This is a genomic window from Burkholderia pyrrocinia (genome assembly GCF_018417535.1).
Classification (GTDB): domain Bacteria; phylum Pseudomonadota; class Gammaproteobacteria; order Burkholderiales; family Burkholderiaceae; genus Burkholderia; species Burkholderia pyrrocinia_E.
This window is the reverse complement of record NZ_CP070978.1, coordinates 2,854,699-2,967,459: the sequence shown is the minus strand read 5'-3', so window position 1 is coordinate 2,967,459 and position 112,761 is coordinate 2,854,699. Positions and strand designations below refer to the sequence as shown.

Sequence of the window (112,761 nt, the reverse complement as noted above, 5' to 3'; positions counted from 1 at the left end):
AAGACACGGCAAAGCTCGACCGCCGCGCGCAGCGCAAGCTCGACCAGGAACAGGGGCTCGTGCCGTTCGCGTGCAAGCTCAACGCCGAACTCGTCGAGCAGATCAAGGCGCGCGCGGCCACGCATCCCGAAGGGATGACGGGCCTGCTGTCCGAACTGCTCGTGAACGGGCTCGCGCAACGCGACGCGTAACCGCCACGCATCTCGAAAATTGTCGTTGACAACGCCGCACCACGAAGACAAACTCGTTCGCATGCCTACGTTCAAGCTCATCGCCATCGCGAATCATTGCCCGGTGAACATTCGAAAGAATGGATCACGGGAGGCGCTTGTGCGTTAGCAATCGAGCAGTACCGCATGTCACACAAGGCCTCGCCGGAAACGGATGAGGCCTTTTTGTTCTGGTGCGCGTCATCCGTCCGGCTCACTGAATGGAGCAGACGATGGACCAGGCAAGCCAACTGTTTGACCGTCCCGATCGGCGCCGCGCCGGCACGATCGCGTTACCGACTGTCGTGATCCGTTTCGCGGTCGCGCCGCGCACGACGATGACCTGGCGCGCGCCGCAAGACGCGGAGATCCGCGCGCACGGCGCGGCGCTGTGGATCACGCGCCCGCCGAGCGTCGACGACTACTGGGTGCAGCCCGGCGACGTGCTGCGCATCGCACGCGGCGAGCGCATCTGGCTCGGCACCGATGCCGACCGAGCGGCCGAAGCGACGATCACGACCGCCTACGTGCGGCGCGGCGAGCGCTTCAAGCGCACGCTCGCGCAAGTGCAACGTTTGCTCGTCGGGGTATGGAGAAGGAGTGGATGATCGGCGCGCCGTCACGCGCGCGAAACGCGGAACGGCCACGACCGGAAACGGACGCACCCGCGGCGCAACGCGCCGCAGGTGCGCATCGAATGACGCGGCTCGCCAATGCGTGCCGCGAGCGATCGCGCGCCGTGCGCAGCCACCGGATGCAGCAGATGCATCAGGTGCTGGCGGCGAGACGCGGGCCCGTGCCTCGGGGAGTTGAATCGAGCTCGGGACGTTGCGCAGCCTGCGAGGTCACCCACGGATCGATGCCCTGCTTCTGCACCTCCTCGAGGAATGACACACGTGTGCGCCAGTAATCCGCCTGTAATTTCGCATCGATGACGCGCTGTTCGGCTGTGAACAGTTCCATGCGCGCCGTCACGAGCATCGACGCAGCGGTTTTTTCCGGCGTGGGGGCGTGTCGCATAGCCCAACGGCTGATCCAGTTCAACATGCTGACCTCCGTGATTACGGACGAACCCGCATCGGGCAATCGCAATCGGCCGTGCCTGCCCGAACGCGCAACGGCCTTGACCGCACTTCACCGCCTGACCTGCACGGACTGCGACTCCCCCGCGTCGGCAATTACTGGCCGGCGTGTGCATGCGCGGTGTATCTATCCTAGAAAGACTTGCCGGTTTATGCGATGGGGTCTTGCAATCTTTTACACAGAAACCACAGTCGCCTCCGCATCGCGAAATGACAGTTGCGGACGGGATGGCTTCGGCGCAGGATAGCCCGATATCTGCAACCGCCTGGACTGACGAATGGCCGCTGCACGCCGCTGCGCTCTCGCACCGGCCACGCACGCGGGTTCGCCCGCATGCGATGCCTGCACCGCGTTCGTGCAGCATGCGGGCGCTCCGTTTCAGTCGGATGTCATCGCGTACCGGCCGCGCGCAATGTGGCCCGCATGCCGTTGCGCACGCATCGGCCGGCCCCGCCGGTTCGTCACGCTCCCGTTTTTTTACCCTTTCCGCCTGCCCGTTCCGCCCGAACCGGTAAAATGCGCGCCTTCGTCGCGCGACCGGGCTGCCAGACCGTTCGCGCGCAGGCAGTCGATCGTGCCCTCCAACTATATCGTCCGAGCTATCCGCGCTATTACAATCCGCCGATAGCCGGGCAATAGTGGCTGGTTACAGTACGCCGGCCGCGCGCTGCCTTTACAACAATTCGGCACAACAAGCAACACGACAACCCGACCGGAGAAACGCCTTCATGGAATCCATCAAGCGGTATTTCGGCTTCGCTGAAGCCGGCACCGACTTCCGCACCGAAATACTCGCGGGCGTCACCACGTTCCTGACGATGGCCTACATCATCTTCGTCAACCCCGCGATCCTCGGCGACGCCGGCATGCCGAAGGAATCCGTGTTCGTCGCGACCTGCCTCGTCGCGGCGCTGGCATCGATCATCATGGGGCTCTACGCGAACTACCCGATCGCGTGCGCGCCCGGCATGGGCCTGAACGCGTATTTCGCGTACACGGTCGTCAAGGGGATGGGCTTCACGTGGCAGGCCGCGCTCGGCGCGGTGTTCATCTCCGGCTGCCTGTTCCTGCTCGTCACGCTGTTCCGCGTGCGCGAGGCGATCGTCAACGGCATTCCGAAATCGCTGCGGATCTCGATCACCGCCGGCATCGGCCTGTTCCTCGGCATCATCTCGCTGAAGACGTCGGGCGTGATCGTCGGCAGCCCGGCCACGCTCGTCACGCTCGGCGACCTGCACAAGCACGACACGATCCTCGCGATCGTCGGCTTCTTCACGATCGTCACGCTCGACCACCTGCGCGTGCGCGGCGCGATCCTGATCGGCATCATCGGCGTCACGATCCTGTCGTTCTTCTTCGGCGACAACCAGTTCCACGGCGTGTTCTCCGCGCCGCCGTCGATCGACGCGACGCTGTTCAAGCTCGACATCCGCGCCGCGCTGTCGACCGGCATCATCAACGTGATCCTCGTGTTCTTCCTCGTCGAGCTGTTCGACGCGACGGGTACGCTGATGGGCGTCGCGAACCGCGCGGGCCTGCTCGTCGAAGGCAAGATGAACCGCCTGAACAAGGCACTGCTCGCCGACAGCACGGCGATCGTCGCGGGTTCGGTGCTCGGCACGTCGTCGACCACCGCGTATATCGAAAGCGCATCGGGCGTACAGGCCGGCGGCCGCACGGGCATGACGGCGATCACCGTCGCGGTGCTGTTCCTCGCGTGCCTGTTCATCGCGCCGCTCGCCGGCGTCGTACCGGGCTATGCGACCGCGCCCGCGCTGCTGTACGTGTCGTGCCTGATGCTGCGCGAGATGGTCGACGTGCCTTGGGACGATGCGACGGAAGCCGTACCGGCCGCGCTGACCGCGCTGCTGATGCCGTTCACGTACTCGATCGCGAACGGCGTCGCGTTCGGCTTCATCGCGTACGGTGGCCTCAAGCTGCTGACGGGCCAGGCCCGCACGGTCAAGCCGGTCGTGTGGATCATCGCGGCCGTGTTCCTGTTCCGCTTCTTCTATCTCGGCAGCGAATGACGGACGCGCTTCGGCGCGATGCGCGATGAGCAACGCCACCTTCGGGTGGCGTTTTTGTTCGGGCATGCGCCCGGCGCGGACGACGCCGCATCACGCATCACGCATCCGCCTCCCCGAGCACCCAGCGCGCAAAGGTCTGCAGCGGCCCGTCGCCCGGATCCAGCGCTTCGGGCAGCACGAGACAGAAACGCTTGACCACGCCCCGACCGTCCGGCCAGGGCGCCGCGAGCAACCCTTGCGCAATCTCGGTGTCGACATACAGCCGCGGCACCAGCGCGACGCCGAGCCCGGCCACGGCCGCCGCGATCAGCATCGAGTAAAGATCGTAGCGCGCGCCGGCGGCCGGATTGCTCACCGGCAACCCCGTCTCCTGCACGTACGCCGACCACGCATCGGGCGTCTGGCGCTTGTGAAGGCGCGGCAGTCGGCCCAGCAACGCGTCCGGATGCCCGCCCGCGAGCAGCGACGGGTGGCACACCGGCACCAGCACCTCCTCGCATAACCGGTACGTATGCATGCCGGCCCAGGCCGGATGCTCGAAGTGAATCGCCGCATCGAATCCGCTGCCGGCCAGCACGAACGGCTCCGAGCGATCCGCGAAATGCACCGTGATGTTCGGATGCTGCGTCTGGAACCGCTTGAGCCGCGGGATCAGCCAGCGCGTCGCAAACGTCGGCGTCACGGCGATATCGACGCTGCCGCCGTCGCCGGGCTGCCCCATCATGTACTGGCTGTCGCGCTCGAGCCGGTCCAGCACTTCGCGAACCTGCGCCGCGTAGCGCGCGCCGTTCGGCGCAACCCGAACGCGGTTGCCGACACGCTCGAACAGCGCCACGCCGAGAAACGTCTCCAGCCGGCCGATCTGTCGGCTGATCGCCCCCTCCGTCAACGCCAGTTCGTCGGCAGCGCGCGCGAAGCTGCCGTGCCGCGCCGCAGCCTCGAATGCCATCAATGCCGAATTGCTCGGAATCCTGCGTCGCGTCACGATTGCTCCCGGTCCGACGGTCGTCGGGCTCAGCTTGATCAAATATCAACGAATGGTGACGAATTGTCGTTTTTCGTCGCTCTGTCGCCTGATTATCATGACAAAAACTCAACCAGTCGAGCGGCGATCGATCCCGAAGGCCGCTTGCTCCCCATGGAGGCGTGATGATCTATGTCGTTGAATGCAGCTTCGCCGACCTTGCCACCGAAGCCGAGTGGAACGATTTCTACAGCCGGATCAAACTGCCGGCGCTGATCTCCGTGTCCGGCTTCCGCACGTCGCAACGCTTTCGCGCCCTCGGCGGCGACGGCCCCGTCTACCTCGCGCTTCACACGATCGACAGCCCCGACGTGCTGACGTCGGCCGAGTATCGCGACAAGGGCGGCGGCAATTTCGCGCGCTGGCAGCCGCATATCGTCGAGTGGCGACGCAACGTGTACGACAGCGCAGCACCCGCGCCGACCGTGTCCGGCGATCAGTGGCTGGCCGTTTGCGACCACGCTGCCCCATTCTCGCGATCGGGCATTTCCGCCACCGCGATTCACGCGATCGCGCTGGACCGCCAGCCGGCCTGTCGCTGGCTGGCCGTCCTGGCGCACGATCAGACGCGGCTCGCGTCCGGGCCGTCCGACGCCGCGATCCGGCTCTACGCCCCGATGGGTGACCAACTCGTCAGCGCGCCGGCGCCGGCGTCCGCACGCTGACGGGAGCGCGACCATGCCCAGCGTCACGATTTTCATCCCCGCGGCAAGCATGCCGTCGGACGCCGCACTCGACGCGCTCTCGTCGGCCTGCGCGACCCTCTGCACCGACGTGTTGCGGGCCGCACCCGGCACGATCCATGTCGTTCATATCCCGGTCAGGCACGGCTGCGGACATCCCGTCAGCGCCGAGATCCGCTACCGCCTCGAATCATTTCGCACCACTGAGTTAATGGATCGATTCATGACCGCACTGGATCGCGAGATTCTCCGCCACACCGGATTCGTCGCACGCATCCGCTGCTTCGGCTACGACACGGCCCACCTACACGCCCGACATTGACCCATGAACGAACCGCTTCCCTGCTTCCCGTCCCGCCCGATCGGCGATTTCACTGTCACCGCGATCAGCGACGGCACGCTGACGGCCGGCCTCGACCTGCTGTCGAACATCGCGCTCGACGACGCGGCCGGCATCATGCGCCGGGCGGGCATCCACGCACCGTCCAACGTGAACATCAACTGCTACGTGATACGCGGGAACGGCCGTACCGTGCTGGTCGATGCCGGCGCCGGCGGCATCCGGAACTGGGGTGGGCGCCTGATTCCGTCGCTGTCGCAGGCCGGCATCGATGCGCGCGACATCGACACGATCCTGCTGACGCACGCACATCCCGACCACATCGGCGGCCTGCTCGACACGGGCGAGCAGCCGGCCTTTCCGGATGCGGAGGTGGTTATTCACGAACGGGAACGCGCGTTCTGGCTGGACGATGAACAGTACGATCGGGCAAATGAGCGAGCACGCGTCAATTTCCGGATCGCGCGGCACACTTTCGACGTCTATCGGGCCAGGCTGCGTACCGTCGAAGCAGGCGGCGTGCTGCCCGGCATCGTCGCCGTGCCGCTGCCGGGGCATACGCCCGGCCACACGGGCTATCGCGTCGAATCGCGTGGCGAGCGCCTGCTGATCTGGGGCGATCTCGTGCATTTCGCGCCGATTCAGGTGGCTCGCCCGGACGTCTCGATCGCGTTCGATCACGATCCGTCGCAGGCAATTGCGACGCGCGCGGCGACACTCGCCGAGGCCGCTGCGCACAACCTGCTGATTGCGGGAATGCACCTCGCCGAAACGGGCTTCGCACGCATCGCGCGAACGAGCGTCGAAACAGCCGGCGCGTATGCGATCACCGGGGCGGACTGAGTGAAACGGAACAACGGGCACGCCATCGCGCCGCACGGCGATCGGATCGACCGCGCATCATGCGGCGTCAGTCAGCGTGCAGCCGGATGAGCATGCGCCGATACGACACGGGCGCCGGTATTCGGCGCCCGCTCCGTCGCTGGCCGGTCGTCCGGTTCAACGCCAGTTCGCCTCATAGAAGCGAACGTAACCGCTGCGCAGCGTCACGCATTGCGCGCGCGTCTCCGACAGCAGGCGCCGTGCGGCCGCCTCGATGCGGTCACGGTGCTGGTCGAATGCGCCGACCATGTCCTCGAAGCGCGGCGAAGCCGCGCCGAAGTGGTCTTCCAGCGCCTCGGCGGTGATCTGACATTGGACACGCTCGCCATTGACCAGCGCCGTGAACCCAAGCATCAGGTCGCGCCCCGAATATTCAGGCTTCTCGTTCGTGAAATGGATCTGCATGGGTGAGCCGCCTCGACCGGTAGAAAACGAATGACCGCGTACGCCGTCCGCCACCGGCCGGACGAAATGTACGCGGGCTCGCCAGCGGAGGCACGGCCCGCGGGGTTATGGCGCGGACAATGCATGCTGGTTGCTTTCCACTTTAGACGGTTTCGCGCAGGAGACAAATTTTCCGGTGTGCGTCGTTCCGACGCGCATTTCATCAGATCAGCGCGGCATCCGGCACCGTTTCGGAAACAGGCATCAGTGCGGATCGGTGGGCCAGACGTTGAGCGCGACCGCGGCTGTCGTGACGCCCACCGCAATCGCGGCCGCCCCGTATCGCACCGCATCGGTCAGATCGAACAGCAAACCGTGGATCGCCACGGCAATGCCGCCCAGCATGATGAAGGTGGCGATGGCTGCCAGCACGACTCTCAGTTCCGTCCGAACCATGATGCGTCTCCCGAACGGATGCATGTCACGTCGCATGCATGTTGCGATGCGGAACACGGCGCGTGCGTGCTCCATTTCCATCATTGCATGCGGCCATTTAAAAGCAAGGGGATTTTGTTCGCGGTCGCATATCGCACGTCGCGCTTGTATGATGATGCGTACCCGGATGGTCGGCCTTCGTGCCCGATGGTGCGCCGCAAGCGGAACGTCGAAACCGTGGGTGGTTTCGGTGGATTCGGGACGGCCGGACTGGCTGATCGAGGAGCGTGGGGCCCGAGTAAGCGTTGGAGCGCTAACCGGGGCCGACCGCGAAGCATGGGATCGCAGCAAGCGCTAAAGCACTAACTGGGCCGACCGCGAAGCATGGAGTCCCAGTAAGCGCTAAAGCGCTAACTGGGACCGACAGGAGACAAGTCATGCCGCAACCCTTCGTGCTGCCCGCCACCGCGGGTCGCACCGACCTGCTCGCGCAGGCGCATGCGCGTTCGACCGCGGTCGGCCTGCGCGCACACGAGCGCCCCGATTTCTCGCCGCTGTCGCGCGTCGCGCTGCGCGAACTGCTCGACACGAATCACGCACTGTTCTCGCACGCGCGCCCGGTGATGGAGAACCTCCACGCGCAAATCGCCGATACGCAAAGCCTCGTGCTGCTGACCGACGCCGACGGCGTGATCCTGCACAGCATCGGCGACGCGGACTTCATCGAGAAAGCCAACCGCGTCGCGCTGTGTACGGGCGTGTCGTGGGCCGAAGGCGCGCGCGGCACCAACGCGATCGGCACCGCACTCGCGTCGGGCCAGGCCGTCGCCGTGCACGGCGCCGAGCATTTCCTCCACGCCAACCACATCCTCACCTGCTCGTGCGCGCCGATCTTCGATCCGTTCGGCCGCACGCTCGGCACGCTCGACGTCAGCGGCGACCCGCGCGGCTCCAGCCCGCATACGCTCGCACTCGTGCGAATGTCCGCGCAACTGATCGAGAACCACCTGTTCGCGAACCAGTGTGCGGAAGCACTGCGGCTGCGCTTTCACGCGCACGAGGAATGCGTCGACTCGCTGTTCGCCGGGCTCGTCGCGTTCGGCCCCGACGGCGGGCTGATCGCCGCGAACCGCAGCGCGCAATTCCAGCTCGGCGCGCTGTTCGACGCACTGCAGCATCAAGGCAGCGACGCGCTGTTCGGCATGCGCTTCGGCGCGCTCGCGCAGCAGGCGGCGCGCGCGCCCGGCGCGATGTTCCGCCTCACGCTGTCGACCGGCGTACGCGTACTCGCGCGCTGCGAATTCGCGGAAGCGCAGCGCACAGCCGTCGCCGTCACGCCGCCCGCACCGGCCGCGCGCGTACGCGCGCCGGACCCCGACGCGATCACGTTCGCGACGCTCGACACCGGCGACGCGCGCATGGCCGCCGTACTCGAACGCGTCGCGAAGATCCGCGGGCGCGACCTGCCGCTGCTGATCCTCGGCCAGACCGGCACCGGCAAGGAATGGCTCGCCCGCGCACTGCACCAGGCGTCGCCGCGCGCGGACGGCCCGTTCGTCGCGGTCAACTGCGCGGCGCTGCCCGATTCGCTGATCGAGGCCGAACTGTTCGGCTATGAGGACGGCGCGTTCACCGGCGCGCGCAAGCGCGGCAGCCCCGGCAAGATCGCGCAGGCCGACGGCGGCACGCTGTTTCTCGACGAGATCGGCGACATGCCGCTCGCGCAGCAGGTCAGGCTGATGCGCGTTTTGCAGGAGCGCGCGGTGATGCCGCTCGGCGGTGCGCGCGCGGTGCCGGTCGACGTGCGCGTGGTCTGCGCGACCCATCGCGACCTGCGCGCGATGATCGCGGAAGGCACGTTCCGCGAAGACCTGTTCTACCGGATCAACGGGCTCGCGGTCACGCTGCCGGCGCTCGCCGCGCGTACCGACCTGCCCGCGCTCGTCGACCGGATCCTCGCGCGGCTCGCCCGCAGCGAGCCGATGCCGCGCCGCGTCGCGGCCGACGTGCTCGGCGCGTTCACGCGCCACCGCTGGCCCGGCAACCTGCGGCAGATGACCAACGTGCTGCGCACGGCCGGCATGCTCGCCGAAGACGAAGCCGAGATCACGCTCGCGCATTTGCCCGACGATTTCTGGCTCGACTGCGACGATACGCCGGCGGCACCGGCTGCAACGGCCACGACAGCACCGGCCGACTCGCGCGAAGGAACGACGCTGCAAAGCCACCAGGCCGCGGTGATCGATGCGGTGCTCGCGCGGCACGGCGGCAACGTGTCGGCGGCCGCGCGCGAGCTCGGCCTCGCGCGCAATACCGTGTACCGGTACCTGCGCCGGCACTGATACCCGCGGCCGGCGGGCGCCGGCCGCAAGCGGCTTCGGGTATGCTTGGCGCGTTGCCGCCGAACCGCCGCCCGCTTCAGCCATGACCGATCCCGAACACCCCCACCTCGTGCGCATCGAGCCGCTCGGCACGACCTTCGATGCGCCCGATTCGCTCACGCTGCTCGAGGCTGCCGCGTTCGCGCACGTGTCGCTGCCGCGCTCGTGCCGCAACGGCACGTGCCGAAGCTGCCTTTGCCGGATCGTCAGCGGCAGCGTACGCTACTTGATCGAATGGCCTGGGCTGAGCCGCGAGGAAAAGGCCGACGGCTATACGCTGCCGTGCGTGGCCGTCGCGACGTCGGACCTCGTGCTCGACGTGCCCGACGCGGTCATGCTCGACTAGACGCGGCGTGCGGTCGCGTGCCGTCCTGCAACGATTGATCCTGCATGGAGAACGTGATGACCCAGCAAACCGATCGCATCGAAAAACAGACCCTGCTCGCGGCAGCGCCCGACCGCGTCTGGGAAGCCGTCAGCAATTCCGGGGAATTCGGCCACTGGTTCGGCGTCACGTTCGACGGCCCGTTCGCGGCCGACCAGCCGCTGTTCGGCCGCATCACGCCGACGCGCGTCGACGACGACGTCGCCAGGGCACAGGAGCCCTATGCGGGCACTGTGTTCGAAATCGTCGTCGATCGCGTCCAGCCGAAGCAACTGTTTTCGTTTCGCTGGCATCCGTTCGCAATCGATCCGAATTTCGATTACACGTCCGAGCCGATGACGCTCGTCACGTTCACGCTCGCCGCACAGGCCGGCGGCACGCTGCTGACGGTCACCGAAACGGGTTTCGACCAGTTGATCGCAGCGCGTCGCGCGAAGGCGCGCGAGATGAACGAACAGGGCTGGGCCGCGCAGATGATGCTGATCACGAAATATCTGGCGAAGCACGCATAGCGTGCCGCGATGCCGCACGCCCCTGCCGACAGGCGAATCGGCGTGCGTGGCATAATCCGCTCCATCGTCGTCCATACGCCGCCGCGCATCGCATGCTGAGTCGTCGTCTCCGGAAGATCGGCAGTCTGTTCGGGATGCTCGCCATCCTGATGACGGCGCTCGCGCCGACGATCTCGCAGGCACTGACGACGCAAGGCCGCGTCGATGCGCTGCTGGCCGGCTACTGCACGGCCGCGCCGGCCACCGGCGATCGCTCCGCCGATTCGTCGTCGAAGAGCCTGCAGGCCCACCTCCAGGCATGCGGCTACTGCAGCCTGCTTGCCCATACGCCCGCACTGCCCGCGCCCGAACTGACGTTCGCGGCCAACGTGCGCGTGATCCAGCACCATGAAGCGACCCGCTTCGAAAGCCTGCGCCGCGCGCTGCCGCTCACGGCCGCGCAGCCGCGCGCCCCTCCGTTCGCGTCCTGAACCGTCGTCATCGCGCGTGATGCCGTAGCGCATCGCGCGGCCCGCGCGCGCCGCCGGCGTGCGTGACATGTCACGTTTTCGAAGGACGATCATGTCTCACCGTATTGCGCGCGGCGTCGTGCCGTGCGTGCGGTCGGCCGCTTCCGGTTCGACCTGCCGCGCCCACCTTCGCTCGCCTGCGAACGTCCGGCCGCACACGTTCGTACCGACAGCAGCCGGCACCGGTGCCGTGGCGATGCCGCTCGCGCATCCGTCCGTCGAATCCGTGTGTCTCCATCCGAATCGCCACTCGCAAATCCAGCCATGAAAACCACCCGTTTCGCCCGCGGCGCATTCGCCGCACTCGGCTTCGTCGTCATCCAGGCTGCCCAGGCCCATGCGCTCCCGAAGACGCAGGAACCGGCCGCCGACGCCACGCTTTCGAGCGCGCCACACGCAGTCACGATCGATTTCAGCGAAGCGCTCGAGCCGGCCTTCAGCTCGATCGCCGTGACCGACAGCCACGGACAATCGGTCGCCGACGGTAAATCGACCGTCGACGCCGGCAACCGGAAGCGGATGCACGTCGCGCTTGCCAGCCTGACGGCCGGCACGTACGCGGTCGCGTGGATCGCGGTAGCCAGCGACGGCCATCGCACGAAAGGCCGCTACACGTTCACGCTGAAGTGACGCACACGATGTGCATCGGCATTCCGCACCGATCGCATTGCCCTCGATGCCCCATGCAGCACACCCCATAAGGAAAACAAACGATGAAACGCTCGATTCCGACCAGCCTGCTCCTCGCGCTGCTGGCGCTGCAAGCCCCCGCCACATTCGCCGCACCGGCCGTGCAGGCCGACAACTGCTGGATCCGCGCGATGCCGGCGACGGTACCGTCGTCCGGTTACTTCACGGTGAAGAACAACGGCGATGCGCCCGCCAGGCTGACAGGCATCGACACCCCCGCGTACGGGATGGCGATGGTGCATGAAACACAGACGAACGGCAGCACCGCGAAGATGGTTCATGTCGACGCGGTCGAGGTGCCCGCGCACGGCACCGTGACGTTCAAGCCGAAGAGCTATCACGTGATGCTGGAGCAACCGCGCCAGCCCGTCGCGCCCGGCGCGAAGGTGCCGTTCCGGCTGCATTTCGCGGACGGTTCGACGGTGTCCGCGACCTGCGACGCGAAGGCGCCGTCGTACACCGGCCAGTAACGTTGCATGCGCAACTACAGATGGAGACGAACATGAAAAACCGCCTGCCGCTGGCCGACCTGATCGTCCGCTACCGGACGCCGCTGAATGTCGCCGTGCTGATCGCCTGCGGGTTATGGGCCGCATGGATCGCGTGGATGACGCGGCCTGCCGCGATCGATACGCCGCCGTCGATCCCCGCGTACTGCATGCGCGACGCGCGCTGACGCACCGCGACGGTTCCGGCGGATGTGTGCGCCATTTTGGCGTGGCATCATCGCTTCACCCCGACCGCCGGAACCGCCTCTCGGAGCGACGCATGTCCATTCAGACCTGGATGCTGTTTGCCGCAGCCTATCTCGCAACCACGCTGTCGCCGGGCCCCAACGTGCTGCTCGTCATCCGCAACACGGTGCGCTACGGCACGCACGGCACCGCCGCGACGATCGCGGGCAACCTCGTTGCGCAGGGTGTGGTCGTGCTGCTCGTCGCGCTCGGCGTCGGCGCGGTGCTTGCCGCGATGCCGCCGCTGTTCGTCGCGATGAAGGTCGTCGGCGCCGCGTACCTGATGGTTCTGGGTGTCCGGCAACTGCGCGGCGACCGCAAGGCCGCCGGGTCGACCGGCGCAGCAGAGCTCGCCGTGCCCGACCGCAGGAAGCTGTTCCGCGAAGCGCTGTTCGTGTCGGGCAGCAATCCGAAGACGATGATCTTCCTGTCGGCGTTCATGCCGCAGTTCATCGTGCACGATCGTCCGCTCGCACTGCAGTTCGTCGTGATGTACGCGACGATCGCGTGCACCGTCGTGGTCGTTCACAGCGTCTATTCGGCCGGCGTGCGCCGGTTCCATCGCGGCTTCGGCATGAGCCGCGCGGTGCGCACGCTCAAGCGCGCCAGCGGGCTGCTGTTCGTCGGGCTCGGGATCAAGCTGCTGACGGCGCGGCAGGTTTAATAAGCGTACGCACGCCGGGCAATGGACGGCCCGGCAAGCAGCCCATCCCCCTCAGACCTTCCACCCGGCCAGCGCGTCGACAATCTCGTCGAACGACGGCCGGCTGTCGATGTCCTCGCTCACGCAAGCCGCCGCGAGCGCTTCCAGCTCACGCTCCCCAGCCCATGGGCGCGACGCGCGGTGTGCAAGCAATTCGCCAAGCAGGTGACCGAACGCGCGGACTTCCAGCCGTTCGAGCCGGGCGCCATGCCGTGCGTCGCTCGCATCGTAGAACGATGCCGCGCCGAAGTCGCCCAGCAGTGCGCCGCCGTCGCCGTCGTGCAGGATGTTGTGCGCATACAGGTCGCCATGCATGATGCCGCGCGCGTGCAGATGGCGTGTGGCCGACGCGATGCCGTGCGCGATACGCACGGCCTCCGCCGGCTCGAATCGCGCGTCGGACGCATACACGTCGCGCGTGCAGGTTGCGAAGCTCGGCGGCCCGGCAAGGTTCGCGAGCGCCGGATCGACCAGTTCCATCACGAGGCCGTGCGCGCCGTCCGGATGACCGCGCACCTTGCCGATCACCGGGATCACGTTCGGGTGGCGGCCGGCGTGCAGGCACGCGGCCATTTCACTGTCGGGCAGCCCGTCGCTCGTCACCGCGCCCTTGAACAGCTTGACCGCGACCGCCCGCGACGGATGATCGTCCGCACGCCATTGCGCGCGGTAAATGACGCCCGACGCGCCTTCGCCCAGTTTCTGTTCGCATGACAGCGATGCCCAGTCGATGTCCGCGACCTCGGGCCCGGCCGACGCCGCGGCTTCCGGTGCGGCGCTGAACGGATTGCCGGAGTACGCGAGCCACGCGAGGCGCGGCAGGCGCAGCAACCAGTCGGGCAATTCGTCCAGCCGGTTCGCCGACAGGCGCACCAGTTCGAGCGCACGGCACGCGGCCATTTCGGCAGGCAGCGTGCGCAGCCGGTTGCCCGCGAGCATCAGCTTCTGCAACCGCGAACAGTCGCCGATCTCGGCGGGCAGCACGTCGATTTCGTTGTCGGTCAGGATCAGCCAGCGCAGCGCGCGCGGCAGCGATCCGCGCGGCACCGTGCGGATCCGGTTCGCCTTGAAGCCGATCATGTCGAGTTGCGGGCATGCGCCGAGCACGTCGGGGAATGCGGTGAAGCGGTTGCCGGACGCGAACAGGATGCGCAGGCGATGCAGCCGCGGCAGGTCGTCCGGCAGCGCGGACAGCGCATTGCCGGTCAGGTCGAGCACTTCGAGCGTGTCGGCGAGATCGAAGATCTCGCGCGGAAATTCGGTCAGCCCGCACGCGAGCTTCAGTTGCCGGGCGCCCGACAGTTGTCCGGCCTGCAGTTGTTCGAGGGTGGTGGTCACGGTGGAAAGCGGGTAGCCATAGCGATGGTCGTCGGACCGGTCGCCAGAATTCTACCGGGATCGCTCTCACGCACACCGCAATCGTGTCATACCCCCTTCACAAACGCGCAATGTGACGCTAGAATTGCGCCCCTTGCAGTGCCGACGTGGTGAAATTGGTAGACACGCTATCTTGAGGGGGTAGTGGCGAAAGCTGTGCGAGTTCGAGTCTCGCCGTCGGCACCAGATGCGGTTTCACCGCGTTTCGAGCATGTCCAAAAACCCGCGACAGCGCATGGCTTCGCGGGTTTTTTGTTTGTATCGCGCTCGACGACACGATACCAATGCAATCCCGGCGCGCACCGGGAAATTCATGCTTGGGACGGATCTGCCCCAAGCACCTCAGCACACGCCGCTAGGCCAGCAAAAGAAAATTGCGAACGACCGCCGACGGCTCGTCGCATCGCGACGCAATGGCCAGCCTTGCACGAAGCGCATTACCTGCGAACGGCCGATAGACGACTCCGGCAACCTGCACCTGCGTAATCGCCTTCGGCACGACGGACACGCCCAGCCCGGCAGCGACCAGCGTCACCGCGGACGTGATTTGCGGCGCGGGTTGCGCCATCCGCGGCTCGAATCCGGCGGCATGGCATGCGGCGACGATGTCGTCGAACAGCGCGCTGCCGGCTTCCCGCGGCACCTGCACGAACGACTCGTCGGCCAGCTCCGCCAGATCGATGCGCCGACGCTGCGCCAGCCGATGCGCAACGGGCAACGCGACAAACATCGGCTCCTCGTCCCAGTCGAACACCCGCAACGTCGCGGCGACCCGGCGTTCCGGCCGCACGATCGCGACGTCGAGATGTCCCGCATCCAGCGCCTCCAGCAGGACGCGCGACGTCGCCTCCTGCAACGTCAGCTCGGCCTCCGGAAACGCCTCCCGAAAGCGGCGAATCAAATCCGACACTTTCGAATTGAACGCCGCCGTCCCGGTGAAGCCCACCCGCAGATGTCCGGTTTCCCCGCGTGCGGCCCGCCTTGCCGCCCGTGCCGCACGCTCGGCATCGTCGAGCACGCGGCGCGCCTCGTGCGCAAAGACCTCGCCCGCCAGCGTCAGTTCGGCGCCGCGCGCGGTCCGCTTGAACAGTTCCACGCCGAGTTCGCTCTCGAGCGCCTTGATCTGCTGGCTCAACGGCGGCTGCCCGATGCCGAGCGTTTCGGCGGCCTTGGTGAAATTCGACGTGGCCGCCACGGCCAGAAAGTATCGGAGATGTCGGAGTTCCATTCGCCAGGTGACCTCACGGTGAGTCGGGCTGGCTCGTCAGCCAGTGGTAAAACATATCGCTTCGGTTTCTTTCATATATTGGACATATGCATGACGGTGCGCAAGAATTCATGCATTCCGTCGCACATCGAGTGCATCCATGTCCTCTCCTTCGATTTCCCGATCCATGCCTGGAACGCAAACAGCCGCGCCCGACGCGCTGCCTGCCGGCGTTTCCCCACGCTCGGCCGCGTACAAGCGCATCGCGCTGGCGCTCTTCCTTGCGGGCTTTTCCACCTTCTCGCTGCTGTACTGCGTCCAGCCGCTGCTTCCCGCGTTCGCACGGGAGTTCGGGCTGGGCGCGGCATCGAGTTCGCTCTCGCTGTCGCTGTCGACCGGGATGCTGGCGGTTTCCATTTTGTGCGCGGGCGCACTGTCCGAACGCGTCGGGCGACGCGGGCTTATGTTCGCGTCGATGACGCTGGCCGCCCTGTTCAATGTGCTCGCCGCGCTTTCGCCGAGCTGGAACCTGCTGCTGGTCTGGCGTGCGCTCGAAGGTTTCGCGCTGGGCGGCGTCCCGGCGGTCGCGATGGCTTATCTCGCCGAAGAAATCGCGTCCGAGGGGCTGGGTTTCTCGATGGGGCTTTATGTCGGCGGGACCGCGTTCGGCGGCATGATCGGACGAATCGGCATGAGCGCGCTGGAAGAGCACTTCTCGTGGCGAACGGCGATGCTGACGATCGGCGTCGTCGATCTCGTCGCGGCGGTCGCCTTCGTGATGCTGCTGCCGCCATCGCGGCGCTTCGTGAAGCGCACCGATCTGACGCTGCGCCACCATTTTCGGCTGTGGAACGCGCAACTGCATCACGCCCGGCTCCCGTTCGTTTTCGCGATCGGCTTCCTGGTGATGGGCGCGTTCGTGACGATATACAACTATGCGGGGTTCCGGCTCACGGCGGCCCCTTTCAACCTGAGCTCGACCGAGTGCGGCCTGATCTTCGGCGCCTACCTGTTCGGGATGGTGTCGTCATCGAGCGCCGGCGCGCTCGCCGATCGCCTCGGGCGGGCCCCGGTGCTTGTCAGCGGCATGCTCGTATTCGCGGCGGGCCTTGCGCTGACGCTGTCGCACTCGCTCGTCGCGATCGTCGTCGGCATCGTGCTCGTCACGATCGGCTTCTTCGTCGCCCATGCGGTCGCAAGCGGCTGGGTCGGCTACCTCGCGGGATCCGCGAAGGGGCACGCCGCTTCGCTGTACCTGCTTGCCTACTATCTCGGGTCGAGCGTGCTCGGTTCGGTCGGCGGGTCGTTCTGGCAACACGGCGCATGGGCGAGCGTCGCCGCGTATGTCGCGGTGCTGCTCGTGCTCGGGCTGCTGGCTGCACGTCGATTGACCCGCGTGTAACGGGCGCGGCGGGCGTCCCGCGCTTTTCGGTCACTTGCCGCCAGCTTCAAGCACGTTCAGCGTGAGTGCGAGCGATGGAATCTCCATAGCAGTCCCAAACATTGTTCTGTTGTGTCATCTCGTCGTGCGTTGCACGTTGCCGAGATGCGTTTGTCAGTTGACGGCCCGTGCGCGTTGCTCGCCGCTCGCGTCAACCTCCGTTCGCATGGAAGCCGGCGATGGCTTCCCACATCAGCACCGGGTTCGAATACATCGGGAAATGCCCGCAATCCGAAATTTCAGACAACACGACGCCCTGTTCCTCGACGGCGCTCAGGTACGAGAGCGACGCATTCTGCTCGCCGTACATGAACATCCGCGGGCACGGCAGCCCGAGAAATTTGCGCATCAGGTCGCCGTTGTCGGACAGTTCGACCATCGAGCGGAAGATGCCGCCGACGGCTTCCGCGCGCACCTTGTGACGCAGGCTGGCGGCGTACAGCGCGCTCGCATACGCAGGTGCGCGACGGGTTCGCTCGATGAAATCGTCGAAGAAGCGCTCGGCGCTGTCGCGCGGATGGTCGACGATCTGGCGGCTCAGGAAACAATCTTCAGGTGCGATGTTCCCTTCGATGTCGACAAAGCTGAGCACCCGCTCCGGATGCCGGTGTGCGAGCATCAGCGCCGTCAGCCCGCCCATCGAATGTCCGACGAGGTGGAATCGCTCGAAGCCCATGCGGTCGATCACGTTCAACGCGGTGTCGACGAGGAACGGAATCGAGATCCTCGACAGATCCGTACACTGCGTTTCCCCGCAGCCCGGCGCGTCATAGGCGACGAAAGGCCGACCGTCGAATGCGCGATGGCGGACGATGTCCGCGTAGTCGTCCTTCGTCGAGCCGAAGCCGTGAAGGAACACGATCGGCGCCTTGTCGCCGCCGCGATAAATGGCCGAAACATCCAGTGCGGTGTCGTCAACCGAGAACGAAAACCGCGACCGGGAAAATTCATCACTCATCGTCTTGATTCCCGAGTAAAGACGGGGTCGCGTCGACGTCGACGCGATGCGGTCGGTCGACGTCGAACAGCCAGCCCCGGACAACGACGCTCAGCCCGCCAGCGCCCGGCAGAAGTCCTTGGTGGCCACGCACGCGTGCAGCAACGACTGGTCGTCCAGTGCGTATGCGATACGGATATACGGGCCCAACCCGAACGCGCTGCCGTGTACGGTCGCGACGCCGGCTTCATCGAGCAACGCATTCGCCACGTCCTCGTCGCTCGCCAGGGACGTGCCGGCGCGTGTCGTCTTGCCGATCAGCGCAGCGCACGACGCGAACGCATAGAACGCACCCTGCGGGACCTCGCACCGCAACCCCGGCGCCTGGTTGAGTTGCTCGACGACAAGATCGCGCCGGCGCTGAAATGCGACGCGCGAGTGCACGATGAAATCCTGCGGCCCGGTCAGCGCGGCCAGCGCGGCGTGCTGCGAAATCGTCGACGCGCCGGATGTTTGCTGCCCCTGAAGCTTCTCCATCGCATCGATCAGCCAGCGCGGCCCGGTACCGAAACCGATGCGCCAGCCCGTCATCGCGTAGGCCTTGGACACGCCGTTCATTGTCAGCACACGTTCGCGCAGGCGCGGCTCGACCTGCGCGATCGTGAAGAATTCGATGCCGTCGAAAATCAGGTGCTCGTAGATATCGTCGGACAGCACCAGCACATGCGGATGCACGAGCAGAACATCGGCGAGTGCCTGCAGTTCCGTGCGGCTGTACACGGCTCCCGTCGGATTGGACGGCGAGTTCAGGATCAGCCACCGCGTGCGCGGCGTGATTGCCGCTTGCAGCGCGGCCGGCGTGAGCTTGAAGCCGCTTTCCGCGCCGCAGGCGACGGTGACGGATCTGCCGCCGCAAAGCTGCACGATCTCCGGATAGCTCACCCAGTACGGCGCCGGCACGACGACTTCGTCGCCTTCGTTCAAGGTCGCGGCCAGCGCATTGAAGATCACCTGCTTGCCGCCGCTGCAAACGAGCGTGTCGCGCCAATCCACGTCGAGCCCGTTCTCGCGCTGAAACTTGACGGCGATCGCTTCGCGCAACGCGCGCAGGCCTGCCACCTGTGCATAGCGTGTGTGGCCCGCACGGATCGCCGCGATGCCGGCCTCGCGCACGTGCTCGGGCGTGTCGAAGTCCGGCTCGCCGGCACTCAGCGAAATCACCGCGGCACCGCTGGCGCGCCGTGCGGCCACGCGGTCCATCACCCTGTAGGTGTCCGACGGGCGGGCCGCAGCCAGGAAGCGGTTCAGCGTATCGATCGGCGCGTTCATTGCGCAGCCCTCCAGTGGGTCAGCCCCATCAGTTCCAGCGTGCTGCGACCTGCACGCAAGGATTCCATCATCCGTGCCTCCTTGTCGGCACGCGCCTGCCCGTCGGCCAGCGTCCGTTCGACGTGGGCCGCCGGGATCACGACGACCCCGTCGTCGTCCCCCACGACCAGATCGCCGACCGCCACCGGCGTGCCGGCAAAGCTGATCGGCTGCCCGACCGAAGGCGCGCTCGCCTTGATCGTGCCGCGCATCGAGACGCCACGCGTAAACACCGGGAAGCGCCGCGCAACCAGCGCCGCGATGTCGCGCACGCCGCCGTCGATCACGAGCCCCACGACGCCGGCCGCTTCGGCCGCCACCGTCAGCACTTCGCCCCAGTAGCCCGACACGAAGCCGCCGGTCGATACGACGAGCACGCTGCCGCGCGGCACCTGCTCCATCGCGATGTGGATCGACAAGTTGTCGCCCGGCGAACATTCGAGCGAATACGCCGCGCCGGCGACCGACGCGCCCGGCCATACCGTGCGAATCGCGGGATCGACCGAACTGGTGGCAAGGCCGGACGCTTCGTAAAGCGTGGAAGTCCCGAGCGTACGGGCCCGGTCGAGCAGTTCCGCGCGGTAGGGGTTGATCGTGGACATCAGGCTTTCCTTTGGAGCGTGTGATAGCCGAGCGCGGCGCGCGCTTCGCCGAGCGTCTTGCCGAGTGCGAGCTGTTCGCGAATGCGCGATTCTGTTTCTTCGATCCGGCGAGCGACTTCGGCCACTTCGCGTGCACGGCCGCGCGGCACGATGACGACGCCGTTGGCATCCGCGACGACGATGTCGCGCGCCGCCACGCGCACGGTGCCGATCCCGACCGTGGCATTCACCGCTTCGACCTGCACGCGATCCTTGCCGGTACGCATGAAGCGCCCTGCCGTGAACAGCGGGTAGTGGTCGCCCAGTGCCTTGTTCACGTCGCGGCAGACGCCGTCGATCACGGTGCCGGCGATACCGCGCAGCCCAGCGTACTGGGTCATGATGTCGCCCCACACGGTGCAGTCGGTACGGCCGTCGTTATCGATCACGATCACATCGCCCGGCGCGACGTCGTCGATAAAGTCGCCGACCGTGCCGGGCGGCACGCTGGCCGGCACGTACTTGACCGTGAATGCGGGGCCGACGACGACTGTCGCGTAGTCGGTCAACGGCATGACGCCCAGCGCCTGCCCGTGCAGGCCCAGCTTGTCCATGGCATCCGAGACACCGGGCGTATCGAGGCCGTCGAACAGCGAGACCAGTTCCCGGTCGTCCGCGTCCGCCCTGCGTGGATTCGTCATATCAAATGCTCCGAGAGAAGGATGCGCGGTCAGCGCACCGCAATGGCTTCGAATTGCGTGTCGTGCATCACGTCGGCGACCGGGCGGCCGGCGCGTACGGCCGCGACCATGCCGTCCTGCCGCTTCGCGATACGCTCGCCGAGATCGAGTACGTCCGCGATGCACATCGCCGGCACAAAGACCGTGCCGCAGCGGTCGGCGATCACGTAATCGTCCTGGTGCACGGTCACGCCGGCCATCTGCACCGGCGTGCCGGAGTCAATCTGGACCACGCGGTTGCGCGCGCTGATCATCGTGACGCCACGGCCGTAAACCGGATAGCCGATCGATTCGCTGCCTTCGATGTCGCGGCTCGATCCGTCGATCACCGAGCCGCGAATCCCCTTGGCGGTCGCCGCGTTGGCCAGGATGTCGCCCCAGCACGAAATGCCGTCCGCGCCGCCGGCGATCACCAGCACGCGGTCGTCCGTGGCGACGGCGTCGATGACCGGCGAAATGAGGTGCACGGTCGGTTTGGCATCCGTCTTCGGACCGAGTTGAATGGTGCTGGCCCGCCCGACGACTTTCGGGCATTCCCACAGCGGGCGCAAACCGTAGGTCGCGCCGGGCATGCCCAGAAAGTCGAGCGCATCCGACACGGTGTTCGTGTCGAGCGCGGCAAGGCGGTCGAGAAAGGAGGGCTGGTTCATCACGCTGATCCCGGTTGACAAGTGCGACAATCGTCGCCGCGGCAGCGTGGTATGTAAATTTCGTATTTCGTATCTGCCTGATACGATTTCAGGAATACGGAAAACGCACCGTCGCCGGCCGGCGGCGGCGATCATGCGTCGTCACGGAGGCCGCTCCGGAGGCGGCATCGGCATCATTTCACCCTGGACGCCCCCGTCATGAGCAATACGATCGACTACCGGCTGATTCGACAGCTCTGGATGTTTCTCGCCGTCGCGGAAGAGCAGCATTTCGGACGGGCGGCGAAACGGCTGAACATGTCGCAACCGCCGTTGACCGAGCAGATCAAGGTGCTGGAGCAATCGCTGAAGATTCAGTTGTTCTATCGTTCGCGGCAGGGAACGCAGCTCAGCCCCGCAGGCGCGGCTATCCTGCCGGCCGTCAGGCAATTCGCCGGTCAGGTCGAGCGGCTGCAACGCGTCGTTCAAGAGGTCGCTGCCGGCCAGTCGGGCGTGCTGCACGTGGGTGCGATTACGTCGGCGATGCTCGATACGGTGCCGCCGTTGCTGGATGCGCTCAAGCGCGCGCATCCGGATCTGACCGTGTTCGTCAACGAGATCGACAGTGTCGACGCGATTCCCGCGCTGGAGGCCGGCGAGCTCGATCTCGCGTTTGCGCGCGTCGACGGCGAGGTGGCAAACGGCATCGCAACGCTGCCGCTCGCCGAGGATCGCCTGGCCGTGGCGCTACCGAAGGAACATCCTCTTGCCGCGATGCCGAGGGTACGGCTTCGATCGCTGATGGGCGAACAACTGATCATGTCGGCGCGGCAAGTCAGCCCGGTCTACTTCGACATGCTGATGTCGGTCTGTCGCACGCATGGCCTGACGCCGCGCGTCGTGCATGAAGTACGATCGGTGACTTCGCAAATTGCGTACGTCGGTTGCGGTCAGGGCGTGGCGCTCGTGCCCTCTTCCATGCGCAAGCTGGCGCCGGAGAATGTGGTGGTTCGTCCGCTGAAGGAAAAAGTCATGGTGGTGACGGCAGCAGCCGTATGGAACACCCAACGCCATCATCCGATGGTCGACGAAGTGCTCGACATGCTGAAAAAGCCCGTGCGCGCGTGAATCAGGTTTCGACCGGCGACGACACCCATCGACTTGCAGAACGATCGCTTCCGGTTTGCGCGTTCGCGTCGGCACCCGTCACAGCACCGGCAACACCGCGCGGATATGCTCCGCAAACACCGCCGTCAGATGCGACGGCCGTTTCCGGTCGAACTTCAGCGTAATGCCCACGGCCGGTAACGGCGGCAATCGCGGATCGCCGTTGACGATCGCCAGGTCGGCCGGCACCGCCGTCTGCGTCATTACCGCGAACGCCTGCCCCGAGCGCACGAGCGCGATCAGCCCTGCGAGACTGCTGCTCGCATACGCGACGCGGTAAGCGCGGCCGGCGCGATTCAGCGCGTCGCAGGCCGCGATATGGTCGAGCGTATCGCGATCGGAAAGCGCGAGCGGCAACGGCTCGAAATGCGCGGGCTCGAGCCCCGGATAGCCGATCCAGACCAGTTGTTCGCGGCGAATGATGTCGTCGTTCGCCCCGTCGTCCGGCAATGAAATCATCGCGAGATCGACCGCGCGCTTCTCCAGTTGTTCGAGCAGCCGCGGCGTCGGCCCGCAGACGATTTCAACGATCGCCTGCGGATGCTGGCTCGAAAACTGCCGCAGCAGCGACGGCAGGAACACCTCCGCGTAATCGTCCGGGCACCCGAACCGGATGGTCCCCGACAATCCCGTGCCGCACAGGTCGGCCATCGCTTCGTCGTGCAGCCGCAGGATGCGCTGCGCATGCACGAGCAGCCGCTCGCCCGGGTGGGTCAGCACCACGCCGCGGCCGGTACGCTGGAACAGCGGCTGGTCGACGATCTCTTCGAGCCGCTTCATCTGCTGGCTGAGCGCGGACTGGGTCCGGCCGACGCGCGCGGCCGCGCGGCTGAGCGCGCGCACCTCGGCGATCACGACGAACGAACGCAGCAGGTCGATGTCGAGCGAGAGTCCCAAGGTATTAGCTCCTTTTCTACCTTGCATAAGAACTATTCGTTTCCATCAAACCAGACGCGCGCCTAGACTGCAAGCGATCCCTGCCCCTTTGCCCGGAGAAGCCCGATGTCCCTGAACGACGACGCAACCTTCTGGCGCAACGCCAGGCAGCACCTGGTCCGCTACGGCGGCACGTTCGAGCCGATGATCATCGAGCGTGCGAAAGGCAGCTTCGTCTACGACGCGGACGGCCGCGCGATCCTCGATTTCACGTCGGGACAGATGAGCGCGGTGCTCGGCCACAGCCATCCGGAGATCGTCTCGGTCATCGGCGAATACGCGGGCAAGCTCGACCACCTGTTCAGCGGGATGCTGTCGCGGCCGGTCGTCGACCTCGCGACGCGCCTCGCCGACATCACGCCCGACGGGCTCGACCGCGCGCTGTTGCTCAGCACCGGCGCGGAATCGAACGAAGCGGCGCTCCGGATGGCGAAGCTCGTCACCGGCAAGTACGAGATCGTCGGCTTCGCGCAGTCGTGGCACGGGATGACGGGCGCGGCCGCATCGGCCACGTACAGCGCCGGCCGCAAGGGCGTCGGCCCGGCCGCCGTCGGCTCGTTCGCGATTCCGGCGCCGTTCACGTACCGGCCGCGCTTCGAGCGCGACGGCGCCTACGACCATCTTGCCGAACTCGACTACGCGTTCGACCTGATCGACCGCCAGTCGAGCGGCAACCTCGCAGCATTCATCGCGGAGCCGATCCTCAGTTCGGGCGGGATCATCGAACTGCCGGAAGGCTATATGGCGGCGCTCAAGCGCAAGTGCGAGGAACGCGGGATGCTGCTGATCCTCGACGAGGCGCAGACCGGCGTCGGGCGCACCGGCACGATGTTCGCGTGCCAGCGCGACGGCGTGACGCCCGACATCCTGACGCTGTCGAAAACGCTGGGCGCCGGGCTGCCGCTCGCGGCCATCGTGACGTCCGCGGCGATCGAAGAACGTGCGCACGCGCTCGGTTACCTGTTCTACACGACGCACGTGTCGGATCCGCTGCCCGCGGCCGTCGGCCTGCGCGTGCTGGATGTGGTGCAGCGCGACGGGCTCGTCGCACGGGCCAACGTGATGGGCAACCGGCTCAGGCGCGGCCTGCTCGACCTGATGGAACGGTTCGACTGCATCGGCGACGTGCGCGGACGCGGGCTGCTGCTCGGCGTCGAGATCGTCAAGGATCGCCGGACGAAAGAACCGGCGGACGGGCTCGGCGCGAAGATCACGCGCGAGTGCATGAACCTCGGGCTCAGCATGAACATCGTGCAGTTGCCCGGCATGGGCGGCGTGTTCCGGATCGCGCCGCCGCTGACCGTCAGCGAGGAAGAGATCGACCTTGGCTTGTCGCTGCTCGGACAGGCGATCGCACGTGCGCTGTAGCGGCGTGCGGTAACGCCCTTCTCCGCATCGCGCGATCCGTCGCGCCGGTTCGTGCTGGCCGCGATTGCGCAAGACCCGTCGGTTTATCCGTCGGACGACGTGCTGAAGAAAATGACGCTGACGAAACCGAAGCCCGTCGCGATCATGCGACCGGAAAACCGGTTGTGGTCGCAACTGAAGACGATGCGCCGAGCGTGGCGTGCCGGGGAGGGGGTGGACTGATTTCGCGTGGCGACAGGTTGCGGATTCGAGCATGGCGCCTGAACCGCCGATTCGGTTTTGTCGCGGCGAGGCAGGTGTTTTACGCGCGGGCGTTGCCGCTCGAACCCACCGCGCTTGCCTGGACGTTCGTCAGCCTTGTGTCGTCTGCGGACGCCGATTCAGCGGTGAACGAGCACGTTGACGAGCTTGCCGAACGGATCGCGAACATAGAACCGCCGAACACCCCAAGGCTCGTCGGCCGGACCGTATTCGACCGGAATGCCCGCCGCATGCACGCGCGCGAGCGCTTCGTCGAGATCGTCGACTTCGATCGACAGATCGGGCGTCGGCGTGCCCGACCCGCCTTGCGACGCGAAGCTGATCTGCGCATCCATCTGCTCGGCATTACCGTAGGTCGCGATCCAGCCGTGGTCCATCAGCAGGTCGAGACCGAAGATCTGCTGGTAGAAACGTTTCGCGTCGTCGATCGATTGCGTGTCGATATTGGTGACGATTCGTTTGACCTTCATCGGTTTCCTCTTCTGTGCGATTGCGATTCGACACGCAATGGCTATCGAGCTCCCAGCAACTCGGGCTTGTTCGCCATCAGCCATGCCTCCACGTCGATCATCAGCGACGTCGCGCTAACAAAACATTCGTTCACAGCAGAGGTCTGCACCACATCCCCCGAGTAATCGGACAAATTGCGCTGCTTGCGCAACGCATCGAGAACGATCATGCGATCGACCGCCAGACCGATCGTCTGCGGAAGCGTCTGGATTGCCGTCTGGTGATGCCCCGGCCGGCTCGTCAATGTACGAAAGCCGTTCGCGTGCAATGCCAGCATCGCAAGCTGCATGATCGCCTTATAAGCCGCATCAAAACGGTTTTCGTTGCTCAATCCCGCGAGTTGCGCATCCGCCAGATTTCGCTCTGCGGCCGCCAGCAACCGCATCACCTGTTCTCGGTCCGGCCGAACCGTATCGAGACTAACGCCGAGCAAGCTCTGCAAGGTCATGGTCGCTGCCAATCAAGAAGATCTTGGGTTTTCCAAGGACGTCCTGCAAAAAAGCGTCCTGCCCGGCAACTCCATCGCGAAACTCGTCGGGCGACAGTACCTTGGGATTGATGTCTCGCCTCAAGGTTGCCTGTGCGTCGTAAAGCAATCGGACTACCGTTGCAAAGCCGACCGTGCCGATAACCATGACGTCGACGTCGCTGTCCATCGTCTCCTGGCCGCGCGCAACGGAGCCGAAAACAAACGCCACGCCAATTTGCCCGACACAAGGCAGCAATGCTTCGGCAAGCACGTCGCCCATCCCTGAGGTCTTTCGCATGATCGACGCCAGTTCGTCGTAGATCGGACAACTGCGATTGGCGCGATAAACCACCTGATTGCCCTGCCGATCACGGCTCAAGATGCCGGCTTCGGCCAGTTTGCTCAGTTCCTTGTGCAGCGTGCCGGGCGTCGTACCCGTCAAACGCGCAATTTCGCGGACGTGCAACGCCTGATCAGGCCGCAACAAAAGCAGGCCCAGTACACGGCGCCGGTAGTCACTAAATAGGGTCGAGGCGATGGATCGTAGCATGATTGGCTACGATTGTAGCCGAATTGGCTACAAGGCATAGTCGTACCATGCCGATTTCGTGTCGGTCTCGACGGAACAGTCGAATGTAGCCGATTTGACTACGATCGAAGCCGAATTGGCTACAAAACACCTGCAGACCACCGTGCCGGCATGTCGCCAACAAGATGCAAACACATAGGCACCGCCGCCGGCCCATTGCAGGCCGGCGGCTTCCCTCATCAACCGCCGAGGTACGCCTTGCTTGATCCGGTCGTTCGCGAGCAAATTCGCGCCCGTATCCGCGAGCACCACGCGCCCGGTTTCGAGCACGTAGCCGCGATCGGCCACACCGAGTGTCGTGCACGACGATCTCGCGGCGTGGCAGAAACTCAATGCCGTCGCGGCCGGCGCACCCGAAGCGCTCGGCGAGCCTTACGAGGATGCGGCCGGGCATCGCTACGGCCGCATGTTCGGCCAGCCGATGCTGGTGTTCGCGGCCGATTTGAACGGCCTGCAAGCCGCGCACCGGCAGGCGCTGTCGCGCGAACTCACGATCGTGCCGTACGTGCGCACGATGTTTTCGACCGGGCACGATGCGGCCAACCGCGAAGTGTTTCGCGCCGAGGATGCGGCAAATCTCGATCTGGTCGGGTTGGCGCTGCACGGGCCGAAGAAGGCCGTGGACAAGGCGGTGAAGGGGCTGGCGTTGCATGCGTAAACGCCGGCTCAAAGCCGACATGTCAGGTCAGCGATGCACCAGCACATTCACGGGCTCCCCGAACGGATCACGCGCGTAAAAACGCCGCACGCCCCACGGCTCGTCGGCCGGGCCGTATTCGACGGGAATGCCCGCCGAACGAACACGCGCGAGCGCTTCATCGAGATCGTCGACCTCGATCGACAGGTCGGGCGTCGGCGTCCCGGCCCCACCCTGCGACGCGAAGCTGATCTGCACGCTCATCGGCTCGGCATTGCCGTACGTCGCGATCCAGCCGTGCTCCATCAACAGGTCGAGGCCGAGAATCTGCTGGTAGAAGCGCTTGGCGTCGCCGATCGACCGCGTGTCGATATTGGCGACGATCCGTTTGACTTTCATCGGGTTCCTCCGCGAGCCGGGCCGTATCGCGAAGCTACACCGGAACCGCGCACGCAACCAGCGGCTCAGCGGCCGGCCGCCTCCATTTCCGCGCGCCGGGCCCGGGCGGTTCGCTCGCCTTGCTTGCTGGCCAGCCACACGCCGATCGCGACGACAACGATACCGAGGTAAGTCGACACGTGGATGCTGTCGCCGAACATCCACGCGGCCCAGGTCAGCGTCACGGGCGGTTCGAGATAGACGAGGGTCGCCACGCGCGTCGCGGGCATGCGCTTGAGCAGCGCCCACAACGTCAGGTAGGCCATGAAGGTCGAGAATACCGTCAGCCACACGACGGATACCCACACATTCGGCTGGGTCGGCACGTGCAGGTCGCCCGTGACGATCCCGCACACCGCGAACAGGACCAGGCTGACGCCCCCCTGCACGAACAGCGGCAGAAACAGCCCGTCCTCGTTGCTGCGCGCGGCCGTCAGCGCGCGCCGCCGCTGGTAGATCGTCGCGACCGACAGCCCCAGCGCGGAAACCAGCGGCAGGATGTACATGACGATACCGACCGACTCGGTCGGCAGCGCGTATTGCCCGCCGATCACGATGCCGACGCCGACGAATCCGACGACGAGCCCGGCCCACTGTCGCGCCCCGCTGCGCTCGCTGCCTTCGAGCGTCGTCATCGCCGCCGTGATGAGCGGCTGCAACGCGGCGATGACCGCCGCGATGCCCGGCGGCAGGCCGTGCTGAATGGCCACGTAGACGCAGCTCAGGTACAGGAACTGCGACAGGAAGCCGATCACCGCGTGATAGCGGATTTTTTCCAGCGTCAGGCGCCCGAGCTGCCGGTTGAGGACGATCGCCAGGCACAGCGTCACGAGCAGGAAACGCCAGAACAACAGGTTGAACGCGCCTGCCGTCTCCGCGCCGAGCTTGGCGCCGATGAAGCCGGAACTCCACGACAACACGAAAACAAGCTGGATCAGGAATAACTGCATGGGCGAAGGCGCTCAGAGTGTTGCCGTGGACAAGCGGGTGTCTTTCAGGTCCTCGGCCCGGATGGGTGCGAGCCCGAGGCGTTGGTACTGGACGTCGGCGTCGTCCCTGAGGCTGCGTTGCAGCGCCAGCCAGTTGACGACGGTACGCGGAATGCCGTCGTCCGACGCGAGATGCCAGAAGCCGTTATCGTCCTCGCGCGTATACGGGCAATGGAACGACAGCACCAGCGACATGCGACGCCCCGCCTCGACCGGTTCGACGCCATGGAACAGCTTGCTGCCGTAGATGAGCAGCGCGTCGCCCGCCTGGTCCAGGCTCGCCGTCTTCACATGCTTGCGTGCCCGATCATGCCGGTCGAACGTCTCGGCGGTCGATTCGTAGAACAGAAAGTTGCCGCCGGCATAATCGGATCGATCCGACAGCACGATATTCAGCACGAAACTGGTGCCGTCCGTGTGCCACATGCCCAGCTGTTCCTTGCCGTCGTGCCGCTCCGACGGATAGTAATAGTTGAACTGCGACCGCGCATTGACCATCGGATACGGAATCAGCGGCGCGCCGGCGAGACGGGATATCCTCAACAGGAACGCGCGGTCGTGCATCATGTCGTCGATGAACCGCGAGCGCTGCGTCACCGCGCGCACCCGCTTCGAGATGATCCAGTTGCTGCTCGACGCGCTGCCTTCCAGCGCCCGGCCGATCTCGCGCAACGCGTCGATCGCTTCGTCGGCGAACAGGCCGCGCAGGCTGCACACCGCGTTGAGCGCGCTCGTGCGCGTGCCGCGCATCGGCTCGTCGCGGTAGCCAAGATCGTCGAGGTTGCGGCGATATCGCACCTCGTAGCCATCGCGCAGGCAATCGCTTGTCCAGCGCATCGGCTCCGTCGACGCGTCCAGCGTGCCGTCGACATTCGCGCCGCCGGACAGCGAAGTCTGCAACGCAAGCCTCACCCGGTCGATCCCGCGCGCAAACACCGGCAATGCATTCCCCTTGTTCATCGCGTGCCTCGCTTTCGCCGTTGCGGCATTCAGCCCTTGAACTGGGCGATCTGGTACACGACGCTGCCGTCCCCGCTGCGCAGCTCGTCGATCACGCGGCAATTGCCGTGACTGGCACGCACGTGGCGGAATTGCTCCGGCGTGTATTTCAGGCAGACGTTGGTGATCAGATGCCCGTCGGCGCCGGCTTTCGACACCGGCTGCAACGTAACTGCAACATGAAACTGGTCGCCGAGCAGGTTGAGCCGGACGATGGAAACATGATGCTCGCCGAGCGGCTCGAAGCCCTGCTGCCGGCTGACGATTTCGGAAAACCGCACCATGCTCTCGTTCTGGTAGAAGTTGTAGATCGGCTCTTCGCGGCCCTCGACGAGCAGTTGCATCTCCGACACGACGTAGGTCGACTTGCCGCCGAGATTGCGAATCAGCCGGCCGATCGTCACGGGCAATTCGTTGCCCTCCTGGAAACCGAGCATCGTGATGAAGGTCACGTCCTGGCCCAGGTCGATATGGTTCCACTGCACGTTCCGATAATCGTCGGCGATGTAGTTGAAACAGCCGGGCGTCTTCAGGAACGGCATGATCGCGTGCCGCATCGCTTCTTCCGACGACTCGTTGATGTCGACGGCCGTGTAACGCAAGTGATTCGGCTCGCCGCCGCTGACGGCCTTCATCAACTCGGTCGTCTTGACCGGCTCCGGCCCGAGTTCGATGTAGTGCACATGACGGCCGCGCGACAACGTCGCAAGACGTTCGCTCAACGCGCCGATCGCTTCCCTCAGCGATCCGTTGCCGTCGCGGTCCGCGCACAGCGCCGGACTCCGCACGCCCAGTTCGTTCAGGTTCCGCATCAGCGAAAAGACTTCGCGCCCCGCCTCCCTGCGCCGTGCGCCATCGTCACGCCGCGTCAGCGTCGAATACTTTTCGTGATTCTCGACCGTCCATACCGACTCCGCCTTCAGCTTCCTGTCCCGCACCAGCGCATCTACGACAAAATCATTGATAGACATGAAATCGTTCCCCGGATACGTGTCACGCTCGATCGACCTGCCTGCATTCGTCTGCCTGTTGACCCGAGGATAGGGAGGCTTAATAATTCCGTCAATCGAGATTACGTGAATCACTAATTCGGAAAATCAAAATCATGCCGCGCACCCTGGACGTCGATCTGCTGCGTACCTTCCACGCCGTCGCGAAGCTCGGCCGCTTCAAGGACGCGGCCGTCTATGTGAACCGCAGCCCGTCGTCGGTCACGGCCCAGATTCAGAAGCTGGAAGAGATGGTCGCGCAGCGCTTGTTTACGCGAAACAATCAGGCAGTCGAACTCACGCAGTACGGCCATAAACTGTTGAGCGACACCACGGAGTTCCTGTTGAGCCACGACCGGCTCGTCGAATCGCTGTCGCCGCAGATGCTGACCGGCAAGCTGCGGCTCGGCATCCCGGACTCCTACGCGGCGCACTTCATGGCCGAGTTCCTGCCGCGCTTTGCCGCCGACCGGCCATTGCTCGAACTGACGGTCGAAGCGCGTTCCAGCGAGGAACTGCAGCTCCTGTTCGCGCGCGGCCAACTGGACATCACGATCGCCGTGGTGCCGAAAGCGCTGCCGCATGGCGAGCTGCTCAGCAAGACCCATCCGGTCTGGGTGGCCGCGCGAACGTTCAAGTTCAACCCCGACGCACCGCTGCCGATCGCGGTGCAATTGCAGGGATGCCCGTACCGGGACACCGCGCTGAACGCGCTGAAGAAGGAGCGGATCGCGCACCGGATGCTGCTCGAGAGCGCGAGTTCGCCGGCGGTCGAAGCCTGTATCGCCAACGGCCTCGCGGTCGGCCTCATCGAGCACGATCGCGTCTCGGGCAACCTGACGAGCAACGTCGCGGGGATCGTCCTGCCCGATCTCCCGCCGCACCTGATCTATATCCTGACCGACGACAGCAATCGCGCCGCGCTGCATCTGCGCGACGTGCTGAAAAGCACGTTCAGGATCGGACAATGAAAACGGGGCCTGGAGCGGCCCTGGATACGTGAAGGCGAAAGCGCCGCCGGCCCGTTGCAAGCCGGCGGCATCGACCGTCAACCGCCGAGATACGCCTGCTTGATCCGGTCGTTCGCGAGCAGGTTCGCGCCCGTATCGGCGAGCACCACGCGCCCCGTTTCGAGCACATACCCGCGATCGGCCACGCCCAGCGCCTTGTTCGCGTTCTGCTCGACGAGGAACACCGTGACGCCTTCCGCACGGATCGTCCGGATGATGTCGAAGATCTGCGCGATCACGAGCGGCGCGAGACCAAGCGTCGGTTCATCGAGCAACAACAAACGCGGCTTGCTCATCAGCGCGCGGCCGATCGCCAGCATCTGCTGCTCGCCGCCCGACATCGTGCCGGCCCGCTGCGTCGCACGCTCCTTCAGGCGCGGAAACAGCTTGAACACATGCTCGATGCCGTCGTCGATCTCGTGACGGCTCGCGAAGAAGCCGCCCATCTTCAGGTTCTCGAGCACCGTCAAACTCGGAAACACGCGCCGCCCTTCCGGCGAGATCGCCATCCCCTTGCGCATGATCTGGTGCGTCGACATCGCGGTGATGTCGTTGCCCTCGAACAGCACGCGGCCCGACGATGCGCGCGGCGTGCCGCACACGGTCATCATCAGCGTCGTCTTGCCGGCGCCGTTGCTGCCGATCAGCGTGACGATCTCGCCCTTGTTCACCTCGATCGACACGCCCGCGAGCGCCTCGACCGCGCCGTAGTGCGTATGGACCTGTTCCAGCTTCAGCATCACTCTTCCCCCAGATACGCCTTGATCACGCGCGGGTCGTTGCGGACCGCTTCCGGCGTGCCGATCACGATCGGCCGGCCGTGCTCCATCACGAGGATGCGGTCCGACACGCCCATCACGAGGCTCATGTCGTGTTCGATCAGCAGCACCGACACGCCGAACTCGCGGCGCAGCTTGTCGATCAGGTGCTGGAGTTCGATCTTCTCCTGCGGGTTGAGGCCGGCCGCCGGCTCGTCGAGCATCAGCAGACGCGGCTCGGTGATCATGCAGCGCGCGATCTCCAGACGCCGCTGGTGCCCGTACGACAGCGTGCCGGCCGGCCGGTTGGCGACCGACGTCAGCCCCATCCGGTCGAGCCACACGGCCGCGCGCTCGAGCGCTTCCTTCTCGGCGCGGCGATACGCGGGCGTCGCGAACAGGCCGGGCAGCAGCCCTGCCTTCACCTTGCGGTGCTGCGCGACGAGCAGGTTCTCGACGACGGTCAACGACTTGAACAGGCGGATGTTCTGGAACGTGCGCACCAGGCCCTTCACCGCGATCTTGTGGCTCGGCAGCCCGGCGATCGGGTGGCCGTCGAGTTCGACTGCGCCGGAGGTCGGCTTGTAGAAGCCGCCGACGCAGTTGAACACCGTGGTCTTGCCCGCGCCGTTCGGCCCGATGATCGCGAACACCTCGTCGCGGCGCACGTCGAAATCGATGCCGTCCACCGCGAGCAACCCGCCGAAGCGCATCTGCAGCCCGGCGACCTTCAACAGTTCTGCATTCGCGCTCATTGGGGCAGCTCCACGTGGGGACGGCTCGCGGGCAGCAGGCCCTGCGGACGCCACATCATCATCAACACCATCACCAGACCGAAGATCAGCATCCTGTACTCGGCGAAGCCGCGCGCGACTTCCGGCAGCACGGTCAGCAGGATCGCCGCGAGAATCACGCCGAGCTGCGAGCCCATCCCGCCGAGCACGACGATCGCGAGGATCAGCGCCGATTCGATGAAGGTGAACGATTCGGGATTCACGAGGCCCTGGCGCGCCGCGAAGAACGCGCCGCCGATGCCCGCGAACGACGCGCCGAGCGTGAACGCCGACAGCTTGATGCGCGTCGGGTTCAGGCCCAGCGAACGGCACGCGATCTCGTCGTCGCGCAGCGCTTCCCACGCGCGGCCCATCGGCATGCGGATCAGGCGGCTCGTCACGAACAGCGTGAAGCCGACCAGCAGCAGCGCGATCAGGTACAGGAAGATCACCATGTGCTCGCCGCTGTATTCCAGCCCGATCAGTTCATGAAAGGTCTTCGCGCCTTCGACGCTCGCCGAGCGCGCCATCTCGAAGCCGAACACCGTCGGCTTCGCGATGCCCGAGATGCCGTCCGGGCCGCCGGTGAGGCTCGTCAGGTTGTTCGCGAGCAGGCGGATGATTTCGCCGAAGCCGAGCGTGACGATCGCGAGATAGTCGCCGCGCAGCCGCAGCACCGGGAAGCCGAGCAGGAAGCCGAACGTCGCCGCCGCGATCGCGGCGAGCGGCAGGCATTCCCAGAACGACAGCCCGAAGTACTGGTTCAGCATCGCGTACGTATAGCCGCCGACCGCGTAGAACCCGACATAACCGAGATCGAGCAGCCCCGCGAAACCGACCACGATGTTCAGCCCGAGGCCGAGGATCACGTAGATCAGCGCGAGCGTCGCGACGTCCACCGCGCCGCGCGAGCCGAAGAACGGCCACACGAGCCCGACCGCGAGCAGCACCCACACGACCACGCGCTGCTGCTGCGCGCCCATCGCGGGCAGCGCCGGCAGCTTCACCGCCGATTTCGCGCGCACGAGCCACGGCTTGAACAACTGGAACAGGAACACGGCCGCGACCGCGATCCATACCGGCCGCCAGTGCGGCGTGAGCACGACCTGGTAGCCGTCGAGCTTCAGTTGCAGCCCGAGCACGGGGATCGTGAGGATCGCCGTCAGGAATGCGGCGGCCACGGCATTTTTCAGTGCCTGGCCGAACGACGCGTCGGCGGCCGGGCGGCGAACGGTAATGACTGTACTCATCTGCGTCTCCCTCAAACCTTTTCGATGTCCGACTTGCCGAGCAGGCCGGTCGGGCGGAAGAGCAGGATCAGCACGAGCAGGCCGAACGCGACGACGTCCTTGTACTCGGCCGGCATGTAGCCTGCGGCGAAGGTTTCGGCAAGGCCGAGCAGCACGCCGCCGAGCATCGCGCCCGGGATGCTGCCGATCCCGCCGAGCACCGCGGCGGTAAACGCCTTGATGCCCGCGACGAAGCCGATATACGGATTCAGCTTGCCGATCGTCAGCCCGATCAGCACGCCGCCGACGGCGGCCAGCATCGCGCCGAGCACGAACGTGAACGAGATCACGCGGTTCGTGTCGATGCCGAGCAGGTTCGCCATCTTCATGTCCTCGGCGCACGCGCGGCACGCACGGCCCATTCGCGAATGCGAGATGAACAGCGTGAGCGCGATCATCAGCACGACCGTCACGCAGACGATCATCAGGCGCGAATACGGAATCGTCACGTCGAAGTCGCCGCCGAGATGGATGTCGAACGCGCCGGAGATCAGCACGGGCACGGACACGTCGCGTGCGCCCTGGCCGATCTGCACGTAGTTCTGCAGGAAGATCGACATGCCGATCGCGGAGATCAGCGGCACCAGGCGCGGGCCGCCGCGCAGCGGCCGATACGCGACGCGCTCGACCGCGAAGCCGTACAGGCCCGTGACGATCACCGACACGATCAGTGCGGCGCCGAGCACGAGCGGCAGCGGATAACCGGCGGAGATGCCGATTGCGGTCAGGGTCACGAGGCCCACGTACGCGCCGATCATGTAGATCTCGCCGTGGGCGAAGTTGATCATGCCGATGATGCCGTAGACCATCGAATAGCCGATGGCGATCAGCGCATAGATCGCACCCAGCGTCAGGCCGTTGACCAGTTGCTGGGCGAATTGCGGAAAGAAGTCAGTCATGTGCGGGAAGCTCCCGTTGGCGCTGGGTCGCATGCCGTCGCCGGATCACGGCGTTCGGCCGCGCGCAACGCACGGTGTCGTCTCGGGCCGCCCGTTGGCCGCGGAACGGCCAAATGCGCACGCGCCCCGCCCGGGTGACGGGCAGAGCGGGTGCGCGGGGCGGGTACTCCGTATTACTTGGCGGCGGTCTTCGTCGCGTCCTTGTGCCACGTGTACACGACGAACTTGAACGCCTTCAGGTCGCCCTGTGCGTCATACGCGACCTTGCCGATCGGCGTGTCGAACGTCGTCTTGTGCATGTACGCGGCGACCTTGGTCGGATCGGTCGTCTTCGCTCCCGCGATCGCGTCGGCGATGATCTTCACCGCTGCGTACGACGGCATCTGGAACGGGCCGTTCGGGTCGCGCTTCTTGTCCGCGAACGCCTTCACGAGCGCCGCGTTGGCCGGGTCGGCCGAGAAGTCGGCCGGCAGCGTGACCAGCATGCCTTCGGAAGCCGGGCCGGCGATCGCCGTCACGTCCTTGTTGCCCACGCCTTCAGGGCCCATGAACGTTGCCTTCACGCCCTGCTCGCGCGCCTGGCGCATCAGCAGGCCCATTTCCGGGTGGTAGCCGCCGAAGTAGACGAAATCGACGCCTTGCGACTTCAGCTTCGTGATGATCGCCGAGTAGTCGGAATCGCCGGCGTTGACGCCTTCGAACAGCACGACCGGGATTTTCGCGGCTTCGAGGTCCTTCTTCACCGACGACGCGATGCCCTGGCCGTACGACTGCTTGTCGTGCAGGACGGCGACCTTCTTCGGCTTCACGTTGTTGATGATGTAATGCGCGGCGGCCGGGCCTTGCTGGTCGTCGCGGCCGATCGTGCGGAAGATGAAGTGGCGCTTCTTGCCTTCGGTCAGCTGCGGCGCGGTGGCCGACGGCGTGACCATCACGATGCCTTCGTTCTCGTAGATGTCGGACGCGGGAATCGTCGAACCCGAGCACACGTGGCCGATCACGTACTTGATCTTCTGGCTGACGATCTTGTTGGCGACGGCGACGGCCTGCTTCGGCTCGCATGCGTCGTCCATCATCACCACTTCGAACTTGTTGCCGCCCGCGCCGCCTGCCGCGTTGATCTGCTCGATCGCGGTCAGCGCGCCGGCCTTCACCATGTCGCCATACTGCGCGACCGATCCGCTCATCGGACCAGCGATGGCGATCTTCACGGTTTCCGCTTGCGCGGCGGCGGCGCCCGCGGCGAACAGCACGGCGGCGACGGAAATGGACGTAAGACGGGACAGCGTCATCTGGGAGCTCCTCGATGTTGTTTAGTCATACGGGCAAAGGCGGCATGACTTGCGCAATCGAACAGCACCCGGGGCGAGGACATGGGACACGCCCGAGACACATAGAAGACGGAACTCCGGCGGAATGTTGCGTAGCGGGGCCCGGCTCTTGCAGTCCCCGAAGGGGACGTCTGGTTCGGAAAGACATCGTGATGCGTCTTGCATTGCGCAAGCGTTTCGCCTGCCCCGCTTGCCAAACCGCTAGATCGGAGGGATGGTCCGACAGCCGTTGGCAAGGCAGTCGAAATTATATGGGCGTTTTTAAATCGTCTGTCAAAAATGCCGGTCGAGTGAGGGAAAACACGTAGGGATGATGTGACAGTCGGTAGCAATGACGGCGCAACCTTGGGGGAGCGAGAACGTTTGCTGGTGGTGCAATTTGGTTGCTATCGGTGGGGGTGTTCTGGCGCTGTGCCTTGTTGGGATTGAGATCTGGTGATAGGCGATCTTGCGCGGCTTGGGTCGGGGTGCGTAAAGGGTCACATCCTCGCGCTTCAATCGACTGATGATTGGATTGATGGGCACCATTGTGGTGCGCCCGGTTGAGCGGCTCATGCCTTCTGTTTGCCGACGGTTTTCGTCGCTTAGAAAGGCCATTGTTATAAATATGAAATAATACGAATTCGCCTCTGCAATCCAGCCAGCCTTCCTCCGAGCCGCGTCCGCCGCGCTTCGTAGTCGCTTCAGGGCCGCTTCGACGGCCGTCCGTTGCCCAGCCGCCAGCCAGTGATCTGCCGTTTTTTCAATGCACATCACCTGATTTGGATCGCTGATGAATCATCCCTTCCGTCTTTCTTCCGCCGCCGCGTTTGCTTGTGCGCTTTCTGTTTCCACCGCCGATGCGTCGGGCCGCGATACGCTGGCCGATCGGTCGGCGGGTGCCAATGTGTTTCGCTCGGAACGGCGTGCTGCTGCTCGTGATGATGAGCGTGCGACACGTATGAGCCGACGCCGCGTGCAGTACGCCGCGCCCGTGGAACGAAGCCCGTTCGATACGCCGGATACGCGGCCGCTGCGTGTGTCGGGCGATAGGCTTGAGGCACCGCCACCTTCGTCGGAGCATGAACCCGATTTGGTGTTGCCCGCGAATCGCGTCGCGCTCGGCGCGGGTGGCAGCGATAGTCTTGGTCGCGCGTTGCCTGGATACGAACAGCGCGAGCAGAACTGGAATGAATACCTGCGGGCCAACGGCTCGTGGCCGGCTGGCAGTGGCGGCTCGTATGCGCCGCAGCGCCCGTACGATGCCGCACGTGGTCCGCACGGCGCGCCTAATCCGTTTGATCCGTCTGTGCCGCAACCTGAAACGCGCACGTTCTACGACAACGGCGCGGGCACGCATTGCACGGCAACGGGCGGTGCCGGGACGTCGCGGTCGTCTTGCAATATCGCCTGGTGATGCGCTGGAGCGGCTGATAGCAGTCGCCCTACCCGGCGCGCTGCGCGACGTCGCGCAGCGCGGCCGCATCTTGCGGCGTTGCCTTTTACAACTGCGTGATGATCAGCCGGCCAGGCTCAATAACGATTTGCGCCTTTCGGCCCGGGACAAAACACGCATCGTTGATCAGCCACATTCCACCAATCTTCATGTACGGGTAGAACTTCTCCGGCTTGAGGTCCGTTTTCGGCGTACCCCACATTTCCTGGATCGTTACGAAACGTTCCGTCTTCGGTGGTCGTGCTTTATGATTCGCCTTAGCCATGGGCAACTCCTTGAAAGTTGGCTGTGGTTAGCGGGTCGTGAGTGTTGGTAGCACTTGCGGCCCGCGCTCGTTTACCGCGGCGTTTTGATGGTTCGGATTCCTCCTTTGTTGGTGGTTCGTTGGAAACAGGGCTTCGACGTGTGGATCAGAGTATGCAGCGTATCCATCCACGCGCGCGATCATCATCGGTTGGACATTACCTATTAGACAGTGTTCGTCGCATGAGCACACGTTAGCCGTTGGTTATAGGCACGAACGAGGGCAATGCTTGCGGCCATTGCGAGAGCTGATGGCGCACGTCGATCTGTCACAGTGAGCGATTGATCAGAACTTGACTATTCGAAACAGTTCGATTGGATCGGACGAACTGTATGAGTTCGTGTCGATACGGGTACGACTGCTGCTCAATCTTTGTAGTCGTGCGGGGCACCGGAAATTGCTGCGGTTGATGTCCGGTTTCAGCATCTCAATCAGACCGATATCGACCCACTCCGGTCGTTCCTCCTGCTCCGCCTCACAGGCTGGTCTACGAGGTCAAACGGACATCCATCTCATGTAGATCGCTGGCAAGTCATCGATTGTTTTGCGTGCCCGCTTATTACGATACGGGGGTGATGTTCCTTACGAAAATATCTTCAGTACAAGTTTTTGCACATCTTCTGGAATGACATCGACCGTGGAAAAATAGGCATGGGCATCATACTGTTCCTTAAAGTGCTGTTTTACACCTAGAGAGTGCTCCAGCCTCACTGGGAACGTGTAGATTGGATTCACTCCAGCCAATTCCGTGATAGCGTCGTTGCGTAACTTGTTCGTGGCCTTGTCGTTCTCGTTCATTCCCTCGGCCTCGTCTAGATCGTGCATCACCGCGTACGGGATGGTAAATGCGTTTAGAACGCGCTGAAAGAACGGAATAGATGGCTTTCCGCCACAGACGAGAATGGACCAACCAAGTTCTTCAGCCCGCACGCGGACAATCCCGGCTCTTTGCAAGATAGAAGTAACCGCCACTAGATCCTCGGGCCCCTCCACCAATAGCACACGCGTCGCAAAAAACAGCTCGTTCATCGCCGGGTTCAATCGAGTGAAACCTTGGAAAATTTTGCGTTCAGTGAGCCCGTTAAATGCACTTCGGTTACAACTTCGAACTTTCGTACCCACATCAAGGCTTGGCTTGGACACGATCGCGACGCGCTCTGATTGGTACGCGTCGACAAACCATGGCGAATGAGTTGTATAAACCGCCTGATCTGTTTCGGAAAAGACAGAAAGCACATCCGAGAAAATCTTTGAAAGCTGCGGGTGCAGGTAGAGTTCTGGTTCTTCCACAAGCAAGATGATTGGATCGGGAAGAAGCGCCGCTTCTGCTTCTTGTGGAATAAGCTGATTTCGCTCGTTCAGAATGAGTGTCTGTAGCAACGAGAACACAACGCATCGTTGGAGCCCATGTCCTTTCGCCAGAACATCCGTATTAATACCATCGTCAACGGACAATGCCACTCCGGCCGCAAACAGGTCCTTAATGTCATCCACCTCAACCGAAAGGGCGACGCCCTTGACCGACGGCATAACGCGAGAGAGGATTTCACCGATCCGATCCTCGACTTGCTTCAGCGAAGTGATCCGAGGGGGTGCGTCTTGCAACGTGCTGCGGTTAAGCAACGCCCTAATCTTTGATAGGGCTTCTTGAAGTTCCGCGAAACGCGGATCCTTCTCCAATATGCGCTCAGACAACGTGCCCATCAGCCGACGGAACGTCGAATTTGACGATCTGCGGTCCACTTCGTCTGAGTAATCAGTAATGGCCGGCAGGAGATATACTCGTGGAAGTGCAGCTATTACGTTGCTTTGCAGTCCTAGGGCTTGCGTATGGCTAAGGTCCGGAGCATCGAACGCCACCTCGTTTTCGAGTAGGTACCGCGAAAGTGCCTTCACGTAGCTGGACTTCGTTGCCTTGCCACCCTCAAGAAAATAGTCAGGCAGACCAGCCTCCCCTACGATGTCAGCCCACTTCGGACGATCGCCGTGTCGTTCCTGAATCTTCGACATTGACAGGAACCACTCCTTGGGCTCTGCCTTGTAACCGTGAAACTCCGCCTCGAGTTTCTCCTTCCCAGTTCGATCGTCGATCACGAGCGTAAGCTGCTTCTCGAGTATTAGTTGATCCTCGACGAGATATGGACGCCATCGAACCTTGTCTGTCGCAGACAACCCATCGAAAGCAGCCGTGATAATAATCGGCTCGGCATCGGAGTTAAGGTCCTCTGGCGTGAGACGCGCCGCACCGGCCGACAGCACTACCTCAATAGCCTTTAATATCGTAGACTTACCAGTATTATTCTCACCTACGAGCCCGAACATCGAAGTGATGGGAAATTCGCCGGTATCTTTGATCGAACGTAGGTTTCGAATGCGCAGTTTGCACAGCTTCACTGTATGCTCCTTAATGCGCCAGACTGAACGAACATAGATCTCATCACCCGAATCAAGTCTTGCGACAGATCGATCAGATGCCGCAGCGTTTTATTCTTTGTCACAGCATTTTTGGCCTATTGGTCTGGCCCAAGGGTGGCTGTGAAGTGCTGACTACCTCTGCAGTTTTTCCTTCACACGAACCGTTTCGTTCGATAGATGCTGCGCCGCTATATGTCAAGACCCATCACGTAGCCATTGACGAGTGACCAGCCAATCCGTGCACCTTCCTGACAAGCTTCTGCCTCTGATGCAAAATAGCGCTGCGCAGGGAACCATTGTTCCGCAATGTTCTTGATTCCCCGGTCTCGGATGATCGTTACAGAGGCGCCGAATGTGCCGTCCGCCATGGGTTCAGCGATGGGTTTGATTACATAGTCTCCGGCACGAAGAGGTTTGCAGTCGGGATTCATTTCTTCGCTTTATTGCGCGGCTGGATGTGGGCTTCAACCGAGCCAGCGAGCTTTTGCACCTGCTTTTTTGTGACACTAGTGGGCTTTCGTAAAGCCTCGCCTGCTGCGTGCTTCACTGCTTTGCTTGTCGCGGTCAGTTTCTTTGCCATGATTTGTCCCCGTTGTGGTTAGATTGATCTTAGGTAAACCGCGGTGGTAACCCAAGGGACATGTGTCCGACGAGCTGCTTCGCACACCACGAACGGCCAGTCGGGAGTGCACCACAATCGTCCCTTCCTGGCCGCACCCGGTCGAACCTGTGCGGCTCAGTCCGACCCAATCCAATCGCTCCGCTATTGTGTAGAGCAATGTTTCCTACCGAGGAACATTAGACAGTCTCGATTTACCACGCGAATGCCTGCGACTTACGGTCGTTTGCGAACAGAGCGGCGCAGTCTCCGGTGCTCCGTCGCCCGACCATCGACCGGACACCACGCGCGCGCCGCAGGCTGGAGAACGCGCCAGCACACACCTACCGGGGAGCGCGTGACGCGCGAGGGCGGCGTAGCTATCCGCGAACAGATTCGGCAAATTCTCCGTCCAACGGGTATACCCTGGTGAAATTATTTCTTTTGAACAGGTGGCCGTTTCTCTCTGGAACAGACTTCACACCGTCACCGTACTAACCGCCGGGAGCAGGCCGCTTTAGGTAAAGACCGCGTAGCGTTTTGCCGCGAGCCCTCCCAATAGTCGTAGCGCGAGGCTCCCATAGGACTGCGCCGATCTACTCGATGCCATCCTGTTCGTTATAACGAGTAACTACAGGCTGTGAAGACGTTCCCGCCTTCGTCATTGGCTTCCGTAGTCCCAGACGCTCGTCTTCTGCAACCTGAGCTAGCACCTTAGTGACAAAGCCAAAATAGCGACAAACGCTGTTCCAGTCGCCATCGAAATCGATGGTTGGACAGCTGCCTATCTCCGCCCTCCCTCTCCATGTCAGGTGAATTATCGAGTAACGCCCAGACTCTTCTGTGTGAGCACATAGAACGTCGTCATTACTGATGGCATGTGCTATCACCTTCAGCTTGTACCCATGAAATGGGTGACCCGGGTGGAGCTCAATTTCAAGTTCCGCCTGCATTCGCGTATGGTCAAAATCACATTCCAAGTGGGGGCGCGAAAATTCGCACCAATCCTCGGGCAACGTCAAGTTGTTCTGTTTTTCCATAAAACCAACTCCCAACCAATGCACACACCCCGGTCAATGTGTGCGAGCGGCACATAGCATCCGAATCGTTGAATCGGCAAGTATTGCAAAAATGATTCGATATTTAAATTTCAAGTTCTAAATTCATCGTTTTCGCGATAATAATCTATTTCCTCGACAAACCACTTCACACCCTCACCTCTATCGACCTTATTCTTTAAAATATAACCCAATTGATTCACCAACATCCAGCATCTCAAATTGCATTTTTCAACCGACTTCGGCATCTCCATACCCTCTTCATCCAGATAAATCTCATCATCCTCAAGATCTTGAATGTAATTCCATGGAATGTAGAAGAGTTTTGTTTTTTCCGGACCACTTTTCCACGAATCCAAGTTTGTATAAATCCAATCTTTTCCCGGCAAAGATGGAATATCTTCAATTAACTCAACCAGAGAATTGAAAATTTGCATAACCTCCTCTGCATTAATCATCCACAACCATTACCACCACCCCACGTTTTTCGTCCACCGCAGCCCTTCGGGTGATAGCCGCGATGCCTTGCATAGCCACTGTTGAACTTACCGATCCGTCTTTCTCGTCAATAAAGGCTTGCGGTCAGTGCTGCGGATCATAAAAATCGTCTTTCTCTCGGTAATAGTTCAGAGCGTAAATGACTTCGGCGATCGACGCAGTTGGGTTTCGCTTCCGCTCGAAGTTAACTATGTCCCTAAACGCTTCCAGGTCGAATAGCTGCCGCATTCCGTGATCTTTTGCAATTTTTGGAAGGTGTGTGCCGGGAACAATATCCTCGAGCTCATCGTCTCCTTCCAAATAAAGAATCTCTGCGTGCTGAGGATTGACCACCCATGCGCTCTGATCAATAAATAGCGCAGAATCCCAATTGAGACTATCGAGATCAATAAGCAGGTCCTGAATTGAACGATAAATTTTCATAAGCTCAGATCTACTGCTGCCAAAATTTCCCTCACTTGGGTGATTTGGCTACAAGGTAGAAGAACGCGTTGTTTGTTAGATAGTGCCCGTGCATGCCATCGAATTTCGCTGCCGCATCCGGCTCCGCAAAAAAACGAGACTCCGGTTTTTCATTCACCACACCCGTCTCGCGGTTGACGACGAATGTCTTGTGCGCAAATTTCTTGAACACGTTCCATGTCATCTTGACAAAAACATCGGTTGCCGGATCGATGGCGGGGTCATAAGATGCCGCCAAACGGCCGTCTCGAAGACATTCCGGCGCATAGTCCGCTTCTCGCGACCGAAGAAACTGGATTGCTCCCGGGCCCTCCATGGACCCCATATAACCAGACCCACCGGGATGAGGTGCAATGAATTCACGTGCATAACGCTCAACGGAACAAATTTCCTCGTTGATGATCACGATATTTGAAAATGGCTGACCATGACATTCAGTCATACTATTATATGCTGGAGGGACCGGGGAATTCCAAATATATGAGTCGATAAATTTGACACTAGGGATATGCGTTTTCAGAAAGTCCGAGAATGCCGCCTCATCGGCATTGGTCATAAAGGTCTGCAACGTCGGCATCTTAGTGGTCAAAATGACCTCCTTACTATCATCATCGAGTGGCAACTGTTCCAGGCATTATTGTCGCCGTATTCAAGTCGCCGGGTTGAAGAGGTGCTCCCTTTACGATCGTGACGACAATCGCGTTCGGATCTTGTTGTGTGATGCGGTTCGCATTCGTCCATTCGCGTTGCAACATTCCGTTCGCGGAGCCCTTATCAACCGTCTGGATATAAATAGGATTACCTTGTTGATCTTGGAACGTCATATCTGTATATGAACTGCCCTTTCGTCCGCTCCCATTTAACGGCGGCAGATAGGTCTCCGGGCGTTCTGCTCCAGTAATAGAGTTCCACCCACCAGCAACGTGGGTATGAGTCGGATTATCAGCAAGATATTGATCTCTCACCGTGTCCATATGGTTCTTGGTCGCCTGGTTGCCTCGACGGCACCATCCCCAAGGGTCGATCCATGTCCGCAGATTCCCTGCATAGTAATTTAGATTTGCGCCGCCGGCCGGCCCGATGGGATCGGGATTGACGAATCGCCCGATGTCCGGGTCGTAGAACCGGAAGGTGTTGTAGTGCAGCTCCGTTTCCCGATCCAGATACTCGTCTTGGAAACGCAGGTTCTGCGGTCTTGGTACATGGACAGATGTTGGCGCCGCCTCCTGCCCCTCGCCCCATCCCGGCGTCGATCGCTGCAGTTGCCCGCGCGATCCATTCCTCCTGCACCGCGTTGCCCGGAATTCCGCGTTGAACCAAATAATTGACAGTGTCCCGCGCGTCGGCATTATTGGCAGCTGGTGCATTCTGGTCGATCCGCGCCAGCCGTACGTAGCTGCCCGACTCGTACCGGTAGGTCAGCGCCTCTTCGCCGCTCCTGTCGTGTTACATCTCCTGTACAAGCCGCACGCCATCCCACAGACAATCGGTGCTCACGTATTCGCAGCGCTCGCGCCCGGACTCCTTTGCTGTCAGTCGCTCCGGCAAGATCACTGCGAATTTGGTCCAGTTAACCCAAGGAGCAACCGAATCTAAGTTATCTGTCAAACCTCCCTGCTACAAGCGGCTTGTCTTTCTTGCCCCGCCAAGGGTCATCACGCAAATACATTGCTTGCCGATGAACCGCTTCTGAAGCAAACGTGAATTTATAGAAAACCTCTTCCCCCTCGCAAACCTCGTAATACACGTCGTACGAGTTAAGCGGCAGCTCCAGCATAATCTTGAATTTTTCGGTCGCCGAGGCGACTTCGAGCGAATTGCGATCTTCAATACGAAACGGCGCAACAATGCACCGTGCGGCCCGCTCGTCCATCTCGAACTTATCCACCACCCGCAAGTACACCTTTGCACCGAAGGTATCGTCCGGAAGCGGATCGAAAATAAGGTAGTCGGCGTGCAACACCGCGCCCTGATCAATGTTGCCCGCTCCCCATTGGCTCAAACCCTCATCGTACGGCCTGGATCGAACTACGATTTGACTATGGGAGATCAACAGGTCAATCGTTTGCACGCTTGTTCCTTGAGCTCATGATTCAGGGGGTACCGAGATTGAATAACCACTCGTGATATTTCATCTTGTCATGATCAGTCAAGGTACCTGCAACGAGTTCACGAGCAAATTCCTTCTGCACGCTCATCTCATGATCAACTGGATTCGCAACATGTTCTCCAATCAACTCAAAACTCTCCAAGTAGTCGATTCGGTTTATCAAAACCTCGGCGCATGCGACCAGTCGCTCCATCTTATGTTCTGCACACCATTTCGCCAAAAAAGATAGTCCCGCCAGCAAATCGGTCGCTCCCTGGGCCGCAGCGTCGTCGTCGATTTCGACTGCATCAGGGTCCCATTCAATTTGCTCTAAGTCGCTTAGTGGATTGGAGTTTTCTTTTCCATTCCAGACTTGATCCAAGTAATCGCCTACTCGGTGCCTGAGCTGCGTACTTGTACCCCCTGCTTGCTTCGACAGGAATTCGAATATTGACTCATCGTGAGCGAGACCAACACAGCACCACACGCCAAAACGAGCAAGGTTATCGAGCTTCGCTCCAGCTAGAACTGATTCGAGATATTTTTTATGCTCCTCGATATCCAACATACTCATCTCCTAATCAAAAATCCCACCAGCCTGGTCCACATGAGGCTGACATGATGGACACGATGCATTCCGTTGCAATCCACCCCAAGAGATACCCCAGCGACTAACTTCGGCACCTTCAGGCAGATTGCGCAAAATAATTCGTTCCGCATGGTTTTCGAGCTTATCAAAACCATCGATAGACTTCTTGCCATAGAAGATGTTTTCTTCTGGTACGCCCATCTTCATAAGTGCTTGCCGTTGTGCTGGACTTAACCGACCTCCACTTCCCGCCGCAAACAACTGTGGCTTGCCATTCACCTTGGCCTCGACGATTGATACCGTTGAATTGCGTATTGAGCGCGCATCCCCGCCACCGGCCAAATTGTGAACTTCCTGTGCTTTACCGCTAAGTTCACCGCAAGCCCAACCCCATGGATCGATCCACGCCAATGGATTGGCTGCGTACCGATAGAGATTCGTTCCACCCAGCAATCCAATCGGGTCCGGATTGATGAAGCGCCCAATGTCCGGATCGTAGAACCGGAAAGTGTTGTAATGCAGCCCCGTCTCACGATCCAGATACTGCCCCTGGAAACGCAGATTCTGTGGTCGCGGCACGTGAGTTGGTGCCGGCGCCAACGCTTGCACATTTCCCCACTCTGGTGTTGGCAACTGCGGCGCCCGCGCGATCCATTCCTCCTGCACCGCATTGCCCCACACCTTGTAGCGGGCCTGCCAGATCAACTCTCCGTCCGCGTCGGTCAGTTCCTCCGGCAACCCCGACACATCGTTGTGGAAATAGTAGACCGCATCCCTTGCATCGGCATCGTTAGCCGCCGGCTTGCCCTGATCGATCCGTGCGAGCGGCACATAGCTACTGGCCTCGTACAAGTACGTCAGCGCTTCCTCGCCCTGACGATCGTGATACGTTTCCTGCTCGAGCCGCATGCCGTCCCACAGGAAATCCGTACTCGCGTAACCACCATTGAGCTTACGGATCCGGCGACCGAACGCGTCATATTCGAAATGCGTCGTCGCGATACCGAGACGGTCCTTCGTCACGACGGTCTTCAGCTGACTCCAGTCGTCGTATTCAAGAACCAGCTCTTTGGCAGGCCCGTGACCGCTCAGCTTGCGAACCAGCCGTCCATACGAGTCGTACTCGAAGCGCTTGTCCTCGAACATCTTGAGCCGGTTGTGCTCGACGTAGCCGCCCGGGTGATCGCTCGACACCAGGTTGGCCGCCGCGTCCCAGCGAAACACTTCCGACGGCAATCCCGGCCCCGCCGCCTGTTCAATGCGACCAGTCGGGTCATATTGATAGCTCGTCGTGCCGTGACGCTGATCGCGCTTCTGGATCACGTCGCCCGCTGCATCGTATTGCCACTGCTTCGCAAGCAGGTCATCAGCAGCCCTACCTCGCTGCGCAGCGTGCCGCGCACGACGGCCAACCGCGTCATATCCGAAATGACTGGTCAGCTTGCCCTGCGTTCGTAGCACCTCCCGATGCAGATCATCGCGTTCCATGTCGGCAACTGCAGCGCCGTCAACGCGGATCTGGTGTACGTGTCCCGAGCCGTAATGCAGCCAGTCGATCGTGCGCTCGCCCGAGATTGTGGTGCTGACACGGTTGCCAAGCTCGTCGTACGTATGCGCGAGCCAGCCGGTCGGCGTGTATTCCTCGAGAACCGCTCCGCGCGCGTCGTATTTCAAGCTGACCCGATTCTTCAGCGACGGGCCACGAGCGGCCAGCGTGTACAACTCGGCAGATGCGATTCGGCTCGCCTTGTCGTACAGGTACTCACAACGCTCATGCGTAGCTTGCTTCGCAGTCAGTCGCCCGATCGCGTCGCGCTCGTATCGCGTCTCGATCTGTCCATCCCGTACGATCGTACCTTGGCCGCACACATCGTATTCGTACGTGCGCTTGTGGCCATCGAGGCCGATCTGCGAAGAAACCAGATCGCGACGGTCATACTGAAAGCGATACGCCTCGCGATTTTCGTTGGTCAGACTCGCGAGCCTGAACGCATCGTCGTAGCCGAACCGTACGACACGATTAGCCGCGTCCGTCCGTGACAGCAGCAAACCACGCGCATTGATCTCGTAACGCGTGCTGCGCTGGTTCGCGTCAACGACCTCGACCAGACGCCCGGCCGCATCGTATCGGAACATCTGACGCGCACCATCGGCCGTTCCGATCCCTGTGACCCGCCCCATTGCATCCGCTTCGTACACGGTAGACTGCCCAGCCGCATCGGTCACACGCGCAAGCGCGCCACGTGCGTCATACCCGAACCGCGTGACCTTGCCGGAACAATCGGTATACGAGGTCAACTGCGCACGGCCATTCCATTCGAGAAACTTGTAACCACCCCGCGCATCGCGGATCGTGTGCACCAGCCCGCGTTCATCCCGGTGATACTCGGTCGCGAAGCCTGCCGGATCGCGCGTCATCGTCAGGTTGCCGCGATCGTCGTAGCGGTAGATCCAGCGCGAGTTGGCCGGATCGGTTTCCGCGACAGGCAGGTCGTAGTAAGCGTTCCACTCGGTCCGCTCAACCTGCCCGAGCGCATCGATGCGCTGCGTCTGCCGCCCCCGCTCGTCATATTCAAAGCGGGTCGTATGCCCTGCCGGATCGGTCGTACTGACCAACTGCCGCATCGCATTCCACTCGAATTGCCAAACGTGGCCTTCCGCATCCGTATGGCTCGTCGGCTGCTGATCCTCGTTCCACGTCCAGTGTGTAACGCGACCGATCTGGTCGGTGATCGTCACCGAACGCTGCGCAAGGTCCGCGTCGAACGTGTACGCTTCGCCGTCATCGGTCCAGTGGCGCACGACACGCGCATCGCGGCCGACACCTTGCCACGCATAAAAGCACTGCAAGCCGCCGCGCAACGTGTGCTGGACCATCAGTCCGTGTTCGTATGCGAAGCGTCGGCCGGTGTGGCCACTGCGATCGGTAACGGCCACCAGCTCGCCGGCATCGTTGTACGCATAACGCACCAGCGTGTCGGGTTGCTCACCGTCCACACCACGAGTCAGCTCAATCGTGGCAATGCGTCGAGGGTGCGATTTATCGTAGACCAGCGTCAGCATGCGCCCAGCGCTGTCATGCAGCCGGGCCGGCCGCACAACCTCATCTGCCGCTTCTTGCTCCACCTCGATCCAATTACCGTTGCGATCCTCGAGACGCCACAGCTTGAGCGTCTCGCTGTCCGCATCGGTACGGGCACGGCCGAAATCGCGATACAGACCGTCGACCGTCTCGACCACGTAGTGCCCACCGGCAGTACAGATCAGGTAAATGCCTTCGGGAACGCTGAAATGGCTCTCACCCGGCGGCACGGCCGGGAACACGATGTCTCGGCCCTGCTCGTCCCAGTACGTGATCGACTTGACCTCGCCATGTTCACGCGCAAGCCGCAGCTCGACGCTGATCGGCACGCTCCAGCCCGGCCCGAACAAACTGTCAGCACGATCATCATGGCTGCTGTAAAAACGCCGCCACACGATAGGCAGCGGCCCGGGCAATGTGAAGTCGGTATCGTCCGTGCCATCGAGAAACTTGCCGCCGGTAATCACGTTGACCGGGTGACCGGCTGACGGCCTCGCCAAACTGCCTAGCCAAGTACCGAAGGCACCAGCCGCAAAATTGATCGCGAGGCAAGGCAGCTTGCCTTTCAGAAACTGCCCCCAACTCATCTTCCCGCGGCCACAAACCGCCAGCGCAATGCCAAGCGCCGCCCCCAACCACCCGAGCCGGCTCGCCGACTTGACGTCCCTTACCCGCTGCGTGCCGCCGCCGATGAAAACGTTGTCAGAACCCTCAGCAATCGTCCCGTCACAAGTCGTCTTGTCGCCGACGCGCGCGGCCGGATGATCATTGATGTAAACGCTCCCCGACCCATCAGCAATCATCTGCGGGCTGGAGTGATCCAGGCATGCGACGGTATCGAGATCCCCCGGCCGCGCCGCCCGCGCAGCCGCCTTGTTATTGACATAAACGTTCCCCGAGCCGCTGGCGATCTTGCCTTTGATCTCGGGCGGCGCGATCGAGTCGGCCAAGGCCTTGGCGCCGTCATCGATGGCTTCGTTCATCCCGCTCGCTTCCATCAGCGCGCCCGAGCCGACGGCCACGCCCACACCGATCGCGATCACCAGCGGCGTCGCCAGCCCTGCCGTACCGATTTCGAGCGCGGCCAAGCCGACGAACACCAGCCCCTCCATCGCCTCCGCCACCAATGCGCCGACAACGGCACCGCCGATCACCGACCCGACCGTGCCTACAAGCTCACCCCAGAACGACGTGTGCTGGATCGGGTCTTCGAAGCGCGCGGCCGCGAAGTGTTCCGCGCTCACGACGCGTCACCCGGCCCAAGCAGAGTCGGTCGAGCCGCGCGCGGCTGGAAACTGGCGAGCATACGATCGGCGATCGCCTGCTGCTCGTCGGTCAGCGGTGCCGCGCTGGTCAACGTCATCACCAGCACGCGGCCGGCGTCGTCCGACGGAAACATGGTCTGCAGTTGATGCCAGAGCCGGCCATCCCGTTCGAGCGTGGAATCGATCTGGATGCCCGAACGGCCCGCCACCGCCACAGCCCGGCGCGCCTTCTCGGTAAGCATCTTCGCGTCGCGCGACGCCACTTCCCATTCGCGCGCGACAAACGCATCGATATCTTCCCCGTCGCGCAGCCGCCCACGGGCGATCACGAGGTTGAGGCCGCCGGGGCCGGCGTTCATCACGAGGATGTTGACGGTGCGGTCGAGCGCCGCGTCCGGCAGTTCGAAGGTGCCTTCGTGGATAGCGTAGTGCATGGTTTTGTTCGTGTTATTTGTTGAGATCGATGCGCTGGCCGTTGACCATCACGCCGTCGTCGGTCATCAGGATCACGGAGCCCTTGTGCTCGAGGCGAATGCCTTCGGGCGCGAGCGAGATCGAGCTGTCCTGCACCTTCAGCAGGATGCCGCGCTCGGCCACATAGACCTGCGTGCCGCCGCCCCCGTCCTTGGCAGGCGTCGTCACTTCGACGGTGGTCGCGGTCGTACTGCGCTTCTCGGCGATCGTCTCGGTCAGGTTGCCCTGCGGAATCTGCTTTTCTTCGCTACCCGTCGCCACCAGGACGGTACGCATCGGCCCGAGCACCTTGTGCGTCTCGCTGTTCTCGACCACGGTGTTCATGTCCTTCTGGGCGTGCATGAAGAATTCCTGCATGCCGTTCGTGTCGGTCATGCGGATCTCGTTCGAGCCCTGCCCCTTGTGCGTCTGGCTCTTGATCCCCATCGTTTGGCCAGCCGCACCGTGGTACGGGTTGCCCTGCTCGCCGTTGAACACGCGGCCCACGATCACGGGGTTATCCGGATCGCCCTGATTGAACGCCACGAGCACTTCCTGCTTGATCCGCGGAATCGCGGCCGCCCCCCAACCGTCACCCGCCCACGGTTGCGACACACGCACCCACATCGAGTCGGATCCATCCTTCTTGCCGCGCCGGTCCCACGGGAAGTTCACCTTCACGGCGCTCCCGTTGGTGTAGATTTCCTCGCCCTTGGGACCGACGACGATCGCCGACTGCGTGCCATGAATCACCGGTTTCGGCGTGGCGCGCGGCGCACGATACGGAATCTTCTTCGGCAGCAACGCGAAGCTGTTGCGGTACGGCAGTTTTGCGCTGTGCTGCGTGTAGTCGTTCACCGCCTCGTGACGCACGTGCAGGATCACGTATTCCTGGTTGTTCTCGAGGACCGGGTGATTCGCCACGTTGACGGCGCCGGCGGTGGTCATGCGCCACGCGTAGCCGCCGCCGGTATAGCGATGGGCCTGCGCCTCCTCGGCCTCCATCGCAAAACGCGCATAGCGGTTGCCGTCGTCGCCGTGGTCGTACAGCGACTGGTGCTCGAACCGCTCGGTCGAGTCGAGCCGCGCGTGCTTGAGGTTCTGCGGGCCGGCTTCCACCAGCATCAGCGGCGACGACGGATTCTGATGATTGAAGTCGCGGAACGTGACCTTGCCGACGCCAAAGCGCCGACCTTCGTGCAACTGGTCGATGCCGCTGTCCTCACTCGCCTCGGTGGCGGCGAACGGCACAGTTGCCAGCCCGTCGATCGGGCGGAACAGCAAATTCGTGTCGCCGATCACAAGCATGTGCTTGTCCTTCTCGTAGCGGTGCGTCCAGACCAGCCCTTCCTGCTCCATCAACCGCGCGCAGAAGTTGTAGTAGGACTCCTGGTACATCACCACGTATTCGAGCGGTTTCTGACTCGTCCGAATGTCGAACACGAAATCCGAAAATCCGTGCTCCTGGAAAATCTCGGTGAGGATGTCCTGCGCGGTCTTGTTCTGGAAAATCCGGCAGTCGGTCGAGCGCGTCAGGAACCAGAACCACGGCACTGCCGTCAGGTGGTACTGCGTGACATTGCCGGGATTGCCGGCGCGGTCGAACGACGCAACGTAGCCGTCGAAGTAACGGTCGTTCTCGCCGGCACCGGATGCAACGACGCGTTCGAGCGTCGACAAGCGCGCCTGCTGATCGAACCGGATCTTGACCTGCTGGCCGATCAGGTCGTCGGGGCGAAGGTCGTGGCGATGCGACAGCAGGTCGAGGTGGATTTCCGGCAACCGGTTCACGTACTCGTCGACGACGGCGGCGCTGACCAGCAGCACGTCCGGGCCGAGCGGCGTATCGAGCGTCACGTAACGATTGAGCTGGGTCAGGCGCGCGGGGTTGGCGGCGCCGTTGATCGCTTCGGCAACCGCACCGGGCGTCTTGTCCATCAGCGAGAAGCTGGTTTGCGCGAGCTGTAGCGCACGCTGGACGGTGTCGACGTGCCCGGCCAGGCCCGCGAGCGGCCCGAGACTCCCGGCAACACTCGAGGCGACCGGGCCTGCCAGGCCGCCGAGCGCGCTCAAGGAGCCGAGCGCGCTACCGCCCAAACCATTGGGAATACCCCCGTTCGGAGCGAAACTCATTCTTGTTCCTTGCTTGTGATCTCAGGTTCCGTGGACCGGCTAGCGGCCCGAAGCCCCGTTAATGTAGGACAAAATCCGACCGCGCGAAAGACGCCCGCAAACGTTTCCGTTCGAGCCCCGAAAATCGAAAACTAGACCAGCGGCTGGACGCCGGGGCACGGTTGCCCACGGCGAAGCAGCGCACCGGTATGCGCTGAAAACAGCACAATCTGCACGAAACTTGTTACAGGCACGTGCGGTGCGAAGCATCTCTCCATGACGTGCGCGAGCCCGCCAAGACTGAACCCGGCGAAACGCTGCTCATCGACCACCAATCGCACTTCAAGCCCCTGCACGAACGCCGACGCCGGCTTGCCGGGCATCCAGCGCCGAACGCGCGCGGTCGACAACGAGACGAGCGCATCGAAGCGCCGCCCGGCGTCGACCGAACATTCCGCCCAGCGGGCGCAGAGCCGCGTCAGTTGGGCCAGACCGCCGTTGTCCAGGCGAATCGCCTGCGGCACGAGCAAAGACAATACATTCCACAGCTCGCCGTAGCGGAAAGCCCGCGGCCGGCTCCGGGTCGGCCGGTTCAGCAGTGCGATCGTCCCCACCGGATCGCCTGCGCACAACGCCAGTTCGCGTTCCTGCATTCCGGACAGGTCGCCCTGGGTACAGGACAGCCGGATCGCCAGTTTGCGACGCCCGGGATCGGCAGGTTGGCCGTCCCGATCGATCAGTCCCAGTTCAACGCCATGGAGCAGGTCTGCAATCTCGTCCGGGGACGGTTTCTTGTCCGCCTCTTCGGCCTGGGGATCGACGGGCTTCCTCGGCGCCCGCCGGGCGTCGTCGCGCAATGCTGTCCAGTACAGCCCCGGATGGGTGCCCATGCCATGCTGCAGCGAATGGAACGGTGCCACGATCGACGTACCCGCGTCGGAAGTCTGACGAACCGTGTCGATCGACCAGATGTTCGTCTGCGACGCGTTTTTCTGCGCAAGCGGCTTCACCGGGTAATACGCGCAACCGGGACGAGTCTCGATCGGCTCGGCAGCATCCGGGAAAAGGTTGATCACGGGTGTACAAAACAAGCGGACATGGTCAGCCGTCGCGGCGGCCAGACGTTGCGCTCGATGCGAGTCCGGATGCACGCCCGCGATCGCCAGGTGCAGCGCGACGCGACGGCTATCGCCGGCACCTCGCTTGAGGGGCCGCATGTCCAGGTCGACAAAGTCGAAGCGCTTCGGAACGGCGCAATACTCCATCAGCAGGTGAAATGGCCCGAGGGCATCGTCATGCGGCATATCAAGCAGCGCGTCGATTGGCTCAAGGCCGACGGCCGTGAACGGCATGTTCGGGAGACGCTTCCAGCGTCCGGAATCGTCCATCTCGGCGAAACCTCGCACTGCAAGAAGCAAGACGGCGTCCGTGAGTGCCGCGACGATTTCGCGCGCGCCGGTGAAGTGCAAACGCAATCTGTCCGGCACGATCGCGAACGTCGCTTCCGGCGATGTCAGCTCGAACGTGGCCGTCAGCAAACCGGTCGTTTCGGACGGTAACGCCGCGTCTCGCGGCGCGATCGCCGACGTCGCGTAACGCACCGCCGAGACGGTCAGCGGCACAATCGCTATTTCATTCGTCATGCGAAATACTTCCCGGCCAACCGGTGAGATCAGTTGAGCACCGCGGGGAATGACACGGGGCGCGGTCTGTTTGCTGGTTGAGTCGTCATGAAATTGCGCAATCGCGCAGAAGGGAAACGGGCGCAGGAACGCGCCGTGCAGCGTCTGGAGGATACCGTGCGTAAACGCGGGCACATCATCCTCGAGGCGGATGTCGTGAGACGACGACATCAATGCGAACGACTGCAACAGACGTTCGACGTACGGATCTTCCGAATGCTCGCCGGTGATCGCCAGGCGAGCGGCGATTTTAGGAAAACGCTGTGCGAACGTCTGCATCGAACGGCGCAGCAGCGCCATCTCGCGTTCGAAGTGCGGAAGCAGATCCTTGGGGTCGATGGTCATACACGTTCCGGTCGTCGCCGCGCTCGCCACGTGGCGATGCGGAGTTCAAAAAAACGGGCGGAACGATTCTATTCGGGCAACTTAAAATTTCATTTCGAATTTATTGAGCGGCCTCCAATCGGCAATGACGGTTTCAGCCAACGATCCGTCCCGTAAGCCGTGAACATAAAGGTCCGTCGCTTGTGAACAGACGCTCGGATGTCTGCGTGGCAATGATGGCAAACAGTTACAACTGACCGCACCGAGACATTCCTGTATTCGTGTTTTCAGGAACAGGCTGAGCGGCTTGCTTGTCGACAGGCGACGCACGCGTCATCGCTGCGTACCAGTGTGCGACGCCCTCCTCCTCACCGCGGCGAAACTACAATCGCCGCCCGCCGATTCTGCGCCCTGCCGGCCGGCGTACGGTTGTCGCCCACCGGGTCGCGCTTCCCTCTTCCGACGATCGCAATGCGCTTCCCATCCAGCCCGACGTCGACAAGCTCGATCGCCACGACCTCAGCCCGCCTTCTGGACAACTCGAAGTCATAGTCATCCGCACCTTCTTCGTCCGAATAACCATAAACCCGCACTCCGTTGATCCCCACCGACCTGAGCGTGCGCCCGATCCGCTCGACGACCCGCCGCACATCGGGCTTGAGGTTATATCGATCGAAATCGAACAGGATCGGTCCGGTCGAGCCGAACTCGAAACCCTCTTCGGTCTCGTGGAAACCGGCCGACTTGAGCGTCGTGACCTGCGTCTGCGTCAGCCCACGATGAAGCGGCGGCGCCTTGCAGCCCCCCAGCAGCATGCACAGCAGCAGCGCGCTTCCAACGCACATCCGCCCCACGCTCACAGGAAACGAGTTGTTCATTTCGCATCCCCTTCGAGTGCGCCCGCGTCGGGCGCGCTTTTTGTAATCCGCTGCTGCGACCTCGCCCGCAGCGCGAAACGATCGACATCAAACCGGTCCTGCAACACCTTCAGCCAACTGCCACGAGCCTGGTCGAGTGCGCTTGGCCCGGTACATCGCTGCATCCGCCGCGCGCAGCAAGCCGCTCGCGTCCGACGCGTGGTCGGGATACAGCGCAACGCCGGCACTCATCATGGTGGCCACCATGCGGCCGTCGGACAGCTCGATCGACGGCGCCATGCCGGACAATATCTCGTCGGCGATGCGACACACGCTGCCCGCATCGCGCACCGCCGACAGCATCACCGCGAATTCGTCGCCGCCCAGGCGGGCGACCAGATCGGCGTCGCGCACCTGCGCGCGCAGTCGCTCAGCGATGCCGATCAGCACCGCGTCACCCGCGTCGTGGCCGAGGCAATCGTTGATCTCCTTGAAGCGGTCGCAGTCCAGATACAGGATGCCGACCCGCTGGCCCGTCACCCCGGCTTCGCAGAGGGCGAGCGCGAGGCGCGACTCGAACTGCACGCGGTTGGGCAAGCCCGTAAGCGCGTCGTGCGTCGCCTTGTATTCGAGCGACGCGTTTTCGTCGCGCAGCGTGTTCTGCCAGTCTTCGAATTCGTCGAGCAACGCATTGAAGTCGTCGCCGAGCTGGTTCAGTTCGGCGATCGCGACGGGCTCGACCCGTTGCGCGAATGCACGCTCGCGCCGCACGGCGTGGGCCACGCCGGCCAGCGCGCGCAGCGGCGAAACGATGTTGCGCAGCAGCCGCTTCGAGCTGACATAGGCACCGAACACACTGACGACAAGACAGCCGAGAATGCCGCCCACGCCACCGAGCAGGAAGCCGAAGAACTGGTGCCCGCGGCCGCGCACGACGACGTGGCCGACGATGATGCCGTCGTGCATCACCGGGACCGTCACGGGCCCCGGCAGCGCAAGATCGGCGACGACGCGCTCCAGTCGGGCGATCTGGCTGCCGGCAGGCAACTGCCACGTCGCGAACGGCTGGCCATTGCTGTCCGTGACCACCACCTGCGCGACGTCCTCATCGCTGGCGATCAACCCGATCGCTTCGTTCGCCGCGACGCGATCGCCGAACACGAGCGCCGCCTCGACCGTATAACCGAGCGATCGCGCCAGCAGGTTCAGGTTGTTGCCGGCATAAGCCCGCAACGCGATCACGGCGACCACGATCAACGACACGGCGGCCATCGCGACGGCAACGAACGCGAGGCGCAGGTGCGCGCGGCGCAACACGCTTTGCAGCGTCGGGCGCGACACGTGCGAGGAGGAAATATGGAACGCGAACCGCGTCATGGCGCCCCCGGCCGTCGCGCAAGATTGAGCACGTTCGGGTGCACGCGCACGCCGCTGCGCGCCACGGCGTCGAGATTGATGTCGAACGACACGCGTTCGCCGTCGACGTTGAGACAGAACATGCTGCCTGCGGTGCAGGACGGATCGTGTTCCGAGATCGTCAGCACCGGATGGCCGGCCACCGCGGCTCTCACCCGCGTTCTCTCGTCGTTGTTCAGCGCGCCGAGGTAGACGACGTCGCAGGCGATGCCGAGCGCGGGATCGTCGAAGCGGACACGCTGCACGTCGAGCAGCGTCGAGCCGGCCTGCAGCGTATCGGTCAGGCCGCGCGCGTAGTCGGGCCGGCCCGTCACGCACAGATGCAGGCGAACGGGTGTCGCCGGCCAGTGCGTGAAGCTGATGATGCCCAGTACGACCTGGCGCACAGCGGAGTCGTGTGACGAAATGACGGGATCGGCAGGGCTCGCGGCGGCGACGATGCGCACGGTGTCAGGCGAGCCGTCCACATCGGCGGGAGTCCCGGCGAGCACGGCGGGCGCCGCACCCAACACGCAAACGATTGCGATCAGCGCATGGCGCAGCGAAGCAGCCCGGCCTGGCCGGCCGGACGTCGTTCGCGCGGCGATCTCCGCCGCGCCCGTTGGCGTCGTTGCAGTCGCAAGACTGGCAGCCGCCGCGCACACTCTCGCATCCATGATGGAAACATCCGCTGGCGTTGCCCCCCGGCGTTACCCTCTGCCTTCAACCGTGCGCGCGCAGGCACCGTATCACGCGCATGATTCCTTCATCTTAGGTACAAAGTCGCGCGACCAACCAGTGGGAAACACCCGCGAGAAACGTCGGAAGGTATGGAGAATTTGCGCTGCGCGCGACGATGGTGATGAGCGCGGCATCCATCGTCGGTTCAGCATGGACGGCAGCGAATTGATCGGCAGATTGGGCGCGCGGCTAGCTCAATCTGCCCCGCCCTCATCCCGACGGAGCAGGGACTTTGCATCCGCGCCGCAACGCCAACCGGCGGCCGCGCGCGGCATACCGCCGTTGTTCGGGAGTTGCATCGATCAGAACCGCCAATCCTGCTGGTGCATGAATTCCTCGAGATCGATACACGGAATCTCGAAATGCGCGCAGACATTGGGTATCTTCGCCGCATGAGGTTTGACGACAAGCCCTTCATTCGCGTACTGCCATCCTTCCTCGGTCAAGACCGTCCCCTGGCGGATCTTCGCGCAGGCGATGACGAATGGATCGGCAACCGGTGTTCCCTTGAGACGCTGCTGTTGGCCAATCAGCGCCTGAAAATGCTTGACGCGCAAAATCGCGGCGACAAACCGCAGCTCATCCGCGTTCGGCGTCGTGAACAATGACCGATGGCCTTTCACCCACGCCAATACATCTGCACTGACGGCCTGTCGCTCGATCTCGTTCAAGACTTCTCTGGTCGAAATCAAGCGCCGTTGGCCAACGAGTTTTTCGATACCGTTCCAGATGCTTCTGAACACACGCGGATAGAAATGCTGAAGTGATCGAATGGAGCTGGTGTCGAACACATAGATCATGCACCGGCCCCGTGAAGAACATGCGCTTCAAATCCGGCAAAGCTTTTCGGCTTGATACCAAGAAAATCGGCAGCCTGCTCAAGCGTGATCTGATGCCGATAGTGACGACCGACGACCTCCCGGGCAAAGCGGTCGCTCAGATAGGCGCCTTGATTCGCATAGTAGCTCCCGCCCGCTGCCTCTTTCTGCTGGGCCGACCAGATCCTGGCCTTATGTTCGTAGAAAGCCTGGCCGACGCGACCCTGATCCAGCAATCGCCGCAGCACGGCCTCCCGGCTCACGCCAAAATGGCTCGCCAGCTCGGCGAACGCCTCGTCGGAGGCTGACTCGACATCGACGGGAAGCCGTACCACGAACGTGTCAAAAGCTGCGTGCGGGATCAGTACCTCCGCCGTTATCGCGTTGCAGAATCGCTCGATCTTCCTCTCGGTTTGAGGAAGCGCATCGATGTAGCCGGGAGCGAGCTTGCTCAAGCCGTTCATGTTCAAGAGCAAGTGCGCGAGTTCATGCAGCAGACTGAATATCTGGCGCGTCTTCGTCGTGCCGTTGTTCAGATAGATGATCGGGAATGCATCGTCCATCAAGCAGAAACCCGAGATCTCGCGCTGCTTGAATGACGACTTGAAGACAAAGACGCCTGCTTCCTCTACGGCCCTTCTCCATTGCTTGAGAGCGAGCTCGTCGTTGCGCCAGGATGTCTGCTCGACCAGCGTGATGCCGAGCGCATCACGAACGCGCCCGGCTTGTAACGGCACGGGCTCCGACAACGACAGGGCCAGTGACTTCCAGATGGACCACTGCCCTCTACCGAAAAGGCGAACCCATTCTAAATCATGGAGTTATGCGTTTGCGAGGCGACTATTCATCGTCGACGTACGCCGGAAAGACGGGAATTCCGCCAGGAACGCCACGCATTGGCGAGTTCCACAATGTCGCGAATCGTGAAGCACCAATCCGGTAAGCCATGACCCGGTTCTGCGGATCGAACGACATCGAGAGTATCCTGACGGACAGCCGCACGTCGGCGAAACTTTGGGCATGGGTCTCGCCCAATCGGTAACGTACAACCTCCATCAATCGCCATCTCCACCCCATGGATTTCGACGTCATCGTTCTCGGCGCAGGCATCGTCGGCGTCTCCGCCGCGCTGCACCTGCAGGATCGCGGCCGCAAGGTCGCTCTCGTCGATCGCGGCGCGCCCGGCGAAGGCACGAGCTTCGGCAACGCGGGGCTGATCGAGCGCTCGTCGGTCGAACCGTATCCGTTCCCGCGCAGCCCGTTCACGCTGATGCGCTATGCGCTGAACCGCTCGACCGATCTCTACTGGCACAGCACGTCGCTGCCCGCGTTCGCGCCGTGGCTCGCGCGGTTCTGGTGGGAATCGGCGCCGCTGCGTCACGCGGCGGCCTCGCGCGACATGCTGCCGCTGATCGAGCGCTGCCTCGTCGAGCACGACGCGCTGATCGCGCGGGCCGGCGCCGGGGAGCTCATCCGCGCGAACGGCTGGCTGGAAGCGTTCCGCACGCCGGCCGCGTTCGAACGCGGCGTGGCCGAGGCCGGACTCACCGCGCGCCGCCACGGGCTCGGCATCACGCCGCTCGATGCCGCCGCGCTGCTCGCGCACGAACCGAGCCTCGCGCCCGGCTTCTGCGGCGCGCTGCACTGGCTCGACCCGAAAAGCGTCGTCGATCCGTCCGCGCTCGTCAAAGCGTACGCGCAACTCTTCGTGCAAGGCGGCGGCACGCTGCTGACCGGCGACGCCGCGAGCCTCCACGCGTTGTCGCCCGGCTGGCAGGTCAGCACGCAGGACGGCACGGCCGCCGCGCCGGCCGTCGTCGTCGCGCTCGGCCCGTGGTCCGACACGGTGTTCGGCAAGTTCGGCTACAAGATTCCGCTGCGCGAGAAGCGCGGCTATCACATGCACTACGCGCCGTCCGCGCGCGGCGTACCGTCGGCGCCGATCGTCGATCGCGAATACGGTTACGTGATTGCGCCGATGCGGCGCGGGCTGCGGCTGACGACCGGCGTCGAGATCGCGCGGCGCCGCGTGCCGCCGATCGGCGTGCAGCTCGAACGCGCGGAACGCGTCGCGCGGCCCGTGTTCGGCTTCGGCGAGCGGCTCGATCCGCAACCGTGGCTCGGCTTCCGGCCATGCACGCCCGACATGCGCCCGGTGATCGGCCCCGCCCCCGCGCATCGCGGGCTGTGGTTCGCGTTCGGGCACAACCATCACGGGCTCACGCTCGGCCCCGTCACCGGCCGCCTGCTGGCCGAGATGATGACGGGCGAGACCCCCTTCACCGATCCGGCGCCGTATCGCGCCGATCGTTTCTGAACGCTTGAACGCGTAACCGCGCGCTCAGTCGAGCGCGCGGCCGAAGATGCGGATGACTTCGTCGAGATGTTCGGCCATCGCGCGACGCGCGGCCTCCGGGTCGCGCGCGCGGATCGCGTCGAGGATCGCGCGGTGCTCCAGTTCCGACCGGTGCGGCATGTCGTTCGGCATGTACAGCGACTGCAGTCGCTGGAACATCAGGTCGTACTTGTGCGCGAGCAACTGCTTGATCATCAGCGCATACGCGGGGTTGTCGCTCGCTTCCGCGATGCGGATATGGAACAGCCGGTCGCCCGGGTGCGTGAGCGAGCCGCTGCGGTTGTCTTCCTGGTTGCGCAGGAACGCTTCGTGGATCCCTTCGATCTGCTCGTCCGAGCCGTGCTTCGCGGCCAGCGACGCGGCTTCCGGCTCGATCAGCCGGCGCGCCTGCAACAGCGCGAACGGCGGGATTTCGGTGTCGAGGTCGAGCGCGATGCCGAGTTCGGGATCGATCTCGACGATCGTGAACGGCGCGGCCTTCGCTTCGGGTTCGGGCTCGGGTGCGGCGGCCGTTTCGGGATGGCGCACCTTCACGCCGTCGCCGACGCGCACGCTGACGAGCCCGCTGACTTCGAGCGCGATCAGCGCTTCGCGCACCGACGTGCGCGACACGCCGAACTGTTCGGCCAGTTCGCGCTCGGGCGGCAGATAGCTGCCCGGCGGAAAATCGCCGGACTCGATCATCGCACTGAGCTTGTCGGCGATCTGCTGGTAGAGGCGGCGGTTCTGAATCGGCTGGATGGACATACGTTTGATGCAGGTAATCGGTTTCGGTCCGACGAATCGCGCAGACCGTTCGCGCCTATTTTATATGCCGGGGCCCGTGCGCCGGCCTGCGTATCGATGCGGCTGCAACCATCGATACGCCACGGTGCCCGCCGGCATTCGCCCGACGAAGCCGCGCACTCACGCCGGCACCCCGTAACACTGCGCGGCCGTGCCGCCCCACAGCGCGTTGCGCTCGGCCGCCGACAGCCGCGATTCGGCCCAGCGCTCAACGATCGACGCCACTTCGTCATACGACGCGGCAAGCAGGCACACGGGCCAGTCCGATCCGAACATCAGCCGCTGCGGGCCGAACGCGTCGAGCGCCGCGTCGAGGCATTGCTCGATGTGCCGGATATCCTGCGCGCGCAGCCCGCGCCGCCAGTCGGCCTCGGTCACGAGCCCCGACAGCTTGCACGTGACATGCGGCATCGCGCCCAGTTCGCGCAGCGCAGCGCGCCAGCGCGGCAACGCCGTTTCGTCGCGCTCGAACTCGGCCAGCGCGGGCTTGCCGACATGATCGAGCACGAGCCAGTGCGCGTCGTGCCGCGCGCAGAACGCGCGCACGTCCGGCAACTGGCGCTCGAACACGAGCACGTCGTACACATAGCCGTTCGCCTGCAGCCACGCGACGCCGCGATTGAAACCGGCATCCGCGACGAACGCGCCGACATCGGCCTCGTCCTGCACCTGATGACGAAAGCCGCGCAGCTTCGGGCTGCGCCATTCGGCGACACGATCGGCAAGCTGCGGCGCGCCGAGATCCTCCCAGCCGACCACCGCCGCGATGCGCGCGTCGTCGCGGGCGAGCTCGAGCAGGAATGCCGTCTCGTCGCGTCCCGCGCGCGCCTGCACCGCGATCGACGCGCCGAGCGCCTGCGCACGCATCAGCGGCCACAGCGCGTCGGGCAGGTAGTCGTGCGCGAGCACGCCCATCCCGGCGTCGATCCACGGATAGTCGGCCGCGCGATAACGCCAGAAGTGCTGATGGGAATCGATACGCACTGCGCCCATGGTGTCCTCGTGTTCCGCCGTCACATGCCGTCACGCGTCGCCGCGCCCGCCACACGCGCGTGCGGCGACGCCGTGGCACGGCATTCAGTCGTACAACGCCGCCGCGACCTTCGGATCGTCGATATTGGTCTTGTCGTACCAATAGAAACCGGTATCGATGATCTTCGGCAGCTTCTCGCCCTTGATCGCCTTCACGGCCGCCTCGACCGTCTTGTAGCCGATCCCGACCGGATTCTGCGTGATCGCGCCGGCCATCAGCCCGCTGCGGATCGCGTCCTTCTGCTGCTTGCCCGAATCGTAGCCGACGATCACGACCTTGCGCTTCATCTCGCGCACGCCGTTGACCACGCCGATCGCCGAGCCTTCGTTGGTGCCGAACAGCCCCTTGAGCTTCGGATACGCCTGCAGGATCGACTTCGTCACCTCGGTCGACTTCAACTGGTCGCCTTCGCCGTACTGCACGGTCACGACCTTCACCTTCGGGTGTGCCGACTTCATCCGTTCGAGAAAGCCGTCGCGGCGGTCGATGCCGGTGCGGCTCGTCTGGTCGTGCGCGACCACGGCCACCTCGCCTTCGTCGCCGATCAGCGCGGCGAGCTTGTCGGCGGCCAACGACGCGGCGGCCTTGTTGTTGGTCGCGGCGGTCGTCATCGGGATGTCGCTGTCGACGCCCGAGTCGAACGCGATCACCGGGATCTTCTCGGCCTGCGCCTTCTTCAGCAGCGGCAGCGCGGCCTTGCTGTCGAGCGCCGCGAAGCCGAGCGCGGCCGGCTTCTTCGCGATCGCGGCGGACAGCATGTCGATCTGCTTGTCGACCATCGCCTCGGTCTCGGGCCCTTCGAACGTCACCTTCACCTTGTAGTCCTTCGCGGCCTGCATCGCGCCCGATTTCACGGCCTGCCAGAACTGATGCTGGAAGCCCTTCGAGATCAGCGGGATGTAGGTTTCCTGCGCCTGCGCGCCGGCTGTGACGCCGACGGCGAACGTCAGCCCGACGATCGCGTTCAACACCTTGCTCCTGATCACTTCGCGTCTCCTTGGTTGGTATCGACTGGAATGCCGGCCACGCCGGCGGTGAAGCAGATGAATGCGCGCGTCAACGACGCCGCCGGCGCAGGATATCGACGTAGACGGCGAGGATGATGATCACGCCGGTCACGACCGTCTGCCATTCCTGCGCGACCGACATGATGCGCAGGCCGTTGGTCAGCACGCTCATGATGAACGCGCCGATGATGGTGCCGACGATGCTGCCCGCGCCGCCCGACAGCGACGTGCCGCCGATCACGACGGCCGCGATCGCATCGAGCTCGTAGCCCTGCCCGAGTGCGGGCTGCGCGGAATTCAGCCGCGACGCGATCAGGAGCCCGGCGATCCCGCACACCGCGCCGCTGAACGTGTAGACCGCGATCTTCCACGCGTCGACGTTCACGCCGGACAGCCGCAGCGCTTCCTCGTTGCTGCCGAGCGCGAACGTGTAGCGGCCGAAGATCGTCCGGTTCAGCACGATCGATGCGCCGATCGCGACGAGGAACAGGATCAGCACCGCGTTCGGAATCGGCACCGCGGGGATCAGGTTGCCGATCAGCGAATCCTGCGCGATCGACGTGAAGCCCGGCGTGTCGTTGAAGTAGATCGGCCGCGTGCCCGAGATCACGAGCGACAGCCCCTTGAGCAGCATCATCATGCCGAGCGTCGCGATGAACGGCGGCACCTTCATCTTCGCGATCACGAAGCCCGACACGCAGCCGGAAAGCGCGCCGAACAGCAGCGCGGCCGCGATCCCGAGCGGCAGCGGCATCCCCCACTTCGTGAGCACGACGCCCGCCATCACCGCGCAGAACGTCATCAGCGTGCCGACCGACAGGTCGATGCCCGACGTGATGATCACGTAGGTGCAGGCCACCGCAAGCACGCCGTTCACGGCGGTGGCCTGCAGGATCGTGACGAGGTTGTCGACTTCGAGGAAGTTCGGCGACGCGACGCTGAAGAACACGATCAGCAGCACGAGGCTCGCGAACGCGAGCAGCTTCTGCCGCGCGGCCGGGTTGAAGAAGCGCGCGCGGAAGCCGGAGGTGCCGGCCGGCGTGTTGCCGGAAGCCATGGGCGGGACGGGATGCGTATCGTTGGACATGATCGGGTAAGCGTCTGAATCAGGACAATACGGTCGACTCGCGCTGCGTCGCGAGCTGCATGATCTTTTCCTGCGTGGCGTCGGCCGCCCGCAATTCGCCGGTGACGCGGCCTTCGCACATCACGAGAATCCGGTGGCTCATGCGCAGCACCTCGGGCAGTTCCGACGAGATCATCACGATCGCCTTGCCGTCGGCGGCGAGCGCGTCGAGCAGCTTGTAGATCTCGCTTTTCGCGCCGACGTCGATGCCGCGCGTCGGCTCGTCGAAGAACAGGATGTCGCAGTCGCGCAGCAGCCATTTCGCGATCACGATCTTCTGCTGGTTGCCGCCCGACAGCAGCCGCGCGGGCTGCGCGACCGACGGCGTGCGGATCGCGAGCTGCCGCACATACGCCTGCGCGGTGTCGCGCATTTCGCGTGCATCGAGAAACACGCCGCGGCGCACGAAACGGCGCATGCTCGACAGCGCGATATTGTTCTGCACGTCCATCCCGACCGCGAGCCCGAAGTGCTTGCGGTCTTCGGACAGGTAGCCGATCCCGTGCGCGACCGCGTCGGCCGGCGTGCGGATCGTCACGGTCTTGCCGTGCACGCGAATCTCGCCCGCGTCGACCGGGTCCGCGCCGAACACCGCGCGCGCGACCTCGGTACGGCCCGCGCCCATCAGCCCCGCGAAGCCGAGAATCTCGCCGCGCCGCAGCGTGAAGCCGACGTCGCGGATCGCGCGGCCGCGCGACAGCCCGCGCACTTCGAGCGCGATGTCGTTCGCAGACGTATCGGGCGGTGTGCGCACTTCCGTACCGAGCTGGCGGCCGACCATCATCGCGATGATCGCGTCCATCGACGTTTCGGCCATCGGCACGGTCGCGACGTACTTGCCGTCGCGCATCACGGTCACGCGATCGGCGATCTGGCGCAGTTCGTCCATCTTGTGCGAGATGTAGACGATGCCGACGCCGTGCGCACGCAGGTCGCGGATGATACGGAACAGCTCCGCGATCTCCGCGTTGTTGAGCGCGGCGGTCGGCTCGTCCATGATCAGCACGCGCGAGTCGAACGACAGTGCCTTCGCGATCTCGACCATCTGCTGCTTCGCAACCGTCAGCCGGCCGACCGGCGTGCGCGGGTCGAGATCGAGCCGCATCCGCGCGAAGATCGCGGCCGCGTCGCGGTTCAGTTTTTCTTCGTCGACGAACACGCCGAAGCGCCCGCGCGGCTCGCGGCCGATGAAGATGTTCTGCGCGACGCTCAGGTGGTTCATCAGGTTCAGTTCCTGATGGATGATGCCGATCCCGAGCGCCTGCGCGGCGCGCGGATCGGCGATCTCCACCGCGCGGCCGTCCATCCGGATCTCGCCTTCGTCGCGCTGGTACACGCCCGCGAGGATCTTCATCAGCGTCGACTTGCCGGCGCCGTTCTCGCCCATCAGCGCATGCACTTCGCCGGCATGCAGGTCGAAACGGCAGTCGTCGAGCGCCTGCACGCCCGGAAAGCGCTTGCCGATGCCGCTCAACGCAATCAGCGGCGGCGCGGCATTCAGGTTCGGGTCGGGTTGCATGGGGTCGGGGTTCCGCTGCATTCAGCCGATCGCACGGTCGAGATGCGTATAGCCGCCATCGACGAACAGCCACTGGCCCGTTGTATGCGATGCGCGTTCCGACAGCAGGAACACGGCCGTGTCTGCAATCTCGTCGGCCGTCGTGAAGCGCTTGCCGAGCGGCACCTTGCCGGCGATTCCGGCGAGCTTCGCATCGGGGTCGTCGAAGCCGGCGAGCCAGTTCCTGTAAAGCGGCGTCATCACCTCGGCCGGGATCACCGCGTTCACGCGCACGCCGTCGTCGCGCAATGCGACGGCCCATTCGCGCGTCAGCGCGAGCTGCGCGCCCTTCGATGCGCAATAGCCGCTCGTGTTGCCCTGCCCGGTGACGGCCGTCTTCGACGAGATATTGACGATCGCGCCGCGCGCCGCCTTCAGGTGCGGCACGCAGTAGTGGGCCATCACGTAGTAGTGGACGAGATTGCGTTCGAGCGACGCGACGAACGCATCACGCCCTGCGTCAAGGCCGATGCTGTCGTTGATGCCCGCGTTGTTGACGAGGCCGTCGATGCGGCCGAAGCGCACGACGGTCTGCGCGACCGCGTCGCGGCACTGCGCGTCGTCCTGCAGCTCGACCGACATGCATGCGGCGCGCGGCTGCTTCTGTACAAGCTCGCGCCAGAATGCGTCGTCGGGCGTGTGGCGCGCGAACACCACCGGAATCGCGCCTTCGCCGGCGAGCCGCATCGAGATCGCGGCGCCAATGCCCGATGCACCGCCGGTCACGATCACGACCTTGTCCTGCAGGTTCAAATCCACTTCGCGTCTCCGTCGTTCATGTTGTCGCCGCGCACGACGCGCGTCGTGCAGCGTGCGTCATGCTTCAGCCGCGGAACCGGTATTGCTCCAGCGATTCGGGCTTCATCTCGATCGAGAAACCGGGCGCCGTCGGCGGCATGTACGCCGCGCCGCGCACCACGCACGGTTCGACGAAATGCTCGTGCAGGTGATCGACGTATTCGGTCACGCGCCCTTCCTTCGTGCCGGAAATGCACACGTAGTCGATCATCGACAGGTGCTGCACGTACTCGCACAACCCGACGCCGCCGGCATGCGGGCACACCGGCAGTCCGTACTTCGCGGCCATCAGCATCACCGCGAGAATCTCGTTCACGCCGCCGAGCCGGCACGCATCGATCTGCACGACGTCGATCGCGCCGCGCGCGATGAACTGCTTGAACAGTACGCGGTTCTGACACATCTCGCCGGTCGCGACCTGCACGGGCGCGATCGCCTTGCGGATCTTGCGATGCCCCTCGACGTCGTCGGGGCTCGTCGGCTCCTCGATGAACCACGGCCGCGCGAACGCGAGTTCGCGCACCCAGTCGATCGCCTCGTCGACTTCCCACACCTGGTTCGCGTCGATCATCAGCTTGCGCTCGGGGCCGATCACCTCGCGCGCGATCGTCACGCGGCGGATGTCGTCCTCGAGATTCGCGCCGACCTTCAGCTTCACGTAATCGAACCCCGCGTCGACGGCCTCGCGGCACAGCCGACGCAGCTTGTCGTCGCTGTAGCCGAGCCAGCCCGCCGACGTCGTGTAGCACGGGTAGCCGTCGCGCTCCAGCGCCGCGATCCGCGCAGCCTTGCCGGGCGCCTGCCGGCGCAGCAGGTCGAGCGCTTCGTCCGGCGTCAGGCAGTCGGTCAGGTAACGAAAGTCGATCGCGCGCACCAGTTCCTCGGGGCTCATGTCGGCGACGAGCCGCCACAGCGGCTTGCCGACGGCCTTCGCCCACAGATCCCACACCGCGTTGACGACGGCGCCCGTCGCCAGGTGGATCGCGCCCTTGTCGGGGCCGATCCAGCGCAACTGGCTGTCCGACGTGACGTGCCGCCAGAAGCGGCCCATGTCCGCGCGGATCCAGTCGAGGTCGAGGCCGACGACGAGGTGGCGCATCGCGTCGATCGCCGCGCAGCAGATTTCGTTGCCGCGCCCGATGGTGAACGTGAGCCCGTGACCTTCGAGCCCGTCGCGGTCGGTTTCGAGCACGACGTACGCGGCCGAATAATCGGGGTCCGGATTCATTGCGTCGGAACCGTCGAGCTGCTGCGAAGTCGGGAAGCGCACGTCGAGGACGCGCATCGATCGAATGATAGGCATGACGAACCGTCCGTTAAAGGAAATCAGGCCTGCACGGTGCGCTGGCGCTGCTCGCCGAGCCCGTCGATGCCGAGCGTGATCACCTGCCCGGCGCGCAGATAGACGGGCGGTTTCTGCCCGAGGCCGACGCCCGGCGGCGTGCCGGTCGAGATCACGTCGCCCGGCTGCAGGCTCATGAAGCGGCTCAGGTAGCTGATCAGGTGCGGCACGCGGAACACCATCGTCGCGGTCGTGCCGTTCTGGTAGCGGTGGCCGTCGACGTCGAGCCACAGCCGCAGCGCGTGCGGATCGGGCACTTCGTCGGCCGTCACGAGCCACGGGCCGAGCGGCCCGAACGTGTCGTTGCCCTTGCCCTTGTCCCACGTGCCGCCGCGTTCGAGCTGGAATTCGCGCTCCGACACGTCGTTCACGACGCAGTAGCCGGCGACGTGCGACAGCGCGTCGGCTTCCGCGATATAGCGGCCGCCCTGGCCGATCACCACGCCGAGCTCGACTTCCCAGTCGGTCTTCTCCGAGCCGCGCGGAATCTCGACGTCGTCGTTCGGCCCCGAGATCGCGCTCGTCCACTTGCCGAACACAACCGGCTCCTTCGGCACCTCCATCCCCGATTCGGCCGCGTGATCGGAATAGTTGAGCCCGATGCAGATGAACTTGCCGACGCGGCCGACGCACGCGCCGAGCCGTGGCGTGCCTTCGACGAGCGGCAGCGACGACGGCGGAATGTCGCGCAGCCGCGCGAGCGACGCCGGCGCCAGCGCGTCGCCGGCGATGTCGTCGATCACGCCGGACAGGTCGCGGATGTGGCCATGCGCATCGAGCAGGCCCGGCTTTTCATGGTGTTTGTCGCCAAATCTCAGCAGTTTCATGGGGTTGTCTGAACGGAAACAGAGAGTGAATGGGGAAGCGCGGTCAGTTCGACCAGCCGCCGTCGATCAGGTGAATCGCGCCGGTCGTGAACGACGCTTCGTCGGAGGCCAGGTACAGCGCCAGTGCGGCCACTTCGTCCGCGCTGCCGATGCGCCCCATCGGCTGGCGCGCGACGAACGCCTGGCGCACGGTGTCGGTCGACACCTGGCGCGTGCGCGCCTGCTCGGCAATCCGTGCCTCCAGCGACGGCGACTCGATCGTGCCCGGGCAGATCGCGTTGCAACGGATGCGCTGCTCGACGAAATCGGCGGCCACCGCCTTGGTCAGGCCGATCACGGCCGCCTTGGTCGTGCCGTACACGAAGCGGTTCGGCACGCCCTTCACGCTCGACGCGGCCGATGCCATGTTGATGATCGACGCGCCGCCCGCTTCGAGCATCGCGGGCAGCAGCGCGCGGATCAACCGGTACATCGACGTGACGTTCAGGTTCAGCGAGAACGCCCACGCGTCTTCGTCGCAGTCAAGGATCGAGCCGTGATGCACGTAGCCCGCGCAGTTGAACAGCACGTCGAACGCGCGTTCGCTCGCGGCGAGTGCCGCGACGTCGTGCGCGTCGGTGACGTCGAGCCGCCGCGTGGTCAGCCTGCTTCCCGCGCGTTCGGCGTCGGCCTCGAGACTCACGAGCGCGGCTTCGTTGATATCGGTCGCCAGCACGTCGGCGCCCTCGCTTGCGAACCGCAGCGCGGTCGCGCGGCCGATGCCCTGCCCGGCCGCCGTCACCAGCGCGCGCTTGCCCTGCAATCTCATGAGCACCTCTCCCGAAAAAGCCAGCCGCCAGTCGGCCGATTGGCACAAAGGACTAAAGGTCCAACCAATCATAGGAAGTGATCGCGCGTTTGTCACGAATTTGGGATTCAGTATTTACCCGGGCACGTAAATCCGTCAGGTGGACAAGAATCCGGCGCTCGACCGGCCATCGCGGCGCGCTGTCGGATTCACGCAAACCCAATGCCGGCGGGCTTCTTATCCGACTTTTCATACGCGCCCGACGCGGCGGCCGCGCCAAACTGACAAAAAAGTCATGTTCGCGTCAGGGTCTTAACGGGATGCGCGCGCCATCATGGCGTTGCCGGACCGCGCTTCCGGTACATCGCCACCCCGCCCGCGTTCGATCCCTGCGGGCATCTCCGTCCCCCGGCGATGTATCCCGTGACTGGGCGAGCAGACACGGCGCGCGGGCCGATTTTCCGCCCCGGACTTCCCGTCCGGGGCGTTTTTGTCCGTGCTTTCCAAGAAAATAAGCCTGGATTGTTTCTAAATCGGCAAAAGGTAATTTGATCCAGACAGGATGTTTTTTCCGGTCACAGACGCTTACATTTAGCGCACCACTCATGGAAACCGCTACGGATTCGCCATCGGGTAGTGACATCCACTGCCACGGCCGAAACCGCACGAGCTTTAGGAAACGGCAAATGAAGGCCTCCAAATCCCTGCCTGCGCTCGATCCCGCCGACGTCCACGTCGAAATCCTCGAACGTTCCGATACGCTGCTCGTCGTCCGCTGGGTCGAACCCGGACGCTGTCACTACGGCGAACAGCGCTGGCGCCGCCGCTTCGCGCAACGCACCGGCACCTGCGCACTGTCGCGCCAGGTCATCCACCGCGGCGACGAAGTCTTCCGCCCGGCCGAACGCCCGGCGCCCGCGAATGCGGCCGCGATGATCTCCGCCGCCGAAGTATTCGCGTTGGCCGGAGGCAGGTAAATCCTGCCGACCGTGTGCCGCGGCCCGCTGCGTCACGCCACGCTTCGGCGCTAGAAGTGCCGGTCTAATTCCCCCGCTTGTCTGCCACGCCCGCGCACACTATCGTTACACCACTCAATGTAACGATTACGTGCTGCGGCCGACCGGCCGCGCCGATGGAGGCAGACATGCATGCATGGAGCGCGCGCCACGTCCCGGCGCAGGGCGGCAAGGTCGCGGTCGTGACCGGCGCCAACAGCGGCCTCGGCTGGCAGCTCGCGGAGACGCTGGCCGCGAAGGGCGCCACGGTCGTGATGGGCTGCCGCGACGCCGCGCGCGCCGCGCAGGCGGCCGAGGCGATCCGCCGACTCCATCCCGATGCACGCGTCGAAGTCGATGCGCTCGACCTCGCCGATCTCGCGTCGATCGAACGCTTCGCGGCCGACGTCTCCGAACGCCACGGCCGCGTCGATATCCTCTGCAACAACGCCGGCGTGATGTTCCTGCCGCTGCGGCACACGCACGACGGCTTCGAGATGCAGTTCGGCACCAACCACCTCGGCCATTTCGCGCTGACCGGCCATTTGCTGCCGGCACTGCGCGCCGCGCGGCGGGCGCGCGTCGTGACGATGTCGAGCGGTTTCAACCGCGGCGGCCGGATTCGCATCGACGACCTGCGTGCCGAGCAGCGCTACAACCGTTATCTCGCCTATTGCGACAGCAAGCTCGCGAACCTCGTGTTCGCAATCGAACTGCAACGCCGCTTCGAGCGCGCCGCGTTCGCCGGAATCAGCGTCGCCGCGCATCCCGGCTATGCGGCGACCAACCTGCAGTTCGCGGGCCCGACGATGGACAGCTCGCCCGCCCGCGCCGCGCTGATGCGTGCCGCGAACCGTTATCTCGCGCAGCCGGCCGACCAGGGTGCGCTGCCCGCGATCCACGCGGCAACCGCGCCCGATCTCGCGGGCGGTGCGTATATCGGGCCGTCCGGCTGGTTCGAATCGCGCGGGTTGCCGGCGCTCGCGAGCGTGCCGCGCTCGGCGCGCGACGTGGCTTCGGCAGCGTTGCTGTGGGAAGCATCGGAAGCCGCGACCGGCGTGCGGTTCCTCAGTTCGGGCGCGCCGGCCGGGCGCTCGCCGGGCCGGCCGTTCGACACGGCGGCCGAGGCGCGCTGAACCGCGCGCCGCCATCCGCAACATTCTTCATACTTATTACATCAACCGAAAAGAAAGCCGGTTGAAAGACTGATTCGGCGCACCACTGTTACCGTCCAGGAAACAATTTATCGTCAAAATCAGCGTTTACCCTCAACCCTCCGATGACTAAGATTTGATCAATCGCTTAAGACATGGTGTCGAGAGCGAACTCAATAAAACACCGGAGGTCATCATGAAATCGCTCGTTTCCGCAGTCGTTGCCGCTGCCGCCCTGTCCGCTTCGTTTGGCGCATTCGCGCAAAGCACCGTGACCCGCGCGCAAGTGAAGAACGAACTGGTCCAGCTCGAACAAGCCGGCTACAAGCCGGGCGTGTCGAGCCCGTACTACCCGAACGACATCCAGAGCGCCGAAGCGCGCGTTCATGGCGCCGACGCCAGCGGCTACGGCGCGCAACCGGCTCCGCTCGTCCACTCGGGCGCCCCGGCTGCCGCAGCGTCGTCGAACGCACGCGACTCGATCTTCTTCGGCCAGTAAGCCGATGCGCCCATGGCGGGCGCCGCGCGTCGCGCGATGAAGCACAGTCCGGACGAGCCCCCTTTGCGGGGCTCGTCTTTTTTATGAAACGCATACCTCCGCCGCCCGGCAGCGGGTGGCTTCGCCCGGGCGCCTTGCGTCCGGGCGCTTTTTCGTCTGCAAGGCATGCGTGTATGCGAGATGAAGCCGTGTGCGCCGGTCAACGCACCGCGGCTGCGGCAGGCGCCGAACGCGACAGCACACGCCACCGCGACAGCAGTTCGTCGCGATCGACATAACAGCCCTGCAGATGCCGGCGGCCCGTCGACGGATCGAACTCGGTGCGCGCATGCAGCACGCGCCGGTTGTCGAACGCCCACATGTCACCCGCCCGCAAGCGTCGCTGCACGCGAAAACGCGGCTCGCGCGCGAGCGCGAGAAACCGCCGGTACGCGCGATAGACGGCCGCGACCGATCCGGCCGGCGCATCGAGCGGCCCGCGCAGGAAGTTCGCGACGCGCACCTCGGTCACGTTGCCGCGCGCATCGAGCCCGATCACCGGCGCCGAGCAGCGGTAGTCGCTGTTCGCACTCTTGTTCCAGAACTCGAACGGCGTCGACGCAAGCTGCTCGAAATCGGCCGGATGCTCGCGCCGCAGCGCATCCGCGAGCGCGAAGCCGTCGAGGAACACGCTGTCGCCGCCCGTCGCGTCGTTCGCGAGGCAATGCAGGAACTGCACGCCCGGCTGTAGCTCGCGCGTCGGCAGATCGGTATGCGGCGGCAGGTTGAGCGACGTATACGCATTGCTGTCCGGGCGCGGCTTCGATTCGACGTCGAACAGCACGCCGAAATTGCTCTCGCGGATCAGGCCGATGCGGCGCGCGATCTCGTCGACGCGGCCGCGCTCGGCCGGCACGCCCTCGACGAGCGTCAATCCCGTGCGCTGCAACGCGGCGAGCCACGCGAGCAATACGCCGTCGTCCTCCATCACGTCGCCCCACGCGAACACGCCGATCGCCGTCGCATCGTCGCCGGCCCATACGTGCCGCCCGTGCGCGGCCTGGCGCTCGGCGCGCGATGCGTCGTCGTACGCATGCGCGCGCAACCAGCCCGGCGACCACGCGCTGCGATGCCCGTCGTTCCACTCGACATGCAGCGCGCCGTCGGTTTCGACGTGCACGGTGAGCGCCGACAGGTCCTCGCGCGCGTCGGCGATCTCGAATACCTGTTCGCGTGTGACCGCGTGCACGCATGCGGAACACGCGCAGTTGTCGCGCAGCCAGTCGAAATGGAACGGCGATCGTCGCGTGTCGCTCCACTCGACGTCCACCGCTCCGTCGCCGATCGTTGCCGCCGCAATGGCCGCGATGGCCGCGTCGGCGGAAAACGTCCGCCAGTCCTCGATACGGTGTTGCGCTGCCTGCATCGTTGCCTCCCGGAAACGCCCGCTACGCGTGTGGTGCGAGCAAAAACCCGCCGACCGTCCGGTGCATCCGTGCCGCCTGCGGGCTCGTCCCGAGCGCGCGCCAGCAGCCGTGCACCAGCCCCTCTCCCATCCAGTAGTGCGCGGCACCGCCAGCCGCGCGAATCCGTTCGACGTACACGCGCGCATCGTCGCGCAGCGGATCGTGTTCCACGCCGATCGCGAGCACGGGCGGCAGCCCGTCGAAACGCGATGCCGCGAGCGGCACCGACGCGCGCAGCAGCGGATTGCCGTCCAGCAGTGCATCGGACAGTCCGCCATCCAACTGGCCGTCCAACCGGTCGTCCCAGTACAGCGCGCGATAGCGATGGACGTCGTCGAGCGTCAGCATCGGCGCGTGCGCTTCCGTTTCGCGCGCGGGCGATTGCGGTTCGAACCCGAGCATCGGATAGACGAGCGCGATGCCGTCGATACCGCTTTCGCCCGCCTCGCGCAGCGCGGTCGCGACGGCCGCCGCGAGCATGCCGCCCGCGCTGTCGCCCGCGAGCGTCAGCGGATGCACGCACGGCCCGAACGGCCAGCGCGCATCGCGCGCGGCGCGCGTGACCGCAAGGCAATCTTCAAGCGCGGCCGGCGCGTGGTGTTCGGGTGCAAGCCGGTAGTCGACCGCGATCACGTCGAGCCCCGTGTCGGCCGCCAGTTGCGCGGTGATCAGCGCGTGACTGTCGAGCGAGCCGACGACGAAGCCACCGCCATGAAAAAACAGCACCGTGCCGCGCGGCTTGCCATGCGCGGCCGTGTAACGCCGCAGTGCGATCGCGCGTCCATCGGGTGCGTGCCACACGGCGTCCTGCTGCACGATGCCGGCGGGCAGAGCCGCCGGGGTCCATTCGGCCGCGAAGCGGTCGTAGAGGCGGCGCTGCTCGTCGGGCGAGCGCGCCGCCGCATCGGCCGGATACCACGCGTCGACGGCCGCGACGAACGCCGCGATTTCCGGTTCGAGCATCGAGTGCGCTCCGCGGTTGAAGATTGACGCTAGCGGCGCGGCGGCAGCCCGATCACGCGGCCCGCATACGCAGGCGCCGCGCAATCGCGCTGCAACGCATGAAGCCCAGCCACGCGCGCGGCGACGTCGTCGTCGAACGGCGCCGATTTCGCGCCGTCGCGCGTATCGACGTGCAGCAGCATCTGCTCGCTCGCCGATACCGCGTCGTCATGCCCATCCGCGAACAGCTCGAGATACAGGTGCAGCCGCTTCGCGTCGTGCGCGAGCACGCGCGCATCGACACGTACCTGCGTGCCTTCCTTGATCTCGTGCAGGTAGTTCACGTGCGCTTCGAGCGTGTAGACCGAGCGGCCCCGCTCGCGACGCGCGGCGTCGTTGAGGCCGATGCGATCCAGCAACGCATCGGTCGCGAAGCTGAAGATCAGCAGGTAGAACGCATCGCGCAGGTGGCCGTTGTAGTCGACCCATTCGGGCCGCACCACGTCGCGGTATATCGTCAGCGGGGTATCGCCCGTCATCTTTAGTCCTCGAATCGCATCCCGTGCCGCGCCTTCACCGCGGCGATCGACTTCAGCACCTCGGTAATGCACTCGTCGCGATAGCGTTCGAGTTCCTTGATGCTGCGCGTGCCCTGCTGTTCGGTCGTGCCTTCGACGACGCTGTCGATCAGCGCGTCGGTCAGCGTCGGCGCGACCAGCTTCGTCCACGGCAGTTCGAGCGCGGGGCCGAACTGCTGCATGAAGTGTCGCATGCCCGCGTCGCCGCCCGCCAGCGTGTAGGTCAGGAACGTGCCCATGAACGACCAGCGGATGCCCGCGCCGAAACGGATCGCGTCGTCGATCTCGCCGGTCGTCGCGACACCTTCGTTGACCAGGTGCAGCGCCTCGCGCCACAGCGCTTCGAGCAGCCGGTCCGCGATGAAGCCCGGCACTTCCTTGCGCACGTGCAGCGGCCGCATGCCGAGCTTGCGATAGATCTCCATCGCCGCCTCGACCGCTTCCGGCGACGTGCGCGCGCCGCCGAGCACTTCGACGAGCGGCAGCAGGTAGACCGGATTGAACGGATGGCCGACCACGCAGCGCTCCGGATGCGTCGCACGCGCGTAGAAATCCGTCGGCAGCAGCCCTGACGTCGACGACGCGATGATCGCGTCGGGCTTCGCCGCGCGGCTGATCTGCTCGTGCAGTTCGAGCTTCAGCGCCTCGCGCTCGGGCGCGCTTTCCTGGATGAAATCCGCATCGGCGACGCACGCTTCGATCGTCGACACGAAACGCAGCCGCGCGGGATCGGCGCCCGGCGCGAGGCCGACGCGCTCGAGCGCGGGCCACGCATTCGCGACGTTCGCGCGCAGCCGTTCTTCCGCGCCCGGCGCGGGGTCCCACACGACCACGTCGAGACCGTGCGCGAGCGCGCGGGAAATCCACCCGCTGCCGATCACGCCGGTGCCGATGGCGGCGAACGTCTTGATGTCGGTCTTCACAGCCATGTCAACGCATCCTTCGAATCAGGGGAAATCGGTGGGCGGCCACGCTCGTGCGCGCCGCCGTGTCGTATCAATCAGCGAAAAAACTTACGCGAATTCGGCGATCGCGCGGCGTTCGAGCGGGCGCTCGCCGCGTGCGGGCAAGCCGAGCTTGCGGCGGCCTTCGGCCGGCGTCAGCACGCGGCCGCCGAGCCGTTCGACGATCTCGCGTGCGCGCTCGACGAGCGTGCCGTTGGTCGCATGGACGCCGCGGTCGAGCCAGATGTTGTCTTCGAGGCCGACGCGCACGTGGCCGCCGAGCAGCATCGCCTGCGCGACCATCGGCATCTGCATGCGGCCGATCCCGAAGCCGGCCCAGTGCGCGCCCGGCGGCATGTTGTCGACCATCGCCTTCATCGTGCCCGTATCGGCCGGCGCGCCCCACGGAATGCCGAGGCAAAGCTGGAACAGCGGCGGATCGTCGAGCAGCCCTTCCTTCAGCAACTGCTTCGCGAACCACAGATGGCCCGTGTCGAAGATCTCCAGCTCCGGCTTCACGCCGAGTTCCTGGATGCGCTTCGCGCCGGCGCGCAACTGCGCGGGCGTCGACACGTAGATGTAGTCGCCATCACCAAAGTTCAGCGTGCCGCAGTCGAGCGTGCAGATCTCGGGCAGCAGTTCCTCGACGTGCGCGAGTCGCGTGAGGCCGCCGACCAGATCGGTGCCCTTGCCGAAACGCATCGGGTCTTCGCCCGGCCCGATCTCGAGATCGCCGCCCATGCCGGCCGTCAGGTTGATGATCACGTCGACGTCGGCCGAGCGGATCCGGTCGACCACTTCGCGGTACAGGTTCGGGTCGCGGCTGCCGCGCCCCGTCTGCGGATCGCGCACGTGGCAGTGCGCGACGGTGGCGCCGGCCTTCGCGGCCTCGATCGCGGCGGCCGCGATCTCCTTCGGCGTGACCGGAATCGCCGGATGCTTGCCGACCGTATCGCCCGCACCGGTGACGGCGCAGGTCACGATGACTTCATGGTTCATGCTGTTTGCCTCGCTTGACTCTGATTGGTTCGTATTACTGATATTCAATCGGTGCGCGCTTCGTGCGACGCGCAGGCCATTACAGGCCGAGATACGCCTTTACAGCGGGCAAGCCGTCCTTGCCGTCGAACGTCTTGACGCCCGCGAGCCACGGATCGAGCACCTGCGGGTTCTTCTTCAGGTAGGCCTTCGCGGCGTCGGCCGGCTTCGTCTTGTTCATCACCGACTGCATCAGCTGGTTCTCGAGCTGCGTCGAGAAGCGCAGGTTCGTGACGAGCTTGCCCGCGTTCGGGCAGCGCGCGATGAAGTCGGGCGCCGTCAGCGTGTACACGCGCGCTTCGCCGTAGTTCGGCCCGAACGACGCGTCGCCGCCGGACAGGTAGTTCATGCTGAGCTGGATGTTCATCGGGTGCGGTTCCCAGCCCAGGAACACGACCCACTTCTTCTCGCGAATCGCGCGCTCGACCGTCACCAGCATCCCGGCCTCGCTCGACTCGACGAGCTTGAAGCCGCCGAGCCCGTACTGGTTCGTGTCGATCATCTTCTGGATCGTCGCGTTCGCACTGCTGCCCGGCTCGATCCCGTAGATCTTGCCGTCGAGTTCCGCGCGGTGCTTCGCAATGTCCTCGAAGGTCTTCAGGCCGGCCTGGTATTCGTAGCTCGGCACCGCGAGCGTCGCCTTCGCGCCCGACAGGTTCGGCGTTTCGACGACGTTGATCGACTTGCTGTCGAGGAACGGCTGGAGCTGTTTCTGCTGCACGGGCCACCAGTAGCCGAGCGACACGTCGAGCTGCTTGCTCTTCAGGCCGGCGAACGAGATCGGCACCGACGCGATCGTCGTGGTCGGCTTGTAGCCGAGCGCCTCGAACACGGTCGACGCGAGCGCCGTGGTCGACGTGATGTCGGTCCAGCCGATATCCGCGAAACGCACGGTGCGGCAGGTCGCGGCATCCGTTTCGGCCAGCGCTGCGTTCGTGAACGCGGCGGTTGCCAGCACGGCCGCGGCAAGCGCGGCGATCTTCGTCGACTTCATGGTTCGATTCCTCCCGGTGGGACGCGTGGCAGCCGGTGCGCGGAGTGTGCGCCGGCCTGCATCGTGGGAGTAAAAGTAACGAGCCATATTGGCCGCGAGAAGACCGGCGGCGACCTGTTCTTGCCTATTTGCGACTATGAGTGGAAACCACTAGCATTTTTAAGAGGCTTGTCGGACGGGGTTTCAGCGCGTTTTTGGGGTAGAACGGGCTTGTCCACCTGCGGCGCGAGGCTTTCGATCCCGTCGGGACGGAGCGAGATGCCGATGCGGCTTCGGGCTCGGGGCGCCGGGTCGCACGGATGAATGGGCCGGGTCGACCCTGCGACTTCCACAGCAGCTTGATTTCACGTTGGAACGTTGTCCGTTCGTTCGTCGAAACCGGCTCCTACACACTCACCCCGCCAGCCATCGTTGCTCGAACCATCGTGCCTGCCCTGCCTCCAGCAGCCGAAAGGGAATTTCACATTGCGGAATTCGCGTCGAATTCCCGCGGCATCCCTTTTTCGCCGCTTGAAAACTTGTTTTGCATCGCAAAAATTGCTGCGTATCCCATTGAAAAACAAGGAAAATTTATGTCTTATGTCTTATATAAGACATCACCAAAAACGCATCGGGCGGCGTTACTATTCAGTCATGCAGTTCGCTTCGGCAACCGCGGCGGCACGCTCAACCCTTTACCTCAAACGCGCTTTGCTCCCAGGAGATTGACATGGCCCAGTATCAAGACGACATCAAGGCAGTTGCCGGTTTGAAAGAAAACCACGGCAGCGCGTGGAATGCGATCAGCCCCGAGTATGCCGCCCGCATGCGTGCCCAGAACAAGTTCAAGACGGGCCTGGACATCGCCAAGTACACGGCGAAGATCATGCGCGCCGACATGGCCGCCTACGATGCCGACCCGGCCAAGTACACGCAGTCGCTGGGCTGCTGGCACGGCTTCATCGGTCAGCAAAAGATGATCTCCATCAAGAAGCACTTCAACAGCACCGAACGCCGCTACCTTTACCTGTCCGGCTGGATGGTGGCCGCGCTGCGCTCCGAGTTCGGCCCGCTGCCGGACCAGTCGATGCACGAAAAAACCTCCGTCAGCGCGCTGATCCGCGAGCTGTACACGTTCCTGCGCCAGGCCGACGCCCGTGAACTGGGCGGCCTGTTCCGCGAGCTCGATGCCGCCGAAGGCGCCGCGAAGGCCGCCATCCAGGAAAAGATCGACAACCACGTCACGCACGTCGTGCCGATCATCGCCGACATCGACGCGGGTTTCGGCAACGCGGAAGCAACGTACCTGCTGGCCAAGCAGTTCATCGAAGCCGGCGCATGCTGCATCCAGATCGAAAACCAGGTGTCCGACGAGAAGCAGTGCGGCCACCAGGACGGCAAGGTCACCGTGCCGCACGAGGACTTCCTGGCCAAGATCCGCGCGATCCGCTACGCGTTCCTGGAACTGGGCGTGGACGACGGCATCATCGTGGCCCGTACCGACTCGCTGGGCGCCGGCCTGACCAAGCAGATCGCCGTGACCAACACGCCGGGCGACCTGGGCGACCAATACAACGCGTTCCTCGATTGCGAAGAACTGTCGGCCGACCAACTGGGCAACGGTGACGTCGTCATCAAGCGCGACGGCAAGCTGCTGCGTCCGAAGCGCCTGCCCAGCAACCTGTTCCAGTTCCGCGCCGGCACGGGCGAAGCACGCTGCGTGCTGGATTGCGTCACCGCGCTGCAAAACGGCGCCGACCTGCTGTGGATCGAAACCGAAAAACCGCATATCGCGCAGATCGGCGGCATGGTCAGCGAGATTCGCAAGGTCATCCCGAACGCCAAGCTGGTGTACAACAACAGCCCGTCGTTCAACTGGACGCTGAATTTCCGCCAGCAGGCGTATGACGCGCTGAAGGCCGCGGGCAAGGATGTGTCGGCATACGACCGCGCGCAGCTGATGAGCGTGGAGTACGACGAGACCGAACTGGCGGCGATCGCCGACGAAAAGATCCGCACGTTCCAGGCCGACGCGTCGCGCGAAGCCGGGATCTTCCACCACCTGATCACGCTGCCGACGTACCACACCGCCGCGCTGTCGACCGACAACCTGGCCAAGGAATACTTCGGCGACCAGGGCATGCTGGGTTATGTGGCTGGCGTGCAGCGCAAGGAAATCCGTCAGGGCATCGCCTGCGTAAAGCACCAGAACATGTCCGGCTCGGACATCGGCGACGACCACAAGGAGTATTTCAGCGGCGAAGCGGCACTGAAAGCGGCGGGTAAAGACAACACGATGAACCAGTTCTGATACCGGTCATACGCGAAGCGAAACGCCAACCCAGCCGGGTTGGCGTTTTTTTTATCCGGAAAGTCGTTCCGACGAACTGCCGTCGACCACCGCGCGCCGGTCCGTGCGCGCCGCAAAAACGCGCTGACTATCGGCAAAACTCGCGCAAAACCCGCGATAATCTCCCGCCAGACCGTTCGGCAACTGCGAGCCGGCCGCGGCGTGTGCCCGTCCGTTCGCAATCCCGTGCGACGTGCGACGACCACCGGATTCCATCCCCTGCCCCGATGCCCGAGGATTTCCACTTCCTGTTGCTGCCTGGCTTCTCCGCGCTCGGCTTCATGTCCGCGGTCGAGCCGCTGCGCGTCGCGAACCGCTTCCGAACCGAGCTTTACCGCTGGCACGTGATCAGCGCCGACGGCGCGCCCGTCGCCGCGAGCAACGGCATTCCGGTCGCCGCCGAAGCCGCATGCGCGGACGTCGCGCAGGTCGATACGGTGTTCGTCGTCGCGGGCTTCGATCCGCTCGTGTGCTACACGCGCGCGCTCGGCGACTGGCTGCGCCGCCAGCACCGGCACGGCGCGACGCTCGGCGGCATCGATACCGGCAGCTTCGTGCTCGCGGAAGCCGGGCTGTTCGACGCGTCGCAGCCGCTCACGCTGCACTGGGAAGCGCTGGCCGCGTTCCGCGAGCGCTATCCGGGCCTGAACGCGACACAGGAACTGTTCGAGATCGACGATCGGCGCATCACGTGCGCGGGCGGCACCGCGTCGATCGACATGATGCTCGACCTGATCGGGCGCCGGCACGGCGCCGATCTCGCGGCGGCGATCTCCGAGCAGTTCGTCGTCAGCCGCATCCGGCAGCGCTCGGACAGCCAGCGGCTCGAGATCGCCGCGCGCTACGGCGTGCACAACCGCAAGCTGATCCAGGTGATCGGCACGATGCAGCGGCACATGGAAAACCCGCTCGGCTCCGATGCGCTCGCGCAGGACGTATCGATCACGCGGCGCCAGCTCGAACGGCTGTTCAGCGCGACGCTGAACGACACGCCGACGCATTTCTACCTGAACCTGCGCCTCGATCGTGCACGCGAACTGCTGCAGCAGACCGACATGAGCATCACGTCGGTGTGCGTCGCGTGCGGGTTCGAATCGCCGTCGCATTTCTCCCGCACGTATCGCGCGCGGTTCGGCTTGAGCCCGCGCAGCGACCGTCGAGCGACACGCTGATCGTCGCGGGTTTTAATCACAATCCGGCGCGAAATTGCGTGTTCCGGCGGCGTTTCCTGCCGCTCGCTGAACAATGCCGGCGATTGATCGACGGACCGAAGCGACCGTCGAAAATAAATTGCAATGTCGCCGAAAATATTCTGTAACATACCTCGCAATTATCGCAATTAGATAGGCAGCCTAACGAGATGAGAGATCGGGTTCGACGCACGTCGATCCGCACGGGCTGCCAACCGATATCGATATCGATCCGAGGGGTATGACATGACGATGCTCGCTTCGCCGTCGCCGCACCTGCCTTCCGTTCGCTTCCCCGCCTCTTCGGCCCCTCCGCCCGCTTCGCCCGCCAGTTTCTTCTCGACCTGACATTTAGGGTTCCTTAGTCAGTCGACGCTCCCAACACCGCTTCGCCGCACCGGTTCCATCGAGCCGGCGCGCGGGCCGTGTCGTGCCTGCGCGCCACGAGCGCGCGGGCGTGTCCAACCGTTGAGATGAGGATCACGTATGCAGACATCACGCAAAGCATTGCCGCTCGCCCTGGGTCTCGCGCTCGGTTTCGGCATCGTCGGCGGCGCCGCGGCCGATACGAAAGTCTCGAACCCGCAAGCAACGAGCCTGCGCGAAAGCCTGACGCGCGGCGTCGCGCCGCCCGCCGCGAAAGCCGATACGGCCGCCGGGCAGTTCCGCGCGGACGGCGTCGCCGTCACGCTGTACAACCCCGCGTATCGTGTGAAAAAGGCTGCCGCAACGCCCGCCGCGACCGCGCGCGACTTCGTCGCGTCGCAGGCGACGCAGCTCGGGCTCGACGCGGCCGCGCTCGCGAGCCTCGTCGTCACGTCGGAACGCAGCGATGCCGACTTCACCGTCGTGCGCCTGCAGCAGCAGGCCGCCGGGCTGCCCGTGTACGGCAGCGACATCGCGGTGACGGTCGCAAAGGACGGCCGCATCCTGTACGTCGCGAGCAACACGATCAACGGCGTGGTCGCGACGTCGCGCAAGTCGCAGGCCGTCGACCAGCAGCAGGCGCTCGACCGTGCCCGCGCGTATCTCGGCGTGAGCGGCTTCACGAATCTCGACGCGCAGCTCGTCGCGTTCGTCGACAAGGCCGGCACGCACACCGCATGGAAGGTGCGCGGCCGCCCGCAGGACGGCCCGAAGGGCGACTGGGAACTGCTGATCGATTCGGGCAGCGGCGAAGTGCTGCGCGCCGAGGACAAGGCGTTCTATGCCACGGACGGCACGGGCTTCGTGTTCCGCCCGGATCCGCTGTCGCCGACCAGGAGCAGCTACGGCAGCACCGGCTACAAGGACAACAACGACGCCGATTCGACCCAGCTCACGGCCGCGCGCGTGCGCGTGACGCTGAAGGATCTCGGGCAGTCGGGCGGGCGCTACGCGCTGTCGGGCCCGTACGCCGCGTGCGTCGACTTCGACGCGCCGCGCGACAACGCGTGCCCGCTGCAGTCGACGCCTGCATTCGAGTTCACGCGCGGCAACCTGTATTTCGAGGCCGTGAACGCGTACTACCACATCGACACGTTCCTGCGCTACGTGAACCAGACGCTCGGCATCAAGGCGCTGCCGTACCAGTACACGGGCGGCGTGCAGTACGACCCGCACGGCGAATCGGGCGACGACAACTCGTCGTACTCGTCGAGCAGCGGCCGGCTGACCTTCGGGCAAGGCGGCGTCGACGATGCGGAAGATGCGGATGTCGTGATCCACGAGCTCGGCCACGGCATCCACGACTGGGTGACGAACGGCGGCCTGTCGCAGCAGGAAGGTCTTTCCGAAGGCACTGGCGACTATCTCGCCGCCGCGTACAGCCGCGACTTCAACCAGTGGAGCCCGTCCGACGCGCAATACCACTGGGTCTACAACTGGGACGGCCACAACGAGTATTGGGGCGGCCGCGTGACCAACTGGAACGTCGGGCGCACCTATGCGCAGGCGCGCGGTGCGGAAATCCATACGGCCGGCCAGTACTGGGCGTCGTGCAACCTCGTCGCGCGCGATGCGATCGGCGCGCAGGCGATGGACAAGGCGTTCCTGAAGGGGCTGTCGATGACCAACAGCTCGACCAACCAGAAGGCCGCCGCCCAGGCCGTGCTGACGGCCGCCGCCGCGCTCGGCTACAGCAACGCGCAACTCACCGCGATCGGCAACGCGTACAACCAGAGTTGCACGTACGGCGTGACCGTGCCGCAGAAGTCTTGATTCCGCAGCAGGCGGGGGCACATCGCACGACCTGCGATGCGCCCTCTTCGTCGACATCGCCATCCTCACGAGATCGAACATGCCTACTCTGAAATTGACCCGCCTGAGCGCCGCGCTGGGCGGCATGCTGTTGACCGCCGCCGCGCACGCGGCCCCCGTATGGATCACGCTCGGCGACACCGCGTACCGGCAGTTGCAACGCATCGATGCGAGCGCAACCGCGCAATACAGCACGACCGTCGACGCCGGCAAGACGGCCGACGGCGCCGCGCGCCGCGAAACGGTTCATGTCGTCGAGATCGACGATTCACGACTCGGCGAGCTGGCCCACGCCGTCCACCACACGCGCGGCCACGGGCCCGGCTACGTCGTGCACGACTCGTTCGACGAAGCGCGCCAGGCGCTGCAGCCGTTGCCGGCAGCACTCGCGAAGCAGGCAGCCGTACCTGCGTACAAGGTGTCGAACGCGTCGCAGATCGGCACCTGGATCCAGCAACTGCAGGCCAGCAACATCGTCGGCACGATCACGTCGCTGTCCGGCTTCACGAACCGCTACTACACGACATCGCACGGCGTTGCCGCATCGGACTGGCTCGCGCTGCAGTGGAAGCAACTGGCGGGCTCGCGCGCCGACATCGCCGTCGAGCAGTTCGCACACACGGGCTTTCCGCAGAAATCCGTGATCCTGACGATCCGCGGCAGCGATCCGGCCGCGGGCACGATCGTGCTGGGCGGCCACCTCGATTCGACCGTCGGCCGCACGACCGAGAACACGCGCTCGCCCGGCGCGGACGACGACGCGTCGGGTATCGCGAGCCTCACCGAAGCGCTGCGCGTGCTGCTCGCGAACAACTACCGGCCAAAGCGGACGATCAAGTTTGTCGGGTACGCGGCCGAGGAAGCCGGGCTGCTCGGCTCGAAGGCGATCGCGAAGCAGTTCCGCGCGCAGAATGCGAACGTGGTCGGCGTGCTGCAGCTCGACATGACGAACTACAAGGGCGATCCGAAGGATATCTACCTGATCACCGACTACACGAACGCGTCGCAGAATAGCTACCTGACGAACCTGGCGAAGACCTACCTGCCGGAACTCGCGATCGGCACGTCGCAGTGCGGGTATGCGTGCTCGGATCACGCGTCGTGGAACGCGCAAGGCTATCCGGCGTCGTTCCCGTTCGAGGCCGACCAGAACGACAGCCCGTATATCCATACCGTCAACGACACGCTGGAGAACTCGGATCGTCAGGCGAATCACGCGCTGAAGTTCGGGAAGCTGGCGCTGGCCTATGCGGTTGATCTTGGCGGGGATGGCGGTACGGCTGTGAAGCCCTGACGGCGCGCCGCCGGGTCGTTCGTCTGTCTATCTGTCCGGAAATGACGGAAGCGTGTGCTCGTCATTCGCACACGCTTCCTTCCTGACGACCTCGGTTACACGATCTCGTCCGGCGTCCCGTAGAGACGCATGCCCAAAGCCAGCCCGACCGCCACGGAAGCTCATGGCGCGACACGCGTCGCGCGATTGACTCCCATCGAACCGGACGCGTGCGCTCATCCGGATAGAATCGTCACTCGACCACTCCGCTACACGCTTCCCGCCATGACCGACACCACCCGCTCCATCGACGATCTGTCGCCCGCTCGCGTCACGACCGCATTCGACCTGCCCGGCCACACCACCGTTCGCTCGCTCGGCGTCGCACAGGGCATCGTCGTGCGTTCGCGCTCGATCGTCGGCTCGTTCGGCGCATCGCTGCAGACGATCTTCGGCGGCAACATCACGCTCTATACGTCGCTGTGCGAGAAGGCGCGCCAGCAGGCGTTCGACAAGATGCTCGCCGATGCGCGCAAGCTTGGCGCGAACGCGATCGTCGCGATGCGCTACGACTCGACCGAGATCGGGTCGGGCGTCACGGAAGTGATCTGCTACGGCACGGCCGTGCGCGTGACGCAGGACGCGTGACACACGTCACACGTCGCGCTCGAGCGACCTCATGTTCGTGAGCTGGGGAAACAGCCTCATCCACGCGAGCGCGACGGCAATCGTCGCGGCACCGCCGACGACGATCGCCGTCGGCGCGCCCCACCATGCTGCCGTCACGCCCGATTCGAATTCGCCGAGCTGGTTCGACGTGCCGATGAACAGCGAATTGACCGCGCTCACGCGCCCGAGCATGTCGTCGGGCGTACGAAGCTGCACGAGCGACAGGCGCACGACGACGCTGACCACGTCCGACGCGCCAAGCGCGGCCAGCGCCACGAGCGACACCGCGAAGTGCCGCGAAAACCCGAACACGATCGTCGCGATACCGAACGCGATCACGCCGCCGAACATCGCGCGGCCGGGCCGCCCCTTCAGCGGAAAACGCGTGAGCCACAGCGTGCCCGCGAGCGCGCCGACCGCGGGCGCCGCGCGCAGCGCACCGAGCCCCCAGGGGCCGACCTGCAGGATATCGCGCGCGTAGATCGGCAGTAGCGCGGTGGCGCCGCCGAACAGCACCGCGAACAGGTCGAGCGACAGCGCGCCGAGGATCGCCGGTTCGCGCCGGATGAACGCGATCCCCGAAAACACCGAGCGCAGCGTAACCGGCTCGCGCGCAGGCGGCGCGCTGCGCAGCGGAATCGTGCCGCTCAGCACGGCCGCGATCGCGAATGCCACGACGCTCGTGCCGAACGCAACGGGCGCACCGACACCGTAAAGCAGCCCGCCGAACGCGGGCCCGAGGATCTGCGCGGCCTGGTTCGCGGACGTCGACAGCGCGGTCGCGCGCGGCAGGTCGGTGCGCGGCACGACGGCCGGCAGCAGCGACGAGACCGACGGCGACTCGAACGCACGGGCCGTGCCGACGATCGCCGCGAGCGCATACACGGCCGGTGCGGCCAGCCACCCTTGCGCGGCGCCGAGCAGGAACACGCCGGCGGCCAGCGCCTCGACGCCCTGGCAGATCGTCGCGATGCGCCGGCGGTCGTAGCGGTCGGCCACCTGCCCGACGACGAGCGTCAGCGCGAACATCGGCACGAACTGCGCGAGACCGACGAGGCCGAGTGCGAACGCGCTGTGCGTGAGCGCGTACACGTACCAGCCGATCGCGACCGACAGGATCTGGAAGGCCAGGGACGACATCACGCGTGTGCCCCAGAAGCGCTGGAACGGGGCGTGACGGAACAGGTTCGCGGGTAACGGGGATGGAGGGATGGGGGTGGGTTCGGGTAAGGGGGCGGTCATCGGGGTCTCGGCGATCGGCGGTGCGTGACGCAACCGCTCAACGAGCGGCTACCTGCGCATGTGCGTGCTTGCGCAACGACTTGCCCATCGCGACGCGATATTGGTCCCCGGTCGTGGAGACGGTCGGCTGGACAGCGCAGACGCGGCCAAATCGCGATGATATGTCAACCACGACAAACCGGCCGCTCGATCGGCCGAGGCAGGAGCGCACTACACCGGCGCACCCGCACCACACCGCAAAAAAAGTTCGTCGTGGATTTCCGGGGAACGCGAGGCAGACTGTCGGCGATCGGCCATCTCCGGTCGTTCGTCTGCGCGCTCAGACGGACACTCAAGCGTCGGCTCCGCCCGGATAGCGGACTTTCAGTCGTCACTCGAACTCGCGTCGCCGTCGTCTGAATCGATGAACATTCCAGTTTTACCAACTACGGGCAGCGACTTCTGACAGGTTACGTTGCCCGCTCTTTGCAAGGATCTCGCGAAGGCGGGCGATGTTGATAGAGCCACTTGCCAAGTCGATGATGACATTGTGGTCGAGCGCGAGTTTCATAACTCGGACCTATTTCCGACCGGATTCTGAGCACCGAAGGATACGCACTCACCCACGGTATGCCTATGCTGCGTCATTCCACGAAAGGAAGCAGAGCATGACGCTCCAAATCGCCGCCCTGCGAGCGCCGGCGCTGGACCACTCTGTGCGGCACTGTCGGTCAGACAACGCGAGTTCCCCGGGGCTTTGCAGATCTCACCCGACCGCTTTGAGCTGGCCATGCTTGCATGGCGACATCTGCGATCGCGTTCAGCTTTTGCGGGCCGCCTCCGTCGCGTGCCTGGACGGCCATTCCGCGGGTCACGGCGCTGTAGAAGGCAGCAAGTGCAGGCACGTCGGTGTCAGGCGGTAAGTCGCCGTCTTCGACCCCCTTGCGCAACCGCTGCGCCATCATCTCTTCAGCGTTTGCGCGGTGCTCGGCCATCGTCTCACGAATAGAAGCGAGTTCGGGCGGCAGGTGAGTGCCGGCCAGAGAGATCATGCAGCCCGATGGGTGGCTGTCTCGAGTGAACTCCACGACGGTAGCATCGAGAAGCTTCTTGAATGCTTCTCGCGTGTCGGCCGTGCCGAACAGTCTGCCAGCGAACCAGACTTCGGACATGCTCAGGTATGCGTCAGTCGTTTCCTTGTAAAGCTGCTCCTTGCTGCCAAACGAGTTGTAGAAGCTCGAGGGGCTGATCCCCATGGCATGGATCAACTGGTCAAAGGAGGCTCCTTCGTATCCATGCTCCCAGAAGAGCTTCATGGCTCGGTTCAGGGCTTCCGTACGATCAAAGGTTGAGGGCCTGCCGCGGCTGCGCCGGGGTTGTGTATCATTTTTTGTAGTCATAGCTCTAAAATTAATTGACATGCTGTAGAGATGAACCTATTCTGCCATAACGGAGCGATCGCTCCAATAATCAAATCCTTGCGAAAGGAGTCTCTGATGCAGCGAATTGTTCACACCAACCATGGCGAGCCCGCCGAGGTGCTCACGCTGGAAGCATTTTCCGATGCCCCTTCTCTTGTGAGCGGAGCGGCCCTTGTGCGTGTGTCCGCCGCACCGGTTCATCCGGGCGACTTGCTGGGCGTCTCGGCTTCCCCCGCCTTCGGGGCGGCTCCCCTCATCCCGAGGGGAGGTCGAGTGCCCGGCGTCGAAGGTGTAGGGGTGGTGGAAGCGCTGGCCGCTGACATTGACCCTTCACACCGGATTCAGATCGGCACACGTGTGGCCTTCTTTCCCGTCAACGGTGCCTGGAGTTCCAGGATCGCCGCACCTGTCCAGTCGCTGATACCCGTGCCCGATGAAGTGGGCGATGAGGTCGCAGCGCAGATGTTGGTCAACACGTTGACGGCACGCCTTGCGATGAGGGCTGGTCACAACGCGTTGCCTGAAGACAAGCGCGAAGATGTCACGGTTATTCAGACGGCTGCCAATTCCGCCGTCGGAAGGCTGCTCACTCATCTGCTCGTCGAAGTGGGCGTCAATCCGATCCTGCTCGTTGGCTCCGCGGCGAGCGCGCAAGCGCTTAAAGCTGCTCGCCCCAACCTTTCTGTCATCGTCACGGAGAACCAGGGCTGGAAGGACGAGCTTCGAGATGAGCTTGCGAACAAGCCCGTTTACGTGGCGTTCGATGGCGTCGGCGGCGCGCTATTGCCCGACGTAGCGGGCTTCCTGGCCCGGGGCGGAGCGATCATTAGCTACGGCTCCCTGGGAGGAGCGGCGACGGACATTCGTTCCATCGCCCCTCAAGCGCTGACCATCAAGGGGGTGTCGTTGTTCAGCTGGCAATTCGAAGCTGCGACGTTACGCGAAGCGGACCTGGCCAAGGCGGTCGAGTTCGCACGCAACTTCCCGAGCCTTTTCCCAGTAGCGGAACGATATCAGGCAAGCGACTACCTGCGAGCGCTTGAACATACGTACCGCAGGGGAAGGACCGGCATGGTGCTGCTCGCGTTCTAGCGCTACGCGTCCTGCGCAATGTGAGGCGCTCCTCGTCATGAGGGGCGGCCTGGTAGCGTTCACCCCGGTCTTTGCACGATTTCGAAACGAGTGCCGAGCGCCGAAGTATTGCCTCTCGGCTTTCCAGCCAAGCATCTTATGAAAGGACGCAAGCCATGCGTGCTATCCAGAACACCGCTTTCGGCGACCCCGTCGAGACTCTGAAACTCGTTGATCTTCCGGAGCCGGCCAGCATCGGCCCGGATGAAGTCCTGATTGCGATGGAGTATGCCCCCATCAACGGCAATGACCTGGCCGTCATCACGAATCGCTTCGCCTACTCGACTCCGCTGCCCTCGATCGTGGGCAACGAAGGCGTCGGGCGAGTTCTGCAGGTAGGCTCGAATGTCTCCAACGTGAAGGTCGGCGACCGCGTATTGCCCCCGCTTTATGCGTTGACCTGGCGCGAGCGCCTGGTGATCCCGGCCAAGGGGCTGATTGCGCTGCCTGCTAGCGTCGATCCACGTCAACTGGCCATGCTGCGCATCAATCCTCCTACGGCCGTACTTCTGCTCGGGCGCTTTGTTGACCTCAAAGAAGGCGACTGGATCGTGCAAAATGCGGCCAACTCCGGCATCGGCCGCACGGTGATCGCGTTGGCGAAGAAGCGCGGTCTGCGGACCATCAACTTCGTACGTCGTCCTGAACTGGTCAAGGAACTGGAAGAAGCCGGTGGGGACATCGTTCTCGTCGACGAGCCGGGCGCCACTGACAAAGCCAAGGCCGCGGTCGGTCCGGGCAACGTCCGTCTGGCCATCGACGGCCTGAGCGGTTCGGCTGCGGTGCGCCTGATCGACGTGCTGTCGCAAAACGGTACGCTGGTGAGCTATGCGTTCACAAGCGGCGAGCTGATCATTCCGCTCAAGGTCGTGGACCTGCATCTGCGCGGCATCGTCGTGCGCGGCATATACATCGACCTTCCCGAATATCTGCCGTACATCATGGACGCAATCAAGGAGTCTGCCGAGCTGATGGCTCGCGGCGAGCTTGAGCTGCCTGTGGCTGCCGTCTATCCGCTTGCGGACTTCCAAAAGGCCGTCGCGCACGCAATCAAGGGTGGCAAGGTGCTGCTCGACTTGCGCTCATCGAACTGACCTGGCTGTTCTCCCACGTGCCGTGCTCCTGGACGAGCATGGCTTCGTTGACTTACGTTGTCGCTGAGGTGTCGAAATGAAGATTGGTTTTATTGGAGCCGGTGCTGTAGCGCAGTCCATCGCCCGGAGTGCCATTCAAGCAGGACATGAGGTTGCCTTGAGCGCTCGTCGTGGGCCACAGGCTTTGGGCGATATCGTGGCCGGACTCGGTCCGAACGCGTCGGCAGATACGGTCCAGGAGGTGGCTCGGCTCGAGCTGGTCGTGCTCGCCGTTCCATGGCTTCAAGTCCCGTCGGCCCTGGATGGGCTGCCCAATTGGGCAGGTCGCATTCTGGTGGATACCACCAACCCTTTTACGCAACTCGAGCCTGAGCTCGTTCTGGCGGACTTGGGGGGCACGGGCGCCAGCGAGATCGTCGCGGCACACGCGCCAGAGGCTCGCGTCGTCAAGGCGTTCAATGCTATCCGCATGGAGCACTACGACAAGGGCCCGAAGTTTCATGACGGAAAACGCGTCATCTTCGTCTCCGGTGACGACCAGGACGCAAAGGCGGTGGTGATCGGACTCGTCAACGATTTTGGCTACGCATCCGTGGATCTTGGCGGTCTGGTTTCGGGCGGTCGCATACAGCAAGCGGGTGGTCCGATTGCTGGCCACGACTGGGTCGTCGCATAGGACTGCAAGGTATGCAAACCAATGTCGCGTCATTTCGGGAGGCAGAGCGGCTGGATGTCCGGTTGTCTTTGTGATCTGCCGTTGGCGGGACGCCACTTCGAACGTCGGCAACGGGTCGATGCCGGGCGTCGACTTCGCGCGGAAGCGCATCGTTCGATGCCCGTCATGGACGGGACCGCACCGATAGACGCAAGAGTTGAGTTCGGGTCTCGGTCGAAACAGCGGCCGTCTGATCGTGGAGTAGTATTCCCCCATGTCCAGGTTATTGCTCGGCCTCTGCGGCCAACAGTCAACCCATCCGTGACGAGGGCGGCAAGCTCGTTAAAGGGTTTGGAAACTGCTTCAACGAGACGTGTGGTGGCGTCGGCCGTGGCGACGGCATTGATGGGAATGCATCATGTCAACCGAGTGGAAGCACCGCGTCAGACTGTTTATCCAGCGTTTCTGGCAGCCGACCAGTGCGTGCATGACCTGCATGCCGGGGAGCTGGGGCAATATCATGAGCCTTGCCCACTGGACTATTGCATTTCATACAGGTCTGCTTACCGGACTCCTGGCTGTACTTTTGACTTTCACGCCTGCGGCGAAACTCTACACGCATCGATACGGCAATGCGCTGGTCGTTGGCGCCCTGACAATGTTGGGCGACGCCTACTCGCACACGAGTCACTACCGTATCCCCTATGTCGAGCACATCGTGACGGGTGCAATTTCAGGTCTCTTGACGCTGGCGGCCTCATATCTCTTCGAAGACCGCGCGCGACGCCTTCGGGCGGTATGGGCTCGGGTTTTCGGATAGCTTATCCGCTGACTTTCTGAACCCACCGGGCCAAACGGAAAGAGGCTCCCCGGTGTGGCTACGCTTCATGATTGGGAGGCTGCGCATCGACAACGGGAGCTCGCGACCGTTACATGCCCCAGCGTCAGGGCGCGGTAGAGTCGAGATGTGGCGCGGTGGCGTTAGGTTCGGTTGTCTGTTGCCGCCCCTTTCGTGCTCAATCAAGCGGATAACGGTACTCGTTACGCATACGCACCTGATAGCGTTCGAAGCGCTCCTCGCCGATGCAGTCTCGATACTCTTTGCACGATCTGTTTCTCGGATTCTCAAGATTCGTGTATGACTGTGATGTATCGCGGTCCGGGCCCTGAGAGTGGACGATTCGACTTTACGCCGGCGTTCTATCGAGAAAATTGCGACAAGCCGGGGATCACATCTACTTTGAAAGCTGAATGTACGTCCCTTGACTCCGACGTGAAAAGCCTGCACTACGACACTGCCATTAATTGCTTCGATTCGCCGAATGAAAAGGCATGTGTAGCAGTGCTCGCGAAAGCCAAGGCAGAACGGGACGCAGATCTTCCTAAGTGGATGCGTTGCAACGCTGTCGGTGCGCCCACGTTCACCAGTCCGCACGCGCGCGAGCTGTCCGCTGCGCAGCATCTCCAGCTGGTCGGCCGGCTTCAGGCGATCGAGCGTTAGGCGATCGCGCAGCAGCGCCAACGGATGCCGGCCGAGCGTGAAACCCATCGCGCGATAGTCCGTCACGATCTCCGAGCCTTCGGACGCCTGCGGCAGTGCCGGCACCGCGTCATCGCGTTCGGTGCCGCGCAGTAGATCTCGATCAGGCACGGCAACTGCCGCGAGCCAAAGCGCTGCGCGTCGGTTGCCGCCGGCGAGTGAGCGAAGTGCGTTCGCGCGCGCGAGCACCTGCAGGTCGTGCCGATCAAGCCGCGCGCGGCGCGCGAGGTCCGCGACGTCGACGAATGGCCGCGCCGCGCGTGCGAGCTCGATGCGGCCGGCGACATCCTCGCGCATGCCGCGCAACAGCGAGAAGCCGAGGCGCACGGGCGCCGACGTCGTCGGTCCTTCGATCGCGGAATCCGACGTGCTCACGTTGACGTCGACGGGCAGCACCTCAACGCCGCGGCGTCGCGGCGTCGCGCGTCCTGCAGCAGCTGCGACGGCGTGTAAAAACCCATCGGCTGGCTGTTGAGCAGCGGCCAGAAATACGGCCGGCTCGTGTCGATGCAGCCACGCGCTCGAGTAGACGAGCAGCGCGAAGCTGGCCGCGTGGCTCTCCGGGAAGCGACGCGTCAACTGCAGCGATTCGCGTCAGTCCACGGCCAGGTTTCCAACCTGTTCATGGGCTGCCGTTATCACCGTGATGCGAAACGGAAACGCGTGGTCCGAGCCCAGGCGAGGGAGGCTTGGGAACAGGCATCGTGCGCCCGCTTGGCAGCGTAAGCGAATGGCTTGCGTGCTCACGTTGCCCTCTCTCGTCCATCTGCCGAATAACTGACAATACAGCTAGAGCCGCTTCGGGCATACCGAGAAGTCTTTTTTAAATAATATAAAAATCTATTTCATTCACTGTCTCATTAAGCCGAGCGAGGCACCACCCGTCAAGTTTGACAGGTGATAATTTATTAAGTTTATCCTACTGTTATCCGTGCTATATATGGTGCTCACAGGAATGCGAAAAATAATTGGGTGGAATTTACACCCCGTTGTGTCCAGAGGCACCGCGCTACTCTATCGTTCAGGCTTTGAACTGGAAATCGACGAGGCGGCTTGGTTTGCGAAGGAATTGACATCCCCGGTCACTTTAGAGAGATTGTAAGGAGTATTTATATTTTATGAAAGAAATGCGTATTTTTTGACTGATCAGACAAATCTGGATGCGGGCCTCATGGCTACTGGCGCACGATATTTTCCAATACCAAGTGCACCCACTAAAAGTGTCCGATCTCATTTGCGTAGATTTCCCGGTTAATTGGCATTTAAATTTTTCTCGCCCCTTATTGTTTTATATTTTTCAACAATAAAGATTATAAATTTATTGTGGAGATGCTGTGAGCACGATACTGACCTCCCAGTGGATGACTCGTGAAATGACAAATGAACGCACATTGCAGAAAGGGAATTCGGCCGGACATGATGCCATTGCGCTCGATGACTCGGTGGCCGAGCATGAGCAATTGATCGCGAAGGCGGCAGAAGTCGCCAGCGTGCTCGCGGAAGAATCGCGCGCTGCCGATACCGAGCGCCGCCTGTCCGAGCGTGCCGTCGCCGCCATTACCGAGGCGGGGCTGATGCGGCTCTTCACACCGCGCCGGCTCGGCGGCTACGAAGCGGGTCCCGCCACGCTGCTCGACGTCTGCTACGAGTTGGGGCGCGGCTGCTGCTCGGCGTCGTGGGTCACGAGCGTGCTCAACATGGGCAACTACATGATCGCCCACTTCCCCGAGAGCACGCAGGACGACGTGTGGGGCGGCAACCGCGACACGCGCACCGCGCTCATCATTGCGCCTTCGCGCGCCCAGGTCGAACGCGTCGACGGCGGTGTCGTGGTGACGGGAGAGTGGGCTTACGCATCCGGCAGCCTGCACGCCGAATGGATCGGCGCGCTGATCCCGAAAGGCGTCGATGCCGACGACGAGACGATCAACCTGGTCCTCATGCCGATGAGCGAGCTCGAAGTCCGAGACTCCTGGCATATCACGGGCATGCGCGGCACCGGCAGCAACACCGTCGTGGCGAACCGGCTGTTCATTCCGCGCCATCGCGTGACGCCTTACGCGCCGATCGTGCAGGGCCGGTCCCGCCTGCCGTCGGAACGGCACCGTCTATATAGCGGCGCGTTCTCGGGCTTGCTGTCGATCGGTCTGCTCGGACCGCAGCTCGGGGCGATCGTAAACGCGCTGGAACTCGTGCGCAATCAGGCTCACGAGCGCCGCGTCGCCTCGTCCACGTTCAAGAGCCAGGCTGTTTCGCCCGCGTTCCAGACCGATCTCGCCGAAGCGTCGATGATGATCGACGGCGCGCGGCTGCACGCCCGCCGCATCGTCGAAACGGTCGAACACCATGCACTGGCCGGCGTCCTGCCCGATGAAGTGACGCGTTCGCGCTTTCGGATGGAATCGACGCGCGTCACGCGCCTGTGCCGAGAGGCCATCGATCGCCTCATGACGGCCTACGGAAGCGCCGCCTTCATGGAATCCAATCCGCTGCAGTTGATCTGGCGCGATCTGAACGTGGCGAGCCGCCACGCGGGCTTCGGGATGGGCATTCCGCAACTCGTCTACGGTCGCGCGCTCGTAGGCCTCGATCCGCGCGAAATCAGCTACCTCGTGTAATCCCGTGCGGCTTCCCTGCTCCCGGCGGGGCGGTCCTCTTTGACTTCAGGAGCTTGCATGTCAGACGTCGAATCCCTCGAAAACCAGTCGGAAACTCACGCGCACGTCGCGGTCCGGCAGCACAACCGCAAGATCGTCGAGCAGTACATGCACACGCGTGGCGAAGCGCGGCTCAAGCGCCACCTGCTGTTCGCGGAAGATGGCGTCGGCGGTCTGTGGACTACCGACAGCGGCCAGCCGATCGTGATTCGCGGCCGCGAGAAGCTCGGCGAGCACGCCGTGTGGTCGCTGCAATGCTTCCCCGACTGGGTCTGGACCGACATCCAGATCTTCGAGACGCAAGACCCGAACTGGTTCTGGGTCGAGTGCCGCGGCGAAGGCGCGATTATTTTCCCCGGCTACCCCCAAGGCCATTACCGCAATCACTTCCTTCACTCGTTCCGCTTCGAAAACGGACTGATCAAGGAACAGCGCGAATTCATGAACCCTTGCGAGCAATTCCGTTCGTTGGGTATCGAGGTTCCCGAAGTGCGCCGGGATGGTCTACCGAGCTAACGCATACTCAATGGAGGAGACGAATGGCTGGTATTCCTTCGATTCAACCGTACGCGCTGCCCGATTCGAGCAGCCTGCCCGAGAACGTCGTGTCATGGCGTGTCGATCCATCGCGCGCGTTGCTGCTCATTCATGACATGCAGAACTATTTCCTTTCTCCGTTGCCGCCGACGCTGCGCGAGACGTTGACGACCAACGTCGCGTCGCTGCGCAAACGGTGCAAGCAGGCCGGCATTCCCGTCGCATACACGGCCCATCCCGGGCGCATGACGGAGAAGGAACGCGGTTTGCTGCGCGATTTTTGGGGGCCGGGCATGGAGACGAAGCCGGCCGATCGGGACGTCGCCGAGGCCGTCGGCCCGTCTCCGGAGGACTGGATGCTCACGAAGTGGCGCTACAGCGCATTTTTTCGCACCGGCCTGCGCGAGCGCATGCAGGAGAGCGGTCGCGATCAGCTGATGCTGTGTGGAGTCTACGCGCACATCGGCGTAATGATGTCGGCCGTCGATGCGTTCACGAACGACATTCAACCGTTCTTCGTCGCCGATGGCGTGGCGGATTTTTCCGAAGACCATCATCACCAGGCCCTGGAATACGTGGCCCGGCGCTGCGGCAAGGTGGTGAGCACCGAGGAGGCGCTGGCATGAACGCCGCTCCGAACCGCAACCTTTTCGATCGCGTCCAGAATGGACAAGCGCCGTGCTTCGCGTTGATCGCACGTTCGACGGGTAGCGCTGGGGAGCGCGCGACTATCGACGTCTTCGCCGGCGCGGTTTCCTATCCGTCCTCCCTGGCCGAGCTTCCGTTGGCCGCGCCGACGAAGGCGGGCGCGGACCGTCAGGAGCTGCTTGTGCTCGTGCCATACCGGCAGCTGCACGAGCGCGGCTTCAAAACACACGACGACGGCGCTCCGCTCGTCGCCATCACCTGCGACGAGCACGAAACGGTGTCCGCGCCGCTTGCGCTCGCTGCCATTCCCGATGTCGATACCGCGCTCGGCGATCGTCACTTCGATATCGACGACGAAACCTACGCCCAGATCGTCGAGCGCGTCATCACCGACGAGATCGGCACCGGCGCGGGCTCGAACTTCGTCATCAAGCGCACCCTCGAGGGCGATCTCGACGACTATTCGCCCGCCAAGGCGCTGGCGGTCTTCAAGCGTCTGATGCGCCGGGAAGTCGGCGCGTATTGGATCTTCGTGATTCATACCGGGGAGCGCACGTTCGTCGGCGCCACGCCGGAGCGCCACCTGACGCTGCATGAAGGCCGCGCGACGATGAACCCGATCAGCGGGACTTATCGATATCCGCAGAGCGGGCCGACGATCGACGGGATCAACGCTTTTCTCGGCGATCGCAAGGAATCCGACGAGCTGTACATGGTGCTCGACGAGGAGCTCAAGATGATGGCGCGCATCTGCCCGGCCGGTGGGCAGGTCACGGGGCCGCATTTGCGCGAGATGGCGCGGCTCGCCCACACCGAATATTTCATCGTCGGGCACACCGAGGCCGATGTCCGCGATTTGCTGCGCGAAACGATGTTTGCGCCGACGGTCACCGGCAGTCCGATCGAAAGCGCGACCCGCGTGATCGTGCGGCACGAGCAGGCCGGCCGCGGCTACTACAGCGGCATTGCAGCGCTGATCGGCCGCGATGCGCGCGGCAAGCGCACGCTCGACTCCGCCATCCTGATCCGCACCGCGGAGATCGACCGCGCCGGCCACGTTCGCATCGGCGTCGGCTCGACGCTCGTCCGGCATTCGGACGCGGCATCGGAAGTGATGGAGACGCATGCCAAGGTGGCCGCGCTATCGAACGCATTCGATCCGCCGGAAGCCGGCCCGGTGCTCGGACAGCATCCATCGGTGCAGGCGGCGCTGCGCGAGCGCAACAAAGGCATCGCGGACTTCTGGTTTCGGCCATATGGCGCGCGACAACGCGAGATGGCCGATGAGTTGGCTGAGTTAAGCGGCCGCCGCGCGCTCATCATCGACGCCGAAGATCACTTCACGGCGATGATCGCCCAGCAACTGTCGTCGCTCGGCCTCGCCACCGAAGTGCGCGGCGTTCACGACGCGGTGGACCTTGCGCGTTACGACATCGTCGTCATGGGGCCGGGCCCGGGAAACCCGAGCGACGTCGGCGATCCGCGCATCGCTCGCCTCTATACGTGGCTGCGGCATCTCATCGACGAGGGCAAGCCGTTCATGGCCGTCTGCCTGAGCCATCAGGTCCTGAACGCCATCCTCGGCATTCCGCTCGTGCGGCGCGAGGTGCCCAATCAGGGCATCCAGGTCGAGATCGATCTGTTCGGCCGGCGTGAGCGCGTGGGCTTTTACAACACGTATGTCGCGCGGACCGCAGGGGACGAAATGGAAATCGACGGCGTCGGCGCGCTGGCCATCAGCCGCGATCCGCGCACGGGCGAAGTGCATGCCTTGCGCGGTCCAACGTTCAGCTCGATGCAATTCCATGCCGAATCGGTCTTGACCGTCGATGGGCCGCGCATTCTCGGCGAAGCCATCACACACGCGATACGCCGCGAAAAACGCGCGACCGCGTTGACGGCCTGACGGCTCTTCACGCTTTTTATAGAACCCTATAGGACACGCGTTTCATGATTGTCGACATCGTTTGGTGGAACCTCGACGGTTCCGAGCAGAGCATCGAATCGCTGAGGGCGCGTGTGGACGACAGCACCCTCGCGCGCTGGTCGAACGTGCCGGGCATGCGCGAGAAGCATTGGATTGCCGACGAGGACAAGAATCGCTGGGGCGCTATCATGCTCTGGGATGGCGAGCGTCCGCCCGCGTATCTACTGCCGCCGAACGATGCGCAGACGCTGATCGGCCTGCCGGTTGCCGAGCGGCTGCGCTTCTCGGTGGAGGCAAGCGCCGCGAGCGGTGAGATCGCGGCGCGCATGCGCGCGCTCGAGCCGGCAGCAGCGCACACGAATACACACGCGGCGGCGCCGGTCCATGCGTCGCATCCCATCGACTACATCGTCGTTGACGCCTTCACGCGCACGCCGCTCGAAGGTAACCCGGTTGCCGTCTTCCTGATCGACGATCCGCTGCCGGCGGAGCGCATGCAGCGGATCGCCCGCGAAATGAATCTGTCGGAAGTGGTGTTCGTGATGCCGCCGAAGCAAGGCGGCGACGTGCACGTGCGCATCTTCACGCCGGTCAACGAGCTGCCGTTCGCGGGCCATCCGCTGCTGGGAACGGCCGTGGCGCTCAGGCACGTCAACGCGCAGGATCGCTTCGTGTTTGAGACGGGCATGGGGCTCGTGCCGTTCGATGTGCGATCCGATGCGCCCGGCGAGGCCTACGTCACCATGCAGCAGCCGATCCCGACGTGGACGCGCTTTGATCGGGCCGAGCGTCTGCTCGAAGCGCTCGGCGTAGAAGCGTCCGTGCTGCCCGTGGAGGCCTATCGAAACGGCCCGCGCCACGTGTTCGTTACGTTGCCCGACGCCTCCGCGCTTTCCGACGTGCATCCGGACCATCGCGCCTTGGCTGAGTTCGAGGATATGTCGGCCATGTGCCTGGCCCCCGCGGGCGACCACTGGCGCTGCCGGATGTTCTCGCCGGCCTACGGTGTCGTGGAGGATGCGGCGACGGGCTCCGCCGCCGGCCCCATCGCCATTCACCTTGCCCGCTACGGACTGATTCCGTGGGGCGAGCCGCTGCACATTCTCCAAGGCGTCGAGATCAAGCGTCCCTCGCACATGCATGCGCTGGTGGATGGCTCGGAGCACGGCATCGAGGCGGTCAAGGTCAGCGGTCACGGTGTCGTCGTCGCGCGCGGCCGCCTGGGCGTCTAGCGTCGCACCAGTCTTTTGCCTTTACGAAAACACTGCCATGAACACCAGTCGCTTCGAAAGCCTCACGGGACGCGTCGACGTCCTGTTCCCCGAATATGACGACCCGCCGTCCGAGCCGATCACGCTGCTCAAACGCTGGCTCGCGGCGGCCGATGTCGCCCGCGTCCGCGAGCCCAAGGCGCTCGCGCTCGCAACCGCCAAGTCCGACGGACGCATGTCTTCGCGCATCATCGCGTTCTCGTCAATCGACGACCGCGGCGTGATCTTCTGCACGCATTCGACGAGCCGCAAAGGACGCGAACTCTCGGAGACGGGCTGGGCCTCGGGCTTGCTGTATTGGCGCGAAACCGGGCAGCAGATCATGATTTCCGGCCAGGCGGTTCCGCTCGAAGAAAGCGAGAACGACAAGCTCTGGTTCGGGCGATCGGTGCCGATGCACGCGATGTCGAGCGCCTCGCACCAGAGCGACGAACTCGTCAACCGCGAAGCGCTGCTCGCGCACGCCGCCGAACTGCTCGCGCTCGGCGTCGCGTTGCCGCGGCCGCCGCGCTTCGTTGGCTATCGGCTCGAGCCTCACGAGATGGAATTCTGGGCCGCCAGCTCCGACCGGCTTCACCGGCGCCTCAGGTACGAACGCGAAGGCGACGTTTGGAAAACCACGCAACTCCAACCTTGATTCTTTTGCGGATAAGGAACCTGCCTGTGTCTACTCTCGATATTCCGGTTGGCGTCGGCCAAACCGCACTGTTCATTGCCTGGCAACGTCACGCCGAAAGCCAGCGCCCGGATGCCTTGTTTCATGATCCGTTTGCCGCCGCGCTGATCGAGCACCTGGCCGGCACGCCGACGCATGCGCACGTCACCGAAGTCGCGCGGCGCGCGAACTTTCCGCAATATTTCGTTGTCCGCACACGCTACTTCGACGATGCCATTCTCGCGAACCTGAGCCGCGGGATACGGCAGGTCGTCACGCTGGCCGCCGGCATGGACGGCCGCGTGGCGCGTCTGGCCTGTCCGTTCGGCACGCGCTGGTTCGAGCTCGATCTCGACGACATCATCGCCTTCAAGCGCGAGCTCATGAAGCAGTCCGAGTTGTCGCTGCAGTGCGATTGGCGGCCGCTCGTCGCCGATCTGACGTCGGATTGGGCGAGCCCGTTGCGCGCGGCCGGCTTCGATCCCGCCAAGCCCACGATCTGGCTCATCGAGGGGCTTCTGATGTATCTGCGCGACGCGGACTGCGATGCGCTGATCCGTCAAGTGGCCGACCTGTCGGCGCCGGGCAGCGCGCTCATGCTCGAGCATCTCGCCACGCGCATGATGAGCGACGAGGGCAAGGAGGCCCGTGCGCGCGTCGAATCGCAGGGCGCTCGTTGGCTCTCGTCCCGCGACGATGTTCGCGACTGGCTCGGCCGATACGGCTGGACAGCGACCGTGCATGCCTCGGACGACCCGGCGATTGCCTACGGCCGCAACGTCGCGCGCATCCCGGCAGGCTGGTTCGCCTCGTCGACGCGCACTGTACCCGGCGGGAGCGGATCATGAATCTGTCGATTTCAATGCGGCGCGAGGTGCGCTTGAAGGCGAGGCTCAAAGGCCTGCCGACACCGGACGATTTCGAAATCGTCACCGCCGTCTCGCCGGCGGCCGGCCCGCGAGACGTGCTGGTACGCAATCGCTATTTCCTGGTCTCGGCTTCCTTGCGCGCGATGATCAGCGAAGGCGCGGAAGACGTGCCCGGTGTGCCGTTTCCGTGTTTGTCGGCGGGTGACGTGCTGATGGGCGAAGCGCTCGGCGAGGTGGTGAAAGCGCCGGCCGGCAGCGATTTGTCGGCCGGCGACATCGTCACGCACTTCCACGGGTGGCGCGACTACGCGGTGGTGCCCGCATGGGGCTGTCAGCGCGTCGGCGAGGCGCTGCCGGAGCCCGCCGGCTATCTCGGCTACCTGGGGCACGGCTGGACCGCCTACGCGGCGCTGACGCGCGGCGTGCCGATCCGTTCGGGCGACACTGTGTTCGTAACGAGCGCGGCCGGCGCGATCGGCGCGATGGCCGGACAGATCGCGCGGCGGCTGGGAGCCGGGCGCGTGATCGGCAGCACGAGTTCGCGCGACAAGGCACGACGCCTGGTTTCCGAGCTTGGGTATGACGCCGCCGTTATACGTAGCAGCAGCACGCCGTTCGCGGAGCAATTGCTCGATGCGGCGCAGGGCGGCATCGACGTCCTGATCGATTCGGTCGGCGGCGAGCAATTGCAGGCGGCCGTCACGGCCGCGCGCGAAGGGGCGCGCTTCCTGATCCTCGGCGCGCTGTCGGGCCAGCTTGCCGCGGTGGGAACGGGTCGGACCGCGCCCGCCGAAATCGATACCGTTCAATTTCTCCTCAAGCGGATCACGATGCGGGGCTACAGCGCCGACGACAATCCGGAGGCGAAGGGCGAATGGTTCGAGCGTTTCGCTCAGTGGCTGCGCGCCGGCGAGATCGTGTTCCCGCATACGGTGATCGACGGCCTCGACGACGCGCCGAGCGCGTTGTGCGACACGTCCAGCGGACGTTATCTGGGCACGGTGCTCGTCAAGCTGTAGCGGTGCGGAGCGTGGGCGTCGCTTGCGTGCCAGGCGACATCCGTTCGATCGGCAGCATTTCAGTACGGGAGTGGAACTGTGGAAGGCAATCTCTCTTCGGCGCGTGTTGCCGGGAATTGGACGCCCGCTTCCTGGAAGACGAAGCCGGCGCTGCAGCAACCGGCTTATCGCGATGCGGCGGCGCTCGATCGCGCCCTGACACAGCTGCAGGCACTGCCGCCGCTCGTCGCCGCATGGGAAGTGCTGACGCTCAAACGCAAGCTCGCAGACGCTGCGGCGGGACGATGCTTCTTGCTGCAGGGCGGCGACTGCGCGGAAAGCTTCGCCGATTGCACGGCGCCGATCATCGCCAATCGGCTCAAAGTGCTGATGCAGATGAGCCTGGTGCTCATGCATGGCTTGATGCTGCCGGTGGTTCGGGTCGGCCGCTTTGCCGGCCAGTACGCCAAGCCGCGCTCGGCGGATACCGAAACGCGCGACGGCGTGACGCTGCCTTGCTACCGCGGCGACATTGTTAACGCCAGCGCTTTTACGAAAGAGGCGCGCGAGCCCGACCCGCAGCGCCTGCTCGAGGCGCATTCCAAATCTGCGCTGACGATGAATTTCGTGCGCGCGCTGAGCGACGCCGGTTTCGCCGATCTGCACCACCCCGAACATTGGGATCTGGCCTGGGCCTCGCATTCACCGCTTTATGACGAGTATCGCAAGATGACGCGCTCGATCGGCGAATCGCTGCGCTTCATGAAGGCTCTCGCGGGCGAGCCCTCCGGCAGCGATGCGAGAATCGATTTCTACACGTCGCATGAGGTCCTGCTGTTGAACTACGAAGAGGCAATGGCGCGGCAAGTGCCGCAGCATTGGGGCTGGTTCAACCTGTCGACGCATTTTCCGTGGATCGGTATGCGCACCGCGCAGCTGGATGGCGCGCATATCGAATACTGCTCCGGTATCCGCAACCCGATCGGCCTGAAAGTCGGGCCAGGGGTGAGCACCGACCAGTTGCTGCTCACGATCGACGCGCTGAACGCCACGAACGAGGCCGGCCGCTTGACGCTCATCACGCGCATGGGCGCGGCGAAGATCGAAGCGGAGTTGCCGAAGCATCTGCATGCCGTCAAGGCCGAGGGCCGGCGTGTCTTGTGGTGCTGCGATCCGATGCACGGCAACGGCGAAACGACCCCGGGCGGCGTGAAGACACGGCGCTTCGAGAACATCCACGCTGAGCTTGAGGCTGCCTTCGATATTCATGTCGCCTGCGGCACGCATCTGGGCGGCGTGCATCTGGAGCTGACCGGGGAGGACGTGACCGAATGCCTGGGCGGCGCGCGCAATCTGACTGAGGCCGATTTGGCACGCGCTTACAAGTCGACGGTCGATCCGAGGTTGAACTATGAGCAGTCGCTGGAGATCGCGATGCTGATTGTGCGCAAGTTGGGTATGACGCCGGTTGCCGAAATCGGCGCAAAGCGGCATCCGGCGTATGTGTAGCGTGGCGGTGTGCAACAATTCGGTCGGCTGATGGCGAGCGCTGCCGGGAAAGGCGGAGAAATTCCGAACCGTGTCAGGCGCGTTTGAATTGAGTATTCATCTTCGAACTAACCCTGCCTCGTTTTCACGTACAGCAACTCATGCGACGATCAAGCTAGTCAGTATGACTCCCGTGAGGCGAAGGCTGGCCTGCCGTGAGGAATCAAACGCGGGTTAGCATTGCTGTCAGAGCCGCACGGTGCGGACAGGGCCGCACCCGGCGATTTCCAGCGCGGAGGCCAGCATGGAACACGATAGCACTACGCTGTACGCCGGTCTCGATGTACACAAGGAATCAATCACCGTCGCGCATGCACCCGGCTCGGGTGAAGTCGAGCTACTGGGTAAGATCGGCACGACGCAGGCGGATGTCGATCGCCTGTTCAGGCGCCTTCAGTCGAAAGCGCGGCACATCTGCGCTGTCTACGAAGCGGGGCCGTGCGGTTACGGGCTTTACCGTCAGCTCGTACGGAAGGGATTCGGGTGCATGGTAGAGGGTCGGCCGGGATTCGTGAATATGCGATGCCTCGCATATTCACGATTAGGCACAGTTCCCGGTTATGCGCAGTTCGCCACGGGTTGAGTTCTGCGGTGACCGTGGAGTGCCGGGCAGAGCCGGCCGGCACCCGAAACGTCTTCGTATAATCGGAGCAAGCTTCCCCGATCGGCCATTCCGGCCGACGGGAGAAGCTCACGAACGACACACCGTCTCCGGTCGAAACCGCCGAAGGCGATGCCGCGCCGTGGCAGGTGCTGGATTTCGAGACGTGCGGCGCACGCACGCGCTACCCGGCCACCTTTCTCGTGACGCCGGGGGACGCGTTGACCGTGCGCCTGATCCACCAGCTCAGCCGGGTGCCGGACGAAGCGGCCCGGCAACTGCTCCGGGCGCTGACGACGTGCATCGAGTGCATCGCGCTCGGCCAGGCCGACGTCGAAGCCGTCGTGGCGGGCAAAACACGCTGGACAACATGATTTTCCCGGCGCTTTCCGGCAGCGGGGCCACGGTTCAAACCGGTGACTCGTATGGGAAATATTCCGACCGGAATTTCAGCTTCATCGTGATCGGTTCGATTAGCTGATCATCGATCAGGGCCATGCAGTTGCGATGGCCTTTCCACCGGGGCCGAGGGGGCATCGCCCCACTCGGCCAGGTCGAAGCTTGACGTCGAGCTGACATCAAGCGTTACTTTGCGCCGAGCGACTGCGGCGCGGCCGTTCAGCGCTTCGTCGGCACCGGCGGCTCGCCCGCCGTCGTCGCGTTGCGCGCCCAGTCGGCGAACTCACTGTCGTAGCGATTGCCGATGTACGCGACATAGTTCGCGTAACCGTCGTAATCGCCCGCACGGAAGCGCGACACGATCGTGTCGACGTCCGCGCGATGGCGCTCGAACATGAAGCGCGTCGCCATGTAGCCCCACCGGTAGGCGCGCGCAACATAGTCGCTCGACGAGTAAAGCGTGCCGAGCGTATCCGAGAACCGGTACGCGCCCGTGCGTGCCGCGTCGATCGACTCCTGGTTATCGTTCTTTCTCGACAGATATTCGGCGACGCCTTCGATCCACCAGACGGTCGGCTTCGCGGTGCTCGCCGTGAAGTCGCCGGCCATGTCGTAGCGGCCGTCGAGATAGTGCGTGAACTCGTGCTCGAGGTTCCAGACCTTGAACTCGGGCCGCAGCCACGATGCCTCGTGCGCGATGAAGCGCGCCTGGTTGCCGGGCGCGGACGGGTCGCCTTCGAGATACATGCCGCCGTTGTCGGTGCTGATGCCGTAGATCACCGACGCATACTTTCGGTAGTTCGCGTAGTCATCGAAGATGACGAGCTCGATCGTGTCGTTGCGATCGCCCGCGACCGGCTTGCGCCCGGTCTTCATCATCCGGTGGAAGTAATCGTCCTGCTGCGCGACCGCCGTGCAGACCGATTGCAGCTGCGGCATCGTCATGTCCTGCGCGAGAATGCGCACGCCCGCGTTGCACGCGTAGCGATGCGTGAGCACCGCGTCGGTCAGCTTCTTCTTGTAGTCGCACGTGCCATAGTCCGCGCAGTTGCCCGGGTCGCCGTAGTCGACCGCTTCCGCCGCCGCGAGCCAAAGATCGCTGTCCGCGCCCGTCATGCTCGTCGATGCGAGCATGTCCTGGATCATTTTCTTCACCCGCGGCTTCTGCTTCGGATAGCGGATGAAGCGAAACGTTTCGCGCGCCGCGTCGGCAAGCTGATAGGCGGCGCTCGTATTCGACAGGCTCGCGCGGTTCGCGGTGACGAAGCGGTTGAGCGTCTCCGGCAGCGTCGCGTCGCCGTCGAGCATCTGCTGCGCGCCGTTGCGCTGATGCGCATAGAAGAACACGGTGAGCAAGCCGGTGAAGCCGCCCGCCGCGCTGCGCTGCAGCAGCGGCGCCGCTGCCTGCGGATTCGTCGCGCTCACGGTGTACGATGCGACGCGGTTCTTCAGGGTCGGCAGATAGTACACCTCGTCCTTCATGTTCGTAATGAGCTTCATCAGCTCGTTCGCGGTGCTCGGCGCACGCGAATTGTCACGATAGAGCGCATCGCCCTCGAGGCTTTGCTTGATATACGGACGCAGCGACACCGCGAGGTTCGGGATCGGATCGGCAATGCCCGATACATCATATTGGTAATACGCGGAGCGCAGATAAATCAGCAAATTGACCAGAATCAAATTGCTCGCATCATAACGATAGATTTCCTGCACGAAACGGCTCGCAACAGCGTGCACGTTTTCCGCATTGAAAATCTGCGCGGCAAGTGTCTTGTCGACCGAGAACAGGCCATAATGGCATTCGTAATCGGGAAGATTCGCGATGTAATCGGCCAGAGCCGCGCCGTGATACTGGGTCATCGCCGACATGTCGTGGCAATCCGTGCCCCCTGCACTGCGTTTGCTGCGCTTGGCCTGCTGCTTGAGCTGCGAAGGCTTGGTCAGCGCCGCGCGATCCTGCTCGCTGAGCGGCAGGTTGTACTCGGCCTGCTCGGGCGAAACAGGCAGATTCTGCGGCACGCGAGGCATGCGCGCCTGCTTTTGCTGCGTCGCCTGCGTGTTGGCCGATGCCGTGCCGATCAGCCCAGCGAATACCGACAGCGCCACGGCGGCCGACCAGCGACGGGTTTTGCGAGACACCTCGCTCATTGGCATTTTAGTTGCCCTCAATTATTTTCGAGAACAAACGATATAACATTAAAGATTGAAAAGTCAATTTCAAGATATGGAAGTAGATAAATTCATATTGATTGAATTATTTGTCAATTAAAATCCATTAACGAAATAATTGAATCAATCGCCGCAATTGAGGATAAGATAACAAACAATTCGGCATGCGAATGATATGCGACGACGCTCGTTTCGTTTCGTCCGGCAGCGAGTCCGCCCGCGCGTCACCCGTCAAACGCCGCACGACCCGGCGATGGTTGTATCCTGCCCGTAAAGGGTCACGCGACGCGCATCCCCATGTGAAGCACGTCGTCCCACGCAGTCAGGAAGCGATCCACTGGAGTCGTCACCATGAAAATGTCAGACATTCCCTTCGGCACCACCGACTGGTCGCAGGTCGATCGAGTCGAATATCCGGGCGAGCGCGGCGTTGCCTACTGGCGCACGCAGACCTTCGGGACGATTCGTGTCCGCATGGTCGAATATTCGCCGGGCTACCTTGCCGACCATTGGTGTTCGAAAGGTCACATCCTGTTGTGTCTCGAGGGCGAGCTGCACACCGAGCTCAAGGATGGCCGATCGTTCACGCTGTTGCCGGGCATGAGCTACCAGGTCGCAGACGACGCGGAACCGCACCGCTCGTCCACCGACGCCGGCGCCAGGCTGTTCATCGTCGATTGACGCGCACCTTCGGCGCCGCATGCCGATCAGGCACGCGTCATCGGCAAGTCCACCGCGGGCTTGGCCGCGATCCGCACGAGCGAAACCGGTGGTTTGGCGTGAGCCGTCAGCGTGCGCTTGACGGCGGGGCTGAAGAACAGCGCGAGCGTCTCGTCCTCGAACAGCCGGCCGAGCCGGGTCAGCCGCAAGCCCGCGGTGCCTTCGCTGTCCGCGTAAGGCTCGAGGATGCCGAGCCCGACCAGCCTGCCGGCCAGCTCCCGATAATGCGCGGAGCGCTGCGGATTGCCGGCGGCGATCGCGTGCAACCCGGCATCCTCCACGCGGCCGCTGCGCAACCCGGTGACGTAGGACATCGCCAGCAACTCCTCATCGTCGATCGCGCGGCCGGTGGCGATCGGGATTTCGCCGGACAGCACGCGGTCGGCATACGCGCGAATATGCGTGTCGTTGCGGAACTCGTAGCCTCGGCAGCCGTACCCTGCCGGACTCCCACCGACGTGCGAATACGACGCCGCCCCGACGCCGAGCAGATCGCGCGACACCGAGGTGCGGACCTTCTTGAACGGATCGGTATAGTGCTGCGCACGCACGAAGCGGTTGCCGTCGCACTGGTGATAGCCGAGCGCCGCCATGCCCTGCCAGATCAGCATGCGCCCAAGCAGCGTCTCGAGCTCGTCCTCGAATTCGCCGTGCCGGTCTTCCGACCGATACCAGTCGCCCTGCGGCCGGTCGGCGAAGCGGCCGTGATACCAGGTCAGATGCGCCGGCCGCAGTTCCGCGATCGTCTGGAGGTTCCGCCAGGTCTCCGCCGGCGAACCCTTGTAGAGCCCCTGGATGAGATCGAGATTCCAGTTGTCGAAGATCTCGCTCGCGATCTGCGCGGCGCGAATCGGCACGTCGCGCTTGTAGCCGCGCCCCGCGTATTTCAGGACGGCGTCGTCGAACGACTGCACGCCAAAGCTCAGGCGCGTGACACCCTGCTCCTTCAGGAAACGCAGCTTGTCCGCGCCGCCGGGGGCCGTGATGGTGAGCGGGCTGCCCTCGATGCACACCTCTGCGCCGGGCAGAATGTCGTAGTCGTCGCCGATCGCGCGCATGAGGTCGCGCAGCGTCTCCTCCTCGAGCACCAGCGGCGTGCCGCCGCCAATGTAGATCGACGAAAGCGCCGTGCCCGATTGCGCGAGCCTGGCGCTCCAGAGCGCCAGTTCATGCCGGAGCGCGTCGAGATAGCGCGCCACTTCGTTCTCGCCGGTCTGCGATGCCTTGCCCTTGCCCGCATAGTGCTGCACCGTGTAATGGCAAAAGGTGCAGCGCGTCTCGCAAAACGGGATATGCACGTAAAGACTGGTATCGCCGCCGAAACAAATGGCGTTCAGCACCGCGCTCGATTCGACCGGCGTCAACGAGTCGATCGGCGGATAGACCGCCACCGAATGGGTGCCGCCAACCACACTGCGCCTGATGCTCAACCCCGCGGCGTGCAGCGCCGGCAGCGCGTCGGGAATGCCGAGCCGGCCCAGCGACGCACGCGCATCGTCGAAGGCAGCGGCCTGCGTGCGCATCTCCATCCGTCGGGCCGGTGCATCGGTCGTCATCGAATGCGCTCCGCGATGATCGTGAGGCACACGTCGGCGTGCGGCCCCGGATCCTTGTCCTCGGTGTAAGTCACGTCGAACGGATTGACGAGTCGCGGCACATAGTGCTTGCGCCATGCGCTTGCCCGTTCACCGGCCAGGGTCGACACGGTTTGTCCCCACACGCGCTCGATGACGATGGACAGGTCCGGGCGATCGAAGGCAGCACGCATCAACGCATAGATGTCGTCGAACTGAACCCACGGCTGCCCGAGCCGATGCAGCGGGAGCCGCACCAGCCGGTGCGTGACGGCGATTCGACCGCCGACGCGGATGACACGCGCCATCTCGGCGACCATGGCCGGACCGAGCCCCAACTGCCAGATCGCGCCGGTCCATTCGTTGACGGCGGCATCGGCCGAGCCTTCGCGCAACGAGATGCGCTGTGCCAGCCCGGCGCGAAACTGCACGTTCACATATCCTTGCTCGCACGCAAAGCGGCGCGCACGATCGGTCACGCAACGCAGCATCTCGATCGAAATGACGAGGCCGTCGGGGCCGACCAGGGGCGACAGACGGCGCGCAACCCGGCCATTGCCGCCGCATACGTCGACGACGACACTGCCCGGCCCCAGGTTGAGCAGCTCGGGATGGTTGGGCAGCAGGTCTTCCCGCAGGCGAACGAGCTTTTCCTCGGCCTCCGGCGTCTGGCTGAACGTGTTGTCGCCTTCGAGAGACTTCAACAGCGGCAAACGCCAGCGCAAATAGGCGAGACGGAAACGCGCGGCGATGTCGGACAGCCTCTCGGGAGGAGACGGCGACGCGTTACCGAGCAAGACCTCGTCGCTCGGCAGGTTGGCGATGCAGACGTCGCCGAAGGTTTCGTCCAGCACATGCACGGCTTCGAAGACGCCGACGAAATCGGTCTCGCTCGGCTTTTCCGCGGGCCAGAGCGCGTCGGCATCGAGCTCGAGACACAAGCCGCAGAGCCCCGCCCGTTCGGCCCAGGCCACGGCGTGCGCGCGCGTCGCGGCGTCGAGGAACGACCGGCCCGGCGCCATCCGCGCATGCACGGGCACGCCTGCCCGCGTCAATGCGTCGAGGCCGGCGATGGGCTGCGCCGGCGCCGGCCATGGCACATCGTCGACGCTCACGCCGGCACCGAGACGGCGCAGCGACCGGACGACATCGGCGTCGCACTCCGGATCGGCGGCCTGCACCACCGTGTGATGCAGGCGCAACCGGCCCGCTTGGCGCAGGCGCGCAAGCTCGGCGAGGGTCGACGCATGATCGCCGATTCGCGTACAGCGCAAATGCAGTTGCGGTGCGGTCGATTCGGCCTCGACACGCGCACGAATCGCATCGGCCGACACGGCGTCGAGATGCAGGTTGATGGTGTGGCACAGCCGCGTTCGGCGGCTCTCCGCGGCCGCGCGGCGCAAATGCGCGAGTTCGTCGGCCGATGGCACGCCCTCCGACGTCACGTGCAGGAAGCCGTGCTGCCGCAACGCGGCGAGCATCGTGTCGATCAGGTGCTGATCGTCGAAGCCCTTGCGCAGCGCGCCAACGCGGACAGGCTTGCCCGCGAGCTCGGCGACGAAGTCGGACAGCCCCTCGCCGGGCGGCACGGCCATGCCGACTTCGAAGTGGCCGTGGCACAGAAACCGGTGCCCGGCGATTTCGACGTCCAGCATCTCGACCGCCGGATCGAGCATGACGAACGCATCGCTGCCCAGCGTATCGTTCCGAAACGGGTTCCTCACGGCGCGCCCGCCGGCCTTCTCGCTGACGACGACACCGAGTGCGGCGAGCCGGTCGATCACCTCGAGCGCCTCGGCGTCGGACAGGCTGCCCAGCGCCCGCGCCACGTCGGCGGCTGAATGCGGTGTGGCCAGCAGCTCGAAGATGCGGGCCGAGCGCTCGGACAACTCCGCGTAGGCCGGCGCGCTGTCGGCGTCCGGGAAATAGACCAGCCAATGCCGCGGCGACGCATCCAGCGTCTCGGCAGGATCGAAGCCATACGGGTTTTCGATCCACGGCGTGAGGTCGTGGCGCGACCGGGCCACGATAGCGGCGCGCGACGCGACGAAACGCACGAGCGAGCGATCCGAACCCGCGGCATCGCCGATTCCGGCCGCGACGGCGTTTGGCCACGCATCGACCGTGACCTGGCCGAGACGACGGGCGAGCGTGACCAGCGCTTGATCGATCGCCAGCGCGTCCTGGTGCGTTGGCGCCGCGAATTCGGCGCGCGTCGCGAGATAGGCGACGAAGGCACCGGCGAGACGCCAGAAATTCGGGCCGTCGTCGGCATAGCCATTGACGCGGGCGAATTCCGCGGCCACGGCGTCGACGTCGAGCCCGCTCATGAACAGAAGATGCTGACTCAGCGGCACGCGGCCGA

The 112,761-nt window shown here is 64.1% G+C and carries 108 protein-coding genes, 1 tRNA gene and 5 pseudogenes (2 of these 114 cut by a window edge); 49 read left to right on the top strand and 65 right to left on the bottom strand.

Annotated features, from left to right (window positions below):
* A protein-coding gene (locus tag JYG32_RS31460) for a hypothetical protein (protein ID WP_174378455.1) crosses the window boundary here: on the top strand, positions 1–191 show its 3' portion. It extends 97 nt beyond the left edge of the window; the window shows 191 of its 288 coding nt (coding positions 98–288); its start codon lies beyond the left edge, outside the window; it ends in the stop codon at positions 189–191.
* Positions 192–442: 251 nt separating this feature from the next.
* Positions 443–817, top strand: a complete 375-nt coding sequence (locus JYG32_RS31455; protein WP_047903772.1) for a DUF2917 domain-containing protein — start codon at positions 443–445, stop codon at positions 815–817.
* A 160-nt stretch (positions 818–977) separates the two neighbouring features.
* Here the strand turns inward: JYG32_RS31455 and JYG32_RS31450 are convergent, their stop codons facing one another.
* Positions 978–1,256, bottom strand: a complete 279-nt coding sequence (locus JYG32_RS31450) for a hypothetical protein (protein ID WP_174378456.1) — start codon at positions 1,254–1,256, stop codon at positions 978–980.
* A 764-nt stretch (positions 1,257–2,020) separates the two neighbouring features.
* On the opposite strand from JYG32_RS31450, the gene JYG32_RS31445 reads away from it, so the two are divergent.
* The gene (locus JYG32_RS31445; RefSeq protein WP_213266200.1) at positions 2,021–3,322 is read left to right on the top strand and encodes an NCS2 family permease; all 1,302 of its coding nucleotides are present in this window, start codon (positions 2,021–2,023) and stop codon (positions 3,320–3,322) included.
* A 97-nt stretch (positions 3,323–3,419) separates the two neighbouring features.
* Here JYG32_RS31445 and JYG32_RS31440 read toward each other — a convergent pair whose 3' ends face one another.
* Entirely contained in the window at positions 3,420–4,271 is an 852-nt protein-coding gene (locus tag JYG32_RS31440; RefSeq protein ID WP_213266199.1) for a LysR substrate-binding domain-containing protein, read from the bottom strand.
* Between the two features lie 200 nt (positions 4,272–4,471).
* Between JYG32_RS31440 and JYG32_RS31435 the strand changes: the two genes are divergently transcribed.
* Genes JYG32_RS31435 through JYG32_RS31425 form a run of 3 tightly spaced genes read left to right on the top strand, consistent with a single transcriptional unit; the run spans position 4,472 to position 6,212 of the window.
* Positions 4,472–5,011 (top strand): sugar ABC transporter, encoded by a 540-nt coding sequence (locus JYG32_RS31435; RefSeq protein WP_213266198.1) that lies wholly within the window; start codon positions 4,472–4,474, stop codon positions 5,009–5,011.
* A gap of 13 nt (positions 5,012–5,024) precedes the next feature.
* Positions 5,025–5,351 carry a hypothetical protein gene (locus JYG32_RS31430; RefSeq protein WP_213266197.1) on the top strand — a complete coding sequence of 109 codons (327 nt, stop codon included), beginning with the start codon at positions 5,025–5,027 and terminating at the stop codon, positions 5,349–5,351.
* Positions 5,352–5,354: 3 nt separating this feature from the next.
* Entirely contained in the window at positions 5,355–6,212 is an 858-nt protein-coding gene (locus tag JYG32_RS31425; protein WP_213266196.1) for an MBL fold metallo-hydrolase, read from the top strand.
* 156 nt (positions 6,213–6,368) lie between these two features.
* Here JYG32_RS31425 and JYG32_RS31420 read toward each other — a convergent pair whose 3' ends face one another.
* Together JYG32_RS31420 and JYG32_RS31415 are read right to left on the bottom strand one after the other, a co-directional pair.
* A complete protein-coding gene (locus JYG32_RS31420) occupies positions 6,369–6,656 on the bottom strand; it encodes a DUF1488 domain-containing protein (RefSeq protein WP_034180648.1) in 288 nt (95 codons plus the stop codon).
* Between the two features lie 243 nt (positions 6,657–6,899).
* Entirely contained in the window at positions 6,900–7,091 is a 192-nt protein-coding gene (locus tag JYG32_RS31415; RefSeq protein WP_048243649.1) for a DUF2964 family protein, read from the bottom strand.
* A 416-nt stretch (positions 7,092–7,507) separates the two neighbouring features.
* Between JYG32_RS31415 and JYG32_RS31410 the strand changes: the two genes are divergently transcribed.
* From JYG32_RS31410 to JYG32_RS31375, 8 genes are all read left to right on the top strand, one after another.
* The gene (locus tag JYG32_RS31410) at positions 7,508–9,412 is read left to right on the top strand and encodes a sigma-54-dependent Fis family transcriptional regulator (protein WP_213266195.1); all 1,905 of its coding nucleotides are present in this window, start codon (positions 7,508–7,510) and stop codon (positions 9,410–9,412) included.
* Between the two features lie 82 nt (positions 9,413–9,494).
* Positions 9,495–9,797 carry a 2Fe-2S iron-sulfur cluster-binding protein gene (locus JYG32_RS31405; protein WP_213266194.1) on the top strand — a complete coding sequence of 101 codons (303 nt, stop codon included), beginning with the start codon at positions 9,495–9,497 and terminating at the stop codon, positions 9,795–9,797.
* Between the two features lie 56 nt (positions 9,798–9,853).
* Positions 9,854–10,348 (top strand): SRPBCC family protein, encoded by a 495-nt coding sequence (locus tag JYG32_RS31400; RefSeq protein ID WP_213266193.1) that lies wholly within the window; start codon positions 9,854–9,856, stop codon positions 10,346–10,348.
* Positions 10,349–10,440: 92 nt separating this feature from the next.
* Positions 10,441–10,818: a DUF2946 domain-containing protein gene (locus JYG32_RS31395; RefSeq protein WP_213266192.1), complete on the top strand. Its 378-nt coding sequence runs from the start codon at positions 10,441–10,443 to the stop codon at positions 10,816–10,818.
* Between the two features lie 303 nt (positions 10,819–11,121).
* Positions 11,122–11,487 (top strand): copper homeostasis periplasmic binding protein CopC, encoded by a 366-nt coding sequence (copC, locus tag JYG32_RS31390; RefSeq protein WP_174378466.1) that lies wholly within the window; start codon positions 11,122–11,124, stop codon positions 11,485–11,487.
* Positions 11,488–11,570: 83 nt separating this feature from the next.
* Positions 11,571–12,017, top strand: coding sequence for a copper chaperone PCu(A)C (locus tag JYG32_RS31385; RefSeq protein ID WP_213266191.1), 447 nt, complete (start codon positions 11,571–11,573; stop codon positions 12,015–12,017).
* 32 nt (positions 12,018–12,049) lie between these two features.
* On the top strand, positions 12,050–12,223 hold the full coding sequence (locus JYG32_RS31380; RefSeq protein WP_165948044.1) for a hypothetical protein: 174 nt from the start codon (positions 12,050–12,052) through the stop codon (positions 12,221–12,223).
* Between the two features lie 92 nt (positions 12,224–12,315).
* Positions 12,316–12,945, top strand: a complete 630-nt coding sequence (locus JYG32_RS31375; RefSeq protein ID WP_213266190.1) for a LysE family translocator — start codon at positions 12,316–12,318, stop codon at positions 12,943–12,945.
* 51 nt (positions 12,946–12,996) lie between these two features.
* Here JYG32_RS31375 and JYG32_RS31370 read toward each other — a convergent pair whose 3' ends face one another.
* Positions 12,997–14,322 carry a leucine-rich repeat-containing protein kinase family protein gene (locus tag JYG32_RS31370; RefSeq protein WP_213266189.1) on the bottom strand — a complete coding sequence of 442 codons (1,326 nt, stop codon included), beginning with the start codon at positions 14,320–14,322 and terminating at the stop codon, positions 12,997–12,999.
* Positions 14,323–14,462: 140 nt separating this feature from the next.
* On the opposite strand from JYG32_RS31370, the gene JYG32_RS31365 reads away from it, so the two are divergent.
* A tRNA-Leu gene (locus JYG32_RS31365) sits at positions 14,463–14,547 on the top strand.
* Between the two features lie 169 nt (positions 14,548–14,716).
* Here the strand turns inward: JYG32_RS31365 and JYG32_RS31360 are convergent.
* Positions 14,717–15,589, bottom strand: a complete 873-nt coding sequence (locus JYG32_RS31360) for a LysR family transcriptional regulator (protein ID WP_213266188.1) — start codon at positions 15,587–15,589, stop codon at positions 14,717–14,719.
* Positions 15,590–15,728: 139 nt separating this feature from the next.
* Between JYG32_RS31360 and JYG32_RS31355 the strand changes: the two genes are divergently transcribed.
* The gene (locus JYG32_RS31355) at positions 15,729–16,970 is read left to right on the top strand and encodes an MFS transporter (RefSeq protein ID WP_213266187.1); all 1,242 of its coding nucleotides are present in this window, start codon (positions 15,729–15,731) and stop codon (positions 16,968–16,970) included.
* Between the two features lie 190 nt (positions 16,971–17,160).
* On the opposite strand, the gene JYG32_RS31350 is transcribed toward JYG32_RS31355, so the two are convergent.
* The 5 genes from JYG32_RS31350 to JYG32_RS31330 form a co-directional block, all read right to left on the bottom strand.
* Positions 17,161–17,967, bottom strand: a complete 807-nt coding sequence (locus JYG32_RS31350) for an alpha/beta fold hydrolase (RefSeq protein WP_213266186.1) — start codon at positions 17,965–17,967, stop codon at positions 17,161–17,163.
* A gap of 90 nt (positions 17,968–18,057) precedes the next feature.
* A complete protein-coding gene (locus JYG32_RS31345) occupies positions 18,058–19,275 on the bottom strand; it encodes a pyridoxal phosphate-dependent aminotransferase (protein ID WP_213266185.1) in 1,218 nt (405 codons plus the stop codon).
* Entirely contained in the window at positions 19,272–19,916 is a 645-nt protein-coding gene (locus JYG32_RS31340) for an RraA family protein (RefSeq protein WP_213266184.1), read from the bottom strand. The genes JYG32_RS31345 and JYG32_RS31340 overlap by 4 nt, the downstream gene beginning before the upstream one ends.
* The gene (locus JYG32_RS31335) at positions 19,916–20,596 is read right to left on the bottom strand and encodes an RraA family protein (RefSeq protein WP_213266183.1); all 681 of its coding nucleotides are present in this window, start codon (positions 20,594–20,596) and stop codon (positions 19,916–19,918) included. Before JYG32_RS31335 ends, JYG32_RS31340 begins: the two co-directional genes overlap by 1 nt.
* Before the next feature lie 29 nt (positions 20,597–20,625).
* Entirely contained in the window at positions 20,626–21,285 is a 660-nt protein-coding gene (locus JYG32_RS31330; protein WP_213267519.1) for an RraA family protein, read from the bottom strand.
* Positions 21,286–21,483: 198 nt separating this feature from the next.
* Between JYG32_RS31330 and JYG32_RS31325 the strand changes: the two genes are divergently transcribed.
* Complete coding sequence (locus JYG32_RS31325) at positions 21,484–22,392, top strand: LysR substrate-binding domain-containing protein (protein WP_213266182.1); 909 nt, start codon at positions 21,484–21,486, stop codon at positions 22,390–22,392.
* Positions 22,393–22,470: 78 nt separating this feature from the next.
* Here JYG32_RS31325 and JYG32_RS31320 read toward each other — a convergent pair whose 3' ends face one another.
* Positions 22,471–23,355 carry a LysR family transcriptional regulator gene (locus tag JYG32_RS31320; RefSeq protein ID WP_174378477.1) on the bottom strand — a complete coding sequence of 295 codons (885 nt, stop codon included), beginning with the start codon at positions 23,353–23,355 and terminating at the stop codon, positions 22,471–22,473.
* A gap of 78 nt (positions 23,356–23,433) precedes the next feature.
* Between JYG32_RS31320 and JYG32_RS31315 the strand changes: the two genes are divergently transcribed.
* Entirely contained in the window at positions 23,434–24,735 is a 1,302-nt protein-coding gene (locus JYG32_RS31315) for an aspartate aminotransferase family protein (RefSeq protein WP_213266181.1), read from the top strand.
* A 42-nt stretch (positions 24,736–24,777) separates the two neighbouring features.
* A pseudogene (locus JYG32_RS31310) lies at positions 24,778–24,957 on the top strand (hypothetical protein); the annotation flags it as partial.
* Between the two features lie 158 nt (positions 24,958–25,115).
* Here the strand turns inward: JYG32_RS31310 and JYG32_RS31305 are convergent.
* From JYG32_RS31305 to JYG32_RS31290, 4 genes and pseudogenes are all read right to left on the bottom strand, one after another.
* Positions 25,116–25,466 (bottom strand): VOC family protein, encoded by a 351-nt coding sequence (locus tag JYG32_RS31305; protein ID WP_213266179.1) that lies wholly within the window; start codon positions 25,464–25,466, stop codon positions 25,116–25,118.
* 41 nt (positions 25,467–25,507) lie between these two features.
* Positions 25,508–25,954, bottom strand: coding sequence for a DNA-binding protein (locus JYG32_RS31300; RefSeq protein WP_213266178.1), 447 nt, complete (start codon positions 25,952–25,954; stop codon positions 25,508–25,510).
* Positions 25,926–26,525, bottom strand: coding sequence for a nucleotidyltransferase domain-containing protein (locus JYG32_RS31295; RefSeq protein ID WP_213266177.1), 600 nt, complete (start codon positions 26,523–26,525; stop codon positions 25,926–25,928). Before JYG32_RS31295 ends, JYG32_RS31300 begins: the two co-directional genes overlap by 29 nt.
* Before the next feature lie 218 nt (positions 26,526–26,743).
* A pseudogene (locus JYG32_RS31290) lies at positions 26,744–26,858 on the bottom strand (branched-chain amino acid ABC transporter ATP-binding protein); the annotation flags it as partial.
* Positions 26,859–26,862: 4 nt separating this feature from the next.
* Here JYG32_RS31290 and JYG32_RS31285 point away from each other — a divergent pair.
* Entirely contained in the window at positions 26,863–27,222 is a 360-nt protein-coding gene (locus JYG32_RS31285) for a DUF2000 domain-containing protein (RefSeq protein ID WP_213266176.1), read from the top strand.
* Positions 27,223–27,249: 27 nt separating this feature from the next.
* Here JYG32_RS31285 and JYG32_RS31280 read toward each other — a convergent pair whose 3' ends face one another.
* From JYG32_RS31280 to JYG32_RS31265, 4 genes are all read right to left on the bottom strand, one after another.
* On the bottom strand, positions 27,250–27,600 hold the full coding sequence (locus JYG32_RS31280; RefSeq protein ID WP_213266175.1) for a VOC family protein: 351 nt from the start codon (positions 27,598–27,600) through the stop codon (positions 27,250–27,252).
* 65 nt (positions 27,601–27,665) lie between these two features.
* Positions 27,666–28,589, bottom strand: a complete 924-nt coding sequence (locus JYG32_RS31275; protein WP_213266174.1) for a DMT family transporter — start codon at positions 28,587–28,589, stop codon at positions 27,666–27,668.
* A gap of 12 nt (positions 28,590–28,601) precedes the next feature.
* Entirely contained in the window at positions 28,602–29,588 is a 987-nt protein-coding gene (locus tag JYG32_RS31270) for a 2OG-Fe(II) oxygenase (RefSeq protein ID WP_213266173.1), read from the bottom strand.
* Between the two features lie 29 nt (positions 29,589–29,617).
* On the bottom strand, positions 29,618–30,598 hold the full coding sequence (locus JYG32_RS31265; RefSeq protein ID WP_213266172.1) for a hypothetical protein: 981 nt from the start codon (positions 30,596–30,598) through the stop codon (positions 29,618–29,620).
* A 134-nt stretch (positions 30,599–30,732) separates the two neighbouring features.
* Here JYG32_RS31265 and JYG32_RS31260 point away from each other — a divergent pair, with 134 nt between their 5' ends.
* Positions 30,733–31,587, top strand: coding sequence for a LysR substrate-binding domain-containing protein (locus JYG32_RS31260; protein ID WP_174378484.1), 855 nt, complete (start codon positions 30,733–30,735; stop codon positions 31,585–31,587).
* Positions 31,588–31,664: 77 nt separating this feature from the next.
* Here JYG32_RS31260 and JYG32_RS31255 read toward each other — a convergent pair whose 3' ends face one another.
* The 5 genes from JYG32_RS31255 to JYG32_RS31235 form a co-directional block, all read right to left on the bottom strand.
* On the bottom strand, positions 31,665–32,366 hold the full coding sequence (locus JYG32_RS31255; protein WP_174378485.1) for an ABC transporter ATP-binding protein: 702 nt from the start codon (positions 32,364–32,366) through the stop codon (positions 31,665–31,667).
* The gene (gene livG, locus JYG32_RS31250) at positions 32,366–33,139 is read right to left on the bottom strand and encodes a high-affinity branched-chain amino acid ABC transporter ATP-binding protein LivG (RefSeq protein WP_213266171.1); all 774 of its coding nucleotides are present in this window, start codon (positions 33,137–33,139) and stop codon (positions 32,366–32,368) included. Before livG ends, JYG32_RS31255 begins: the two co-directional genes overlap by 1 nt.
* Positions 33,136–34,407, bottom strand: coding sequence for a high-affinity branched-chain amino acid ABC transporter permease LivM (locus JYG32_RS31245; RefSeq protein ID WP_213266170.1), 1,272 nt, complete (start codon positions 34,405–34,407; stop codon positions 33,136–33,138). Before JYG32_RS31245 ends, livG begins: the two co-directional genes overlap by 4 nt.
* Positions 34,408–34,418: 11 nt before the next feature.
* Complete coding sequence (gene livH / locus JYG32_RS31240) at positions 34,419–35,345, bottom strand: high-affinity branched-chain amino acid ABC transporter permease LivH (protein WP_085038717.1); 927 nt, start codon at positions 35,343–35,345, stop codon at positions 34,419–34,421.
* Positions 35,346–35,518: 173 nt separating this feature from the next.
* The gene (locus JYG32_RS31235; protein WP_213266169.1) at positions 35,519–36,637 is read right to left on the bottom strand and encodes a branched-chain amino acid ABC transporter substrate-binding protein; all 1,119 of its coding nucleotides are present in this window, start codon (positions 36,635–36,637) and stop codon (positions 35,519–35,521) included.
* An 811-nt stretch (positions 36,638–37,448) separates the two neighbouring features.
* Here JYG32_RS31235 and JYG32_RS31230 point away from each other — a divergent pair.
* Positions 37,449–38,072: a hypothetical protein gene (locus JYG32_RS31230; RefSeq protein ID WP_213266168.1), complete on the top strand. Its 624-nt coding sequence runs from the start codon at positions 37,449–37,451 to the stop codon at positions 38,070–38,072.
* Between the two features lie 85 nt (positions 38,073–38,157).
* On the opposite strand, the gene JYG32_RS31225 is transcribed toward JYG32_RS31230, so the two are convergent.
* From JYG32_RS31225 to JYG32_RS31140, 18 genes are all read right to left on the bottom strand, one after another.
* On the bottom strand, positions 38,158–38,376 hold the full coding sequence (locus JYG32_RS31225; protein ID WP_213266167.1) for a type I toxin-antitoxin system SymE family toxin: 219 nt from the start codon (positions 38,374–38,376) through the stop codon (positions 38,158–38,160).
* A 621-nt stretch (positions 38,377–38,997) separates the two neighbouring features.
* On the bottom strand, positions 38,998–40,809 hold the full coding sequence (locus tag JYG32_RS31220) for an ATP-dependent nuclease (protein WP_213266166.1): 1,812 nt from the start codon (positions 40,807–40,809) through the stop codon (positions 38,998–39,000).
* Positions 40,810–41,257: 448 nt separating this feature from the next.
* Positions 41,258–41,410, bottom strand: coding sequence for a hypothetical protein (locus tag JYG32_RS31215; RefSeq protein WP_213266165.1), 153 nt, complete (start codon positions 41,408–41,410; stop codon positions 41,258–41,260).
* A gap of 1,168 nt (positions 41,411–42,578) precedes the next feature.
* On the bottom strand, positions 42,579–42,923 hold the full coding sequence (locus JYG32_RS31210; protein ID WP_213266164.1) for a hypothetical protein: 345 nt from the start codon (positions 42,921–42,923) through the stop codon (positions 42,579–42,581).
* Between the two features lie 145 nt (positions 42,924–43,068).
* The gene (locus JYG32_RS31205) at positions 43,069–43,407 is read right to left on the bottom strand and encodes a DUF7716 domain-containing protein (RefSeq protein WP_213266163.1); all 339 of its coding nucleotides are present in this window, start codon (positions 43,405–43,407) and stop codon (positions 43,069–43,071) included.
* A 31-nt stretch (positions 43,408–43,438) separates the two neighbouring features.
* Positions 43,439–44,035 carry a hypothetical protein gene (locus tag JYG32_RS31200; RefSeq protein ID WP_213266162.1) on the bottom strand — a complete coding sequence of 199 codons (597 nt, stop codon included), beginning with the start codon at positions 44,033–44,035 and terminating at the stop codon, positions 43,439–43,441.
* Between the two features lie 19 nt (positions 44,036–44,054).
* Positions 44,055–44,813: an RHS repeat-associated core domain-containing protein gene (locus tag JYG32_RS31195; protein ID WP_213266161.1), complete on the bottom strand. Its 759-nt coding sequence runs from the start codon at positions 44,811–44,813 to the stop codon at positions 44,055–44,057.
* A 230-nt stretch (positions 44,814–45,043) separates the two neighbouring features.
* Positions 45,044–45,517 (bottom strand): competence protein ComJ, encoded by a 474-nt coding sequence (gene comJ, locus JYG32_RS31190; protein WP_213266160.1) that lies wholly within the window; start codon positions 45,515–45,517, stop codon positions 45,044–45,046.
* Between the two features lie 22 nt (positions 45,518–45,539).
* Positions 45,540–46,103, bottom strand: coding sequence for a hypothetical protein (locus JYG32_RS31185; RefSeq protein WP_213266159.1), 564 nt, complete (start codon positions 46,101–46,103; stop codon positions 45,540–45,542).
* Positions 46,104–46,112: 9 nt separating this feature from the next.
* The gene (locus tag JYG32_RS31180) at positions 46,113–50,450 is read right to left on the bottom strand and encodes an RHS repeat-associated core domain-containing protein (protein WP_249744792.1); all 4,338 of its coding nucleotides are present in this window, start codon (positions 50,448–50,450) and stop codon (positions 46,113–46,115) included.
* Positions 50,447–50,905 carry a DcrB-related protein gene (locus tag JYG32_RS31175; protein WP_213266158.1) on the bottom strand — a complete coding sequence of 153 codons (459 nt, stop codon included), beginning with the start codon at positions 50,903–50,905 and terminating at the stop codon, positions 50,447–50,449. Before JYG32_RS31175 ends, JYG32_RS31180 begins: the two co-directional genes overlap by 4 nt.
* A gap of 13 nt (positions 50,906–50,918) precedes the next feature.
* A complete protein-coding gene (locus tag JYG32_RS31170; RefSeq protein WP_213266157.1) occupies positions 50,919–53,057 on the bottom strand; it encodes a type VI secretion system Vgr family protein in 2,139 nt (712 codons plus the stop codon).
* 131 nt (positions 53,058–53,188) lie between these two features.
* Positions 53,189–55,063 (bottom strand): type VI secretion system baseplate subunit TssF, encoded by a 1,875-nt coding sequence (gene tssF, locus JYG32_RS31165; RefSeq protein ID WP_213266156.1) that lies wholly within the window; start codon positions 55,061–55,063, stop codon positions 53,189–53,191.
* A gap of 347 nt (positions 55,064–55,410) precedes the next feature.
* Positions 55,411–55,920, bottom strand: a complete 510-nt coding sequence (locus tag JYG32_RS31160; protein ID WP_213266155.1) for an OmpA family protein — start codon at positions 55,918–55,920, stop codon at positions 55,411–55,413.
* An 87-nt stretch (positions 55,921–56,007) separates the two neighbouring features.
* Positions 56,008–57,276, bottom strand: coding sequence for a diguanylate cyclase domain-containing protein (locus JYG32_RS31155; RefSeq protein WP_174378503.1), 1,269 nt, complete (start codon positions 57,274–57,276; stop codon positions 56,008–56,010).
* Positions 57,273–57,971 carry a YfiR family protein gene (locus tag JYG32_RS31150; protein ID WP_174378504.1) on the bottom strand — a complete coding sequence of 233 codons (699 nt, stop codon included), beginning with the start codon at positions 57,969–57,971 and terminating at the stop codon, positions 57,273–57,275. The genes JYG32_RS31155 and JYG32_RS31150 overlap by 4 nt, the downstream gene beginning before the upstream one ends.
* A 366-nt stretch (positions 57,972–58,337) precedes the next feature.
* Positions 58,338–58,835: a PIN domain-containing protein gene (locus JYG32_RS31145; RefSeq protein WP_213266154.1), complete on the bottom strand. Its 498-nt coding sequence runs from the start codon at positions 58,833–58,835 to the stop codon at positions 58,338–58,340.
* Positions 58,832–59,590 carry an ImmA/IrrE family metallo-endopeptidase gene (locus tag JYG32_RS31140; protein WP_249744791.1) on the bottom strand — a complete coding sequence of 253 codons (759 nt, stop codon included), beginning with the start codon at positions 59,588–59,590 and terminating at the stop codon, positions 58,832–58,834. Before JYG32_RS31140 ends, JYG32_RS31145 begins: the two co-directional genes overlap by 4 nt.
* A 338-nt stretch (positions 59,591–59,928) precedes the next feature.
* On the opposite strand from JYG32_RS31140, the gene JYG32_RS31135 reads away from it, so the two are divergent.
* On the top strand, positions 59,929–61,170 hold the full coding sequence (locus JYG32_RS31135) for an NAD(P)/FAD-dependent oxidoreductase (protein ID WP_213266153.1): 1,242 nt from the start codon (positions 59,929–59,931) through the stop codon (positions 61,168–61,170).
* A 24-nt stretch (positions 61,171–61,194) separates the two neighbouring features.
* Here the strand turns inward: JYG32_RS31135 and JYG32_RS31130 are convergent, their stop codons facing one another.
* The 9 genes from JYG32_RS31130 to JYG32_RS31090 all read right to left on the bottom strand — a co-directional run bounded on the left by JYG32_RS31130 (position 61,195) and on the right by JYG32_RS31090 (position 70,494).
* Positions 61,195–61,956 carry a FadR/GntR family transcriptional regulator gene (locus tag JYG32_RS31130; RefSeq protein ID WP_174378507.1) on the bottom strand — a complete coding sequence of 254 codons (762 nt, stop codon included), beginning with the start codon at positions 61,954–61,956 and terminating at the stop codon, positions 61,195–61,197.
* A 159-nt stretch (positions 61,957–62,115) separates the two neighbouring features.
* Positions 62,116–62,988, bottom strand: a complete 873-nt coding sequence (locus tag JYG32_RS31125; RefSeq protein WP_213266152.1) for an amidohydrolase family protein — start codon at positions 62,986–62,988, stop codon at positions 62,116–62,118.
* A gap of 84 nt (positions 62,989–63,072) precedes the next feature.
* Positions 63,073–64,014 carry an ABC transporter substrate-binding protein gene (locus tag JYG32_RS31120; protein ID WP_213266151.1) on the bottom strand — a complete coding sequence of 314 codons (942 nt, stop codon included), beginning with the start codon at positions 64,012–64,014 and terminating at the stop codon, positions 63,073–63,075.
* Between the two features lie 70 nt (positions 64,015–64,084).
* A complete protein-coding gene (locus JYG32_RS31115; protein ID WP_213266150.1) occupies positions 64,085–65,122 on the bottom strand; it encodes an ABC transporter permease in 1,038 nt (345 codons plus the stop codon).
* A 19-nt stretch (positions 65,123–65,141) separates the two neighbouring features.
* Complete coding sequence (locus tag JYG32_RS31110) at positions 65,142–66,680, bottom strand: sugar ABC transporter ATP-binding protein (protein ID WP_213266149.1); 1,539 nt, start codon at positions 66,678–66,680, stop codon at positions 65,142–65,144.
* A 21-nt stretch (positions 66,681–66,701) separates the two neighbouring features.
* Positions 66,702–67,478, bottom strand: a complete 777-nt coding sequence (locus JYG32_RS31105; RefSeq protein ID WP_174378512.1) for an SDR family oxidoreductase — start codon at positions 67,476–67,478, stop codon at positions 66,702–66,704.
* 64 nt (positions 67,479–67,542) lie between these two features.
* Positions 67,543–68,820: an L-fuconate dehydratase gene (locus tag JYG32_RS31100; protein WP_174378513.1), complete on the bottom strand. Its 1,278-nt coding sequence runs from the start codon at positions 68,818–68,820 to the stop codon at positions 67,543–67,545.
* A 23-nt stretch (positions 68,821–68,843) separates the two neighbouring features.
* Positions 68,844–69,686 (bottom strand): ureidoglycolate lyase, encoded by an 843-nt coding sequence (locus JYG32_RS31095; RefSeq protein WP_213266148.1) that lies wholly within the window; start codon positions 69,684–69,686, stop codon positions 68,844–68,846.
* 43 nt (positions 69,687–69,729) lie between these two features.
* A complete protein-coding gene (locus JYG32_RS31090; RefSeq protein ID WP_213266147.1) occupies positions 69,730–70,494 on the bottom strand; it encodes an SDR family oxidoreductase in 765 nt (254 codons plus the stop codon).
* Between the two features lie 665 nt (positions 70,495–71,159).
* On the opposite strand from JYG32_RS31090, the gene JYG32_RS31085 reads away from it, so the two are divergent.
* The 3 genes from JYG32_RS31085 to JYG32_RS31075 all read left to right on the top strand — a co-directional run bounded on the left by JYG32_RS31085 (position 71,160) and on the right by JYG32_RS31075 (position 73,121).
* The gene (locus tag JYG32_RS31085) at positions 71,160–71,450 is read left to right on the top strand and encodes a DUF3331 domain-containing protein (RefSeq protein WP_174378516.1); all 291 of its coding nucleotides are present in this window, start codon (positions 71,160–71,162) and stop codon (positions 71,448–71,450) included.
* Between the two features lie 167 nt (positions 71,451–71,617).
* A complete protein-coding gene (locus tag JYG32_RS31080) occupies positions 71,618–72,604 on the top strand; it encodes an oxidoreductase (protein WP_213266146.1) in 987 nt (328 codons plus the stop codon).
* A 214-nt stretch (positions 72,605–72,818) separates the two neighbouring features.
* On the top strand, positions 72,819–73,121 hold the full coding sequence (locus JYG32_RS31075; protein ID WP_034180712.1) for a DUF4148 domain-containing protein: 303 nt from the start codon (positions 72,819–72,821) through the stop codon (positions 73,119–73,121).
* Positions 73,122–73,320: 199 nt separating this feature from the next.
* Here JYG32_RS31075 and JYG32_RS31070 read toward each other — a convergent pair whose 3' ends face one another.
* The 6 genes from JYG32_RS31070 to JYG32_RS31045 all read right to left on the bottom strand — a co-directional run bounded on the left by JYG32_RS31070 (position 73,321) and on the right by JYG32_RS31045 (position 79,062).
* Positions 73,321–74,526, bottom strand: coding sequence for a TauD/TfdA family dioxygenase (locus JYG32_RS31070; protein WP_213266145.1), 1,206 nt, complete (start codon positions 74,524–74,526; stop codon positions 73,321–73,323).
* Positions 74,527–74,548: 22 nt separating this feature from the next.
* Complete coding sequence (locus JYG32_RS31065) at positions 74,549–75,529, bottom strand: alpha/beta hydrolase (RefSeq protein WP_213266144.1); 981 nt, start codon at positions 75,527–75,529, stop codon at positions 74,549–74,551.
* Between the two features lie 29 nt (positions 75,530–75,558).
* On the bottom strand, positions 75,559–76,047 hold the full coding sequence (locus JYG32_RS31060; protein ID WP_213266143.1) for a thioesterase family protein: 489 nt from the start codon (positions 76,045–76,047) through the stop codon (positions 75,559–75,561).
* A 2-nt stretch (positions 76,048–76,049) separates the two neighbouring features.
* Positions 76,050–77,015, bottom strand: a complete 966-nt coding sequence (locus JYG32_RS31055; protein WP_128843565.1) for an L-carnitine dehydrogenase — start codon at positions 77,013–77,015, stop codon at positions 76,050–76,052.
* Between the two features lie 84 nt (positions 77,016–77,099).
* Positions 77,100–78,029 (bottom strand): 3-keto-5-aminohexanoate cleavage protein, encoded by a 930-nt coding sequence (locus tag JYG32_RS31050; RefSeq protein WP_174378521.1) that lies wholly within the window; start codon positions 78,027–78,029, stop codon positions 77,100–77,102.
* Positions 78,030–78,108: 79 nt separating this feature from the next.
* The gene (locus JYG32_RS31045; RefSeq protein ID WP_174378522.1) at positions 78,109–79,062 is read right to left on the bottom strand and encodes a choline ABC transporter substrate-binding protein; all 954 of its coding nucleotides are present in this window, start codon (positions 79,060–79,062) and stop codon (positions 78,109–78,111) included.
* Positions 79,063–79,400: 338 nt separating this feature from the next.
* On the opposite strand from JYG32_RS31045, the gene JYG32_RS31040 reads away from it, so the two are divergent.
* The 6 genes from JYG32_RS31040 (at position 79,401) to JYG32_RS31015 (ending at position 86,740) form a co-directional block, all read left to right on the top strand.
* Entirely contained in the window at positions 79,401–79,814 is a 414-nt protein-coding gene (locus tag JYG32_RS31040; RefSeq protein ID WP_213266142.1) for a hypothetical protein, read from the top strand.
* On the top strand, positions 79,772–81,352 hold the full coding sequence (locus JYG32_RS31035) for an isocitrate lyase (protein ID WP_174378524.1): 1,581 nt from the start codon (positions 79,772–79,774) through the stop codon (positions 81,350–81,352). The genes JYG32_RS31040 and JYG32_RS31035 overlap by 43 nt, the downstream gene beginning before the upstream one ends.
* Positions 81,353–81,618: 266 nt before the next feature.
* A complete protein-coding gene (locus JYG32_RS31030) occupies positions 81,619–82,563 on the top strand; it encodes a GlxA family transcriptional regulator (protein ID WP_213266141.1) in 945 nt (314 codons plus the stop codon).
* A 504-nt stretch (positions 82,564–83,067) separates the two neighbouring features.
* The gene (locus tag JYG32_RS31025; RefSeq protein WP_174378526.1) at positions 83,068–84,780 is read left to right on the top strand and encodes a M36 family metallopeptidase; all 1,713 of its coding nucleotides are present in this window, start codon (positions 83,068–83,070) and stop codon (positions 84,778–84,780) included.
* Between the two features lie 79 nt (positions 84,781–84,859).
* The gene (locus JYG32_RS31020; protein WP_213266140.1) at positions 84,860–86,113 is read left to right on the top strand and encodes a M20/M25/M40 family metallo-hydrolase; all 1,254 of its coding nucleotides are present in this window, start codon (positions 84,860–84,862) and stop codon (positions 86,111–86,113) included.
* A 264-nt stretch (positions 86,114–86,377) separates the two neighbouring features.
* Positions 86,378–86,740 (top strand): YbjQ family protein, encoded by a 363-nt coding sequence (locus JYG32_RS31015; RefSeq protein ID WP_174378528.1) that lies wholly within the window; start codon positions 86,378–86,380, stop codon positions 86,738–86,740.
* A gap of 6 nt (positions 86,741–86,746) precedes the next feature.
* Here the strand turns inward: JYG32_RS31015 and JYG32_RS31010 are convergent, their stop codons facing one another.
* The 3 genes from JYG32_RS31010 to JYG32_RS31005 form a co-directional block, all read right to left on the bottom strand.
* Positions 86,747–88,003 (bottom strand): MFS transporter, encoded by a 1,257-nt coding sequence (locus JYG32_RS31010; RefSeq protein ID WP_213266139.1) that lies wholly within the window; start codon positions 88,001–88,003, stop codon positions 86,747–86,749.
* A gap of 418 nt (positions 88,004–88,421) precedes the next feature.
* Positions 88,422–88,553 carry a hypothetical protein gene (locus JYG32_RS39500; protein ID WP_283842733.1) on the bottom strand — a complete coding sequence of 44 codons (132 nt, stop codon included), beginning with the start codon at positions 88,551–88,553 and terminating at the stop codon, positions 88,422–88,424.
* Between the two features lie 160 nt (positions 88,554–88,713).
* On the bottom strand, positions 88,714–89,298 hold the full coding sequence (locus JYG32_RS31005) for a TetR/AcrR family transcriptional regulator (protein WP_174378530.1): 585 nt from the start codon (positions 89,296–89,298) through the stop codon (positions 88,714–88,716).
* A gap of 180 nt (positions 89,299–89,478) precedes the next feature.
* Between JYG32_RS31005 and JYG32_RS31000 the strand changes: the two genes are divergently transcribed.
* The 4 genes from JYG32_RS31000 to JYG32_RS30985 all read left to right on the top strand — a co-directional run bounded on the left by JYG32_RS31000 (position 89,479) and on the right by JYG32_RS30985 (position 93,103).
* Positions 89,479–90,495, top strand: a complete 1,017-nt coding sequence (locus JYG32_RS31000; protein ID WP_213266138.1) for an alcohol dehydrogenase catalytic domain-containing protein — start codon at positions 89,479–89,481, stop codon at positions 90,493–90,495.
* Positions 90,496–90,650: 155 nt separating this feature from the next.
* Positions 90,651–91,628: a zinc-dependent alcohol dehydrogenase family protein gene (locus JYG32_RS30995; protein ID WP_213266137.1), complete on the top strand. Its 978-nt coding sequence runs from the start codon at positions 90,651–90,653 to the stop codon at positions 91,626–91,628.
* A 76-nt stretch (positions 91,629–91,704) separates the two neighbouring features.
* Positions 91,705–92,304 carry an NADPH-dependent F420 reductase gene (locus JYG32_RS30990; protein WP_213266136.1) on the top strand — a complete coding sequence of 200 codons (600 nt, stop codon included), beginning with the start codon at positions 91,705–91,707 and terminating at the stop codon, positions 92,302–92,304.
* Between the two features lie 397 nt (positions 92,305–92,701).
* Positions 92,702–93,103 (top strand): hypothetical protein, encoded by a 402-nt coding sequence (locus JYG32_RS30985; RefSeq protein ID WP_213266135.1) that lies wholly within the window; start codon positions 92,702–92,704, stop codon positions 93,101–93,103.
* A gap of 467 nt (positions 93,104–93,570) precedes the next feature.
* Here JYG32_RS30985 and JYG32_RS30980 read toward each other — a convergent pair.
* A pseudogene (locus tag JYG32_RS30980) lies at positions 93,571–94,390 on the bottom strand (hypothetical protein); the annotation flags it as partial.
* Between the two features lie 9 nt (positions 94,391–94,399).
* Here JYG32_RS30980 and JYG32_RS39740 point away from each other — a divergent pair.
* The 12 genes and pseudogenes from JYG32_RS39740 to JYG32_RS30930 all read left to right on the top strand — a co-directional run.
* Positions 94,400–94,549: pseudogene (locus tag JYG32_RS39740) on the top strand (IS6 family transposase); the annotation flags it as partial.
* 647 nt (positions 94,550–95,196) lie between these two features.
* Positions 95,197–96,441: an acyl-CoA dehydrogenase family protein gene (locus tag JYG32_RS30975; RefSeq protein WP_249744790.1), complete on the top strand. Its 1,245-nt coding sequence runs from the start codon at positions 95,197–95,199 to the stop codon at positions 96,439–96,441.
* Between the two features lie 57 nt (positions 96,442–96,498).
* Positions 96,499–96,996, top strand: coding sequence for a PhzA/PhzB family protein (locus tag JYG32_RS30970; RefSeq protein ID WP_174378536.1), 498 nt, complete (start codon positions 96,499–96,501; stop codon positions 96,994–96,996).
* A gap of 89 nt (positions 96,997–97,085) precedes the next feature.
* Positions 97,086–97,643, top strand: coding sequence for an isochorismatase family protein (locus tag JYG32_RS30965; RefSeq protein WP_283842732.1), 558 nt, complete (start codon positions 97,086–97,088; stop codon positions 97,641–97,643).
* The gene (locus JYG32_RS30960; protein ID WP_213266133.1) at positions 97,640–99,571 is read left to right on the top strand and encodes an anthranilate synthase family protein; all 1,932 of its coding nucleotides are present in this window, start codon (positions 97,640–97,642) and stop codon (positions 99,569–99,571) included. The genes JYG32_RS30965 and JYG32_RS30960 overlap by 4 nt, the downstream gene beginning before the upstream one ends.
* A gap of 44 nt (positions 99,572–99,615) precedes the next feature.
* Positions 99,616–100,824 (top strand): PhzF family phenazine biosynthesis protein, encoded by a 1,209-nt coding sequence (locus JYG32_RS30955; RefSeq protein ID WP_174378538.1) that lies wholly within the window; start codon positions 99,616–99,618, stop codon positions 100,822–100,824.
* Positions 100,790–101,500 carry a phenazine biosynthesis FMN-dependent oxidase PhzG gene (phzG, locus tag JYG32_RS30950; protein ID WP_249744789.1) on the top strand — a complete coding sequence of 237 codons (711 nt, stop codon included), beginning with the start codon at positions 100,790–100,792 and terminating at the stop codon, positions 101,498–101,500. Before JYG32_RS30955 ends, phzG begins: the two co-directional genes overlap by 35 nt.
* A gap of 26 nt (positions 101,501–101,526) precedes the next feature.
* On the top strand, positions 101,527–102,366 hold the full coding sequence (locus JYG32_RS30945; RefSeq protein ID WP_174378539.1) for an SAM-dependent methyltransferase: 840 nt from the start codon (positions 101,527–101,529) through the stop codon (positions 102,364–102,366).
* The gene (locus JYG32_RS30940) at positions 102,363–103,406 is read left to right on the top strand and encodes an MDR family NADP-dependent oxidoreductase (protein WP_213266132.1); all 1,044 of its coding nucleotides are present in this window, start codon (positions 102,363–102,365) and stop codon (positions 103,404–103,406) included. Before JYG32_RS30945 ends, JYG32_RS30940 begins: the two co-directional genes overlap by 4 nt.
* 78 nt (positions 103,407–103,484) lie before the next feature.
* The gene (locus tag JYG32_RS30935; RefSeq protein ID WP_174378541.1) at positions 103,485–104,894 is read left to right on the top strand and encodes a class II 3-deoxy-7-phosphoheptulonate synthase; all 1,410 of its coding nucleotides are present in this window, start codon (positions 103,485–103,487) and stop codon (positions 104,892–104,894) included.
* Positions 104,895–105,177: 283 nt separating this feature from the next.
* Positions 105,178–105,426: pseudogene (locus JYG32_RS39190) on the top strand (IS110 family transposase); the annotation flags it as partial.
* A gap of 257 nt (positions 105,427–105,683) precedes the next feature.
* Complete coding sequence (locus tag JYG32_RS30930) at positions 105,684–105,908, top strand: hypothetical protein (protein ID WP_213266131.1); 225 nt, start codon at positions 105,684–105,686, stop codon at positions 105,906–105,908.
* Between the two features lie 244 nt (positions 105,909–106,152).
* Here the strand turns inward: JYG32_RS30930 and JYG32_RS30925 are convergent, their stop codons facing one another.
* Positions 106,153–108,087, bottom strand: coding sequence for a collagenase (locus JYG32_RS30925; RefSeq protein ID WP_174378543.1), 1,935 nt, complete (start codon positions 108,085–108,087; stop codon positions 106,153–106,155).
* 366 nt (positions 108,088–108,453) lie between these two features.
* Between JYG32_RS30925 and JYG32_RS30920 the strand changes: the two genes are divergently transcribed.
* The gene (locus JYG32_RS30920) at positions 108,454–108,783 is read left to right on the top strand and encodes a DHCW motif cupin fold protein (protein ID WP_213266130.1); all 330 of its coding nucleotides are present in this window, start codon (positions 108,454–108,456) and stop codon (positions 108,781–108,783) included.
* A 26-nt stretch (positions 108,784–108,809) separates the two neighbouring features.
* Here JYG32_RS30920 and JYG32_RS39185 read toward each other — a convergent pair whose 3' ends face one another.
* Together JYG32_RS39185 and JYG32_RS30915 are read right to left on the bottom strand one after the other, a co-directional pair.
* Positions 108,810–110,345, bottom strand: coding sequence for a coproporphyrinogen-III oxidase family protein (locus JYG32_RS39185; RefSeq protein ID WP_249744887.1), 1,536 nt, complete (start codon positions 110,343–110,345; stop codon positions 108,810–108,812).
* Between the two features lie 29 nt (positions 110,346–110,374).
* Positions 110,375–112,761, bottom strand: the 3' portion of a protein-coding gene (locus JYG32_RS30915) for a methyltransferase domain-containing protein (protein ID WP_213266129.1). 220 nt of this gene lie beyond the right edge of the window; only the last 2,387 of its 2,607 coding nucleotides appear in the window; the start codon falls outside the window, past its right edge; the stop codon is at positions 110,375–110,377.

Excerpts from the sequence above, each read along its gene's own strand:
- JYG32_RS31115 (WP_213266150.1), bottom strand. The coding sequence starts at position 65,122 with ATGTCCAACGATACGCATCCCGTCCCGCCCATGGCTTCCGGCAACACG.
- JYG32_RS31005 (WP_174378530.1), bottom strand. The coding sequence starts at position 89,298 with ATGAAGCTCTTCTGGGAGCATGGATACGAAGGAGCCTCCTTTGACCAG.
- JYG32_RS31125 (WP_213266152.1), bottom strand. The coding sequence starts at position 62,988 with ATGGGCGCAGTGCGTATCGATTCCCATCAGCACTTCTGGCGTTATCGC.
- JYG32_RS31045 (WP_174378522.1), bottom strand. The coding sequence starts at position 79,062 with ATGAAGTCGACGAAGATCGCCGCGCTTGCCGCGGCCGTGCTGGCAACC.
- JYG32_RS30995 (WP_213266137.1), top strand. The coding sequence starts at position 90,651 with ATGCGTGCTATCCAGAACACCGCTTTCGGCGACCCCGTCGAGACTCTG.
- JYG32_RS31185 (WP_213266159.1), bottom strand. The coding sequence starts at position 46,103 with ATGTTGGATATCGAGGAGCATAAAAAATATCTCGAATCAGTTCTAGCT.
- JYG32_RS31330 (WP_213267519.1), bottom strand. The coding sequence starts at position 21,285 with ATGAACCAGCCCTCCTTTCTCGACCGCCTTGCCGCGCTCGACACGAAC.
- JYG32_RS31230 (WP_213266168.1), top strand. The coding sequence starts at position 37,449 with ATGAATCATCCCTTCCGTCTTTCTTCCGCCGCCGCGTTTGCTTGTGCG.
- JYG32_RS31085 (WP_174378516.1), top strand. The coding sequence starts at position 71,160 with ATGAAGGCCTCCAAATCCCTGCCTGCGCTCGATCCCGCCGACGTCCAC.
- JYG32_RS31110 (WP_213266149.1), bottom strand. The coding sequence starts at position 66,680 with ATGCAACCCGACCCGAACCTGAATGCCGCGCCGCCGCTGATTGCGTTG.
- JYG32_RS31175 (WP_213266158.1), bottom strand. The coding sequence starts at position 50,905 with ATGCACTACGCTATCCACGAAGGCACCTTCGAACTGCCGGACGCGGCG.
- JYG32_RS39185 (WP_249744887.1), bottom strand. The coding sequence starts at position 110,345 with ATGCGCACGCAGGCCGCTGCCTTCGACGATGCGCGTGCGTCGCTGGGC.
- JYG32_RS31275 (WP_213266174.1), bottom strand. The coding sequence starts at position 28,589 with ATGCAGTTATTCCTGATCCAGCTTGTTTTCGTGTTGTCGTGGAGTTCC.
- JYG32_RS31055 (WP_128843565.1), bottom strand. The coding sequence starts at position 77,015 with ATGGCTGTGAAGACCGACATCAAGACGTTCGCCGCCATCGGCACCGGC.
- JYG32_RS31070 (WP_213266145.1), bottom strand. The coding sequence starts at position 74,526 with ATGCAGGCAGCGCAACACCGTATCGAGGACTGGCGGACGTTTTCCGCC.
- JYG32_RS31195 (WP_213266161.1), bottom strand. The coding sequence starts at position 44,813 with ATGCACCAGCTGCCAATAATGCCGACGCGCGGGACACTGTCAATTATT.
- JYG32_RS31450 (WP_174378456.1), bottom strand. The coding sequence starts at position 1,256 with ATGTTGAACTGGATCAGCCGTTGGGCTATGCGACACGCCCCCACGCCG.
- JYG32_RS31405 (WP_213266194.1), top strand. The coding sequence starts at position 9,495 with ATGACCGATCCCGAACACCCCCACCTCGTGCGCATCGAGCCGCTCGGC.
- JYG32_RS31435 (WP_213266198.1), top strand. The coding sequence starts at position 4,472 with ATGATCTATGTCGTTGAATGCAGCTTCGCCGACCTTGCCACCGAAGCC.
- JYG32_RS31425 (WP_213266196.1), top strand. The coding sequence starts at position 5,355 with ATGAACGAACCGCTTCCCTGCTTCCCGTCCCGCCCGATCGGCGATTTC.
- JYG32_RS31060 (WP_213266143.1), bottom strand. The coding sequence starts at position 76,047 with ATGACGGGCGATACCCCGCTGACGATATACCGCGACGTGGTGCGGCCC.
- livG (WP_213266171.1), bottom strand. The coding sequence starts at position 33,139 with ATGAGCGCGAATGCAGAACTGTTGAAGGTCGCCGGGCTGCAGATGCGC.
- JYG32_RS31260 (WP_174378484.1), top strand. The coding sequence starts at position 30,733 with ATGCCGCGCACCCTGGACGTCGATCTGCTGCGTACCTTCCACGCCGTC.
- JYG32_RS31090 (WP_213266147.1), bottom strand. The coding sequence starts at position 70,494 with ATGAGATTGCAGGGCAAGCGCGCGCTGGTGACGGCGGCCGGGCAGGGC.
- JYG32_RS31050 (WP_174378521.1), bottom strand. The coding sequence starts at position 78,029 with ATGAACCATGAAGTCATCGTGACCTGCGCCGTCACCGGTGCGGGCGAT.
- JYG32_RS31375 (WP_213266190.1), top strand. The coding sequence starts at position 12,316 with ATGTCCATTCAGACCTGGATGCTGTTTGCCGCAGCCTATCTCGCAACC.
- JYG32_RS31280 (WP_213266175.1), bottom strand. The coding sequence starts at position 27,600 with ATGAAAGTCAAACGGATCGTCGCCAATATCGACACGCGGTCGATCGGC.
- JYG32_RS30940 (WP_213266132.1), top strand. The coding sequence starts at position 102,363 with ATGAATCTGTCGATTTCAATGCGGCGCGAGGTGCGCTTGAAGGCGAGG.
- JYG32_RS30920 (WP_213266130.1), top strand. The coding sequence starts at position 108,454 with ATGAAAATGTCAGACATTCCCTTCGGCACCACCGACTGGTCGCAGGTC.
- livH (WP_085038717.1), bottom strand. The coding sequence starts at position 35,345 with ATGACTGACTTCTTTCCGCAATTCGCCCAGCAACTGGTCAACGGCCTG.
- JYG32_RS31255 (WP_174378485.1), bottom strand. The coding sequence starts at position 32,366 with ATGCTGAAGCTGGAACAGGTCCATACGCACTACGGCGCGGTCGAGGCG.
- JYG32_RS31340 (WP_213266184.1), bottom strand. The coding sequence starts at position 19,916 with ATGTCCACGATCAACCCCTACCGCGCGGAACTGCTCGACCGGGCCCGT.
- tssF (WP_213266156.1), bottom strand. The coding sequence starts at position 55,063 with ATGACCATCGACCCCAAGGATCTGCTTCCGCACTTCGAACGCGAGATG.
- JYG32_RS39500 (WP_283842733.1), bottom strand. The coding sequence starts at position 88,553 with ATGAAACTCGCGCTCGACCACAATGTCATCATCGACTTGGCAAGTGGC.
- JYG32_RS31455 (WP_047903772.1), top strand. The coding sequence starts at position 443 with ATGGACCAGGCAAGCCAACTGTTTGACCGTCCCGATCGGCGCCGCGCC.
- JYG32_RS31345 (WP_213266185.1), bottom strand. The coding sequence starts at position 19,275 with ATGAACGCGCCGATCGATACGCTGAACCGCTTCCTGGCTGCGGCCCGC.
- JYG32_RS31430 (WP_213266197.1), top strand. The coding sequence starts at position 5,025 with ATGCCCAGCGTCACGATTTTCATCCCCGCGGCAAGCATGCCGTCGGAC.
- JYG32_RS31305 (WP_213266179.1), bottom strand. The coding sequence starts at position 25,466 with ATGAAGGTCAAACGAATCGTCACCAATATCGACACGCAATCGATCGAC.
- JYG32_RS31300 (WP_213266178.1), bottom strand. The coding sequence starts at position 25,954 with ATGACCTTGCAGAGCTTGCTCGGCGTTAGTCTCGATACGGTTCGGCCG.
- JYG32_RS31400 (WP_213266193.1), top strand. The coding sequence starts at position 9,854 with ATGACCCAGCAAACCGATCGCATCGAAAAACAGACCCTGCTCGCGGCA.
- JYG32_RS31380 (WP_165948044.1), top strand. The coding sequence starts at position 12,050 with ATGAAAAACCGCCTGCCGCTGGCCGACCTGATCGTCCGCTACCGGACG.
- JYG32_RS31215 (WP_213266165.1), bottom strand. The coding sequence starts at position 41,410 with ATGGCAAAGAAACTGACCGCGACAAGCAAAGCAGTGAAGCACGCAGCA.
- JYG32_RS31100 (WP_174378513.1), bottom strand. The coding sequence starts at position 68,820 with ATGCCTATCATTCGATCGATGCGCGTCCTCGACGTGCGCTTCCCGACT.
- JYG32_RS31030 (WP_213266141.1), top strand. The coding sequence starts at position 81,619 with ATGCCCGAGGATTTCCACTTCCTGTTGCTGCCTGGCTTCTCCGCGCTC.
- JYG32_RS30975 (WP_249744790.1), top strand. The coding sequence starts at position 95,197 with ATGACAAATGAACGCACATTGCAGAAAGGGAATTCGGCCGGACATGAT.
- JYG32_RS30955 (WP_174378538.1), top strand. The coding sequence starts at position 99,616 with ATGATTGTCGACATCGTTTGGTGGAACCTCGACGGTTCCGAGCAGAGC.
- JYG32_RS30970 (WP_174378536.1), top strand. The coding sequence starts at position 96,499 with ATGTCAGACGTCGAATCCCTCGAAAACCAGTCGGAAACTCACGCGCAC.
- JYG32_RS31035 (WP_174378524.1), top strand. The coding sequence starts at position 79,772 with ATGGCCCAGTATCAAGACGACATCAAGGCAGTTGCCGGTTTGAAAGAA.
- JYG32_RS31155 (WP_174378503.1), bottom strand. The coding sequence starts at position 57,276 with ATGACGCGGTTCGCGTTCCATATTTCCTCCTCGCACGTGTCGCGCCCG.
- JYG32_RS31015 (WP_174378528.1), top strand. The coding sequence starts at position 86,378 with ATGACCGACACCACCCGCTCCATCGACGATCTGTCGCCCGCTCGCGTC.
- JYG32_RS31065 (WP_213266144.1), bottom strand. The coding sequence starts at position 75,529 with ATGCTCGAACCGGAAATCGCGGCGTTCGTCGCGGCCGTCGACGCGTGG.
- JYG32_RS31000 (WP_213266138.1), top strand. The coding sequence starts at position 89,479 with ATGCAGCGAATTGTTCACACCAACCATGGCGAGCCCGCCGAGGTGCTC.
- JYG32_RS31360 (WP_213266188.1), bottom strand. The coding sequence starts at position 15,589 with ATGGAACTCCGACATCTCCGATACTTTCTGGCCGTGGCGGCCACGTCG.
- JYG32_RS31270 (WP_213266173.1), bottom strand. The coding sequence starts at position 29,588 with ATGAACAAGGGGAATGCATTGCCGGTGTTTGCGCGCGGGATCGACCGG.
- JYG32_RS31410 (WP_213266195.1), top strand. The coding sequence starts at position 7,508 with ATGCCGCAACCCTTCGTGCTGCCCGCCACCGCGGGTCGCACCGACCTG.
- JYG32_RS31385 (WP_213266191.1), top strand. The coding sequence starts at position 11,571 with ATGAAACGCTCGATTCCGACCAGCCTGCTCCTCGCGCTGCTGGCGCTG.
- JYG32_RS31025 (WP_174378526.1), top strand. The coding sequence starts at position 83,068 with ATGCAGACATCACGCAAAGCATTGCCGCTCGCCCTGGGTCTCGCGCTC.
- JYG32_RS31020 (WP_213266140.1), top strand. The coding sequence starts at position 84,860 with ATGCCTACTCTGAAATTGACCCGCCTGAGCGCCGCGCTGGGCGGCATG.
- JYG32_RS31445 (WP_213266200.1), top strand. The coding sequence starts at position 2,021 with ATGGAATCCATCAAGCGGTATTTCGGCTTCGCTGAAGCCGGCACCGAC.
- JYG32_RS31210 (WP_213266164.1), bottom strand. The coding sequence starts at position 42,923 with ATGCAAATTTTCAATTCTCTGGTTGAGTTAATTGAAGATATTCCATCT.
- JYG32_RS31075 (WP_034180712.1), top strand. The coding sequence starts at position 72,819 with ATGAAATCGCTCGTTTCCGCAGTCGTTGCCGCTGCCGCCCTGTCCGCT.
- JYG32_RS31170 (WP_213266157.1), bottom strand. The coding sequence starts at position 53,057 with ATGAGTTTCGCTCCGAACGGGGGTATTCCCAATGGTTTGGGCGGTAGC.
- JYG32_RS31395 (WP_213266192.1), top strand. The coding sequence starts at position 10,441 with ATGCTGAGTCGTCGTCTCCGGAAGATCGGCAGTCTGTTCGGGATGCTC.
- JYG32_RS31080 (WP_213266146.1), top strand. The coding sequence starts at position 71,618 with ATGCATGCATGGAGCGCGCGCCACGTCCCGGCGCAGGGCGGCAAGGTC.
- JYG32_RS31420 (WP_034180648.1), bottom strand. The coding sequence starts at position 6,656 with ATGCAGATCCATTTCACGAACGAGAAGCCTGAATATTCGGGGCGCGAC.
- JYG32_RS31245 (WP_213266170.1), bottom strand. The coding sequence starts at position 34,407 with ATGAGTACAGTCATTACCGTTCGCCGCCCGGCCGCCGACGCGTCGTTC.
- JYG32_RS30925 (WP_174378543.1), bottom strand. The coding sequence starts at position 108,087 with ATGCCAATGAGCGAGGTGTCTCGCAAAACCCGTCGCTGGTCGGCCGCC.
- JYG32_RS31150 (WP_174378504.1), bottom strand. The coding sequence starts at position 57,971 with ATGGATGCGAGAGTGTGCGCGGCGGCTGCCAGTCTTGCGACTGCAACG.
- JYG32_RS31225 (WP_213266167.1), bottom strand. The coding sequence starts at position 38,376 with ATGGCTAAGGCGAATCATAAAGCACGACCACCGAAGACGGAACGTTTC.
- JYG32_RS31415 (WP_048243649.1), bottom strand. The coding sequence starts at position 7,091 with ATGGTTCGGACGGAACTGAGAGTCGTGCTGGCAGCCATCGCCACCTTC.
- JYG32_RS30960 (WP_213266133.1), top strand. The coding sequence starts at position 97,640 with ATGAACGCCGCTCCGAACCGCAACCTTTTCGATCGCGTCCAGAATGGA.
- JYG32_RS31235 (WP_213266169.1), bottom strand. The coding sequence starts at position 36,637 with ATGACGCTGTCCCGTCTTACGTCCATTTCCGTCGCCGCCGTGCTGTTC.
- JYG32_RS31160 (WP_213266155.1), bottom strand. The coding sequence starts at position 55,920 with ATGAACAACTCGTTTCCTGTGAGCGTGGGGCGGATGTGCGTTGGAAGC.
- JYG32_RS31145 (WP_213266154.1), bottom strand. The coding sequence starts at position 58,835 with ATGATCTATGTGTTCGACACCAGCTCCATTCGATCACTTCAGCATTTC.
- JYG32_RS31130 (WP_174378507.1), bottom strand. The coding sequence starts at position 61,956 with ATGTCCATCCAGCCGATTCAGAACCGCCGCCTCTACCAGCAGATCGCC.
- JYG32_RS31440 (WP_213266199.1), bottom strand. The coding sequence starts at position 4,271 with ATGGCATTCGAGGCTGCGGCGCGGCACGGCAGCTTCGCGCGCGCTGCC.
- copC (WP_174378466.1), top strand. The coding sequence starts at position 11,122 with ATGAAAACCACCCGTTTCGCCCGCGGCGCATTCGCCGCACTCGGCTTC.
- JYG32_RS31350 (WP_213266186.1), bottom strand. The coding sequence starts at position 17,967 with ATGAGTGATGAATTTTCCCGGTCGCGGTTTTCGTTCTCGGTTGACGAC.
- JYG32_RS31320 (WP_174378477.1), bottom strand. The coding sequence starts at position 23,355 with ATGCAAGGTAGAAAAGGAGCTAATACCTTGGGACTCTCGCTCGACATC.
- JYG32_RS31095 (WP_213266148.1), bottom strand. The coding sequence starts at position 69,686 with ATGAAACTGCTGAGATTTGGCGACAAACACCATGAAAAGCCGGGCCTG.
- JYG32_RS31325 (WP_213266182.1), top strand. The coding sequence starts at position 21,484 with ATGAGCAATACGATCGACTACCGGCTGATTCGACAGCTCTGGATGTTT.
- JYG32_RS31265 (WP_213266172.1), bottom strand. The coding sequence starts at position 30,598 with ATGTCTATCAATGATTTTGTCGTAGATGCGCTGGTGCGGGACAGGAAG.
- JYG32_RS31315 (WP_213266181.1), top strand. The coding sequence starts at position 23,434 with ATGTCCCTGAACGACGACGCAACCTTCTGGCGCAACGCCAGGCAGCAC.
- JYG32_RS31010 (WP_213266139.1), bottom strand. The coding sequence starts at position 88,003 with ATGACCGCCCCCTTACCCGAACCCACCCCCATCCCTCCATCCCCGTTA.
- JYG32_RS31335 (WP_213266183.1), bottom strand. The coding sequence starts at position 20,596 with ATGACGAATCCACGCAGGGCGGACGCGGACGACCGGGAACTGGTCTCG.
- JYG32_RS30985 (WP_213266135.1), top strand. The coding sequence starts at position 92,702 with ATGTCAACCGAGTGGAAGCACCGCGTCAGACTGTTTATCCAGCGTTTC.
- JYG32_RS31135 (WP_213266153.1), top strand. The coding sequence starts at position 59,929 with ATGGATTTCGACGTCATCGTTCTCGGCGCAGGCATCGTCGGCGTCTCC.
- JYG32_RS31205 (WP_213266163.1), bottom strand. The coding sequence starts at position 43,407 with ATGAAAATTTATCGTTCAATTCAGGACCTGCTTATTGATCTCGATAGT.
- JYG32_RS31295 (WP_213266177.1), bottom strand. The coding sequence starts at position 26,525 with ATGCTACGATCCATCGCCTCGACCCTATTTAGTGACTACCGGCGCCGT.
- JYG32_RS31355 (WP_213266187.1), top strand. The coding sequence starts at position 15,729 with ATGTCCTCTCCTTCGATTTCCCGATCCATGCCTGGAACGCAAACAGCC.
- JYG32_RS30990 (WP_213266136.1), top strand. The coding sequence starts at position 91,705 with ATGAAGATTGGTTTTATTGGAGCCGGTGCTGTAGCGCAGTCCATCGCC.